Here is a 91,107-nt window from a genome sequence, read left to right as displayed (position 1 = left end):
GGGCGGACCGGGGGCTTCCCGCCCCCGGACCCCCGTGGAGGTATTTGGAAAGCAGAGAAGCAGGAGCGGGATCAGTTGGCGAGCATGTGGCGCGCGGTGATCATACGCATGATCTCGTTGGTACCTTCGAGGATCTGGTGCACGCGCAGGTCGCGGACGAGCTTCTCGATGCCAAAGTCGGCGAGGTAGCCGTAGCCGCCATGCAGCTGCAGACACTGGTCGACCACCTTCGAGCCCGCCTCGGTCACGAACTTCTTGGCCATGGCGCAGAATTTCGTGGCGTCCGGGGTGCCGGTGTCGAGCTTCCACGCCGCCTGGCGCAGGAAGGTGCGGGCGGCCTGGAGCTCGATCTCCATGTCGGCAAGGCGGAACTGCAGCGCCTGAAACTGATCAATTGTCTGCCCGAAGGCGCGGCGTTCCGCCATATATTTCAAAGTGTTGTCGAGTGCTGTTTGCGCGGCGCCAAGCGAGCAAGCCGCGATGTTCAGGCGCCCGCCGTCGAGGCCGGCCATGGCGTAGCGGAAGCCTTTGCCTTCCTCGCCGATGAGGTCCTCATGCGGGATGGTGCAATCGTCGAACTGTACCTGCCGGGTGGGTTGGCTCCGCCAGCCCATCTTGTCCTCGAGCCCGCCGAAGGAGAGGCCGGGCGTGCCGTCCTGCACATAGACGGCCGAGATGCCGCGCGGTCCGTCATCGCCGGTGCGGACCATGACCACGTAGGCGTCGGAATAACCGCCGCCGGAGATGAAGGCCTTTGTTCCGGTCAGGTTGTAATGCGTGTTGGTCTTCTCCGCGCGTGTCTTCAGCGCGGCGGCATCAGAGCCGGAACCCGGTTCGGTCAGGCAGTAGGAGAGCACCGTTTCCATGGTCAGCGCCTTCGGCAGGACACGCGCCTTGAAATCGTCGGAGGCAAAGGCGTCGATCATTTTTGCGCACATGTTGTGGATCGACAGGAAAGCCGCGACCGAGGGGCAGGCCATGGAGAGGGCTTCGAACACCAGCGTCGCGTCGAGCCGCGAGAGACCGGAACCGCCCGCGTCCTCGGATACATAGAGCCCGCCGAAGCCCAGTTCCGCCAGTTGCGGCCAGAGGGTTTTCGGGATCGTGCCTTCGGCCTCCCATTGCCGGGCGTGGGGCGCGATGTGCTCCTGCCCGAAGGCATGGGCCATATCGAAAACCGCGGTCTGTTCCTCGGTGAGCGCAAAATCCATGCTCAAGCCTCCCTTGCCTGAAATGAACGCTTGTTCAGTTTACGCGGGGCGGGGCGGATTGCAAGCGGCTTCCGGCCGGGTCAGGCAAAGACCTCTACCATGACGGCGCTGGTGTAGATGGCGATCATCAGGACGGATTCCAGGCCGATGCGTGCCGGGCCTTCGCGTTGGCGCAGGACGAGGCCAGCGAGCAGGATCGCGGTCATCAGAAGGCCGGTGGCCAGCCAGTAAAGGTCGGTCAGGCCCACGGCGTGGTAGATCGACCCGTCCCGATAGGCCACATCGGAGACAACAAGGAACAGCGTGTCGAACGTATTGCCACCGATGATGCCACCCATGGCGAGCTGCAATGCGCCCTTGCGGACGGCGGTAATGGTGGTGACGAGCTCCGGCAGTGACGTGACCACGGCGGTGAGCAGGGCGCCTACGAGGGATGAGGCAAGGCCGAACCGGGTGATGAAACTGGCGCCGACCTGCGAAATGATCCAGCCACATGCGCCCATGATCAGGACAAGCACCACGAATACAACCGCCGGTCTTCGGGCGGAGCGGTCGCTTTCCGCGCTGTCTGGTTCGTCGCGGCGGGTGGCGTCGGTTACTACCGGGCGCCACATGGGGTTGCTACTGACGCTGGCTGAAAGGCGAATTCCATATAAATAAACTATAAAAATAAATATACTTACGGGGTGAATTTGAAGTATATGGACGTCCGGGCCCGCCATGGCGAGCACCGGAAAAGCCAGCAGGACGATGAGCATGACCGCCTGAAAGAGGTTGGCGGGTTCGGCGGCCGCATGTTCGAGGTTGGCGCGTTTCCAAAGAGCATCCGCGAGGGCCAGGAAGAGGGTTTGCGCCGCGATCCCACCGACAGCATTTGAAACGGCGAAACTCGCGTCCCCGGAAGAAGCCGCCGTGACGGATACCACCACGCCGGAGAGCGAGGTCGCACCGCCCAGGATGAGTCCGCCTGCCATGGCTTCGCCCATGCGGGTGCGGTCGGCAATGATGTCGGCGAGGTGCGTTGCCTTGACCGAGGCAGCGATCACGGCGGCACCAGCGACAGCAAAAACCAGAAGCAGCAGCGGCAGGGAGAGGGAGGCGAGCATCAGGGCCTTTCGAAAACACCAACGCGCCAGACATGAGGTCTGGCGCGCAAGTTATTGGAATACATGAATTTTAAGCGCCTGTTGTCAGGCGGCCCGGCGGAACATTCGGGCCACCCAGATCAGCAGGCAAGCGCCGATGAAGCCGATGATCAACTGGCCGATCCAGCCGCCCAGCGTGGTGCCAACCACGGCCATCAGGATCGCGTTCAGGATGATCGCCCCGACGATGCCGAGGATTACATTCATGATGACGCCCATGTTCGAATTCATGAACTTCTCCGCCAGCCATCCCGCGATGCCGCCGACGATGATGGCTGCAAGCCAACCCAGTCCTTCCATTTTCTGTCTCCTTCGGAATTTTGCCTCAACCGCCAAGGCTTTTCCCGGCGTCTGTGGGCAAACCATTCTTCAGGCAGTTGGTTCCAATGTTCGTACGGAATGCACTCTGACACGGCGATGCCGGGGCCGCGAGAAGCGGAAAACGCCCCGATCAAAGGCTTGTAAGGGTGCGTGTGATGATCCCTTCGACGCGGGCCAGGCCGAGCGCATTGTCGAACTTTTCTTCCGCCGTGCGTCGGGCGGCTGCGGCCATGGCGGAGCGGTCCGCCATGTCGAGGATGGCGCGGATACCGTTGGCAAAGCCCGCCTCGTCCCATTCGTCTACCAGGAAGCCGTTCACGCCGTCTTCAACCGCTTCGGGGATGCCCGCGTGGCGGGTCGACAGGGTGATGCAACCGGAGGCAAGCGCCTCCTGGATGGCGGTGGGCAGGCCTTCTGTATTGCCGTCCTTCGCGGTGACGGAATGCTGCAGGAAGACCTCTGTGCGGTGCAGGTGTTCGCGCACCGCATCGTGCGGCAGGGCTCCGGTAAATGTGGTTTGTTTTTCAATTCCAAGGCTTTGCGCGGTTTCCTTGCAGCGGTTCAGCAGCGGACCGTCACCGATGAAGGTCAGATGTGCCTCTCGCCCCCTCGCGGCGGCTGCAAAGGCACGCAGGGTGATCTCCGGCGCCTTCTTTTCGACCATGCGACCCACGGCGAGAAAGCTGCCGGGTGCCTTTGGGCCGGGGGTAAAGCGGCGGATGTCGACACCGGAGGGCACGACATGGGCATTGTCGTGGCGGATGCCATGGGCGGCAAGGTTGTCGAGCAGGAACTGGCTGACTGAAAACATTCCGGCCAGCCGGGGCATCATCAGCCGGTAGGAGCGTACGCGCTGGCGCAGACGCAGCATCTTTGACGCGTCGGTGCCGCGCCAATAGGTGAGGATCGGGATGCCGAGGCGGTTCGCCAAGGGTGCCAGAACGATGGCCTGCGTGCCGAACTCGGAAAGGATCACGTCGACTTTCTGGGTCTGAATGAAGTCCGTGAGCGCGCGGGCATTGTCGCCAAAGGGCACGCGGGAGGTGCCATGCACGCCAGCCCCCAGTGCCATGGCCAGAGGCGTGCGGACCAGATCCGCGGGAGTCAGCTTGGCGCGCCGTTCGAACACGGGTTTCCCCAGTGGATTCAGTCCGTTGGCCCGACCGCAAATGATGCAGGTATTGCCGCCGAACATGTGTTCGATATGGCGGTTGATGAAGGTCTCGCCCTGCACGAAGTAGTCGGAGGTGGCGATGGCGACTTTCATGGCGGCTCTCCCGGTTGGCCGCAGCGGGGTAGCTGCTGGAGAGCAAGGAGGCAAGGGCACGCGGTGTTTGCGGCAGAGGGCTTGGGTGGATCGTGGCGGTGGTGGGGCCCCCAAGACGAAGTGGCATCCTCCGGGACGCAGGGCCCAACCGTAGATGACGATGCGAAGCCGCGCCGCGAGAGATGACCTGGTCGGCAGGCCCCCTCGAACCGGCCAGTCGGCAACTTCCATAAACCCGGTTTCTGAATTGCGCGAAGCGTCCTACAGGTCGGCGTGAAACTCTTCGATCAAGTGAGTAACGACGGCGCGCATCTGCGCCTCCGGATCGGCGCCGGTCCTTGCCGCGCCGGCATGGGCCGCGCGCTGGCGGGTGGCGGAGGTTGCCTGCGCCATCTCTCGGGTGCGATAGAGCGCTTCGGTGCATTGGAGAACGCCGGCGTCTTCTTCGAGCAGGTCGATCAACTCCTCCACCAATTCGGGAACGGGCACGATTTCGCCCCGTCCGAAGTCGATCAAACCCTCAGTCGTTCCATAGCGCTGCGCACGCCAGCGGTTTTCGGCCACGAGGAAGGGGTCATAATGCCGCCAGCGCTGGTTCCTGACCCTGAGTCGCCACAACATCCGCATCAGGCACTGGTTCACGGCCGCCAGCGTCAGGGCGTGCTCCAGCCGGGGCTGCACGTCCATGATGCGGGTTTCCAGCGTGGGAAAGCGGGAGGAGGGGCGCAGATCCCACCAGATCTTGGTCGCGTCCTCTATCACGCCGAGGTCGACCAGAAGCGCGACGGAACGTTCGAAATCCTGCCACGCGGGAAATTGCGGCGGCAGGCCGGTGCGCGGCAGGTTGTCGAAGACAGAAATGCGCCAGGAGGCGAGGCCGGTGTCGCGGCCCTGCCAGAAGGGGGAGGAGGTCGAGAGCGCAAGGAGGTGTGGCAGGAAGTAGCTCGCCTGCCGCATGAGGTCGGCGCGCAGCGGGTCCGTGTCGCGTGCGTCATCGCCAAGGCCCACATGCACGTGCATACCGCAGATCAGCATCCGCCTGACGACAGAGCCCAGGTCGCGGTCGAGCTGGTCGTAGCGGTCCTTGCGCGTGTGGTGCTGTTCGGTCCAGTCGGCGAGCGGATGGCAGGAGGCGGCGATCGGGACGAGCCCGTGTTCGGAAGCGCGCTGGGACACGGTGCGGCGCAGGTGGGTCAGATCGGCGCGGGCCTCGTCGATGGTCGCGCAGGGTCTGGTGCCGATCTCCACCTGACATTGGAGGAATTCCGGGCTGACCTGCGAACCGAGATCGTCGGTAAGCGCGGCCATAAGCGCTTCCGGCGCTTCGACGAGCGCGCAGGTTTCGGGATCGACCAGGAGGTATTCCTCCTCGATGCCGATGGTGAAGGGGGGTGACGGCATGGCGGCTCCTTCCAGCGGGAGGCGCGCATCCTCCCATGGTGAGGAAAGCAGAGAGGGCGCGGCGCGGCAAGCGCCGGTTGGATCTGGTGTGATCAGCCGAAACCGACTGCGGGGAGGGAGAGGCCGAGGCCCGCATCGAGCGCATCGAAGGTCGGGAGGCAAATGCCCGCCGCGCGGAGGGCGCCCGGCGGATCGCGGTGGATTTCAAAGCAGATGTTGGAGACCGGCTCAACCGTTTGTTGCAGCATCCGCGCGACCCCGAAAGCGACATCGTCGGGCGCGTGAATGACACAGAGCGCCGGGCGGGTGAAGGCATCGAAGACCGGCAGGAGCCGTTCGACGGCGACCACGATGCCAAGAAAGGTGACGCGGATCTCATCGCAGGTGGACATGTCGATCAGCATGACGTGCGACGGTTCAAATCCGGGATGGTCGATCCATGCCCGCAGCGCCCGAGCGGAATCGTCCACGGTGAGCACGCCGCTCAGACGGTAATAGGCAAGGCAGGAATGCGGGTGCACGGTAAGGTTGATGGGCATCGACGGGGTCCGTTGCTTGGGGCACGGCGGCCGGCGGGTGTTTGTCGTAGCAGTGTCGGGCAATCGCTGGCGCTTGGATAGTACTTGTTGACGTCGATACGCGACGATCAAGGCCGCCGATGGGTGCCGAACGGTCAATGACGCACGTTTTCAGTGCGTTAATATCGACTTTGACACGTGATAGGCGTTTCAGGGTGCCGTAGCGTCATTGTGGGCAGTCGCAAGACTGAGACCTGCATCTGCATCATATTCGGTGATTCGCGTATGAAATCCAGGTCCGAGAAAGGGCCGCACGCGGCGGCCCCTTTCATTTTCGGTGCGGCGTAGCACGCAGCGGGGAGGGGCTCAGTCCATCGGCTTGAAGTTGAACTCTCCGCCTTCCTTGATGCCGGAGAACCAGCGCGCGGTAACGGTCTTCGTTTTCGTATAGAAGCGGAAGGCGTCGGGTCCGTACTGGTTCAGATCACCAAAGGCTGATTTCTTCCAGCCGCCAAAGGTGTGGTACGACAGCGGCACCGGGATCGGGAAATTGATGCCGACCATGCCGACGTTGACGCGATGCGCAAAGTCGCGCGCAGTGTCGCCGTCAGCCGTATAGATGGCCGTGCCATTACCGTAAGGGTTGTCGATCACGAGGTTCAGCGCGTCCTCGTAGGTCTCTGTGCGGACGGTCGACAGGACGGGGCCAAAGATCTCTTCGCGGTAGATGTCCATCTCGGGTGTCACATCGTCGAACAGCGACGGACCGCAGAAGAAACCGTTCTCGTAGCCCTGCATCTTGAAGTCGCGGCCGTCGATCAGTAGCTTCGCGCCCTGGTCCACGCCGGAGGTGATCAGGCCATTGATGCGGTCGCGCGCCTGCGCGGTGATGACCGGACCGAAGTCGACGTCCGCCTCGGAGGTGTAAGGGCCGACCTTCAGCTTTTCGACGCGCGGCACCAGCGCCTCGATCAGCTTGTCGGCGGTTTCCTTGCCCACCGGGACGGCGACGGAGATCGCCATGCAACGCTCGCCCGCGGCGCCGTAGCCCGCGCCCACCAGCGCGTCGGCGGCCTTTTCGATGTCGGCGTCGGGCATGATGATCATGTGGTTCTTTGCGCCGCCGAAGCACTGCGCGCGCTTGCCGTTGGTGGCGGCGCGACCGTAGATGTACTGCGCGATGGGCGTGGAGCCCACGAAGCCCACGGCTGCGATGTCCTCGTTGTCGAGGATCGCGTCCACCACGGACTTGTCACCGTTCACGACCTGAAGCACGCCGTCGGGCAGACCCGCTTCCTGCAGGAGTTCCGCGAGGCGCAGCGCGGTAGAGGGCACACGCTCCGACGGCTTGAGGATCATGGCGTTGCCGCAGGACAGCGCCGGGGCCATTTTCCACAGCGGGATCATGGCGGGGAAGTTGAAGGGCGTGATGCCCGCGACCACGCCGAGCGGCTGGCGCATGGAATAGAGGTCGATCCCCGGACCGCCATCGTCGGTGAATTCGCCCTTCAGCATGGCGGGGGCGCCCATGCAGACCTCCACAACCTCCAGCCCGCGCTGCACGTCGCCGCGCGCGTCGGGCAGGGTCTTGCCGTGCTCGCGCGACACCAGCTCGGCCAGTTCGTCCATGTGTTCGTTGATGAGCGCGCCGAACTTCATCATGACGCGGGCGCGGCGCTGCGGGTTCGTGGCGCCCCAACCCTTTTGCGCCTCCGCGGCCTTGGCGACGGCGTCGTTCAGTTCCTCTACGGTGGAGAGCGGCGTCTTCGCCTGCACTTCGCCGGTGGCGGGGTTGAAGACATCCGAGTGACGGCCGCTGGTCGATTTGACGTGTGCGCCGTTGGTCCAGTTGGTGAGTTCCATGAGGGCTCCTCCTTGCGTTTGCGCGGAGCATACCCTTGCAAATTTGCGCCGCACAGGTGAAATCCGGCAAAGAGGCTTTGCGTTTTTGCATGAGGGGTGGCGATGGACTGGGATGACTTGCGGGTATTCCTCGGTGTGGCGCGTGGCGAAAGCCTGTCTGCGGCGGGCAAGGCGCTGCGGATGGACCCCGCCACAGTGGGGCGGCGCGTGGCCCGGCTGGAGCAGGGGCTGGGCACGCCGCTCTTCGTGAAATCCCCCCAAGGCTATGCGCTGACAGAGGCTGGCGCGCGGCTGGTCGCCCACGCGGAGGCGGCGGAGCAGGCCGCCCTGATGGCGGCGGAGGCGGTGCGGGGCCGGTCCGAAGGGCTGTCGGGGCAGATCCGCATTGGCGCTCCGGACGGCTGCGCGAACTTCCTGCTGCCGCAGGTCTGCGCCCGCATCGCGGAGGCCAACCCGGAGCTGGAAGTACAGATCGTCGCCCTGCCACGTCTGGTGAACCTGAGCCGCCGGGAGGCGGACATGGCGGTCACCGTCTCGCGCCCGACGGCGGGCCGTTTCGTGGTGCAGAAGATCGCCGATTACCGCCTGCATCTGGCGGCGAGCGATGTCTACCTCGCGCAGCACGCTCCGATCCGAAGCCGTGCCGATCTGAAGGGACACCGGTTGGTGGGCTACATACAGGACATGATCTTTGACAAGGAACTGGACTACATGGCGGAGCTGGGGCTGACCCGCGTGCCGCTTGGGTCGAATTCCGTCGCGGTGCAGTTCCACTGGCTGCGGCAGGGGGCCGGGTTGGGCGTGGTGCACGACTTCAGCCTGCCGCTGGCGCCGGGGTTGCGCCGGGTGTTGGTGGAGGACGTGTCCCTGACGCGGACTTTCCACCTCGTGCGGCACGCGGACGACCGCCGGCTGGAGCGGATGAACCGTTTCGCGGAGGCGCTTGTGGCGGGAATGCGCGCGGAGCTTGGGCGTCTGGAGGCGCAGGTGGAGACGGGTCCGAATGGGGCGGTCGACGCAATGGCCGAAGGGCGCGTAACCCATCCTTAGGGTTTACTTGACAGGATGTCGCACCTGACAGACGCTGATTGTATACCGCTGTATAGGAGGAGCACCATGCAGGTCCAGCACATCCTGAAGAGCAAGGGCATCGACGATGTCTACACCGTGAAGCCCGGTACCCGGATGCGCGAGGCGGTGGCCATGCTGTCGGAGAAACGCATCGGTACGGTCGTGGTCTCGGACGACGGGTCGCGCGCGCAGGGGATCCTGTCGGAGCGCGACGTGGTGCGGGCGCTGGCGGCGCGCGGTGCTACCGCGATGGATGCGCCTGTGGAGGAGTTCATGACCTCGAAACTGGTGACATGCGCGCTCGCGGACCGCGCCGACGCGGTGCTGCAGCAGATGACAGAGGGGCGGTTTCGCCACATGCCGGTGGTCGAGGATGGCATGATGGTCGGTCTGATCACCATCGGTGACGCGGTGAAGGCGCGGCTGTCGGAACTTGCGATGGAGCGCGATGCTCTCGAAGGGATGATCATGGGGCACTGAGGCGCCGGTGACGGAAGGCCTCGGGCGAAACCGCAGCTGTCAGCGCGCGCGGGCAGACACGCCCTGAGCGGGGATGGGCCCGCCTTCGGGGCAATGGTGCTCCGCCTCAGCCGCAGAGGATTTAGCCAGCCATGAAGTACGGCGGAGTCCGAGCGTGGGCGCGATTTGACCCATGTGTCGCGGACGGCCTGCGATGAGTGGGAATGGCCCGACAAGAGGATGCGGTTTCCGCCTTGCATTCTGAGGCGCAATATTGTTGCGTCAATGCGCAACTTTCTGAAAGGCAGGGGAGCCTTAAATGCGCATCGGCCTCTATCCCGGCACCTTCGACCCGATTACGCACGGGCATCTCGACATCATCCGGCGGGGTGCCACTTTGGTCGACCGGCTGGTGATCGGCGTGGCGATCAACCGTGACAAGGGGCCACTGTTCACGTTGGAGGAACGCGTCGCCATGGTCGAGACGGAATGCGCCGTGGTGGCAGAGCAGACCGGGACCGAGATCGTAGTCCATCCCTTCGAGAACCTGCTGATAGATTGCGCCCGTGATGTGGGCGCCCAGGTCATCGTGCGCGGCCTGCGGGCGGTGGCGGATTTCGAGTATGAATTCCAGATGGTCGGCATGAACCGGGCGCTGGACGATTCCATCGAGACAGTCTTTCTGATGGCGGAGGCGCGCCACCAGGCCATCGCCTCCAAGCTGGTCAAGGAGATCGCGCGGCTGGGCGGTGACGTGTCGAAGTTCGTCCCCGCCCAGGTCCGAGAGGCGTTGACGGAGCGGCTGGGGTGAGCGCGCGCCGCCTTCTCCTGCTGGGTCTGGGGGTGGCGGTGCTGCTGTACGTTGCGTACGGCATGCTGATGGCGCAGGCGCACCGTGCGCTGCTGTATCCGTTCAGGGATCAGGCACCCCTGGTGCTGGACGGTTTCGTGCCTGTGGTGGTGGGTGAGGCCACGGCCTACGTGCACCGGACTGGCGCCGAGACCGAAGCCGGGGCGCCGGTGGTGTTGTATTTCATGGGTAATCTCGGAACGCTGGCGGCTTTCGCGCCGATGCTGGTGCACCACGCGGAGGCAGGGCGCAGCGTGGTCGCGATGGGTTATCGCGGTGGCGGCAGCCTCCCGGGAGAACCGTCGGAGACGGCGCTCAAGACGGACGCACTGGCTGTGGCGGACGCGTTGGACAGGCTCGTGCCGGGGCATGGGCCGGTGGTGGTGCAGGGCTATTCGCTGGGCACGGGACTGGCGGTGCATGTGGCGGCGGAGCGGGCGGTGGACGGGCTGATCCTGGCCGCGCCCTATGCGCGGATTTGCGAGCTGATGGCGGCGCAGTCGGGGCTGCCCGCCTGTCTCATACCCGGCATCGACCGCTGGCGAAGCCTGCGTGATGCGCCGCGTGTCACCGAGCCCGCCTTGGTGCTGCACGGGCGGCTTGATCACCTCATCCCCTTTGACCACGGCGAGCGCATGGCGCGGGCGCTGCCGCGTGGCCGACTGGTGCCGGTAGAGCAGGGCGGGCATGACGATCTGATGGACCATGCGCCGTATCTGGTGAAAATCGACACCTTTCTGGACGGGCTGTAACCGGCTGCGAGGGGCTGCGTCGGCACTGCTTGCCGCAGGACGGCATCACGGAAGTGTTAAACTTTCCTTAGGAAACCCATGCATTCCATGCAAGGCGACATGGCACTTCCGGCAATTGTTCTGCGCTGCAGCATGACCCATGTTAGCGTCAACGGAAACGTTGATACGCCAATATGAGGAAACCAAGATGACCATGATTTCGAACCTCCGCTCCCGGATGGAAAAGCGCGCACAGTACCGTCGCACCCTGAACGAGCTGGAAGCTCTGACCGAAGCCGACATGCGCGATCTGAACATGTGCCGCGCCGACATGCCGCGCATCGCCTACCAGGCTGTCTACGGTGCGTGATCGCACCGCAGCCACACCTTGCACAGACCGAAAAGGCGCCATCCCACTGGGGAGGCGCCTTTTTCATTGGCGGCGGGTGGCGGGGCTGGCCTAATGTGAGGGCAGGGAGCCCGGCCCCCGCACAGAACCCGGATACCAGCCACCGACCCCTGACCGAAATGACATCACCCCGCATGCCCATGACGACCCAATGCTGATCCGCACCGGCGCAGAGCGCACAAACCGCATCGACCTGACACTGGCCGCGGTGCTGTCCTGCGTGGCGGGGGCGCTGAACGCGGTGGGGTTTACCGTGGCGGGATCCTTCACGGCGAACATGACGGGCAACCTGTCGATGCTGGCCGAAGAGGCGGCACGCGGGCGGATCGGACTTGCGTTGTCCTTTGGTGGGCTGGTGGTGGCCTTTGTCGCCGGGGCTGCGGTGGCGGCGCTGGCAATCCAGTGGGGAGAGGCACGAGGGATCAGGGCAATCTACGCGCTGGCGATCCTCGGAGAGGCGGCGGTGGTGCTGGCGCTCGCTCTGATCCTGCTGGCTTTTCCCGGCGCGGCGCGGGAAACGCAGGCGGTGATCGTGATGAGCTTTGCGCTTGGTCTGCAGAACGCCGTGACCACTGTGATCTCGCGCGCGAAGGTCCGCACCACGCATGTGTCAGGCATGGCGACCGATATCGGTATCGGGTTTGCGGCGTTGCTGGGCGGGGCGGAGGCGCGTCGCGAGGCGGGGCCGAAGCTGCGGCTCCATGGACTGACGCTCGGCTGCTTCTGCGTCGGCGGGGTGCTGGGGGCGCGCGGCTACATGGTTTGGGGGGACGGATTGTTCCTGCTGGCGGGCGGCGTACTGGCGGCGGTCGCATTGCCGGACCTGTGGCGGGCATGGCGGTGACGGAACCCTGGCAAGACTTCGGGGGAGTCCCAAGTTGCGGCGCGCATGAAAAACGGGGCCGCGCGGGCCCCGTAATCGTGCAGGTCTGGCGGCGCGTCGCTCAGATCAGCTTGCCCATCGCCACTGCGGTGTCCGACATGCGGTTGGAGAAACCCCATTCGTTGTCGTACCAGGTCAGGATGCGGCACAGGGTGCCTTCCATGACCTTTGTCTGATCCATGTGGAAGATCGACGAATGCGGGTCGTGGTTGAAGTCAGAGGAGACCAGCGGCTTGTCGGTGTAGCCCAGCACGCCCTTCAGCGGTCCGTCTGCGGCCTTGCGGATGGCGGCGTTGATTTCCTCCACCGTGGTGTCGCGTACCGCCTCGAAGGTCAGGTCGACGACCGAGACGTTCGGCGTGGGCACGCGGATCGCCACGCCGTCCAGCTTGCCCTTCAGTTCCGGCAGCACGAGGCCCACGGCCTTGGCCGCGCCGGTGGAGGTCGGGATCATCGACAGCGCCGCCGCGCGGGCGCGATAAAGGTCCTTGTGCATGGTGTCCAGCGTCGGCTGGTCGCCGGTGTAGCTGTGGATCGTGGTCATGAAGCCCTTCACGATACCGATCTCGTCGTTCAGCACCTTGACCACCGGCGACAGGCAGTTCGTGGTGCAGGAGGCGTTCGACACCACGAGGTCGTCCTTCGTCAGAACGGAATCGTTGACGCCATAGACGACGGTCTTGTCCGCGCCAGCCGCCGGGGCGGAGACCAATACCCGTTTCGATCCGTTTTCAAGGTGCAGCGCGGCCTTTTCGCGGGCCGTGAAGATGCCGGTGCATTCCAGGGCGATATCGACGCCGTCCCACGGCAGGTCCTTGGGGTCGCGGATCGCGGTTACCTTGATCGGGCCGCGACCGACATCGATGGTGTCGTCGGTGTGCTTCACCTCCACGGGGAAGCGGCCGTGCACGCTATCGTATTGCAGAAGGTGGGCGTTGGTTTCGACCGGGCCGAGGTCGTTGATGGCCACCACCTCGATGTCGGTGCGGCCGGATTCGATGATGGCGCGCAGCACGTTGCGGCCGATGCGGCCAAAGCCGTTGATGGCGACGGTGACGGTCATGGGGGCTCCCTTTCCTTTGGTCCGGGTCGATCCCGGAGGGGTAAATTCGTTATCGCTAACATGCATTTGGCGGGCGCAAAGTCAACTGGCCCGGGGTGTCGCCCGGGGCCGATTTGGGCCCGATGGGGACGATCAGGGCGAAGGGCGGCCCATGGTTGGCCCATGGTTGGCCCATGGTTGGCCCATGGTTGGAGTGTCACCGCCAGAAAGCGATCCAGTCAATGAGCCAGAAGAGTTGGCGGCCAAGAAACAGCAGGGTCTGTCCGCCGTAAAGAGCGAGATCCGCGCCGATGAAAACGGCTAGGGCGGCGCCGATTAGGATGGCGAGGAAATTGGTCATGCAAGCGGCGCTCCGGTCGTGGCCCCTGTTTTACCCTCCGTGATGCCAGAGAGCGGCGGCACTGTCACGCCTGTGCCGTGGCGGGCGCATCGGGTGCGCCCGTCGGGTCGGCCGGGTCGGGGGCAGCCATGAGGTCCTCGATGAAGAGCGCGAGAAAGGCGCCGCGTCCCTTGACGCCGGCCTTGCGGTAGATCCCCCCGAGGTGCGCCTTCACGGTGCCTTCGGCGCTGCCGCGCAGGGTGGCTATCTCGGGGATGGCGAGACCCTTGAGCGTGAAGTGCGCGACATCCTGTTCCGAAGGTGTCAGCCCCCAATCGGAAAAGCGTTGGGTGACGATTTCATGGAAGGCCCCGGCGGCGAGGCCAAGCTGCTCCTCCAGATGCGCCTTGCGCCGCAAAAGCGCCATGAGCGCGCGTACCTCGAAGATCACTCCGGCGATCAGCGCCAGCGCAGCCAGCGCCTCGACCGCGAAGTGCCAGTTGACGATGTGGGGGAAACGCGCCTCGATCCCGTCGGCCACCACGTCGGCGGCAAAGAACGCCGCGCAAAGGCTTTGCGCGACGATCAGCAGGATCAGTCCGAGGGGGGCCTTGGATTTCATGTCTCGATCTGTAGCCCGTCGGGGACGTGCTTCACACCTGTAACCATGGCGCGCGGCAAGTTGACGCCGGTCCGATAGCTTTCCCAGATCACGGCGGCGATGTGGATCACCACGCTGATCTCGGCCCATGTGACAAACGCTTCGTGAGCTTCCTCGACCCATTCGATGCCAAAGAAGACGAGCGTGCCCATCATGTAGCCGGTGACGGCGATGCCCGCGAGGGTCGCCAGCAGGTTGAAGATCATCAGCGCGCCCAGCGGCGTATGGCCGAGGTGCGCGCGCTTGCGCCCGGTGGCGATGTCACAAAGCTGGCGGGTGACGCCCGCCGCAGTGGGCAGGAAGTGGGAAAAACGCGCCGTGGCGGGGCCGATGAAGCCCCAGATCAGGCGCAGCGCAAGCAGGGCGGCAACGGCGTAGCCAAGCACGCGGTGCAGGTCGCTTTCGGGGTCGGTGAAAACGGCATTGGCGATGAAGAGCGCAACGAGGCTCCAGTGGAACAGCCGCACAAGCGGGTCCCAGACGCGGTGGCGGGTCATGGCGGGTATCCTTGCGGGAAGGGGGAGGCGCGGAAGGGGCCCTGCGAAGGGCAGAGCCCCGGCGCGGGGTCAGTCGTCCGTGCGCAGGATTTTCAGATCCCTGTCCATGTAGATCTCGTAGGTCTTGCCGCCCTTGATAGCATAGGCCTCGTAGGCGCCGTCCTCGATCTGGATCTTGCGCACTTCATAGCCCTGGTCGGTGAGGGTCTGCGTGATCTTCGCCTTCATGCCTTCGTCGAGCATGAGTGTACCTTCGCTGGCCAGCGCCGGCATGGCGAGCATCGTAACGAGGGCGGAAGAGAGGATGATGCGGTTCATTGTGTCAGGTTCCTTGGAGTGGAGGGAGCAGGCGGGTTTGCCTGTCCGGTGCCCAACACATGGCGGCCAAAACACAGACCGGGAATGCGCCCCAAGGCAGGGATGGACCCGCCCCGGACTTTGGTTCATGCGCCTAAACCGGGGTCATAGGCGCGGTTTTTCGTCGAAAAATCAGGGCCGTGCGCGGATGGCGAGGGCAAAGACCACGGCGATCCCGGCCGACGCCAGGATGTTGTAATTCGCCATCGACAGGCCGAACATCTGCCACGGGATCTCGTCACAGCGGATCACCGGGGCGTTCATGATCTGGTTCATCAGGTCGTCGGCGGACAGGCCACCCACGGGGCCGCCGGTGCACGTGGTGGGGCCTTCCCACCATTTTCGCTCCACCCCTGTGTGGAACACCGCGATAACCGAGGACGAAGCCGCCCCGAGCGCCGCCAGCGCCAGCAGGATCCGGTTCGGCACGAACAACGCCAGCGCGCCGAAAACCATGGCGGCGAAATGCCCGTAGCGCTGCCAATAGCACAGTTTGCAGGGATAGAGCCCGCCGATGTACTGAAAACCCAGCGCGCCGAGGATCAGAGCGGCGGAGCCCAGTACGCCTAGCAGTGTCAGGGTCTTGCGGTTCAGGTCGGTCATCCGATGTACCTCAGAAGAAGAAAGCCTCCTACAAGGAGCGCGATGAAGGCGGTAAACACAAGCCCGAGGTAGCGTTCGATGAAGTCACGAATCGGTGCGCCGAAGGCACGTAGCAGTCCCGCCACCACAAAGAACCTGAGTGCCCGCGCCACCATGGCAGTGGTGAGGAAGGTGGCCAGCGGCATGGCCGTCCAGCCGGACATGATCGTGATGACCTTGAACGGGAAGGGCGTGACGCCCGCGATAAGCACTGCCCAGAAGCCCGCGTCGTTGAAGGTGGCGTTGAACTCCGCCATCTTGTCGGCCTTGCCGAAGAATTCGAGGATCGGCTGACCCAACGCCTCGAAGGCGAAGAAGCCGATGCCGTAGCCAAGAAGGCCACCCAGGACCGAGGCGACCGTCGCCACGAGCGCGATCAGCCATGCGCGGTGGGGAGCGGCCAGAACCATGGGGATCATCAACACGTCGGGTGGAATCGGGAAGGCCGACGCCTCGATGAAGGAGATCAGCGCCAGCACCCACAGGGCGTTGCGGGAATCGGCCTGCGCCATGGTCCAGTCGTACAGGCGGCGCATCGCGGCCCTCCTTGCTCTTGCTCGCGGCGAGAGACCACGCAGTGCACACGGGGTCAAGCGGGCGGCTACGACGTCCCGCGTATCTGGGTCTTTACGCGCGCCCATATGAGGGCTAAAGGAAGGGCCGCGCCCTCTGGGCCCAAGTGGCGGAATGGTAGACGCAGGGGATTCAAAATCCCCCGACCTAACGGTCATGTCGGTTCGAGTCCGACCTTGGGTACCAATCACTCGGCCCGCTTCGGGCGATTGCGGAAAGGAGCGTGCCTCGCACAAGTCGCTCACAGTTTCTGTTTTCCGGATGTTAATTCAAACACTCCTGTGCATTGCGGCACGCACACTGGAAAGGACCCAACGGCCCTTGCTGGGTTAACCTTCGTGGCGCGCGAATCCGGGCAGTGGGTGTCCGCCTGCCGGTCCGGCAGGCCTGCTCCGACGTACTTCGCCATCGAGGACAACAAGCCGGTCAGGGCCAGCTTCAAACATCTGGTTCGGGCTGGAAAGCCACGAAAGGTTGCTGCGACCGCTGCAATGCGAAGGTTCGCCGCCTTGGCGAATGCGTTGCTCATGCAATGGCCGCAAATGATCTCATGAACCGACGGGCGGACTCAGCGGGTTTTAAGGTACGTCTAAACGCTTGGGATTCCAGCATGGGACGCATCTCGTCAGACTCACGACGCAAAACGCGGTTCCAGCTTTGCCCGATGAGCCTCTGCGATCCCACGATGCCCGCCGCAGGCAATTCTCGGGTGACAGGGCGTGCCACTTTTCGCCCTCTGTCGTGTTCGGCGCAGCAGGAGCGGCTGAGGGCAGTGCAGGCGGCAAGGGGGGGGACGCCGGGAAACGGACGACGAACTGGCGCAATTCGGGCGCAAAGAAGGCGATGTTCTGGCCTACGCCAGCGGAGAAAGAGGCGACCCCGCCGCATTTCTTTTGAATGATTCGGGCATTTCACCGCATCCTGACCTATAGTTGGCCGGTCAATACCAGGCAATCACCCCCATTGGTTCGTAACGCGCGACAAATTCGGCAACTTTGCGGCGACCCATCCCTGCGTACCCGACATAATTTTGCCTTCTGTTATTGTTTCGCAAAAATCGGTTATCGGCGCGCTTTCGCGCAGTGATCGGAAATCGACTTCGGGGAAAATGTGTCATTTGCAGTGAGAATATGCGGATTCGCGTTTCTCAAACGTGAACAATTCAGTCTGCTGGCTCTCGCGGGTCCGCCTTTTTTTCTCCGCAATGTGGCGGAAGCAGGGTGACGACTGCCCGGATTGCGCCACTTTTCCCTTCCGGCGGGGGCCTCCTGTGCAGTATTAATTCTCCCAAGCCCAACTGGGGGGTGAAGATATCAGGCCACGGGGGCGGCCGCTGAACGGTTCGGTTTCATCGGGAACCGGCGTGACGCAAGGACGTATTTTGTCCGAGCCGCCAGGCAGTCTTCAGCTCACGAGAGACGTGGGCAGAGGCCGGCGACACGTCGAGACCCATCGAAGCAGAGCGAAATGAGGAAACGGGCAGTGCCGCGGGCATTGTCGCCACGCATTACCGCGCGGCAGGGGCATGCCCCCGACAGGAAAATGAGGGCTTAACATGGCTGATCTGGTTCTGGACTGGGGTGCACTGGGCGCATATGGCACCAATCTGACCGACACTGACCTGCTGGGCGGTGCACCGTCGGCGACCGTGGACACAGGCGGCGTCGCCGTCGACATCACGTTCGATGGGCTCGAAGTGGGGGCGCAGGCCTTCACCTTCAACGCGCCGGGCTACGTTGCCCCGGGCGAGACTCTGGACGCACAGTCCTGGCTGAAGCTTTTCGGTGAAACCGACGACACGCCGGATGCGACCTCCACCACCACGCTGGATTTCCGGTCGTCCAACACGGCGCTCTACACCGACCAGGTCCAGAACGTGTCCTTCCGCATCAACGACATCGATACCGACACGATGGGCGATCTCGATGGCGGCGCGGGCGCGTTCGAGGACCTTCTCACGATCCGCGCCTATGATGCTGCGGGCAACGAAGTACCTGTCACATTCACCCCGGCAGGGTCGGTCAATGTCACCGGCAACACGCTGGACGGCGAGACCACCACGGGACTGGAGGACGCGGACGGCTCCGTACTGGTGGATATCGCGGGCCCGGTGGCGCGCATCACCATCGACTACGCCAACGGCGGTGTATCCGAGCAGCGGGTGACCATTTCCGACATCGAGTTCTCCACCGTGGACGTGGACGACACGAACGGCGACCCGGATGCTGTAGACGACGCGTTTTCTACCGCGCTCGACACGCCGATCGTTGTCGAACCGCTGACCAATGACACTGACCCGGACGGTGACCCGCTGACCATCACCGGGATCGGCGCGGCAACGAATGGCACCGCGACCTTTGACGCGGCGACCGGCGAAGTGACCTATACGCCGAACACGGGTTTTACCGGGACGGACACCGTCACCTACACGATCTCTGACGGCAACGGCGGGACCGATACCGCCACGATGACATTCACCATCACCGATCCGGGCGGCAACACACCCCCGGTCGCTGTGGACGACACGACCAGCACCGGCGTGGACACGCCAGTCACGATCCTGCCCGCCGGCAACGATACTGACGCCGATGGCGACACGCTGACCGTGACCGGGATCGGCACCGCGACCAACGGAACCGCAACCCTGGACACCACCACGGGTGAAGTGACCTACACGCCGAATACCGGGTTCGAGGGCACCGACACCATCGAGTACACCATTTCGGACGGCAACGGCGGTGTTGACACCGGCATGATCACCGTCACCGTTGGTTCGCCCGCGAACACCCCGCCGGTCGCCAATGACGACACCGTTGAGACCGCGCCGGGCCTGCCGGTCACCATCCTGCCGGTGTTGAACGACACAGACGTCGACGGCGATACGCTGACCCTGACCGGGATCGGAACGCCGACGAACGGCACGGCGACCTTCGACCCGACCACCGGCGAGGTGCTTTACACCCCCGATGCGGGCTTCACCGGCATCGACACGATCGAATATACGATCACAGATGGCAACGGCGGCGTCGATACCGGCACCATTACCGTGGGTGTGGGTGTGTCTGGCGATCCGACGGCGCGCATCGATACGGACGTCTTCCCGGTCGATCCCTCGCAGCAGGCGCTGGACCCGCTGAACGGCTTCGACGAAGACCCGGAGCCCGCAGACGACCTCGACAGCGTCACCGGGACCTCGGGCGCGGACTGGATCGCCACCGGCGACGACGCCGATACCATCACGGCGGGCGCGGGCGACGACACCGTCCTGCCGGGCATTGACAACGATGTGGTCAACCTCGGTGGCGGCGACGACTACCTGTTCGACGTGCAGGGCGCCGATACGATCCGTGGCGGACAGGGCAATGACACGATCATCGCCGGCACCGATACCTTCTCGGATTACGAAGGGGACGACCCTGCGTTTTACCCGGGCAGCCCGCTGCGCGATACCTTCGGTTTTGAAAGCGATCCGAACCAGGAGGATGGCCGCGATTCCGTCGACGGCAACCTTGGCGACGACTGGATCGAAACCGGCGACGACCGAGACACGATCAATGGCGGTGGCGGCCATGACACCATCCTCGGCGGCATCGACGATGACCTGATCCGCGGCAATCGAGGTGACGACTCGCTGCTTGGGGGACATGGTTCGGACACCATCGACGGCGGCCAGGGCCACGATTTCATCGACGGGTCCGCCCCGGCGTGGATGGAACTGACCGACGACATCGATCCCAACACAGAAAACGATCGCGACCTGCTGGAGGGCTACCTCGGCAATGACACGATTTTCGGTGGCGACGATGACGACACCCTGCGCGGCGGGTCGGGCGAGGATTACCTCGACGGCGGCATCGACGATGACGAGATCTACGGCGGGGCCGACAACGACACGCTGATCGGCGGTCAGGGCAACGATACCCTGAACGGCGGTGCGGGCGTTGACAGCATCTCCGGCGGGGACGACCGCGATGTGATCGTCGTGGACAGCGCGGCGCATGGCAGCGGCGACGTGGTCGATGGCGGCGCGGGCGGCTTCGTCGACGTGGCCGATCCGGCGGACATGCCGAACATGGACTACGACATCCTCGACCTGCGTGGTGTGGGCGCCCAGGACATCGACTGGCGCCTGACCAACGTCACCACCGACTCCAACGGCAACGGCATCGACGGCACCGTGGAGTTCCTTGATGGGGCGGGCGGTGTGACCGGGTCGATGGACTTCTTCGAGATCGAGGAAGTCGTGCCCTGCTTCACCCCGGGCACCCTGATCGCCACCCCCTCGGGCGAGAAGCTGGTCGAGGACCTCCAAGTCGGCGACCGGGTCATCACGCGCGACAATGGCATTCAGGAAATCAAGTGGGTCGGTCGCAAGGACCTGACCGGCCATGATCTGGCACGCAAGCCGCACCTGAACCCTGTGCTGATCCGCGCCGGTGCGCTTGGAAACGCGCTACCCGAGCACGACATGTTGGTGTCGCCGAACCACCGCGTGTTGGTGGCCAACGACAAGACCGCCCTCTATTTCGACGAGCGTGAAGTGCTGGTGGCGGCGAAGCACCTGCTGGGTCTCGATGGGGTCGAGGAGGTGCAGGTTGGCTTTGTTGCCTATATCCACATCATGTTCGAACAGCACGAAGTGGTTCTGTCGAACGGTGCATGGACCGAAAGCTTCCAGCCCGGCGATTACTCTCTGAAGGGGATCGGCAACGCCCAGCGTCAGGAAATCCTCGAACTCTTCCCGGAGCTTGCGGATACCGAAGGGTTGAGGGGTTACGCCGCCGCGCGCCGCTCGCTGAAAAAGCATGAGGCCGCACTGCTGGTGCGCTGACCGGATGCAGCCTGCCCCCGCATGGGGGCGGAAAGGGACGGGGTGGCCATCGGGGAGGCCGCCCCGTCTTTGTTTTGTTTATATTTTTCAGTGACATGCCTTGGGCGGTCAGCAGAGTTTTAATCATTTTTACCGGCGGGATTCAGGTTTTGTGAACGCATTGCCGCGAAGGTGCACGGTGCCTACTGAGTGGTGATGACATGGCCAGCAAGAAAAAGCTTTGCCTGATCGTAGATGATCAGGAGTTTGATCGCAGCATGATGCGGCGGGTCTTTGCGCATGAATGGCCCGACTTTCCGCTTGTGATCGCACGAAACCTCGAAGAAGCCCGCGCCCGGCTGGCGGAGGGGGATATCGGTATGGTGTTTCTCGACAATGTGCTTCCGGACGGTATGGGAATCGACTTTGTCCAGGAGATGAGTACGTCGGACAGGATGAAGAGCGTTCCGGTCGTGCTTGTCAGCGATTTCCCGACCCCCTTCATGCATGCAAAGGCGAAGGCCGCCAATGTTTATGAAGTCTGGTCAAAACGCCAGTTCGCCGTCCCAGCGCTCAGCCGCGTGATGAAGCGCGCGGCGCTGATGGTCTGAGGCTGGGGGCGAACGGCATTCGGCCCCTAGAGGCATCCACAGCGTGGTACTGCTTTGCCGGGCATTTTGGGTGTTCGGTAACCAGGGCCGGGCCAGTGGCTACTCTGCGGGCATCTTCATCGGCGCATCGCAGTCGCCGCGCCATTGGGCCCAGGCTTCCGGCGTGTCCAGATCGGTCAAAGCGCGATTGCCGGGCAGGGTGACCAGCCGCAAACGGTGTCGGTTGGCACGCAACACCTCGCGGGCGCCCATGTCACCGGTAAGCTGCGCCATAGCCTGAAAGCAATCGCGCGGGAACAGCACCGGATGTCCGGGCACGCCGTCCTCCGTTGTGGCCTGCTGTAGCAGCGGATGCGGCACGGATTTGAATCCTGCAATCAAGTGCAGCAGGTCATCCGTCTCGATCTCAGGCATATCGGCGGGCAGGATCAGCACTGCCGACATGTTGCGCGGTAACATGCCCACGCCCCGGCGGAGCGAGGCGGACATGCCTTCCTTTGAATCCGGCACACCCACAAGTTGTACGGGCAAACCGGCAAGCGCCGTGGCGCGGGGGTGATCGTAGTCGGGCAGCGTCACCGCAACATGCGCGCCGGTGGCGATCGCAGCCTCTGCCATGTGGCGCAGCAGTGGCACGCCACAGACGGTCTCTAGCAGCTTGTCCTTACCGCGCATCCGGGAGCTGGAACCGGCGGCGGGGATCAGAATGGCAATGTCTCGCATGGCAATATCTATACCGGCCACTTCGATGAAAAGACAGGAAATTATTCGCTGCGCGCGCACAGGCTGGCGCCGCAGTGCGGAAAAGGCAACCTGTACGTGCATCTCGCATCCCTTGCCTGCAAGGCGCCAGGCACGTTTCTCAACCGCGCATCTTCGTGCCTTCGGCGTCGAACAAAGCTGTGGATATCCGACGCGCAGGGCGGCGTTGACCGAGAATCTCGATCTCTGCGGTCAGGTCCGGCGTATCGAGTGCGCGGGGAATCAGCGCATAGGCGACAGAGTCGCCCGCGTGATGCGAATACCCGCCCGACGTGCAAAACCCCTGCACGCGTCCATCAATCCAGACTGGCTCAAAGGCCTGCACATCGGCGTCCTCCGCCTCTACCGCAAAGATAACAAGTGAGCGCTCCGGCGGGGTTTTGCGCTCCAACTCAGCGGCTGGTTTTCCGACGAATTCCTTGTCCCAGCGGATGAAACGATCCAGGCCGGTTTCGGCCGGGGTGTAGTCGGGCGAATATTCGCGCCCCCAGGAGCCAAAAAAGCGATCCAGCCGAAGGCTCATCATTGCGCGCATCCCGAAGGGCTTCATGCCGTGGGGCTGCCCGGCGGCCCAGAGCGCTGACCAAAGCGCGCGCTGCTGCATCGGAACGCAGTAGATTTCGAAACCGAGATCGCCCGTGTAGCTGACCCGCTGGACGAGGCAGTCGACCATGCCAATGGTCATACGCCACACGTCGAGGAACCGCATCCCCGCGACGTCGCGCCGTGTGCAGGCCTGCAGAACGTCGCGGGCGCGCGGCCCCGCGATCTGAAAGCCGGTTGAGCGGTCGGAGACATTCTCCAGCGTCACGCCCGCCTGGGCGTGCTGCAGGAACCAGCGCATGTGGTAGGCTTGGGCGCTGTAGGAGGCGGTTAGGCGGAAGTCGCTCTCCGACAGGCAGGCCACGGTGAAATCGCCGATGATCCGCCCGGCCTCCGACAGCATGGGGCAGAGCGACAGCCGCCCCGGCGCCGGAATGCGCCCCGCCATGATCCGGTCGAGCCATGCGCGGGCGTCAGGCCCCGTCACGCGGTACTTGCCGAAGTTCGAGACCTCGTTGATGCCAACGGCTTCGCGCACAGCGCGAACCTCTCGGGCAGTGGCCTCCCACGCATTGGAGCGGCGGAAGCTTGGAGTTTCGTAGCGCGGCTCGCCCTCGGCTGCGAAATAATTCACCACTTCCAGACCGTATTGCTGGCCCCAGACAGCGCCCATGGCGTCGAAGATGTCGTACATCGGTGTGGTGGCCAGCGGCCGTGCGGCGGGCTTTTCCTCGTTCGGGTAGCTGACAGAGAACCGCGTCTGGTAGTTCTCGATCACCTTCGGCAACGTGTAACCGGGCGAAATCCAGTCGCCGAAGCGCGCCACGTCGAGCGCCCGCGTATCGCGTTCGCATTCGCCGTGGATCATCCATTGCGCCAGCATCAGCCCCACGCCGCCACCCTGCGAAAAGCCGGCCATGACGCCGCAGGCCGACCAGTAGCCACGCAGGCCGGGAATCGGGCCGACCAACGGGTTGCCATCAGGGGCGAAGGTAAACGGCCCGTGGATCACCGACTTGATACCGGCGCGTTCGAGCACCGGAAAGCGACGATAGGCGAATTCGATCGACTGTTCGATCTTGTCGAAATCGTCGGGGAGCAGCTCGTGCCCGAACGCCCAGGGCGTCCCGTCTACCGCCCATGGGCGGCAGGGCTGTTCATAGAACCCGATGCAGAGGCCGCGCCCCTCCTGGCGCAGGTAGGATTCGCCGGCCGGGTCCATGACGTGGGGGTGTTCCTCGGACCGGCCATAGATTTCCGGGGTTTCCTCAGTGACGAGGTATTGGTGTTCCATCGGGTGCAGCGGCAGGTAAACGCCTGCCATTGCACCCACTTCGCGCGCCCAGAGACCCCCGGCGTTGACCACATGTTCGGTGTGAACTGTGCCCTTGTCGGTCACTACGTGCCATGTCCCGTCGGGGCGCTGATTGGTTTCCATCACCTTTGTGTGCAGATGAATTTCCGCCCCGCCCATGCGCGCGGCCTTGGCGTAGGCGTGGGTGGTGCCAGAGGGGTCGAGATGGCCGTCCAACGGATCGTAGAGCGCGCCCTTGATCCCGTCGAGGTTGATCAGATCAGTCATCTTGCGGATGTCGTCCGGGGTGACGATTTCTGTTTCCAACCCCATGTAACGGTGCTTCGCCCGTTCGGCGAGCAGCATGTCGAAGCGGTCGTCGTTGTCCGCCAGGGTGATGCCGCCGACGTGGTGCAACCCGCAGGACATGCCGGTCAGGTCCTCCAGCTCGCGGTAGAGACGGATGGTGTAGCCCTGGAGCGCGGCCATGTTGGTGTCGCCGTTCAGCGTGTGAAAGCCGCCCGCCGCGTGCCACGTGCTGCCCGAGGTCAGTTCCGACCGCTCCAGCAGCATGACATCGGACCAGCCGAGCTTGGTCAGGTGATAGAGAACGGAACATCCGACGACGCCGCCGCCGATCACGACGACACGGGTGGTGGTTTTCATGAACGACTCCCTTTTTTCGATCAGACTAGCGGCGGTTGCGGGGGTGCCTTGCCGGAATGCGACGTTGCGTGTCGCTTAATGGGGGATTGGCGTACGGCTTCCATGCATTAGATGGCGGGGTATGGATCGTCTCTTTTCCCTCCCGCGCAAGGCCTTGCGCATCTTGCAAGGTCTGTCGCGCAGGCTGTGGGTGCGGGTGGCGCTATTCGGCCTTCTGGCCATCGCGGTCATTCCGGTCAGCCAGTTGGTGGAGCGGCTCTTGCCCGAAGAGGTGCAGGGGATGGTGGCCGGCGCTTCGGTGGACCGGCTGCTGGACATCATCGCCACGGCCATGCTGACCGTCACGACCTTTTCTCTGACGGTCATGGTATCGACCAATCACGCCACCGCCTCGCAGTTCACGCCACGCCTGCAACAGCTGATCCGTCAGGACCCGATAACGCAGAACACCCTGGCGACTTTCATCGGCTCCTACGTCTACGCACTGGCCGCCATCGTGCTGCGCGAGGTCAGCTATATCGGGGACGAGAAGGCGCTGGTGATGTTCGTCGTCACGGTGACCGTTCTGGTGCTGATCGTCTGGTCGCTGATCCGCTGGATGATCCATCTGCAAACGCTTGGCTCGCTCATCAATTCCGCCCGGCAGGTCGAGGAGATCACTGACCGCCAGTTCCGCGAGCGGCTGAAAACGCCCTGCCTTGGCGCGGTGCCACTGACCGGGGACGTGCCGGAGGACGGCGTAGAGGTCCGCGCGCCGGAGACGGGCTACGTGCAGATGATCCACCCCGAGCCGATACAGAAGCTTGCGGAGGAACTGGGGGGCGAAGTCTACCTTCTGGCGGATGTAGGCGAATTCGTCTTTCTGAACACGCCGCTGGCGAAGGTCTGCGGTCTTTCGGAGGATGGCGGGGGGCGGATGCGGGAGCGGCTTCACGCCAATATTGTCATGGGCGACGAGCGTACCTACGATCAGGACCCGCGTTTCGGACTGATGACTATGTCGCAGATCGCCTCAAAGGCGCTGTCTCCGGGCATCAACGACCCAGGGACGGCCATCGACATCATCGATCGGCAGGGCAGGATCCTGTCGCTTTATCGGGACGAGACGCAAGTCGATGCCGCGCCGACCAGTCCCCGCCTGCACGTGCGCCCGCTCGACGCGGAAGAGCTCATCGCGGATGCTTTCGACTCCCTGGCGCGGGATGGGGCCGGGCTGCGGGAGGTGCAGGAACGCCTGCAGCGTGTATTGGCCGGACTCATGCGGCACCCGGATCCGGGGCTGAGCCGCGTGGCGCAGGAACGTTCGGCGGAATATCTGGAGCGCGCGCTTGCGACCATCGATTGGGAACCGGACCGAAAGAGGCTGAAGGCGGCGCTGAGGCCGAGCGTCAGGAGAGCCGATTGACGGGCGCCCCCCCGTCGAAATGCGGGTAAACGACGTTAAACCGCTCAGGGTGTGGTTGATCTGCAGGGCAGAGAAATCTGGACGGCCACCTGTCGCAAGCGCTGTAATCAGGGAAATGCCTGCGGCTATAGCAGCAGTTGGCGCAGCTACACCTGTCAAAAGGGCAGGGCTTCGCCTGCGACGGATGCACGCGTGCTCAGTGGTGTGGTTCAGATGCGGGTCCGGCCGCGCCTCGGAACTGGTGGCTTGAAGGGCGCCACGGGCATCGCCCAGGCCGCGCCGGCCCGTTTGCGATCCGCCAACCGGCGGCGCGTCCTGAGCGGTGTGCCGTCGAGCGCCTCGGCGCGCTGGCGCAGGATCTGCAGGATCTGGTCGGGGGACATGCGATGGCTCCGTTCACGAGGGCAAGGGCAGGGTTTCATGGCCGGCGTTACCACCGGGTTTATGAAACGCGCGGGCGGACGGGGCGTTGCAACGTCTTTTGGATACCTATGCCTCAAGACCGCATGACCCAAGTGGCCAGGGCATCAGAGCGGCAGAATCTTCAGCTGCGTAATGCGGTTGTTCTCGCGCGCCAGCACTTCAAAGCGGAAGCCGTGGAAGCTGAAGACCTGACCCACCACCGGGATCATCTGGCTTTCGTAGATCACCAGCCCGGCCACCGTATTCGCCTCATCGTCGGGCAGGGTGAAGTCGGTCGCTCGATTGAAGTCACGAATCGTCATGGCGCCATCGACCAGCAGGGCGCCGTCGTCGATGCGGGTAATCTGATGCTCCGCGTGGGGGTCGAATTCGTCGGTGATCTCCCCCACGATTTCTTCAAGGATATCCTCAAGCGTTATCAATCCTTTGAGAGATCCGTATTCATCCACCACCAACGCGAAGTGCGTGCGGCGTCTCAGGAATTGCCGCATCTGGTCGTCGAGCCACGTCGTGTCGGGAATGAAGTAGGGCTTCATCATGACATCGGTCACCGTAAAGCCCTTGAAGGATTCGGACAGGGGCTCCTCTCCGGTGGTCAGACGGTACATGGCGCGCAAGAGATCCTTGGCGTGGACAACGCCGATGATATTTTCCGGGTCGCCGCGGTAGACCGGCAGGCGGGTGTGCGGGCTCTCGAGGCATTGTTGCAGGATGTCCTGCGGCGGGGTTTCGGCGTCGATCATCTCGATGTTGGAACGATGGAGCATGATCTCCTCGACAGTGCGATCACCGAGGTCCAGCGCGCCGAGGATCCGGTCGCGGTCCTCCTTTTCGACCACGCCCTCGGAGTGACCCAGCTGGATGGCGCCGGCGATCTCCTCCCGCACGGCGAGAATGTGGCTATCCGGGTCTGTCCTGACCCCGAAGATGCGCAGCACGCCGCGCACCAGCAGGCGAACAGCGGAGACCACGGGCGAAAACAGCCGGACAATCACCGCGATGGGGGCAGCGACGCGGGCGGCGGCGGTTTCGGGGTTGGTGATGGCATAGGTTTTGGGCAGCACTTCGGCAAAGACAAGCACGATCACGGTCATCACCAGCGTCGCCAGCGCCACGCCACTGTCGCCGAACAGCCGGGTGAACAGCGCGGTGGCCAGCGAGGTCGCCAGGATGTTCACCATGTTGTTGCCAAGCAGAACAGAGCCGATCAGGCGTTCGTTGTCCTCGGTGATCTTCAGCGCCCGCTCGGCCCCGCTGGCACCCCTGTCTGCGGCGGCGCGCAGTTTGCCCCGCGAGGCGGCGGTCAGCGCGGTTTCGGACCCGGAAAAGAAGGCCGAAAGCAGTATCAGGCCCAGAATGGCTCCGGCGGTGATCCAGAGCGCGGTGTCCACGGCGGCGGTTTGGGCTTCCATCGGTGTGGGCTTTCCTTGATCAATGGGGGCGTCTCAGGGCTTGCGCTGCCGGTTCGTTATGGGGGCCGCGCGCGGCCGGTTCAAGGGGTGGGAAACTATGGCATTCGTCAGTCAAGAGGTGGAGGCGGGCGCGGGGCCTTGGCTGGTCTTCGGTGGTCCGGTGTCGAACTGGCACGCCGTCCGGGCGCTCAGGGCCGAAGCCGCGCGTCTGAAAATCCCGCCCGAGCGTGTCCTGTGCACTGGCGATCTGGCAGCCTATTGTGGCGATCCGGGCCGGACGGTGGCGGAGATACGCGACTGGAGCTGCCACGTGGTGGCGGGCAACTGCGAACGCCAGCTCGCCTCGGGGGCCAGCGACTGCGGCTGTGGTTTCGAAACGGGGACAACCTGCGACGCGCTGTCGGGTGCATGGTACGCCCACGCGGCGGCGGAGTTGGACGCAGAGGCAAGGGCCTGGATGGCGGGCCTGCCGGATGAGATCGTGATGGGTGAGGCCGTGGCCATTCACGGCGGATGGACGGATATTTCCCGCTTTCTCTGGCCCATCACGCCCGAGGACGCCTTCGCGGAGGAACTGGCAGAGCGCGCACGGCTGACCTGCAATCCCGCGCCGCACATGGTTCTGGCGGGGCATTGCGGGCTGTCCTTCACGCGCAGGATTGCAGGCACAACATGGGTCAATGCTGGAACGCTCGGGATGCCCCCGCACGACGGGCGGCCCGAAACCTGCTACGTCATCCTCGACGGTGGCACCGTCCGCCACCGACGCCTGGACTATGACTGGCGGAGCGCGCAGGCGCGAATGCGCGCGGTGGGGCTGGTGCAGGGCTACGACACGACGCTGGAAACCGGATGGTGGCCGTCCGAGGACATCCTGCCACACGCGCTATGCCGGAGATCCTGAAGCGGCAGGGTTCGAAAGCGGGCGCACCTGTGCTTCTCCATGGTGCAAATACTCCCGGGGGAGCGCGCGGGGAGCGGAGCCACGGTCCACATTCGTCGCCGTCGAACACGCCGGTAGGAAGCCGCGCGCCGCGTCAGAGGCGCGCCCCGGTCGGCAGCAGAGCAGCCGAAATTCAGCGAAACCCGGCGCTAGTCTCTTGCCCCTTAGTCCTTTGCCAGAGGGTGGTGGTCCAGAACCAGTTCGCGCAGACGTTCCTCCAGCACATGGGTGTATATTTCCGTCGTCGCCACGTCGGCATGGCCCAGCAGGGTCTGGATCGCGCGCAGGTCGGCACCATTGGCCAGCAGGTGTGTGGCAAAGGCATGGCGCAGCGTATGGGGCGTGACCTTGGACGGCGATACCCCGGCCTCCACGGCGAATTCCTTTATCAGCATGTAGAAGGCGTGCCGCGTCAGGTGGCCCGCCTTGGCGTGGCTCGGGAACAGGTGGGCCGAGGGCTGGAAATGGCGCGGGTTCTTCAGGCGCGAGGCGTCTTCGGCGAGGTCGCGCGCCTCCAGCCAATGCGCCAGCGCCTCCCGTGCGGGGGGCGAAAGCGGCACCATGCGTTCCTTCCCGCCCTTGCCGCGGATCAGCAGCATCCGCGGATCGCCCCGTGCCGAAGAGACAGGCAGGGAGACCAACTCCGTCACGCGCATGCCCGTGGCATAGAGTACCTGCATCAGGCAGGCGTTACGGGCGCGATCGGCTTCTGTCCGGCCGTGGGCGGCGCCGGCGTCGAGCAGGCGATCGACCTCTTCGACCGACAGTGTCTTTGGCAGACGTTTGTCCCGGCCGGGCCCCGCGATCTGCACCGCCGGATTGTCCTCGCGCAGCCCTTCCTCGAAAGCGAAGCGGTACAATTGCTTGATCGCCGAGAGCCGCCGTGCCCGCGTGGCACGACTGAGGCCAGCGGTATCGCAGTCCACGAGGTAGCTTTCGACATCGTCGCGGGTCGCCGTGGCAAAGTCGCGGGCGCGGTTGGACAGCCACTCCGCCACATGCTCAAGATCGCGTTCGTAGGCCGCGAGCGTATTGGCGGCGGCCCCGCGTTCGGCGGACATCGCCTCCAGGAAAAGCGCGACCCAGCGTCTTGGGGCGGCGCTCATTGCAGTGCCCTCTCGGCGTCGAGTATCATAAGTTCGAGACTGGCGCGGCGCGCGGTGTCCTCAAGCCCGACGGCGCGCAATGTGGCGATGGCATCAGACAGATCCTGCCCGTTGCCCGCAGCACCGGAGGCAAACAGAGCCATGGCGCGCAGGATGACCTCGCCAAGGCGGCCTTCTTTCAGCTGGGCCTGCAGCACCGTGGGCACGGAGGCCTCCCCGAAACCCTGCGCCACGGCGTCGGCATGGGGCAGGGCAGCGCCTTCGGCGGGCGGCTCGCCACGTGCGATGGCGGCGAGGAACTCGGCCTCCCTGGACGGGTCCTGCCCCTTTTGGGCCAGATCCTCGTAGTCGGGGCTGAGAAAGAGCGCCCTGCGTGCCATAGGTGCGGCCCGCCCATCCAGTTTGCGGCCCGCCAGCCGATCGGCGAAAAGCTCCGCGAAAGGTGTCAGAAGGCGGGCGTGCGCCATCTGTGGCCAGACCTTCTGCAGCGCGCGACCGATGAGGTCGTCCTTGTCGCGTTCCAGCGCCGCCTCGAAGTCCTGCAAGGCCGCGACCCTGTCCCAGACCCCGCCGGAGGCCGCCGGGCGCCGCAGGGTATATAGCCCCAGCAGCCGGTTTGGAGAGAAGCTGCCCGCCCGCGCCAGCCGTTCAGCCGCCTCGATCTGCGCCCGCCAGCCGTTATCGCCTGCAAGGTCCAGCACGGCGAAGGGCAGCGGCAGGGGGGCGGTGGGCAGCGGCTCGCCCAAGGCCTCGAACAGGCGGAATTCCAGCGGCGTCGGACGCACCGGGGGCAGAAGCGTGCGACCGTCGCCCATGTCGGGGTCGAGGAAGCGGCGCAGGATTTCCGCGTGCCGCCCGGTGATCTCACCCAGTGTCTCGGCGCTTTGCAGAATCAGCGCGGCGCGCTGCCAGTCGCCCGCCCGCGCGGTGCAGAAAATCCTGAGCGACAGGTCGGAGGAGAGGCGCGGCTGCGACTCCAGTTTCTTGCAAACCGGCTCGCTGTCGCCGACCAGCAACGAAAGGTCCACCCAGTCGCTGAACAGGCGCGGGTCGTCGGTGCCGGTGATGTCCAGAAGCGCCAGCGCCTCGTCCACCGCGCCCTGCGCCATCAGCCAGTCGAGCCGCGAATCCAGGAAGGCATGCTGCCGGTCACCTTCGGGCGGCAGCGCCTCGGCGAGGATGAGCGTGTGCATCAGGCGGGACAGGGCCGGGACCGGAAGCTCCACCGCCGCGATCAGCGTAGCGAGGCTGCGCGGGTCCGAACCTTTCCAGAGTGTTGGCGGAAGGCCGGTAATGCCCGACCGCAAGAGCCCCGCCGCCCCAACACCGGGTTCGGAGAGCGGGGCGGACTCCACGGACGGCGGCAGACCGCTGGAGGTTACGGGTTCGGCCTGCGCCAGCGCCTGACCGGCGAATGCGGATGCCCCGCCCCAAAGAAGGGCGAGGGCGGCTGCGTGTCGGATACCCGGTGGCTGCCTCACCTCACTTGCCGTCCAGTTGTACCGGTACGCGGATCTCGTCCTGCGGCGGGCTGAAGTCGGCTCCAAAGTAGGGCCCCACGTAGACATAGGCCACAAGCACGAGCGCGCAGAGGACCAGAAGATAGAAAAGCCATTTGATCAGTCGCCCCACGGAGCACCCCTCTGCCTCTGATTTTTTTGCTTTATACCTAGCCTTTTTGTCCGGTTCACGTCATTCACGCAACAGGCAAGAGATGGGCAAGGAATGGCCGAAGGCGCGGATCACAGGGGTTTGACCAGCACGGCGACCAGAGGATTGATCCTGCACAAGACGATCGTCTTCGTGGGGATGATGGGCGCAGGCAAGACAGCGGTGGGGCGCACGCTGGCACAACAGCTGGGCGTGGTGTTTCGCGATTCGGACCACGAAATCGAGGAAGCCGCACAGCATACCATCGCAGAGATTTTCGCACGTGACGGGGAGCCGTTCTTTCGCCGAAAGGAAACCCAGATCATCGAACGCCTGCTGGACGGCCGACCGGGGGTCCTGTCGACGGGAGGCGGCGCTTTCCTTTCTGAATACAACCGGCGGATGATGTCGGAGAAGGGCGTTTCCGTCTGGCTGGACGCGGGGCTGGACCTGCTCTGGGAACGGGTGCGCCACAAGGACACGCGACCGTTGTTGAAGACGCCGGATCCGAAGGGTACGCTCAAAACGCTATACGAGGCGCGGGTGCCGGTGTACCGGCTGGCGGACCTGACTGTGCGGTCCGAACCGGGCATGTCTCTCGACGCAATGGCACGGCGGGTGACGCAGGCGCTTCTGGCAGAGCGCCCGGACGTGCTGGAGAATCCGGGGCGTCCGCTACCCTGATGCGCTCCCGCAAGACACCTGCAAGACAAGAGGCTGAGATGATCGACACCGTATCCGTACCGCTGCCGGGGCGCGCCTATGACGTGCGCATCGGAGAGGGGCTTCTTGCCCGTGCCGGGACCGAGATCGCGCCGCTTCTGAGCCGCCCGCGCGTTGCAATCGTTTCGGATGAAACGGTGGCGGCGAAGCACCTTGGCGCGCTGCAGGCAGCGCTGAAGGCGGAAGGGATCGACAGCACGGCGATGACTTTGCCACCGGGGGAGGGCACCAAGAGCTGGCCGTTCTTCAGCCAGACGGTGGAATGGCTGCTGGAGCAGAAGGTCGAGCGCCGCGACGTTGTGGTGGCGCTTGGCGGTGGGGTGATCGGAGATCTGGTAGGCTTCGCTGCGGCAGTTCTGCGGCGGGGCGTGCGCTTTGTCCAGGTTCCGACCTCGCTTCTGGCGCAGGTCGACAGTTCCGTGGGCGGCAAGACAGGCATCAATACCCCGCAGGGCAAGAACCTCGTGGGCAGCTTCCACCAGCCTTCGCTGGTTCTGGCCGATATCGGCGTGCTGGGCACGCTGACGCCGCGGGACTTCCGCGCCGGGATGGGCGAGGTGGTGAAATACGGGATGCTGGGGGACGTGTCCTTCTTTGAATGGCTGGAGCAGAACGCGCAGGCGGTGATCGCAGGCGACGTGGCGGCCCGGCAGCACGCGGTGCGCCGCTCTGTCGAGATGAAGGCGGAGATCGTGTTGCGCGACGAGACGGAGCAGGGCGACCGTGCGCTGCTGAACCTCGGCCATACCTTTTGCCACGCGCTGGAGAAAGCCACCGGCTACAGCGACCGGCTGCTGCACGGCGAAGGCGTGGCGATCGGCTGCGCGCTTGCCTTTGACCTGTCTGCCCGGCTGGGGCTGTGCCCGCAGGAGGACCCGAGCCGGGTCCGCGCGTTGCTGGCGGAGGCTGGCATGACGCGCGACCTCGGCGACATTTCCGGCGATCTGCCGGGAGCGGAGGCGCTGCTCGACCTCATGGCGCAGGACAAGAAGGTGGTGGACGGGCAGCTACGCTTCATCCTCGCGCACGGTATCGGACAGGCCTTTGTCACGTCCGATGTCCCGCCCGAAACGGTCCGCGCGCTTCTGTCGGAGCAACTCGCGACGCGCTGAAGCGCGCGAACGGGGGTGCGAAAGGCCGCGCGGCCTTACCTTGGTCGTCGGAGAACCATCAGCTCGCCGATGTTTTCAGCGGTGACGTAACCCAGAACGTGCCCCGCCTGATCGACCGCCGCGACCGCCGGGGCCTTCTCCAGCGCTTCGAGCACTTTCAGCAGTGGCGCCGAGAGGGGCAGGGCCGGCACATCGGACATGAAGTCGGCGACAGGTCCTGCGTGCTGCTGCGCCATGGCGGTGAAGAGTGCCTGTCGGGTGAGAAATCCCAGCAGGCGCTGGTCCGCATCGAGGATGGGGAACTCATGCTGTGTCGTGCGGATCAGCGTCTGGCCCGCTGTATGCAGCGTGTCCTTCGGCGAAAGCGCTTCGAAACTGGTGATCATGGCATCCCGCAACAGCAGGTTGCGCGCGGTTGACCGCACAGAAACATCCTGCGCCTCACCCTCCGCCGCGACCCAGATAAAGAGCGCGATCAGAACGAGGATGATGCCGCCGGAGTACAGGCCCCAGAGGCCCAGCGCGGTGGCCAGAACCTGTCCCGCATTGGCGGCGATGCGGGTGGCGCGCACGCGGTCCATCTTCAGCGACAGAGCCGCCCGCAGCACCCGCCCGCCGTCCATCGGAAAGGCCGGCAGCATGTTGAAGACCGCCAGAACGAGGTTGACGGAGGCCACCCGCGCCGCGAGCCCGCCGGGAGCCGTCATATCGGCCAGCACCTCGGGCGCGGCAGAGGCACCGGCCAGCGTCAGCACGCCCCAGATGACGATGTTTACGGCCGGTCCGGCAAGAGCGACGGCGATCTCCTGACCGGGCTTCTCGGGCATCCGGTCAAGCCGCGCCAGACCGCCGATGGGCAGCAGGGTGATATCCGGCGTGCGAATACCATAGCGCCGCGCCATCAGTGCGTGACCGTATTCATGCGCCACCACGCAGGCAAAGAGCAGCAGGACGAAGAGCACGCTGTCGACCGCCGCGGCTGCCCCGCTCGTGCCATAGGCTGATGCTCCGATCCACGCCAGTAGCAGGAAGAAGGTTGCGTGTACCCTCAGTTCGGAGCCGAGCAGGCGACCGATTGGAAAAGACCATGTCATTCAAGGGACTCCTGTGCTCCGACCACGGGGGTAACGTCTGCCCCGGACAGGCCGAGGTCAAGCGGTCTCCTGCCGCCCCGGGTGCTCATGTTCGTCGCAGGCCCCGTTAGCCGACCGTGAATATGCCGTGAAAATTTCGCTATCAGGACGTGCGATCGGGAAAGCTCCGCATCTGAAGGTTGATCGGTGCCGGACTGGGGCGCTTACTGACGGCATTTCAGATTTTTGTCTGATCAAAGCAGTGCCGGGAGCACCCCCATGCGCGACCAGATTGACGAACCGCTCGTACATTTCCACCGCGTTCACCCGACGGCCCGCGTCCCGATGCCCGCCGACAAGGCGGCGCTTGGATACCTGCCGATTTCTGCCTACCAGTACTGCGAGGCGGTCCGCACGGCCTCCGCCTGGGGGTGGTACATCTTTCCCCCGGAAGACATCCAGCTGTCGTTCGACGGCTACCAGACCTTCGTCGCCGATGACGGCGGCTGGCGGGCGCTGAGCCACAAGGCCTTTGATACCGAGGCGCTGGAGCCATGGGAGGCGCATTGCCCGCCAGAGATGAGTGGCACGGCGCCCAATTTCCTGACCGCCCTGTCGGAGCCGGGCGTGGTGCAGATATGGACCGGCTGGTTCGTCAACAGCGCGGCTGACTGGGCGCTGTCCTTCCGGCCGCTGGTCAACATCGCCCCGCGCAAGGATTTTTCGGTTTTCGAGGCGATCGTGGAGACGGACGATTTCGCCCCCTGTCCGCTGTTCATGAATATCCAGCTGCGCGCCACCGATCGCGAGATACTGATTCCAAAGGAGTTTCCGCTGTTTCAGGTCCAGCCCCTGCCCAAGGCCGCTTACCGCGCCACGGGCCCCGGATGTTCGTTGACCACCGGCACGGAGGATGACGCCTTTGATTGGCAGGCGGCAAAGTCGACGCTGCGAATTCCCGGCGTGTCGGAAGTCCGGAAGGGACCAGGCCAGTACGCGGCAGGCCGCAGACGGGAGGCAAAACGCGGAGGCTCTGAATGAGTCTGCGCGGCGGCTCGGTGCCGTCCGCCGCGCTGGATGATCTGCGCGACATGGAGGACGGCACGCCGCGCGTAGTGCTGGGTGCGAGCCTCGTTTCCGCATGCGGGTCGCTGCCGGTGCAGATCCTGCCGCTGGTGGTCGTCCTTTACGTCAGTGGCGGCTGGTCGTTGCAGCATGTGGGCTGGGTGTCGGGGATGCTCCTTTTGGGGCAGACGCTGGGATCGCTGCTGTTTCCCCTGCTTGCCCCGGAGCGACTGAAGCCCGGCCGCACGCTGGCTCTTGCGGCGGTCTCCTGCGCGATGATGCTCGCCGTGCCCTGGCTGGGCTTCGTCGGAAGCATGGCGGCTTGGGCCGTGATCGGCATCTGCGCCTCGGGCTTCCAGTATGTCGGCCTTGTTACCGCGACACAGGCGCCGAATCCCAGCGCTGCTTTCGCCACACGGCTGGCGGTGGCGCTTTGCCTGTCGAGCCTTGTTCTGACGGGGTCCGCCGCAGCCGGCGAGGTTTCGGCGCTGAGGGTCATCAGCATCGTTGCAGGGCTGCAGGCGGTGCTGGTGCTGGTGGGGGCGACCCTTGCCGGGGAGGCGCGGCGCCCGCCGGAGGCGCAGGAGCAGGCGGGTCTGCGCGACATCGATCCCGGTCTTGCGCTCTGGATCATCCCCTGTTTCGGCCTGCTGATATCCTTCATGGCCTTTCTGCCGGTCACGCTGGGCGCGGGGCGATCGGAAATGGAGGTGGTTCTGGTGATCGGCCTCGGACGTCTGGCTGCGGCGCCGTTGCTATACCTCGTGCAGGGGCGCGGCACGGGCCTGCCGATCTGGATCGTGTTGGGAGTTTTCCCGCTCCTGTCTTTCGGCGCCTATGGGGGGCTCTCGATCGATGGACTATGGCTGGCGGTAGTTTTCCTGATGTTTTTCGAGGTGTTGGGAAATTCGGTCACCTCACGGTTCCTTGGCGAGTTGAGTGCGCGTCACTCCGCTGCCCGCACCCGCTGGATCGGCATGTATATCCAGTTCGGATCGGCACTGGCGCAGGTCGGCACGGGATACGCGCTGCTTTCTTCCCTCGCGGATATCTACGTTCTCGTGCTTGGCGCGCTGTTCATCCCCCTGGTCTGGTGGGTTACCCGACCCAAGGGCGCCGGGCGGGAGGTTTTCCCGCCCGAGGCATGACTGAACAAACCCCCGCAAAAGCGGGGGCCCGGTGTGCATCAGCGAGTCAGCTTGGTGGGAAGCTGGTGGCTACCCATGGCGGTCCCGGACCGGGTCAGCTTGGTGGGCAGCTGGTGGTTGCCCATGGCGGTCCCGGACCGGGTCAGCTTGGTGGGCAGCTGGTGGCTACCCATGGCGGTCCCGGACCGGGACAGCTTGGTGGGAAGCTGATGGTTGCCCATGGCGGTCCCGGTCCGGGACAGCTTGGTGGGAAGCTGGTGGCTACCCATGGCGGTCCCGGACCGGGTCAGCTTGGTGGGAAGCTGGTGGTTGCCCATGGCGGTGGTCGTGGTGGTGGTACGGGTTTGTGTGACAGCAGCGCGCATAATTTTCTCCTTGTCAGAATGTACGCGCCGGACATCGTGTCCGGCAGGAACATCCTATGAGGGAAAAGGCGCGGTGAAAGTCTGGGTTACACGAATTAACGGCGCGCAAACGGGGGATCCCCATCGCGCGCCGTTCTTAACGATTCGTTCGCTGTTTGTCGCCGTTCGGACGGAACCTGTGTCGGCTGGATCCGGGCTGGATCAGAACGGAATCTCGTCGTCGATATCGCGCGACGGCGCGCGCGACGGGCCGGACCCCCCGCCAGAGCCCCCACCATAGCCGCCGCCGGAGGCACCTTCGTCATAGCCGCCGCGATCATCGTAACCGCCGCCCGAGCCGCCTCCGTAGCCGCCACCGCCGCCCGAGCCGCCGCCGTCACGGCCGTCGAGCATCACGAGGGTGCCACCGAAGCCCTGGAGCACCACTTCGGTCGAATAGCGGTCCTGACCCGACTGGTCTTGCCACTTGCGGGTCTGCAGCTGGCCCTCGATATAGACCTTGGACCCCTTGCGCAGGTACTGCTCCGCCACGCGCACGAGGCCCTCCTGGAAGATGGCGACCGAGTGCCACTCGGTTTTTTCGCGGCGCTCGCCGGTATTGCGATCCTTCCAGTTCTCAGACGTGGCGATGCGCAGGTTGCAGACCTTGCCACCATTCTGAAAGCTGCGCACCTCGGGGTCTCTCCCGAGATTGCCAATCAGGATCACCTTGTTCACTGAACCGGCCATGTCTTGCCCTCTCGATATCAGGATTTGCCGACGCGAACCGCGCGCGCGCAGAATCGCGTCGGCGATTGTCTGCCGTTACTATACCAGCAAGCCTGAGGGGACAAACGCTCCCGCCTTCCGGGGGTTCCCGCAGGGAAGGTTTGCGTCTAAGGTTTCGACCACAAGACGAGGGCTGAAGAAGGACGGGTCCATGGCGGGGACACGCAGTGGAACAGGTCGGGTCACGGGCACCGTGGCAGTGCTATGCGCGTTGGCCGGATTGGTGGCGGGGGATGCGGCTTCGGCCGACATCGTCTCCACCAAGAGCCGGTCGAGGTTGTTTTCCTCGCAGACCAGCGTTCTGGATCAGCGGGCGTCCCAGCAGTACAATTCTTCTGTCCGCCTGCAGCCGCCGAAGGTGGTGACGCCGACAAAGTGGGGCGCGACCGGTGGCGACGACGGCGCGACGCCGAAGTACCGCGGCGGCTACAACGGGCCCTTCGCGGTGATGGCGCGGGTGGCGGCGCAGAAACATGGCGTGCCGGAGGATCTTTTCCTGCGTCTGGTGCATCAGGAAAGCCGCTTCAATCCCGGAGCCCGATCGCACAAGGGCGCGATCGGGCTGGCGCAACTCATGCCCGCCACGGCCGCGGCTCTGGGGGTCGATCCCGATGACCCTCGGCAAAACCTCGAAGGTGGGGCGCGTTATCTGAAGGCGCAGTACCGCAAGTTCGGGTCGTGGCGGTTGGCTTTGGCGGCCTACAATGCCGGGCCTGCGGCGGTCGAAAAGCACAACGGCGTGCCGCCCTACCGCGAGACGAAGAATTACGTGAAGGTGATCTGGGGGAGCTGAGACCCGGCCCTTCCGGGTTGCAGCGGATTCGGGAGACCAGAGGATATTTCCGGACAATTAAGATGTTTAGGGCGCGATTGACGCTTTCCTGAGACGCTTGCACGGTGCGACTGGCACGGAATGGCGACGAGGAGAGGTCATGGGCGCCGCCCGGCACATCGCGGGACAATGGCCTTGCACGCTTCTGGCGATGCTGGCCGCGTTGTGTTTCCTGCTGCCACAGGATGCGCGGGCAGACGGCTGCGCCCCGCCACAGGGGCTGATCGGGGTCGCGCGCGCGCTATCGCTCTTGCCGGGCAATGCGACACGCGTGCCAGCGCTGCAGGCCGAACGCATCGCGGAGCGGATGGAGGGCCTGCGCGAACGCCACATTCTTTCGGACCTTCGGAGCGCGCGTTTGGATCGGCTTGCTGGAATCTCCCTCGACATGATGGCGGAGGCGGATCGGCTGACCCGGCCTGGCGCGTCCTATGATGCACGTCACGTACGCCTGCTGCTGCGGGAATTCGACCATCAGACAGTTCTGGCCTGCCGCGCGTTGGAGCAGGCGGATGGCATCGCCTTGCCGACGGAGGCAGGGCTTTTTTCCAACGGGAGGATCGACTGGCAAGCGGTGGATGGCAAACTGCGCGAGAGCACATTGATCAGCGGCATCGCGGTGCTGGTCACGATGCTGGGGGTGATCAGCGTCCTGTTTGCCATCGACCTGGCTGTGCGCTGGGGCTGGACGCTGGTCTATAACAGGCGCGCCTGCCGGGTGCCCGCCGTGGTGGCCAACGTGCCGGGGCTGGTGCTGACACTGGGCCGTGGCGGCTTCCGATTCCTGCCGATGGAGGGGATGACGCTGGATCTCGACGATGGTGCGCAAGTGGAACTGCGCGTGACGGATGTGGCGCCCCTCGCGGCGGTGCTCAGTCGCCGGCACGAGACGATGGCGGACTTCCGGCTTGATGCGGCGCTCTCGCTCCGCGCCCAGAACGAGATCCTCGAGCAGTCCACCATTTCACCCTACTATATCCGCAAGTCACGCGGCAGCGGAGAAAACCACGTCGCTGGCCTGGCGCAGTCTGCGTCGGAAGCAGAGCCGGGCGCCCCGACCACCCGGACGGAGCAGGGCGCGTGAATCGGTCCGCTTCCGTGACCGGCCACGAAGCTATTCCGCAGCCAGCGTGATCACCGGCTCCATTGCGGCGAAATCCGCGTCCGAGAGGTGGCATTTGACCTGATGGCCTTCAGCCAGAATCCGCACCGGCGGCACTTCGCGGTCACACAGACCGTCGGGCACGTGATCCTTCCAGCGGCAGCGTGTCTGAAAGGGACAGCCGGGCGGCGGATTCATCGCCGAAGGCACGTCGCCCTCCAGAACGATGCGTTTCTTGTGCACGGCGGTATCCGCGATCGGCACCGCGGACAGCAGCGCTTCGGTATACGGGTGGTAGGGCGGGGCAAAGACCTGCTCGGTCGTGCCAAGTTCGACCACGTGGCCGAGGTACATCACCATGACCCGGTCGCTGAGGTAGCGCACGATGCTGAGGTCGTGGGAGATGAACAGGAGCGTCGTCTTCTGCTCGTGCTGGATGTCCATCAAGAGGTCGGTAACCGCCGCCTGAACAGAGACGTCGAGCGCCGAGACCGGCTCGTCCGCCACCACGATACGCGCGCCCCCCGCAAAGGCGCGGGCGATGCCCACCCTTTGTTTCTGGCCGCCCGACAGCTGACGTGGCATCCGCCCTGCGAATTCGCGTGGCAGCTTCACAAGGTCCAGCAACGTCAGCATCCGCTCCCGGCGATCCGCGTCGGAGGCACCCACCCCGAAGACTTCCAGAGCCCGGATGATCTGCCGCCCCACCGTCATCGAGGGGTTGAGCGTGTCGAAAGGATTCTGGAAGACCATCTGCACATCGGCTACCGTGCGCGGGTCGCGCTTTTCGATCGGAATGTCTTCGATGGACCGCCCATCCAGCAGGATCGTCCCGTCGGTCGCCGTCTCCAAACCCATCAGAACTTTGGCAAAAGTGGATTTTCCGCAGCCGGATTCACCGACGATGGCCAGCGTCTCGCTTTCGCGCGCCTCGAAGGTGAGAGTCTCGTTGGCTTTCACGACCTTCGTTGCGCCAGAACCGCCGAAAAGCGAGTTGGCGGCCACTTCGTAGTATTTCTTCAACCCCTTCATGCTCAGCACCGGGCGGCCGGGCTCGGTCTTCTCCTTCACGACGACGTTCGCGGGCGGCGCGTTCCAGTCGATCTCGCGGAACTGGAGGCAGCGGGTTCGGTGGCGTTCGTCGCCCGGCACAGAGTCCATCGGGACACGGGAGACGGCATCGCAGCGCCCCGCCTCGAAATAGTCGCAGCGCGGGCCGAAGTTGCAGCCGGGCGGTCGTTCGTGCGGCAGCGGAAAGTTTCCCGGGATCGCCACCAGCGGGCGCGTGGCCTTGTCCGCGCCGGGCAGCGGGATCGACCGAAACAGCGCCTGCGTATAGGGGTGCATCATCTGGTCAAAGACATCCTCGATCGACCCGGTTTCCACCGCCTCGCCGGAATACATCACGCAGATGCGGTCACAGGTCTCCAGCACCAGCCCGAGGTTGTGCGAAATGAACAGCATGGAGGTCCCGTATTTGCGCCCCAGTTCCTTCACCAGTTCGACGACGGCCGCCTCCACCGTCACGTCCAGCGCGGTTGTGGGCTCGTCGAGTATCAGCAACGACGGCTCCGCCATCAGTGCCATGGCGATGACGATGCGCTGCTGCTGCCCACCCGAAAGCTGGTGCGGATAGCTGTTCAGGATGCGCTTCGGGTCGGGCAGCTTCACATCCGTGACAACCTGCAGGGCACGCTCAAAGGCGTCCTTTTCCGACGAGCCCTTGTGGATCATCGGCACTTCCATCAGCTGCCGCCCGATCTTCATCGCCGGGTTCAGAGAGGCCATGGGTTCCTGATAGATCATGGCGATCTCGGAACCGCGCACCCGCCGCAATTCCTCGCGGCTCATGGTGTTCAGGTCACGGCCCTTGAACTTGATGGTGCCGCCTACGACGCGGCCGTTCTTCCCCAGATCCTGCATGATCCCCAGTGCCACGGTCGACTTGCCGCAGCCGGATTCGCCCACCAGCCCCACGGCCTCGCCGGGCATGACCTTGACGGAGAAATCCATCACGGCGGGAATTTCCCGCAGCCGGGTGAAGAAGGAAATCGACAGATCCTCGATTTCCAGGATCGGCCCGTCATAGGTCTCGGTCATTATTCCGTCTCCCGAACAGGGCGTGTCCCCTGCTTCCTGGTTCAAATACTCCGGGGATTTTGGGGCATGCCGGATGCATGCCTCAGGCATGGTGCCCCCGCTCCCCCCTCAGTCACGCAGCGATTCCTCGCGCAGTCCGTCCGCCAGCAGGTTCAGGCCCAGCACAAGTGACAGCAGCGCCAGCGCCGGCGGCAGGGCGGGGTGCATGTAGACCGCCAAGAGCCGCCGACCTTCGTTGATGGTCGTGCCCCAGTCGGGGCTTTCGGGCGGCAGGCCTAGGCCGAAAAAACCCAGCGTTCCCAGAAGGATTGTCGTATAGCCGATGCGCAGACAGAAATCGACGATCAGCGGCCCGCGCGCGTTGGGCAGGATCTCCCACAGCATGATGTACCACGGACGCTCGCCGCGGGTCTGGGCGGCGGCCACGTAATCGCGCGTCTTGATGTCCATGGTCAGGCCGCGCACGATCCGGAACACCGTCGGCGCGTTGACAAACACTACTGCGACAAAGACCACCAGTAACCCGCCCGGCACATCGAAGAGGTCGAGCGGCCAGAAGTCGAGTTTCGAGCCGTGCTCGTTGATAACCGACAGGTAGACCAGCGCCATGGGCACCAGCACCATCGCCAGCCAGAGCACGGATTTGCCCGGCTGGGTGCGCAGGCGGGAATGGATCAGCACCGCAGAGAACACCAGCGGGAAGACGAAGAGCACCATGGCCATGTATTGCGGCAGGCCGGTGGCGACGATTTCCGGTGTGACCAGCAGGTAAAACAACAGGATCACCGGAAAGGCGAGGATGAGGTTGGCGACAAAGCTCAGCACCGTATCAAGCCGCCCGCCGTAGTAGCCTGCGGGGAGGCCAAGCGTGATCCCCACCATGAAGGCAAACAACGTCGCCAGCGGTGCGATGGCCATGACCACGGTAGACCCCTTGACCATACGGCTGAAGACGTCGCGCGCGAGGTTGTCGCCCCCCAGCAGATACCAGCCGTACCCGCTTTCGCTGTCGGGGACGGGCGTGCCGGGAACCTTGTTTTTCATGCCCGACAGCTGCGCCAGCGTGTCATGGGTGGCGATCAGGTCGAAGACCCCGGAAAAGAGCGCGGTGAACACCCAGAACATCACCAGGCCGAATCCGATCATGCCGATGGTGGAATCGAAGAGTTTTCCATAAAGCCCCAGCCGCCGTTTGAACTGGATCGACAGGGCAAAAGTCAGCGCCAGCGCCAGCCACACCGGCCAGAAGCGCCGGGCCATGGCGCCGAGGATGCCCGCCTTCGGTCCAAGGACAAGCCCGCTTGCGACGTAGGCCAGCATTACCAGGACCAGCGCCACGCCCAGCAGCACGGTCGCCAGCCGCATCAGTCCCCAGATGCCGCCGGTCTGCACCAGCGTGCCGTCCGGGTTCGCCTGCTCGCCGGTGTCGGGCTCGAACATCGACAGCAGCATCCGCGCCACCACCACTACGGCAAAGAGCGGCGCCAGAATCATCAGGATCGGGTCGAGGATCGTGCCGGTGAGGCCGGTCCATGAAAGGTCTTCCATCGTGGCCTCCTTACGTCACGCTGATGCGGGGATTGAGGTAGACGTAACCGATATCGGAGATCAGCTGCGTTACCAGCACGACGATCACCGATACGACCGAAACGCCGAGCAGTAATTCGATGTCGTTGTTCCCCGCCGCCTGTACGAGGGTCCAGCCAAAGCCCTTGTAGTTGAAGAGTGACTCGACAATCACCACGCCGTTCAGCAGCCAGGGAAACTGCAGCATGATGACGGTGAAGGGCGCGATGAGCGCGTTTCTCAGCGCGTGTTTCAGCACGATGTTGCGAAAACTGACGCCCTTCAGGCGAGCGGTGCGGATGTATTGCGCGTTCATGACCTCCGCCATCGAGGCGCGGGTCATGCGGGCGATGTAGCCCATGCCGTAAAGCGCGATGGTCAGCACGGGCAGGAAGAAGTTCTGGAAATTGGCGTCATCCATGGCTGAGGCGGCCGACCCCTTGAACCATTTCAGCCCCACCGCCGAGGAGGTGAAAACCGCGATGAAGATCACGCCGGAGACGTATTCCGGCGTCGCCGTGGATGTGATCGAGAAGGTGGAAAGCGAGCGGTCCAGCGCGGAACCTTCGCGCATCCCCGCCAGGACGCCCACCAGAAGCGCCGTCGGCACCATCAGGACCATGACCCAGAACATGAGCTTTCCGGTCAGCGCAAGACGGGTGCCGATCACTGACCCGACCGTGTCCTTGAAGACCGACGAAAAGCCCCAGTAACCCTGCAGGATGCCACAGAAATTCGGCGCGTCCTCCAGCGCCGTGCCCGGCGCCTGGCAGCGGGCATTGACCGCGCCCGATGGCGTCTCGATCACGTAGCCCGGCATGACGCCCAGCCATTCCGCGTAGTTTCGGAACAGCCGCACGTCAAAACCGGTGTTGATGCCCCTCGAAGCCTCTTCGGACTCGATCTGCCCCGAACGGTAGGCGGCCAGCAGGTCCGGGTCTACCGGCGAGCGGTAGCCGTTCTGAGACAGCCATGACGCGACCTCGACATCCGTCATCCGGAAATTGCCTTCGGACTTCGCGAGCTTTTCGAGGTTCGGGTAGAGGTTCGTCATGAAGAACACGACGAAGGTCAGGCAGAGTGCGGTCAGCACCATGGTCAGAACGCGTCTGAGAATGAACAGGCCCAAGGGCGCCTCCGTTCTTTTGGTCTGGCGTCAGGGCGAAGGGATGCGGCAGCCCCTGCGGGCGGGCCGATGCCCATCCGTCGGAACGGGTCGCCCCGATGTGGGGCAACCCGTGTGTCACTCAGGCCGCGAGGCCGAGCTTGTAGACGTGGATCTCGAAGGAGGGGTGCATCTCTGCCCCGACCACGCCGGGCTTGAAATGCCGGTAGAGCGATCGCCAGTAGGGTTGTACGAAAACGCTGTCACCGCGCAGGATCGTTTCAACATCCTTCATGACCTCGCGCCGCTTGTCGGCATCGGCGATGGACATGGCCTCGGCCAGTTTGGCGTCGAACTCGGGGTTGGAATAGCCCGCCTCGTTCCATGCCTCGCCGGTGCGATAGGCCAGCGACAGCACCTGCACGCCCAGCGGGCGGTGGTTCCACTCGGTGATGGAGAAGGGATACTTCGTCCAGTCGTTCCAGAAGGTCGAGCCGGGCAGAACAGTGCGCCGCACCGTCATGCCCGCGTCGCGCATCTGCGCCGCGCAGGCGTCGGCGGTGTTCTTGGTAAACCCGTCGTCGAGCGAGATGATCTCGTGCTCGAAGTCGAGCATCCCGATCTCTTCGAGGATCGCCTTCGACGCAGCCGGGTCGAGCGGCGCGGGACCGATATCGGCGTATTCCGGATGCACGGGGGCGACGTGGTGGTTTTCCGCCACGGTGCCAAGACCGGAGTAGCCCAGTTCCAGCAGCACAGCATTGTCCACCGCCTTTACCACCGCTTCACGCAGTTTCGGATCGGCGTAGGGTACGGAATCACCTACGGGCGTCTGCTGGTTCATGCGCAGGACCACGGTGGAGCCGGTGACGACCTCGGATTTTTCCCAGCCGATGGCGTCTGCGATGTCGATATATTCGTTCACGTTCTGGTAGAGCAAGTCGACTTCTTCGGACTCGATAGCCGCAATCCAGGACGCGGGGTCGGTGCCGTAGTCGACGTATTCGATCCGGTCGAGCGTTGCGCCGCCGTAGCCCTCGGCCTCCGCGCCCCACCACGCGTGGTCGGTGTTCTTGACCACGACGCCCTTCACGCCGACTTCGAGGCTCTCGGGCAGGTAGGGGCCGGTGCCAACAGGATTGCCCAGCATGTTGTCCGGGTCATGGCTGGAATGCACGACGGCGGCCGGGTAGTCCGCCATTCCCACGATCAGGGCGATGTCGGGGGAGGGCAGCTTGATCGTCACGGTCATGTCGTCGACCTTGGTCACTGCGCCCTCGATCAGCCGGGAGGTGCTTTCGTCCACCAGAACCGCCATGCGGCCCGCCATGGAATTGCCGTCCACGGTCTTGTCGCACCAGTAATCCAGCATCCGGACAACGTCATCGGCGGTGAAGGCATCGCCGTTGTTCCAGGTCACGCCGGGACGGACGTGCAGCGTGTATTCGGTGGCGTCATCATTGGCCTCCCAACTGTCCAGAAGCATGCCCCGCACGGTTCCGTCGCGGTTGTATTCGACCATGTATTCCAGCCAGCCCCGGCTGAAGTTTGCGATCTGCGACCAGTCGTAGGTGCGCGGATCCTTGAGCGCGCGCACGTCGGTCTGGATGCGCAGGGTTCCCCCCTGCTGGGCGTGGCTTTCGGCGCGAGCGGGCGACCCCAGACCGCCAAGCGCATAGGCGGCCGCAACCGAGACACCGAGGCCGGTGGTGCGCGTCAGGAATTCCCGGCGGTCGATCAGGCCTGCCTTCAGTTCGCGCGCATACATTTCTGCGGCGGGGTGAATCCGCCCCTTCTCCGTGGATGTCATCCGTGTTCTCCCTGTGACATGTCTTTTTGTCCGCGAGGCAGTGCAAAAACGGCAGACCACTGGCCCGCCTGATCCCTTTTCCCCGCGCTTGGCTTCATTCGGCCCTATGGATCATCCCGCGTCAACGCTTGTGATCGCCCTTTTGGATGCCGAAAGCGACATGTGCCCCAGTCAAAAGCGACATGGCCCGAGTCGCAAGTGGACTTCGGAAAAATATTTCGCCTCTGCGCGTTGCGGTTGGTCCGGTCTTTCAGGCGCGTACCGGCGCCCGCCGTGCCTGAGCCCGCAGAGCTGAGGGGCTGCATCCGGTATGCGCCTGCATGAAGCGGGTGAAATAGGCCGGCGAGGAGAAACCCAGACCGCGCGCTACCTCCTGAACCGCAGGGCGCGGGCTTTCCAGTGCGATGCGGGCGGCGTGAAGCTTGCGTTCGGTCAGCAGATCGGCGGCGGTCTTGCCGCAGCACTGGCGGCAGCTGCGCGACAGATGCGTGGGCGTGACATCCAGCGCCTCCGCGTAGGCGGCCATGATGCGGGCCGACCGATAATCGCGGGTGACCGCAGTGGCAAAACGGCGGACAAGCCGTTGCGCGGCGCTGTCCTTCGGGGCCTCCGCGGCGCCCGCCTGGATCTGGCGCGACAGCCAGATCCCCATGAGGCGCACACGCGCCTCCAGCGCCTCCTGCACCAGGGCACGCTTTTGCAGGATCTCGCGGTGCATGGCGTCGATCTCGGAGGTCAGCTCTGCCTGGGCAAAGCTGTCGCGAATATGCAACGTGACCGGCTTCTGCGGCTCGGACGGCGCCAGACCCGGTGGCGCGTGCACGAAAAGTGCCTGCGCTCCTGGTTGCAGGTCGATGCTGAACAGCGTTCCAGCGGGCAGCCAGAGCGCGTGGTGCATGGTGATGCCGCGCAGCACTCCCTCGACTATGACGCGTCCCTGACCCCGCGTGATCCACAGCAGCGTCGTGGTCTCGCGGTCATGCGCCAGCTTGTATCGCCAGGGCGCGGGCTGAAACTCCACCATGAACGATCCGGCCCGGATCGGTCCGCGCGGTTTCAGCGGGGCGGGCGGCATCGGGTTGTTGAGAAAGCCGGGGCGGGCCATTCAGGAAACATCCTCGGGCGTGAGACGCGGCCAGTCGCGCATGCGGGAGTTGAACCACGTCCTTTGTCGCTTGGCAAATTGCCGGGTGAGGACGGTGGCGCGATCGCGTGCCTCCGACAGGGTGATTTCGCCGCGCAGGTGAGCGATCAGTTCGGCCGCGCCGATGGCCTTGGCAGAGGGCAGGGTGGGCGACCAGCCGGGCAGGTTGGCGCGCGCCTCCTCCAGCGCGCCCTGTTCCAGCATCAGGTCAAAGCGGCGTTCGATGCGCGGGGTCAGCCAGTCCTTTGGCGCGTCGAACAGGAACGCCTGTGTCTGGGCCAGCGGCAGCAGGGGCGGTGGCGTCTCTGCCTGCCACGCGCGGATGCCGCGTCCGGTGGCCCGCAGCACCTCCCATGCACGCATCACCCGCATCGGGTTTTGCAGGTCGATATGTGCGGCAGATTCGGCGTCGAGGTCCGCCACCAGCGCTGACAGACCGTGGCTGGCCAGGCGTGTCTCGGCCTCTGCCCGGATCTCCGGTGGAGTGGCGGGGATCCTTGCCAGTCCCTCGGTCAAAGCGGTGAAGTAAAGCCCGGTGCCGCCGGTGATGATCGGCCGGGGACCATCCAACAGGGGCAAAAGCTCGCGCAGCCAGTCGCCAACCGAATAGGGCTGCGTGCCGGGGATGTGACCATACAGCAAATGCTGGGCTCGGGTTTCATCCTGGGGAGATGGGCGCGCAGTCAGCACCCGCCAGTCGTCAAAGACCTGTATCGCGTCGGCATTCACCACCACGCCGCCCTGGCGTTCCGCGATGGCCAGTGCCAGTGCGCTCTTGCCGCTGGCGGTCGGCCCGGCGATCAGAACCGCGCGGGTCGGGTCCAGCGTATCGATGCGGGACAGGATTTGTGCGGAAAGGGCCATGGCGGGATTATCGAGGCTCTTGCAAGAGGCGCGGTTTTTCCGCACCGCAGCACCATTGCACCGGACACGCTTTTCCGCCAGATAGGACGCGATCCTACCCCCGACCGACAACGGAGCGCAACATGAGCGACGGTACACCGACCGCCACAACCTACAAACGCGTCATGCTGAAGATTTCGGGGGAGGCGCTGATGGGCGATCAGGGCTTTGGCCTGCACCCGCCGACAGTGGAACGCGTGGCGCGCGAGATCAAGGCCGTGCACGACCTCGGCGTGGAAATCTGCATGGTGATCGGCGGCGGCAATATCTTTCGCGGGCTGGCCGGTTCAGCGCAGGGGATGGAGCGCACGACCGCCGACTACATGGGTATGCTCGCCACCGTGATGAACGCGCTGGCGATGCAGTCCGCGTTGGAAGGTCTTGGCGTTTATGTCCGTGTGATCTCGGCCATTCGCATGGATGAGGTGGCGGAGCCTTACATCCGCCGCCGGGCCGTGCGTCACCTCGAGAAGAAGCGCGTCTGCATCTTTGCCGCCGGGACGGGCAACCCCTATTTCACCACTGATACGGCAGCGGCGCTGCGTGCATCCGAGATGGCCTGCGAGGCGATCCTCATGGGCAAGAACGTCGACGGGATCTACGACAGCGACCCGAAGATCAACCCGGATGCCAAGCGCTACACCGAGATCACCTACGACGACGTTCTGCGTCAGAACCTGAAGGTGATGGATGCCTCCGCCATCGCCTTGACGCGGGACAACAAGATGCCGCTGGTGGTGTTCTCCCTGAACGAGCCTGGCGGGTTCAAGGGAATCCTGGAAGGCAAGGGCAAGTGCACGCGCGTGATTCCGTGACCGATCGCAGGTCCTGCGCACCAGTTTGAAACACGCCCCGGGAGCGATCCCGGGGCGTTGTATGTTAGGGGCGTAGCGGTCGCGATCCATTTCGGTTTCAGCCGGTTCCCGTCTCTGGAGAGGGCCGTGCGTCGGTGGGGCGCGTGGCCTCCGCGTCCTCCGCCCAGCCTTGCGCTGTCGCTGGCGGCATTTGATCTGGCGCTGCCAGAGAGGCGGCAGTCCGGGCGGCAGTCTGCGGAGCGACCAGCAGGGTAACCCTTGGGGCGGTTCCAACCCCGTGCCGATTGACGGCCTTTTTCGCCGCAAGCTTGCGCGCGCTGCGTTCGCCGCGAGGGGATCGGCCGAACTGTGTGCGGTAACTGCGGGTAAAGGCCGAGGGCGAAGCAAATCCCGTCGCCTCCGCGATCTCTGCCACGGTCAGCGCGGTCTCCTCCACCAGTTGCGCGCCCCGGCGCAGGCGAAGGTCCAGGTAGATCTGCAAGGGCGTGCGCCCCAACGCCTTGTCGCAGCGCAGGCGCAGTTGTTTCAGAGACAGCTCCAACTCCGCTGCGATACGGGTCAGGGGCAGCGGGTCCTGAAGATGCGCGGCCATGACCGACTGCATCCGCGCGATCACCGGGTCGGCGCTGTCGGGCAGGCGTTGGCGGTGGCTGTGATCCGCGACGCGACCGAGGGCCAGCGCCTCTCCCGTGCGGGCGGCGAGGGCGGGACCCCGCGCGCGGGCGATCCAGTCCAGCAATGCCTCCGCCGTTGCCAGCCCCCCGGTGGAGGTGAGCCGCTGCCGGTCAAAAACATGCGTTCGGGTCGACAGCGCGACGGCGGGGTAGGTCCGTTCAGGATCCGGGGGCAGGACGGCCTCTCGTCCGTCGAGCATCCCCAGCCGCGCGAGGACCAGCGCGCCCTGATCCAGTCCGGCAAGCGTGGCGCCGGCCGCCTCTGCCCGGTAGAGGAAGCCGCGCAGTCCCATTGGCAGGCGCCCCAGTGGGTCCGGTCCGGCGCAGAGAACCAGCAGGTCGTAGCCCTGCGCGCCTTCCCAGTCCTGGGCATCGGCGGCCACGCCCGTGCCATCGGCGGCCGCCACGGACGCGCCGGTCACGGTGCGGACGGTACAGGTAAACAACGCCTGCCCGAGGCAGAGATTGGCAATCCGCAGGGTTTCCCGGATGAGGACATAGCCGAGCAGGGGAAAGCCGGGAAAGAGGATGAGACAGACGTGCATGAGGTCCGGTCCGGTGCTTCGTGTATGGTTGGTGGCGTTTCGGGCATCGACCTGCCCTAAGCCTTCTTTCGCACGAAAGCGCTTAACGAAGGCTTACGTGTCGCCAGAACGGGAAGCACCCCGCGCCGGATCGGTGATTGATCTGGCGCGTGGGACGGGATAAGCCTCGGCTCCGACGAAGGTTACATTCCGCGAGGCCCAGATATGTCCGAAGAGTTCGAACTGGATACCGATGATCTCAAACGCCGGATGGACGGCGCCATGGGCAACCTGAAGACCGAATTCGCCTCGCTGCGGACCGGACGCGCCTCCGCCTCCATGCTCGAGCCGATCCAGGTGGACGCCTACGGCTCCATGACGCCGATCAATCAGGTGGGCACGGTGAACGTGCCAGAACCGCGCATGGTGACGATCAACGTCTGGGACAAGTCGCTGGTCGGCAAGGTCGAGAAGGCGATCCGCGAAAGCGGGCTTGGCATCAACCCGCAGCTGAACGGCACAATCATCATGCTGCCGATCCCGGAACTGAACGAAGAGCGTCGCCGCGACCTGACCAAGGTGGCGGGCCAATACGCCGAGCATGCCCGCGTATCGATCCGCAACGTCCGCCGCGACGGGATGGAGCAGATCAAGAGGGGCAAGGACAGCATGTCCGAGGACGATGCCAAGCTTTGGGAAGGCGAGGTACAGGAACTGACCGACGCATACATCAAACGGGTCGATGCTGCTCTGGAACACAAGCAGGAAGAGATCATGCAGGTTTGACCCTGGCGCAGGGACGGAACCGAGGGGCGGGTGACCGCCCCTTTTTTCTTGGCGTATCCGTGGCTAGACTCCCCTGAGGGGGCTTTCATGCGGGATGACGGATGGCGTGGCACTATGACCGGCTGCAAGGCGGCGACCCGGCGACCCGGCGAGCGGCTGCGCGCCATCGCCTGCGATGACGGGCACATGAGGGTAGAGGAATTCGATTTCGTATCGCAACGTCATGTGCCGCACCATCTCTGGCGGGAGGGGCAGGATGCAGTCTCTCTCAATGTGCCCTTCCGCTATGCTCGACCCGCCGGGATGGACCTGATGGCGCAGTTTACAGGTATGGTGTCGGAGGCGCGCCGGGACGGGTGGGACCGGGCGCCTGTCACCGCGTCAAGCGGGGCGCATGTCTCTGTCTGGCGATTGCCGCGCTGAATGCGGGGCAGAGCAATTAACCCCATTATGAGGATTCTGGCCTAGCGTCTGGTCGCGAGAAAGGGCGCCGGGGTCCGAAAACGCTGCCTGCAGGTCAGGGGGCCTGCACGACTCCCGCGCGACTATCCCTTTGGCAAGTCCCGCTACTTCGTCTATGAGATGACGGGACCCGGAATGCTCTGCCCGGAAGGAGCCTGCATGACCCTTCAGACCAGCCCACCGAGCGGCACCAGCCCGAATGCAAAGCCCGGAACCGAAGCCGGACCGGGCATCGCGGTCGGAACCGAAGCCCGTCCGTCGGTTGGCGCGCCGCGGCATGTGGCGATCATCATGGACGGCAATGGCCGCTGGGCCACGATGCGCGGTCGGCCACGGCTGTTCGGCCATCACGCGGGCGCCCGGCGCGTGCGTGAAATCGTCGAAGCCTGCCCGCAGTACGGCGTCAAATATCTGACGATTTTCGCGTTCTCCACAGAGAACTGGAAGCGTACTCAGGTGGAGGTGGCGGGGCTCATGAGCCTCTTTCGCCGTTATATCATGAAGGAGATGCAGGCCTTCGTGAAGGAAAACGTGCGCGTGCGCTTCATCGGTGACCGGCCGAAGCTTGATGCGAAGCTGCGCGGCCTGATGGACGAGGCGGAGCGCATGACCTCCGGATGTACAGGTACCAACCTCACCATCGCGCTGAATTACGGTGGCCGCGACGAGGTTGCCCGCGCCACGCAAAGACTGGCGCAGGACGTGGCCGAGGGGCGCCTTCGCCCCGAAGACGTTTGCGAAGAGACATTGCCGCGCTATCTCGATACGCATGTCCTCCCGGACCCGGACCTTGTCATCCGCACCAGCGGAGAGGCGCGGATTTCCAACTTCCTGCTCTGGCAGTCCGCCTACGCGGAATACGAGTTCGTCGACACTCTCTGGCCGGATTTCTCGCCGGATGAGTTCGGGCGGCTATGTGGCGCCTATGGCAAGCGCGATCGCCGCTTCGGCTCGGCGAAAGGCTGATCCGAAGCGGTCGCGGCACCGGGAAAGCATCGCGCCGAAGGCGCGTAACGATACGAATACGCGCCGAAGATGCGCGGGGGGAAAGACATGAGTGCACATCGCTGGGACGATCTGAAGGTCCGCCTGATGTCGGCGGTCGTGATGATCGCCGTGGGCGTCATCGGCGTCTGGGCCGGGGGGTGGGTGTTTCACCTGCTGATCGCCGTCGCCTCCGGGGTGATGGTCTGGGAACTGGTCTGTCTGCTGGATAGCGGTCGGACAAGATCGCAATACCTCCTTGGCGCGGCGACTTTCCTTGTGGCGCTGGTGGCCATCCGGTTGAACCCGGGCCTGGCGTTGCCGTTGATGATGGCCCCGGCCATGCTCGGGTTTGCACGGATGCAGCAGGGCGGTACGCGCTACGCGGTCTTTGCCACGCTCATCGTTTTCGCCGGATATGGCATGATGGACCTGCGCGACGAGCTTGGCGTGGTCTGGATGCTCTGGCTGATCTCCACCGTCGTGGTCACGGACGTCTTTGGCTACTTCGCGGGCCGCGCTATTGGCGGGCCGAAGTTCTGGCCGAAGGTTTCGCCCAAGAAAACGTGGTCGGGCACGGCGGCGGGCTGGCTGGCGGCGGCGCTGGTGGGCTGGATATTCATGGGGCTGACGGACACCGGCTCCGGCCTGATCGGCATTTCCATCGCGGTCAGCATGGCGAGCCAGATCGGAGACATTGCCGAAAGCGCGCTGAAGCGGAAGGCGGGGGTGAAGGATTCCTCCGCCCTGATTCCGGGTCATGGCGGCCTGCTCGACCGTTTTGACGGGATGCTGGGGGCGGCGGTCTTTCTTGTCTTTGCCTCGCAGATCGTCGATTTCCCGGCCGGGCTGTGAACGGGAGCGAGTGACATGCGGCGGGTGACTGTCTTTGGCGCGACGGGGTCGATCGGGCGGAACACGCTCGACCTGATCGCGCGTGCGCCGCAGGAATACGAGGTCGTCGCGCTGACCGGCGGGCGCAACGTGGCGCAACTGGCAAAGGACGCCAAGGCGCTGCGGGCGAAGGTCGCCGTCACAGCGGAGGAAAGCCTGCTGCCCGAATTGCGCGCGCGTCTGGCGGGCTCCGGTGTGGAGGCGGCGGCGGGGCGCTCGGCTCTCCTCGAGGCGGCTGACCGTGACGCGGACTGGGTGATGTCGGCCATCGTCGGTGCTGCCGGGCTGGAGCCTGGGCTGCGCGCGCTGTCACGCGGTGCCACGCTGGCGTTGGCGAACAAGGAAAGTATGGTTTGCGCCGGACGGCTCATGCTGCGCACGGCGCGGCAGGGCGGCGGGCGGCTGCTGCCGGTGGATTCGGAACATTCGGCGGTCTTTCAGGCGCTGATCGGCGAGGACATGGCCGCGGTGGAACGTGTCATCATCACCGCCAGCGGCGGCGCCTTCCGCGACTGGCCGCTGGAAAAACTGGCCAGTGCCACGCCCGCGCAGGCCGCGACCCATCCCAATTGGGACATGGGACAGCGCATCACCATCGACAGCGCGTCGATGTTCAACAAGGCGCTTGAACTGATCGAGACGAAAGAGTTTTTCGGCCTCGACCCGGCCAGGATCGAGACGGTGGTACACCCCGAAAGCATGATTCATGCGCTGGTTGGGTTCAACGACGGGGCACTCATGGCCCACGTCGGCCCGCCCGACATGCGCCACGCCATCGGCTTTGCGCTGCACTACCCGGAGCGCCGCGCGCTGCCTGTCGAACGGCTCGACCTTGTAAAGCTCGGCAGCCTGAGCTTTCGTCCTGCCTGCGAGGATCGCTGGCCCGCCCTGCGTCTGGCACGCGAAGTCATGTCTGCGGGTGGCCTTTCGGGGGCACAATTCAATGCCGCCAAGGAAGTGGCGCTCGACGCCTTCATCGATGGGCGCATCAGGTTTACCCGCATGGCTGAAGTGGTGGATGAGGTTCTCACGCGGCTTTCGTCCAACGCAGGACATATTGATGACGAGTTTGACCTTGATATGGTGGTTAAGGCCGACCATTTGGCACGTGTAACGGCGGGTGAAATTATTGCAGGTAGGACCTAGAAGGGGCACATTTTGGATCTGACGACATTGACATCGACGTTCGGAGGTTTTCTCTGGACGGCCGTATTCTTCATCGTGGCCCTGTCGGTCATCATCGCAATTCATGAATATGGCCACTACATTGTCGGCAAGAAGTCCGGGATTTTCCCCGAAGTGTTCAGCCTTGGCTTTGGCCCGGTGATCTGGTCCCGCGTCGATGGCGACGGGACGAAGTGGCAACTGGCCCTGATCCCCTTTGGCGGCTACGTGAAATTCCGTGGCGACGGCAATGCCTCCGGCGCAATCGCCGAGGATGGCGCGCTGGACGACATGGACGAGGCGGCGAAGCGTTCGACCATGATCGGCGCGCCACTTTGGGCGCGTACGGCGACGGTGGCGGCGGGGCCTGCGTTCAATTTTGCCCTGTCGATCATCATTTTCACCGCCGTGTTCCTGTTCAGGGGCGTGACGTCGGACCCGCTGGTGATTTCCGAGCTTCAGCCTACGCCCTACACGCAGGAACTGCGCGAGGGGGACCAGATCCTCGCCATCGAGGGAAAGCCACTGCCGGGGCCGGACGCCGGTGCGGCCTACCGCGATTTTCTGCGCGGCCTGCCGATGGAGCCGCTGCTCGACTATGACGTGCTGCGCGACGGGCAGGAAATCACCGTGCAGGGGCCATACCTGCTGGCGCCCATCGTCGGCAGTGTCATGCCGCGCTCGGCAGCGATGGACGCGGGCCTGCAGACGGGCGACGTCATCACCAAGCTGAATGGAGACCCGGTCTTTGCATTCTCGCAATTGCCCGAAGTGATCGAGAAATCCGAAGGCGCGCCGGTCGAGCTGGAAATCTGGCGCCATGGCGAGGTGCTGACCAAAGTGCTTGAGGCACGCCGCGTGGACGAACCCCTGGCGGAAGGCGGATTTCGCACGGTTTACCGCATCGGTCTGGGCAGTGGTTCCATCTTCGAGCCGGACACGGTAACGCCCTCCTTGTGGCAGGCGCTTTCGGGGAGCGTGGTGCAGATGTGGGAAATCATGTCGGGCTCGGTATCGGGGCTGTGGCACATGGCGACGGGGGCAATCAGCACCTGCAACCTTTCGGGCCCCATCGGAATCGCGGAAACGGCTGGCGACATGGCGAGCCAGGGGACCACGAACTTCATCTGGTTGATCGCCGTGTTGTCTACGGCCATCGGTTTGCTGAACCTCTTTCCGATCCCGGTCCTGGATGGTGGACACCTCGTGTTCTACGCCTACGAGGCTGTCTCAGGCCGCCCGCCCAGCGAAGGCGCGCTGAAGGTTCTGATGTCGATCGGCTTGTTCCTCGTGTTGGGCATGATGGCCTTCGGGCTGACGAACGACCTGTTCTGCCCCTGATGCACTTCCACCCGTTGCAGGAAACGCCGCCGCGCTGGGTCGCGGCGGCGTTTTCGTATTCCGTAGGCCGACAGCGCAGCGCCGAAGGCCGCATTGTCTCGATCAGCTCGACCCTTTTTCGGAGGAATGCCCAAATGCCGCCCGAATCCATGGCCATAAGGGGGTAACTGCAACTGGACTGACACCAAGGACCGATTCCATGTCGACCATCACCGCCGGATACCGCAGCATGAGCCTGCTCGTCTCGATCAACTTCGACCGGCTGCTCTATGTCTGTACCATTGCTTTTGCGTTGTTTTTTGGCGCGCTTGTCGGGACGCTTGTTCTCTGAGACAACACATGTCCCGTCTGTGCAGGGGATAAGCGGGTCGGGAACGGCCCGCATCTGGTATTGCCGGATGGGGAACCGCCGAAATCCCGCGCAAAAACGGCGGCAGGGCTTTTGACAAGCCCGGGCATTCCCGGTAACCACTTTGCGAGGGATGTCGAAGTGGATCAGCTAAAATGGCAAAGGTCATTTCCGCGCGTAACGCGCTGAAAAAAGAAACCGCACGGTTGAGCATGGTCCAGGCTGTCTGCCTGTCCATGGCAGTGGGATTGGGGGCGGCGACTGCCATCACGGTCGTCCCGCAGGCCGCCTACGCGCAGGCCTACAGTTTCACTACCGTGGACGTTCAGGGCAATCAGCGGGTCGAGGTCGGCACGATCCTGTCCTACGCCCGCATCACGCCCGGTCAGCGGGTGAGTGCCGGTGAATTGAACGATGCGTACCAGCGCATTCTTGGCTCCGGTCTGTTCGAGAGTGTCGAACTCGTGCCGCAGGGCAATACGCTGGTGGTCCGCGTGGTCGAGTATCCCACGGTGAACCGCATCGCCTTTGAGGGCAACAAGCGGATCAAGGACGAAGATCTCGCCACCATCGTGCAGAGCCAGACGCGCCGGGTGTTCAGCCCGCGTGTGGCGGAGGATGACGCCCAGAAGATTTCCGAGGCCTACGTGCAGCAGGGGCGCCTTGCCGCGCGGGTGACGCCGAAGGTGATCCGCCGCAAGGATAACCGCATCGACCTCGTTTTCGAGATCTTCGAAGGTGGCGTGTCCGAGGTGGAACGCATCGGTTTCGTCGGCAACACCGTCTACAGCGACCGCCGCCTGCGCCGCGTGATCGACACGAAACAGGCCGGCATCCTGCGCGCGATCATCAAGAAGGATACCTTCATCGAGGATCGCGTCGCTTTCGACAAGCAGTTGCTGAACGACTTCTACATGGCGCGTGGCTATGTCGACTTCCGCATCACCGGCGTGAACGGCGAACTGGCGCAGGAACGTGACGGTTACTTCGTGACCTTCAACGTCGAAGAAGGCCAACAATTCCGCGTCGGGCAGGTGACGGTAAATTCCGACCTCCCCGACGTCGACGTGGACCGGTTCCAGCGCGCGATAAAGCTGCGCTCCGGCGTGGTCTATTCGCCGACGCGCGTCGAGACAGAGATCGCCCGCCTGGAAAAACTCGCCGTGCGCGAGGGTCTGAACTTCGTCCGTGTCGATCCGCGCGTCGACCGCAACGACCGCGACCTGACGCTGGACGTCTCCTTCGATCTCGTGCGCGGGCCGCGCATCTTTGTCGAGCGAATCGACATCGAGGGCAACACCACCACGGTTGACCGCGTCATCCGTCGCCAGTTCGACACCGTCGAAGGCGACCCGTTCAACCCGCGCGCCATCCGCGAAAGCGCGGAACGCATCCGCGCGCTGGGGTTCTTCAAGAACGTCGACGTCAACGCCAAGGAAGGCTCCACGCCGCAGCAGGTGGTGGTCGACGTCAACGTCGAAGAGCAGCCGACCGGGTCGCTCTCCTTCGGTGCGAGCTATTCGTCCACCGGCGGCTTCGGCGCCACGGCCTCCTTCTCGGAGCGCAACTTCCTCGGCCGTGGGCAGGCTCTCAGCTTTCAGATCAGCAGCGCCTCCGCGACGAAGAACTACGGCTTCAGCTTCGTGGAGCCGGCGGTGTTCGGGCAGGATCTCGCTCTGGGCGTTACGGTCAACTATTCGGAGACCAACAACCTCGGTTCGGACTACGACACGACGTCCGGGCTCTTCCGGCCCTTCGTGGAATTCCCGGTGTCCGACAATGGGCGGCTGCAGCTTCGTTACACCGCCGGTGTGTCTGAAATCGCGGCGGGTGGGTCCCTGACCGGCGGCATCATCGAGCAGGAGGCGACGCTTGGCCGCCGCGTAGACAGCTCGCTGGGCTACACTTACACTTGGGACACGAAACGCGCGGGTCTCAGCCCCAACAACCGCACCCTGATCGAGTTCGGCCAGGACTTCGGCGGGCTCGGCGGGGACACCAACTTTGTAAAGACTTCGGCAAAGGCCGTCGCGCAGACAAAGGTCTGGAGCGAGGAAGTCACGCTGCGCGCTACCGTCGAAGGCGGCGCCCTGAGCTATTCGAAGGGCTTGTCGCGCGTCACCGACCGTTACCAGATCCAGCCCTCACTGATGCGGGGCTTCGAATACGGCGGGATCGGCCCGCGCGAGGTGGATGCGGCAGGCAACAGCGATCCGCTGGGCGGCAACTACTACGCCGTGGCAAAGTTCGAAGCGGAGTTCCCCATCGGTCTGCCTGAAGAATACGGCATTTCCGGCGGTCTGTTCTACGACATGGGTTCTGTCTGGGGAGTGAACTCGGGCGTTTCGCCCGCGCCGGGGAACACCGTGATATCGTCCGGTTTCGACCTGCGGCACGTGGTTGGCTTCTCGGTATTCTGGGACAGCGCGCTGGGTCCGCTTCGGCTCGATTTCTCCGAGCCGCTCAAGAAGCAGAAGCAGGATGAGGCGAAGAACTTCAACCTCACCATCTCGACCCAGTTCTGATCCCATGCGCCTGTTGCGCTCCGGCTTGGCTTGCCTCTTCGCCCTCGGTCTTTCGGCCGGGGGCGTTTGCGCACAGGAGGCGGGGCAGGGTGCGCCAGTGGCCGGCATGCAGGCGACGGGCGTGCAGGTGCCGCAAAGCCGCATCCTCGTCATCGATTTCGAGCGCGCCTATGCCGAGAGCGCCTTTGGCCGCGGCATGGCCGAAGAGATCCGCCGCGAAAGCGCCGCCATTGCCGCGGAGAACCGTCGCATCGAGGCGGAGCTGGTCGAGGAGGAAAAGCGCCTGACCGCGCAACGCGCGGCAACACCGCCGAGGGAGTTCCGCAAACTCGCGGAGGCTTTTGACGAAAAGGTGCAGCGCCTCCGTGCCGAGCAGGACATCAAGACCGAGGCCGTTGGGCGTCGGGGTGATCAGAGCCGGATCGATTTCCTTGCCGCCGCGCGCCCGGTTCTTGAGGGGCTTATGCGCGCAGCGGGGGCCACGGTGGTGCTGGAACGGCGTAGCGTGTTGGTCGTGATGGATGCCATCGACATCACCGATGCTGCCATTGCGAGGATCGATGCGCAGGTGGGCGCCGCAGGCGACGCCGGGACCACTGCACCGGAGACACCCGCCGATCCCGCGCCGCAGCCGCCTTTGGCCCCCGCCTCGCAGCCATAAGCTCGGGACCGGCCGGTGTCCGCTGTGGCGCTTGCCCAGCGAGCGTGCAGTTGATAGGCACGCGGGCGACACGATTGCACGAGGCAAGGCCCAGATGACCGAGACGAGCGACCTGCAGACCGCCGATATCCAGCTGATCCAGCGGATCATTCCGCACCGCTACCCCTTCCTTCTGGTGGACCGCGTGGTGGAGATCGACGGCACCCGGAGCGCCGTCGGCATCAAGAATGTCACCATGAATGAGCCGCATTTTCAGGGCCATTTCCCCGGCCTGCCGATCATGCCCGGCGTGACCATTGTGGAAGCGATGGCACAGACGGCGGCTGTCATGGTCGGCGTCACGCTGGAGATGGCCGACAAGGAGATGAAGGTCTACTTCATGGCGATCGACAACTGCAAATTCCGCCGCAAAGTGGTGCCGGGAGACCAGTTGCGCATGTCACTGGAAACCGTGCGCGGGAAGCCGGGCGGTAAGGTCTGGAAATTCCGCGGCGTGGCCGAGGTCGACGGGGAAATGGCCGCAGAGGCGGAGTTCACCGCCATGATGGACCTGCCCGCCCCGGTGAGCGCATGAGCGGTCTGATCCATCCATCGGCCGTCATCGAGGTCGGCGCCCAGCTGGGTGAGGGCGTCCGCATCGGGCCGTTCTGCCACGTTGGGCCGGAGGTGACACTGGGCGACCGGGTGGAGTTGAAATCCCACGTCGTCGTGACCGGGGAGACCGAGATCGGTGCCGATACGGTGGTCTTTTCCTTCGCGGTAATCGGCGAAATTCCTCAGGATCTGAAGTTCCGGGGCGAAAAGACGAAACTGGTGATCGGTCAGCGCAACCGCATCCGCGAACATGTCACGATGAACTCCGGAACCGAAGGCGGTGGCGGCGTAACACGCGTGGGTGACGACGGTCTCTTCATGGCGGGCTGCCACGTGGCGCATGACGTGCAGGTGGGAGACCGGGTGATCATCGTGAACTCCGCCGCGCTGGCGGGGCACTGCGTGATCGAGGACGACGTCATCGTCGGGGGCCTGTCGGGCGTGCATCAATGGGTGCGCATCGGGCGCGGAGCGATCATCGGCGCGGTGACCATGGTGACCAATGACGTCATTCCCTACGGTCTCGTGCAGGCGCCGCGTGGGAAACTCGACGGGCTGAATCTTGTGGGGCTGAAACGACGCGGTGTCGCCCGCGAGGATATCACGGCTTTGCGGGCGGCCTTTCAGATGCTGGCACAGGGTGAAGGCGCCTTCCAGGACCGGGCCCGCCGGTTGGGGGCCGAGACGTCAAGCGATTACGTCCGAGAGATCGTCGAGTTCATCCTTGGCGACAGCGACCGGTCGTTCCTGACGCCGGGCTGACGCGTGCTGGCGTTGATCGCCGGTCGCGGGGCCTTGCCGCTTGCGGTGGCGCAGGCGCGTGGCGAAGTGCTCGTCTGCGCGCTGGACCATTGCCCGCCAGAGCGGCTGGCGGTGGATCGGACCTTCAGGATCGAAACCTTGGGCAGCCTGCTATGTTGGCTGAAAGGCCGGGGTGTAACAGAGGTCTGCCTTTGCGGTTCGATAACGCGGCCCGCACTGGACTGGCGGCGGATCGACTTGTGCACTTGGCCTTTGGTCCCGCGTGTATTGCGGGCGCTCAGGCGCGGCGACGACGGGGCGCTCAGGATCGTGATCGACATTTTCGAGGGCGCGGGGTTTTCCGTTCTGGCTGCCCACGAAGCCGCACCCGGGCTTCTGCCCGCCGCTGGCATCTGGGGGCGTCTGCCCGAAGGCGCGGAGGCGGTGGCGGTGATCGGCGATGAAGTCAGTTCGGCGCAAGGCCGCGCGGATCTCGGGCAGGCCTGTGTTCTGCGTGGCGAGACGGTGCTGGCGCGCGAGGACGACAGCGGCACGGACGCCATGCTGGCCCGTCTGCAGGGGGCCGCAGGTGGTGTGCTGTACAAAGCGCCGAAGCCGGGACAGGATCGCCGGGCCGATCTGCCGGTCATCGGCCCCGACACCGTTGCGGGCGCCGCCGGGGCCGGGTTGCGCGGCATCGTGATCGAGGCGGGCGGCGTCATGGTTCTGGAAGCGGAGCGCGTGCGCAAACGGCTGACGGCAGAGCGGATGTTCCTCTGGGTACGGGAAAGGGGCGCGTCATGAAGGTTTTCATCACGGCGGGGGAGGCATCGGGCGACAAGCTGGGCGCGGCCTTCATGCGCGGTATGCGCACGCTCCGTCCGGAAGCGGAGTTTCGCGGCATCGGCGGCCCGCTGATGCTGGCCGAGGGGCTGGAGAGCCTGTTCCCCATGGACGAGATCTCGATCATGGGAATCGTGGAAATCCTGCGCGAGTACCGTGCGCTGAAGGCGCGCATTCGTCAGACGGCGCAGGCCATACTCGACTGGACCCCGGACGTGGTGGTGACCATCGACCTGCCGGAATTCTCTCTGCGCGTGAACAAACGGGTAAAGGCGGCGCGCCCATCCCAGCGCGTGGTGCATTATGTGGCACCGACAGTCTGGGCATGGCGTCCGGGTCGCGCAGCGAAAATGGTGGGCGTGGTCGATCAGGTTCTTGCGCTCCTGCCGTTCGAGCCGCCCTACATGGAGCGCGTCGGGATCGACTGCGATTTTGTGGGCCATCCGGTGGTGCTGGAGGACGTGGCGAGCAAGGAGGACGCACTGGCGTGGCGACGGTCGGAGGGACTGGAGGGGCGCAAACTGGCGCTGATCCTGCCGGGTTCACGACGGTCAGAGGTGACACGTCTGCTGCCGGTCTTCCGCGACGTGACGGAGCGACTGGCGGTTCGGCGGCCCGATCTGGCCTTCGTGCTGCCCGCTGCACCCGGCGTGGCGGAGAGGGTCAGGGCGGAGGTGGCCGGCTGGTCCGCTCCAGTGCATGTGATCGACCCGCTTGACGAGGACGCGGTTGCCGCCAAACGCGCGGCCTTCCGCGCGGCAGACGTGGCCCTGGCCGCGTCCGGGACGGTCTCGCTGGAACTGGCCGCGAACGGCACGCCCATGGTGATCGCCTACGACATGGGCTGGCTCAGCCGGCAGATCATCGGGCGTTTGCTGCTGGTGGACACGGTGACGCTGGTCAATCTTGTCTCCGAAACGCGGGCGATTCCGGAGTTCATCGGCAAGGACTGCGAGCCGGAGGCCATCGCCAGTGGCGTCCTGCGCGTGCTCGACGGACCCGGCGCGCAGCGCGAGGCGATGGACCTCACGATGCAACGCCTTGGTCGAGAGGGCGAGGAACCCGGCCTGCGCGCTGCGCGGGCCGTGCTGGCACGCCTTTAAGCGCTTACTCCGCAGCCTCGGGCACGGCCAGAGTGACAAGGATGGCACGGGCGGTTTCGGCCCCCATTTCGGCGGCGTTGACCAGCCCTTGGGCAAAGGGATGCCGCCGCAGCAACACAGGCAGGGCAAGGCAATGCACCCGTCCCGTGGTGGGCACCGCCAGCGGTAGAATATAATCTTCGAATCGCAGTGGTTTTGGCAGCGTTGCCTTTGCCAGCGACGGGAAGGGCAGATCCTTCAGTGACATCGCCTGCTGGCCGCGGGCATCGACCAACGCGTCGAACCGCAAACCTTCGTCGTCCAGTGCGATCTCCTTGCCCTCCTGTCGCAGCTTTGGCGTCTCCCCGGTGGCAACGACGTTAAGGTGTCCAGCCGCGTGCAGCGCCAGCATCCGGCGGATCGAATCGTGTGGCACGCAGGCATAGCAATCGACAAAGACCGGGCGTAACGTGGCGTGGAACCGTTTCAGTTCGGCTTCTGGAAGACCGGGCAGCATCTCTTCAAAGATCTCGTGGGCGCGCAGCACGGCGCTGCGCCACGGCGTTGCCCGGCGCTGTTCGACACCCTCTTCGGCCTCGCGAAGGTTGCGTTCGGCCCAGTCAAAGGGATCACAATCCATCCGGCGCGCGAAATAGGCTTCCGCGAATCCTTCGAGAGGAGGGGCACCGAGGGCCGCTGCATAGTCGGGGTCGGCCTCTGTCAGGTCCTCGAGGAAGGCGTCATAAGCCGCCGCGACCTTCGCACCGGGCAGGTTTGCCAGCTTTGCCAGGCGGGGCATTTCGGGCAGGGGGAGGTCATACCAATAGTCCGCTTCTGGCAGCAGTCCCTTGCGCGACAGAAGGGTGAGCGTGAAATCCCGCGAAGGCCGTGCTTCGTACCGGGTCTGATCCTTCGAAAACCGCCCGCGCGCGGACGCTACGGCAACCGCCACGTCGATGGCAGAAAGCGAAGATCCCAGCACACCGATCCGGTCCTGTGCCATGCGGGCGATCTTTTCCGCAGGCCAGGGTGAAATCATCTGCACCCCGGCGTCGGTGCGGTCGGGCCACGCGTGACCTGTGGCCAGAACCGCATCATCATAGGTCGCGGTACCGCTTCCGTCGGGGCTTTGCCAGCTGACGTGGATGCCGTCCGGACGCGGCGCGATGTCGGTCACGCGGTGGCGCAGGCGCACCTCGATCCGGTGGCCGCGCCCGCGACCGCGCGCGATCAGTTCCGCCATTTGCGCGGTGAACCACGCGCCCAGCGTCAGCCTCGGATAAAAGCTGTCCTCGTCCAGCATCGCTTCTGTCAGACCGAGCCGCCCCAATTGATCGACCGGCAACTCCCTGAGCCACTCGTTCAGTGTACCGATCACCGGGGGCAATTCGCGGCTGCCGATGTTTGACAGCATTGCGGGGTCGTTCATTTCCTCGGAGTAGGGCATTCCGGGGCCGATCTGCCGCCCGGATTCGAATATGTCTATCTCCAGTGCCACGGGCGACTGCATCAGCCCGCTCAGCGTGTAGACCGCTGTTGGCCCCGCCCCGATAAGCGCGATGCGGCGCAGGGGCCCGGTGGCAGGCAGGCGGCTCGCGGTGCGTGGCGCGGGTTTGGGTGGCATATGATGTGGGTCCCGGAAGACTGGGTGCGACATCCCGTAATGTTCGCCGCACGGTTGAATGTCCTGCAAAACGCCGCGTCGGCGGGTTCGTTCCATACAGAGTGCGTGAAAAGATGCGGACTTGGCGGGGGCGGGGGCCGGCGGTATGACGGCCTTCCCGAACACATGGAGTTTTGCCTTGAGCCTGACCGACCAGACTGCAGAGCGTATTTCCCGTACCATCGCCACCGAGATCGGCGCCAGCCCGAAACAGGTGGTTTCCGCCGTGGAGTTGCTGGACGGGGGCGCCACGGTGCCTTTCATCGCGCGCTACCGCAAGGAGGTGACAGGAGGGCTGGATGACACGCAGCTGCGCACGCTGGGCGACCGGCTGACCTACCTCAGGGATATGGAGGCACGGCGGAAGTCCATCGTCGAGTCGATCACCGGTCAGGGCAAGATGACCGATGCGCTGGCGAAATCCATCGCGCAGGCGGACACGAAGGCGGTGCTTGAGGACCTCTACCTTCCTTACAAACCCAAGCGGCGCACGAAGGCGATGATCGCGCGCGAAAACGGGCTGGAACCCTTGCTGGCGGCGATCAAGGAATACCGTGGCAAGGACCCGGCGGCCCTGGCCCAGGGGTTCCTGTCGGACGCTGTCACCACGGCCAAGGATGCGTTGAACGGCGCGCGCGACATCCTTGCGGAGGAGCTGACGGAAAACGCGGCGCTGCTGGGCGGCTTGCGCGATTTCATGAAGAAAGAGGCGCGGATCACCGCGAAGGTCGTCCCCGGCAAGGAGCAGGAGGGCGCGAAGTTCTCCGACTACTTCGACCATCAGGAGGACTGGGCCAGCATTCCATCGCATCGGGCGCTGGCGATCCTCCGCGCGGCAAAGGAAGAGGTCGTCACCATCGAGATCGCGCCGGAACCGGAGGCCGGCGTGCAACGCGCCACGGACATGGTCGCAGCGGCGGTGGGCGTCCCGGGCCACGCCCCCGGCGACCAATGGCTGCGGGATGCCGCCGCCTGGACCTGGCGGGTGAAGCTGTCGCTTTCGATGTATGTCGACCTTCTGTCGGATCTGCGCCGTCGGTCACATGAGGAGGCAATCAACGTCTTTGCCCGCAACCTCAAGGACCTTCTGCTGGCCGCCCCCGCCGGGTCGATGGCGACGCTGGGCCTCGATCCCGGCATCCGTACGGGGGTGAAGGCGGCTGTGGTCGATGCGACAGGCAAACTTCTGGAGACAGCGACGCTCTACCCGTTCCAGCCCAGAATGGACCTGCGCGGCGCTCAGGCGAAGATCGCCGAGATGGTAAAGCGTCATGGGGTAAAACTGATCGCGATCGGCAATGGCACCGCGTCGCGCGAGACGGAGCGCATGGTCGCCGAGACGCTGAAGATGCTGCCGGGGGAAAAACCCACGAAGGTGGTCGTCTCGGAGGCAGGAGCCTCCGTGTATTCGGCCTCTGAACTGGCGGCACGGGAATTCCCGGAACTCGACGTTTCCTTGCGTGGTGCGGTCTCGATCGCGCGGCGCTTGCAGGATCCGCTGGCGGAACTGGTGAAGATCACGCCCGAGAGCATCGGCGTCGGTCAGTACCAGCACGACGTCGATCAGCGCCGCCTCGCGCAGGCGCTGGAGGGCGTGGTGGAGGATGCGGTGAACGCCGTGGGCGTGGACTTGAACATGGCATCCGCTCCGCTGCTGTCGCATGTGGCCGGGCTGGGACAGAGCCTGGCGCAGGCCATCGTCACCCACCGCGATATCCATGGCGCATTTGACTCCCGAAAGGCACTGCTGAAGGTCACCGGTCTCGGGCCGAAGGCCTTCGAACAATGCGCGGGTTTTCTGCGCATCCGCGATGGCAAGGAACCGCTCGACGCGTCGTCGGTGCACCCGGAGGCCTACGACGTGGCGCGGCGGATCGTGCAGGCCTGCGGGCGGGACATCCGCGATATCATGGGCAAACCGGAGGCGCTGAAGGGGGTGAAAGCGGAGCAGTTCGTGGACGACCGGTTTGGCCTGCCCACGGTGCGCGACATTCTTGGCGAGCTTGAAAAGCCGGGCCGCGATCCGCGTCCGTCGTTCAAGACCGCGACCTTTGCCGACGGGGTGGAGGATATCAAGGACCTGCGCCCGGGCATGGTGCTCGAAGGGACCGTGACCAACGTCGCGGCTTTCGGCGCCTTTGTCGATATCGGTGTGCATCAGGACGGGCTGGTGCACGTGAGCCAGCTGGCGGACCGTTTCGTGAAGGACCCGCACGAGGTGGTGAAGGCTGGAGACGTGGTAAAGGTCACCGTGACCGAAGTGGATGTGCCCCGCAAACGCATCGGTCTGACGATGAAGAAAGACGGAGGCGCCTCCGCCCGCGAGGACAAGGTCGCGCGCGATGCGGGGCCGGGAGGTCGCTCTGGCGGCCGGGGGTCGGCTGGGCCTGGGGGCAAGGGCGGTCCCGGTGGGCGGGGACCACGCGGGTCTGGTCCTCAGGGAGGCTCCGCCGGGAGCAACGGTGCGCTCGGCGATGCGCTGAAGGCTGCGATGCGCAAACGCTGACACTGCCCCGTAGGGCGGTGGGGCTTAGCCTGCCGCGCGCATCTCCTGTGTTGCGTCGCGTGCGGTATTGAAGCGACTGACCAGCGTCGCCAAGCGTTCCCCCTCCTGCAACAGGCTGTCGCTGGTGGATGCGGTCTGGCTGAACATCCCGGCATTGTTCTGCGTGGCGGCGTCCAGCTGGGCGACGGCGGTGTTGATCTCGTCCAGCGAACGCGCCTGCTCCGCCGCCAGCGTGGCGATACGGCCGACCTGGCCTGTGACGTCCTCGATTGCTGTGACGATCTCCGAGAGGGCATTGCCCGTCTGCCCCACCAGCGCCACGCCGTGTTCGACCTTTTCGCCCGAGTCGTCGATCAGCCCACCGATGCGGCCAGCGGCCTCCGTCGTGCGCGCGGCCAGCGCGCGCACCTCGGCTGCGACCACGGCAAAGCCCGAACCTGCTTCCCCGGCCCGCGCGGCTTCCACCCCGGCGTTCAGGGCCAGAAGGTTGGTCTGAAAGGCGATATCGTCGATCAACCCGATGATCTGGGAAATTTCACCTGACGCGCGCTCGACCTCGTTGATGGCCTCGACTGCCGAGGCAACAACACTGCGCCCCGAATGCGCTTTCTGGATCGCGGACTTGCCGGAGGTGTCTGCGGACTGGGCGCCACGCGTGGCCTCCCGCACGGCAGAGGTGATCTCCTGCAGGGCGGCAGAGGTCTGCTCCAGCGTGGCCGCGCTGTTTTCCGTCCGGTTGGAGAGGTCGTTGGCGGCGCGCCCGATTTGCGTTGCGGCGGTGTTCACGGATTGCGAACTGTCCGAAATGTCGGTGATCAACTCCGACAACTGAGACATGGCGCGGTTGAAATCCTCAACAAGTCGGGCGTAACCTTCTCCCAGGTCATCGTCGATGCGTGCGTCGAGGTCACCGTCCGATAGCGCCCTCAGCCCTTCGGCGAGCCGCGCTACCACGGCCTCCTGCTCCGCCTGCCGACGATGCTCCTCGACCCGCAGGCGGTCTGCCTCGATCAACCCGTCGCGGAAGACTTCCAGCCCCTCGGCCATTTGCGCGATTTCGCGACCCTGCCCGCGCAGATCGTCGAATGTCATGTCGGTCTGCCCGTCGGCTAGGCTACGCATCCGACGCACGACACGGTCCAGTTGGCCGGCCAGCCGCCGCCCGACGATCCAGGCCATGACCGCGCCCACCATAAGGGCGACGGCAGAAGCGATCGCAGTCCGCTGCATGTTCGCACGCTCGATGGCGACGTAATGCGCGCGGGGCAGCAGAATATGCGCGATGGCCACCGCATTGCCCGCAAAGTCCGTCACCACATGGGTCTGGGCGGTGAAGGTGCCGCCGTCGATGTCCAGGGTGTTCAACTCGGCGGTCCCGGAGGTGGCCGCCTCCAGTTGTTCGGTGTCGAGCAGCGCGGGACCATCGTATGCGGCGGTAATGCGGACAGCCGCCTGTGTGGGGTCGAAACTTTCGATGGTTGGATCAGGCAGCAGGTAGAATTCGAGCGCGGCATCGGTGTCCTCCACCATGCGCGCGACCAGTGTTTCGTCCAGCGCCAGACCTGCCTCTACCGTGCCGACGTGTTCACCGCGATTCTCCACCGGGTGGATCGCCCGGATGCCCAGCCCGGCGCGCCCCCGCTCCAGTCCCGAGAGTGGCACGCGGTCCCCATTGGCGGCGACCACCATGGCGCGAAAGCCTGACAGGTCGTCGCCATGTTTCTCCGGATTGTGAACCCGCAGCATGGAAACCGATTCCGGCGTATGGAACTGGAACTGCTTTATCCCCGTCTGTTCGGAAAACGAGCTGAAATCTTTGGAAAACAGGCGCTGCAGTCCTTTTCGGTCATTGGAATCGACACCGCGTTTGACGCGTGGCATGGAGGAAACCATGGCAGTGAATGTCTCTGCCGTGCGGATACGCGCTTCCAGTACGTTCTCAACCCGGCCCCAGAGTTGATTCATCTCGCGCACTGCGGCCTCTTGCGCGGTCTGGCGCGCACCGAAGAAAAGCGGCGTGCCGACGCAGGCGATGGCAACGCCGGAACATAAAACGATGGCAAGGATAATCCTGATACGCAGCGACATGGGGTAACTCCGGTTTTGCCCGGAGGACTGTCGCAGCGGCTGCTTGCCAAAGGGTGAACGTTTGGCGCCGAAAACCTGGGGTTTTTAACGATCCAGAAGCGGGGGGACTCAGCCCAAGAGCTTCATCCCGCGATCAAGCCCGTCAAGTGTCATCGGCACCATGCGATCCTCGAAAATCTCGCGGATCATATGAATACTTTGTGTGTATTGCCAATGATTTGCCGGAACCGGATTTATCCAGACATGGTTCGGCCATTGCGCTCGAGCACGATCAAGCCAGACTTGCCCTGCCTCTTTGTTCCAGTACTCGCTCGCGCCCCCGGGATAGGCGACCTCGTAGGGCGACATTGAGGCATCGCCCACGAAAATGCATTTGTAATCAGGGCCGTAAGTTTTCAGTACGTCCCAGGTCGGTGTTTGCGCGTCCCACCGCCGGGTGTTGTCTTGCCAAACGCCTTCGTACAGGCAGTTGTGAAAATAGTAGTGTTCGAGGTGCTTGAATTCAGCGCGGGCGGCGGAGAAAAGCTCTTCGACGACCGTGATATGGTCGTCCATGCTGCCGCCAACATCCAGAAAAAGCAGAACTTTCACTGCATTGTGGCGCTCTGGCCGGGTTTTCACTTCGAGGTAACCATTATGCGCCGTAGCGCGGATCGTGCTGTCAAGGTCGAGCTCTTCGTGCGCGCCTTCGCGAACCCAGCGGCGCAGTCGCTTCAAAGCGACCTTGATATTACGAGTTCCCAGTTCGACCCCATCGTCGAAATTTCGAAATTCTCTTTTATCCCAGACTTTTACCGCACGACGATGACGCGATTCATGCTGCCCGATCCGAACACCTTCGGGGTTGTAGCCATACGCACCAAAAGGCGAGGTGCCAGCAGTGCCCACCCACTTGGACCCGCCCTGATGGCGACCTTTCTGTTCCTCAAGCCGTTTCTTCAGAGTATCCATGAGCTTGTCAAAGCCGCCCATGGCCTCGATCTCCTGTTTATCCTCTTCGCTCAGGTGTTTTTCCGCCATCCGTCGAAGCCAGTCTTCGGGCAGGTCGACGGCGTTCAGGACCTGATCGACGCCGATATTTTCCAAGCCTTTGAAAGCACGGGAAAACGCCTGGTCGAAACGGTCGATGTGACGCTCGTCCTTCACCATGGCGGAGCGGGCGAGATAGTAGAAGGCTTCCACGTCATAGGTTGCCAGACCGGCCTGCATCCCTTCGAGGAAGGTCAGGTATTCACGCAGGGAAACGGGGACGCCTGCGCTGCGCAGGGCTTCGAAGAAGGGGACGAACATGGGCGGAGATTAAGCCTGACGCGCGACAGGGGCAAGCAGCCGCGACGCCTGCCCGTGTCGGATGAATGCGCCGCGCAATGTGCCGTTTTGTGTTCCCGCCTGGCGTAGAACCATGAAACGGACCGCAGCCCGGTATTTTCCGATCTCTCGTGCATAACCCGCAGGTGGATGTCGTGAACCGGGCGATAACCCTTTCCGCGTTCCTGTGTAGGTGTCTCAAGAAAGGCCAATGCGGAGGCGGAACCTCGCCTGGCTTCACCAGAAGCGTCGTCTCATATCAGCCATTTTTCGATGAAGATTGTCAGGAACAGCCCGAGCAACGCAAAGGCGATCGCATGGACCGTGGCGTATTGCGCAATGTCGAGTTTGTTGCCTTTGCGGCGGGCGGCGCGAATGCCGCCCCAGATGGCGCCTGCAAGCGCCAGAAGGATCACGATCATAGGGAGCCAAGTCTCCGTCTGGCGGGGTTCAGCGAGCCGACTTCGCGCAGCTTTGCGCGGACGGCCCAGTCGGAACCGAAGCCGTAGCGCGCCCAGCCAAGGGAGTCCAGCCGGACGGCGCGCGCCTCCGTCGGGCGACCGCCCAGATCGAGCGCTTCGGCGCGCAGCATCATCAGTGTGGCCAGCAGGGCGGCGTTCTCGTGCGTCATGGCGGTCTTGAGATGCGGAGTCACGAGGTAGAGGGCGTCTTCTGCCCGGCCCGCGCTGATCGCATAGGCAGCCAGCTGAGATGCGACATAGGCGCGGTGCAGGCCGGTGTCGCCGGCGGTGCCGAAGTAGCGCTGCGCCAGAACGAAGTGATCCTGCGCCGCTGCAGGGTCCACCGATTGCAGCAGGCGGCCCATGGCGTAGTGCGAAAATGCCCGGCGGTGATCGGTCCAGCCCATGGCAGTGGCAACTTTCAACGCCTCTGTCGCGGCTTGCCGTCGTTGGGCGGGATTTGCGCCGGGTCCGAGCGCGGTCTGAACCGAGTCGATCCAGATGCGCGGTGTCTTGGCCAGTCGTTTGGGTGTCAGGCCCTGACCGGCAGGGTTGATCCGAGCGAGGATCACGGGCAGGCGGTCGGCCACCTCGTTGCGGCTCATGCCGTTGCGGATCGCGGGGTCGTAGTAGGCCCGCAGGATGGTCATGTCGTAGCCGGTGAGGACGGTATGCACGTTGTCGTCGTTGAAGACCGAATCCGGCAGCCGGTAGAGATCATTGAGCGGGCCGATGGCCTGAGCCAGTTCCTCGTGCAGGCAGTCGCGGATTTCCTGCGGGGCTGCGTCGGCGGGCAGGAAGATGGACAGCCGTTCGCGTCGGGTCAGTTGCGACCACGAGGTCTGCCGGGTCCGGCGCGCGGCCTTGTATTCCGCCAGCGACGACACGTTCGGCACCACGAAACAGGCGGCAGAGGGCAGGGCGTCGCGGATTTCGGACCGGGTGACGGGCTGCACGGTGATATTGGCGGCGTTGGCAGAGGTCATGGCGATATCGATGCCGGCCTCTGTCCGCAGACGGTGCAGGAGGCGGTTGAGGTCCGGACCAAGTGATACCGGTCCCGCGCCATTGACGCGCACGGTGATCGGCCCCTCGAAACGGGTGAAGATGCTGAGCGGACGACCGGATTCCAGGCTGAAGGCGAGGTCGAGGAAATCGCGCGCGATGTCGGTGTTGGACGCCACGGGCCGCTGCGGATGCGGGGTCGAGAAGCTCTTCATCGGCGGAAGCGAACTGTCGCTTTCCATGGAAGAGGCGGAGCGTGTTGCGGTGTCGTTCGGGGATGCGACCGGCATGCAGGCGCCGAGCAACAGATAAAGCGGGAGAATGAACTTTCGGGCTCTGCTGCGCATCACGGTCTCTGGTACTTGATAAACGGGGTCAGAGTGCCGATGCGGTCATAGAGCACGCGGGCGGTGTCATTCGACTCCTGGGTCAACCAGTAGACGGAAGGGGCGCCGCGGGCGTCGGCGGCCTTGTAGACCGCTTCGATCAGGGCCCGACCCAGTCCGGAGCCGCGCATCTCGGGAGTGGCGTAAAGGTCCTGGAGGTAGCAGACGTCCTCGATCTTCCAGGCGTGGCGGTGGAACAGGTAGTGCACAAGGCCCACGAGGCGACCGTCGAGTTCCGCCACCAGGGCAGTGTAGTCGCGCGGATCATCGCCCAAGAGACGGGCAAAGGTTGAGGTGTAGACTTCTTCGGGCACGGTAGACCCATAGAAGGCGAGATACGCCGTCCAGAGTTCGCGCCAAGCGGTTTCATCCTCGGCACGCAGCGCGCGCACGGTCGGGGCCTTCGTCTGGGACACTCTTCAAGCCTGCCTGCTTCTTGGTTGCTCGGATGTACAAGACTTCCAAGGTTTTTCTGTCCTCTGTGCGATGACTATACGGCAAAACCGGGAAATCTGGACAGTTGGAAACAATGCTGTGGCCAAAGAATTCCCTGGTGCGAGAATCCAAAGGGAAAAAGTAACGTTTTCAGCAGGGTATTCTGTGCAAGCACGCCACACTCAAGGGGCGGAACCTGTTTTAACAGATTGTTAACCTAGTTTAACGGGGGCGAAATTCGGCCGCAATGAGGCGAAAGCGCCTGTATTGTTGATCGACCGGAGCGAATGACCGCGCCCCTGTAATCGGCGCGCAGTTCGGGCGATCAGGCGAGCCAGGCGAGCGACAGAAGGCTGAGTGCGGAGGTCCAGACGATGACCGGGGCGATGGCATCGGTCCGAGCGCCATAAAGCAGCGCCAGAGCAAAGGCCATGGCGCCGGACGGCCCAGCTGCCGTGAGCGTGACGAGATCCTGCCAAACGCCTGCCGGGACGCTCAGGTGCAGCGCAATCGCTACGACGGCCGGGAAGACCACCAGTTTCAGCCCCGACACGGTTGCGATCAGTGGAGAGAGGCGCAACGCATGGCCCGACAGGATGACGCCGAGCGCAAAGAGCGTCAGCGGCGCCGCCGCCCGCCCGGCAAAGTCGAACGCCGTCAACAACGGTGCGGGCAGCGCCAGACCCGCGAGGTTCAGCGCCGCGCCGCCTGCGATGGCGAGCAGCACCGGATTGGTGGCGAGCCGCTGCAGTGCGGGGGGCGCGGCGCTTTCACGCGGGGCCATGAGGTCGGTGGTCACGATGAAGAAGGTAAAGGATACTGCCGCGTCCCATGCCACGATGGCGGCGACTGGCGTGTTGTTGCCCTCGCCATAAATCAGCAACGAGATGGGCCAGATATAGAGTAGCGTATTGACGAAGATCACCGCCATGGCCAGCAACCAGCTTTCCAGTTGCTCGCGGTGGAACACGCGACGGCAAATCTGGTAGGCGAAGGTAAACAGAACCACCTGGCACAGGGCGTAGGTTGCCAGCGCCTCGGCGCGGAAGGTGCCCCAGTCGAGCTGCGCGATCAGCGGCAGGATCAGCGCCGGCTGCAGCACCAGGAAGGCCACGCGATTGAGCGTCGTTGCCTCTACCCGCGAGACTTTCCCGCCGCGTCCGAGCAGGAAACCCAGAGCGAGCATGGAGAAGACCGGGAGGATGTCGTGGGTGAGAACATGCAGCATGGCGCGTGACAGACCACGCGCCGCGCCGGGTTACAAGATGCGCCATCGAGGGGCACAAGCCCGGTCAGGTTAGGGCCATCGGGCAACTGCGGTCCGGGAAAATGCGCCCGGCATCAGGGGATTGCGGCGCCTGCCGTTACAAAGTTCTGCTCCATGCTCCAGATATTGTCGCTCACATGATCGCGTCCTGGCGCAGGGGGCTATGTACCCTGGGGGGCAAGTACACCGGTGGGCGGCGGAGAATTGCTGCACTTGCGAAACGTGATGGAACGCGCGGGGGGCTGATCGCGTCAGTGAGGTACATGATCCTTCAAGGGGAGAGCCCGAAATGACCTATGCGATGTTCCTGCCGCAGCAGATGATGCTGACTTCGATGCAGATGATGCAGACCTTTTTCACCACCTATGTGGAGGCCTCGCAGCGGCTGATGCAGCAAGGTGCCGAAAGCGCCGAAGAGTTCGGTACCGAGGCCATGCAGGCCACGGAGCAGACGGCCGAGGCCGTGAACTGGGAAGGCCAGGAAGCGCTACGCCGTGCCACGAACGAAGCCAACTCCGCGATGCCGCTCTGAGGAGCGTTTGGCGAAAGAAGCGATGACGAGGGGCGTGGCCTTGGCCGCGCCCCTTTATTACGCCCGTAACCTTAGCGCTCCCGCCGCGCCATGAAGGCGAGGCGTTCGAACAGATGCACGTCTTGTTCGTTCTTCAGCAACGCGCCGTGCAGCTTTGGCAGGGCGGAGGCGGCGTCGCGCTTCAGATCCTCGGGCGAAAGATCCTCCGCCAGCAGCAGCTTCAGCCAGTCGAGAACCTCGGAGGTCGACGGCTTCTTCTTCAGGCCCGGCTGGTCGCGCAACTCGAAAAATTGGGTGAGCGCGGTGGTCAACAGGGCGTCCCGAATATCGGGGAAGTGCACGCGCACGATCTCCCGCAGCGTATCCGGGTCCGGGAAACGGATATAATGGAAGAAGCAGCGCCGCAGGAAGGCGTCGGGCAGCTCCTTTTCATTATTTGATGTGATGATGACGATGGGGCGGGTGCGCGCGGCGATGGTCTCTCCGGTCTCGTAGACGTGGAATTCCATCCGGTCGAGTTCCTGCAACAGGTCGTTGGGAAATTCGATGTCGGCCTTGTCTACCTCATCAATCAGCAGAACGACCTTTTCATCTGCCTCGAAAGCCTGCCAGAGCTTGCCCTTGCGGATGTAGTTCTTCACATCGTGCACGCGTTCGTCGCCCAGCTGGCTGTCGCGCAGGCGTGATACCGCGTCGTACTCATAAAGTCCCTGCTGCGCCCGGGTTGTCGATTTGACGTTCCATTCGATCATGCGCAGACCCAACGAACCGGCCACCTGGCGGGCGAGTTCTGTCTTGCCGGTGCCGGGTTCGCCTTTGACCAGCAGCGGGCGTTCCAGCGTGATGGCCGCGTTGACCGCCATGGTAAGGTCGTCCGTGGCGACATAGGTGTCAGTGCCGTCAAAGCGCATTCGGGTCTCCTGTTCGTTGCCGAAAGGGGTAATGGCGGGACGGCTGAGGCGCAAGGCGGCGCGGTGAGCGAACATCAGGGCGGCGCGATTTGCTGCAGATGCACGCCGCGAGGGGGGATCGTGGTTACCTGGCGTCACGGGCCTTGTAATATTTGGTCATGGTTAATCAGCGCCGGGCGGCAGGGAAATGGCATAAGCAGGACGCTTCGGCCGACGTGCCATTCGCATGATCGCCGGTCAGGACCACGGTTTGTGCGTCACCGGTCAACAAAGGGTCACATTTGGTTTCACGCATGACGAGAAATCCCCGGTGCGGCTGCGCTATTGTGTAGTGACAAGGCGGTAGCCTTGGGTTAAGTGACCGCCCTAGGGGTGCCAGATATCTAGGGAATTTCACATGACGGATATTGGCTTGAGAGAGGGAGCGGAGATGAAGGCCGAGAATTTTCTACCCGAGGATTACAAGCCGGCGGAAGATGAACCTTTCATGAACGAGCGCCAGCTGGAGTACTTCCGGCGCAAGTTGCTCAACTGGAAGGCGGAGTTGATGGAAGACAGCCGCGACACGATCGAGGCGCTTCAGGACAGCACACGCAACATTCCCGACGTGACGGATCGCGCATCGGAAGAAACGGACCGTGCACTCGAATTGCGCACGCGGGACCGTCAGCGCAAGCTGGTCAACAAGATCGACGCCGCACTGCGGCGCATCGAAGAGGGCGAATACGGCTACTGCGAAGTGACCGGGGAGCCGATCAGCCTGAAACGCCTGGACGCGCGTCCGATCGCGACGATGAGCCTTGAGGCTCAGGAGCGTCACGAGCGCCGCGAAAAGGTACACAGGGACGACTGATCCGCCTCCGCCGTGTGACGGACTAATTGTCCGCTGTCCGCGATGGCAGGGTAATTAGTCCGTATCTGGCGGATGCGACACCCGGCAAGGGCAGGTTTGCGACGATCTCAGACGGGACGGGAGGGGACCGCTACGGGATCGAATGGGCCGGGATTTGGCTCGAATGTCGATGGTACGAGACGACAGGGACGTCGGGGCTTGCCCCGGCGTCCTTTTTGCGTTCCATGGCGGCATGAATGTGGACGGGCTGAAGGTCGCCGTGATCGGCGCAGGGATTGGCGGGCTGGCGGCGGCGCTGGCCCTACGGGCGCGTGGGGCGGAGGTCCTGGTGCTGGAACAGGCTGACGCCATCCGCGAAGTCGGCGCCGGGATACAGGTTTCACCCAACGGGATGAAGGTTCTGGCTGGGCTGGATCTGGCCGGCGCACTGCGGGCTCGCACGGTTCAGGGTCGTGCCGTGGTGCTGTGCGACTTTGATGGGGCCGAAGTCCTGCGCATGGATCTTACGCGGCAGACGGACGCGAAGGATTATCGTTTCGTGCATCGCGCCGACCTCGTGGACTTGCTCGCGGAAGCGGCACGGGCGCGCGGTGTAAAAATCCGCCTGTTGCAGAAGGCCGAAGGCGTGCTTCCCGGTCGACCCGCGCGGATCGCGCTGTGCCATGGCGACCACGTGGATGCGGATCTCGTGGTCGGTGCGGATGGGCTGCATTCGGTGCTTCGGCCTGTGCTAAACGGTGCATCGCGGCCGTTCTTTACCGGACAGGTGGCATGGCGCGCCGTGGTGCCCAACGTGGTCGATCACCCGCCGGAGGCGCGGGTGCACATGGGGCCAGGCCGCCACATGGTAAGTTACCCTTTGCGCGATGGCGCCGTGGTGAACCTTGTTGCCGTGGAGGAGCGGCGAGACTGGGCGGAGGAGGGCTGGACCCATGACGACGACGCCGCCAACCTGCTCCGCGCCTTCTCCGGTTTCCGTGGCGACGCGGAGCGCCTTTTGAAGAAAGTGGAGCGCCCCGGTCTCTGGGGGCTCTATCGCCACCCGGTGGCGGAGCATTGGCATGCGGAGGGCGTGGCGCTTCTGGGCGACGCGGCGCATCCGACGCTGCCTTTCCTCGCGCAAGGGGCCAACATGGCGCTGGAGGATGCGTGGGCGCTGGCAACGGCAGTCGGCGCGCGGGGACTGGACGGGCTGGCGCTATACCACAGCTGGCGGAGGGAGCGCGTGGCGCGGGTTATCGCGGCGGCGAATGGCAATGCGTGGAAATACCACCTCAGGAATCCACTGGTGCGCGCCGTTGCGCATCTCGGGCTGGGTATCGTCGGGCGCGTGGCTCCGGGGGCAATGCTGAAGTCCTTCGACTGGATCTACGGTTTCGACGTGAGGCGACTTGGCTGAGGGCGGGAGATTTGTTCCGCGAAGAAAATCCGGCCGGGCGGAAACGCAAGCCAGTGAGAGGACGACGTTTGTCCTGTGGCAAGCCCGGCGCGCCGGGCCTAGAGTGGCCGTGATTTGCTGCATCTAAGCGAGGGGGGCGCATGCAACTGTTCGACAATATTCCCGAAAAGGCGCTGGAGTGGCACACATCCGGCAAAGGCGCTGTGCTCGCCACGGTGGTGGAGACATGGGGTTCCGCCCCACGTCGGGTCGGGTCTCAGCTGGCAATTTCCGGCGATGGGGTGATCGAGGGATCGGTCTCCGGGGGCTGCGTCGAAGGCGCGGTCATCGTCGAGGCGCTGGAGGCGCTTGAGACCGGCGAGGCGCGGGAACTGGAATTTGGGGTATCCGATCAGGATGCCTTTGCCGTCGGGCTGGCCTGTGGCGGGACCATTCGCGTATTGGTCGAACCGGTCGGACGGGTGATCCCGGAGAGCCTCCTGCGTGACCTCTGTTCCGCGCGCGTCGACCGGGAGGCCGTGGCCTACGTGGTCGACCTCGATACTGCGCAGCGGCGGTTGGTTCGCGACGGCTTTGCGGAGCGGTTCCGCATGGATCGCTCCGGCTTCGAAGAGGATAGCCGCGTCTTTGTCGGCATCCACAACCCACCGCTGCGGCTGATCGTCGTGGGCGCGGTGCATATCGCGCAGGCGCTGGTGCCCATGGCGCGGATTGCGGGCTACGATCCGGTCATTGTCGACCCGCGCGAGACCTTCGGGTCGGAAACGCGTTTCCCCGGTGAGCGGCTGATCCACGACTGGCCGGACGAGGCCGTGGAGGCGCTGGGGCTGGACGCGCGCACGGCGCTGGTGCTTCTGACACATGATCCCAAGCTGGACGATCCTGCATTGGAAAAGGCTTTGCGGTCGCAGGTCTTCTACATCGGCGCGTTGGGGTCCACGCGCACTCATGGCAAACGGCAGACGCGGCTGGAGGCGGCAGGCTTCTCGGTAGAGGAGATCGCGCGCATCCACGGGCCGGTCGGGCTGGATATCGGTGCTGCGGGCCCGGCGGAGATCGCCGTGTCGATCATGGCAGAGATGACGCGGGTGCTGAGGAAGGGCGCATGATTTTTGGCCCCGTTGCGCTGGACGCGGCGGAAGGCTGCGTTCTGGCGAACTCTCAGGAGGTCCCGGGCGATCTTGTACGTGGCGGACGCCTGAAGAAGGGCATCGTATTGCGTGCCGGGGACGTGGCGGCGCTGCGTGCGGCCGGGCTGGAAACGGTGCTGGCGGCGCGGCTTGAATCGGGTGATCTGTCCGAGGACGCGGCGGCGGAGCGGCTGGCGCGAGCGCTGGTGCCTGATCCGGCGCGCGCCGGTCTGCGGCTGGGGCAGGCGGCGACGGGGCGGGTGAACGTCTACGCCGAGGCGCCGGGGGTTGTCGAGGTGGTGGCGGACCGCGTGCACGCGCTGAACGCGGTGGACCCGATGATCACCGTTGCGACGGTGCCGGAATGGCAACGGGTCGGCCCCCGCTCGATGGTGGCGACGGTCAAGATCATCGCCTACGCGGTGCCCGGCGCAGCACTGGAGGCGGCCTGCCACGCAGGACAGTCGGCGCTGCGGCTGCGGCCTGTGGTGGTAAAGTCGGCGCAGTTGATCCAGACATCGGTATCGGGCGGCGAGGACGGCGAAAAGGGTCAGCGCGTCACGGCGGAGCGGCTGGCGCGGCTGGGGGTCACGCCCGGCCCGGTTTGCGTTGTGCGCCATGCCGTCGATGCGTTGGCAGAGGCGATCGCGCGCGTCGAGGCGGACGTGGTGCTGATCCTGACGGGCTCCGCCACGTCGGACCCGTTGGACGTGGCACCGCAGGCGGTCCGGGCGGCGGGCGGCGTTGTGGACAGCTTTGGCATGCCAGTCGATCCGGGGAACCTGTTGTTCTTCGGGCGGCTCGGGGACAAGCCGGTGATCGGCCTGCCCGGCTGCGCGCGCTCGCCTGCATTGAACGGGGCCGACTGGGTGCTGGAACGGTTATTGTGCGGTGTGCCGTTGAGCGCCGCAGACGTGGCCCGGATGGGGGTCGGCGGTCTTCTAAAGGAGATTCCGGTGCGCGGGCGGTTGCGCGAGGGCTAGGTCGGCGAACCCGATTGTACGCTTTTCTACCTGGTTCCTGTCTCCGGATCCGGCCAGAACGAAAGCGGCCGCGCAGACGCATGCTGCGCGACCGGTTGTGGTTAGCGGGGGTGTCACCCCGACCCCATGGGCCGAGGCGTGCCGACATCACTCGGCCGCTCGCGCGGCGGGCTCGGCTTCGTCCTCCTCGCGCGCGAAGTCAGATAGCTCCGGGCGGGTGCCGATGGTGATGTGGTCGATCTCCTCCTGCGCGAAGCCGCGGATCAGGGAGGGGATCATCATGCAGACCAATACGAAGATCGGCAGGCCCACCACTGTAATCACCTGTTGAAGCGCGTCCAGTCCGGCGTCGCCCGCAAGCAGGATCAGCATCGCCGCGACGAGGCCTTCGGCGGCGCCCCAGAAGACGCGCTGATGAACCGGCCCCGGTGTCGGTGTGCCGGTGCAGAGCATGTCGACCACGAGGCTGGCCGAGTCCGAGGATGTGGCGAAGAAGATCGCCACGATGACCACAGCAAAGCCTTGAATGAAGGTGGTCAGGGGGAAGTGTTCGAGGAAGGCGAACATGGCAAGCGGCACGCTGTCAGCCACGGCGGCGGAGATCTGGCCGGCCTCGGCGCCCATGGCGGCCCGCGCCTCGGCGCCGATGCCGTCGAAGCCCATCGCCTGCCAGCCGAAGATTGCGAACCAGACCAGGGTAAAGAGCGACGGCGCCAGCAGCACGCCGGAGACGAATTCGCGAATCGTCCGCCCCCGCGAGATGCGTGCAACGAAAAGGCCGATGAAGGGCGACCAGGTCACCGTCCACGCCCAGTAGAACACCGTCCAGCCGCCCTGCCAGCCCCAACCGTCTGCGTCGGGGCTGGTGTCGGCCAACATGTCGTTCCAGAAGGCGAGGCGCGGCAAGTTGGTGATGTAAAGTCCCACCGTTTCAACGATGCCGCGCAGCAGGAAAAGCGTCGAGCCAAAGACCAGAACGAAGATCATGAGACCAACGGCCATGCCGATGTTGATGTTGGAAAGAAACTTCACCCCCTTGTCGAGGCCCACCACGATGGAGGTGATGGCAACGCCTGTCAGTACCGCGAGAATGGCGACCTGCACCCACGGGCCGGTGCCCGTGCCCCAGAGCGCATCAAGCCCCGCGGCGATCTGGCTTGACCCCAGGCCGAGCGAAACGGCTACGCCAAACAGCGTGCCGAGGATGGACGCGATATCGATGGCCTTGCCGATCGGGCCGTGGATGCCTTCGCGCAGGAGCGGATAGAAGACGGAGGAAACCCGGACGGGCAGTTCATACCGGTTGATGAAATAGGCAAAGGCCAGGCCCGGAAGGGTAAAGATGGTCCATGTGTGCAGGCCAAGGTGGTAGATCGCGATGGAGATGGCGTCCTGAGCCGCGTCCTCGCTGAAAGGTTCGACGCCCGGCAGCGGCGGGTTGGAGAAATGCGAGATCGGTTCCGCGACGCCCCAGAACATCAGCACCGTGCCGATGCCGCCGGCAAACAGCATCGTGAACCAGCTGAGGTTGGTATACTCGGGGCGTGCGCCTTTCGGGCCGAGGCGGATGTGTCCGTGGCGCGAGGCGGCGGCCCACACCAGAAAGCCGAGCCAGACGTTTACCCCGAGGATGAAGAACCAACCGAGGTTGGTGACGATCCATGCCCGCCCGGCCTTGAAGGCCGCGCCAATGGCGTCTGGGGCGATCACCAGGGCCAGCGCGAAAAGCAGGGCGAACCCGGCGGAGGCGAAGAAGATGGTCGGGTCGGTTCTGAGTCGCAGTTTCTCGGCCAGCGCGTGCACGGCGGATATCCCCTCGGTATGGTTCCAATCAGGGTGTTAACGGGTGCGTGAGGCGATGGTTCCGACGGCGACAGGCCCCAGTCCGGATGCCTTGGCCAGTCTGTCAGGAAGGCTTGTCCGCGATCAGGTCGATGAGGGCGGAGCGTCCGCTATGGCCGGGGCCTTCGTCCAGCACCTTTTCGTAGCTGGCGAGTCGCAGGATGGTCAGATCTGAAAAGGCACGCGCCAGAAGCTGCTCTGTATAGAGGTGATCGGGGTGGCGCGGTCCACCGCTGGAATGGTCCAGTTGCGCCATGGCATAGCCCGAAAGCATCAGCCGCCCGCCGGGTTTCAGCGCGCGCCCCAGACCGGAAAAGACCGCATCGCGCAGGGCGGGCGGGGTGAATTGCCAGTGGATCGCGACGACTAGATCGTATTGCCTGGTGTCCCAGTCCCAAACGGCGATATCGGCGTGGTGCAAATCGAGCGTCACGCCATTGCGTTCCGCGAGTTTCTGCGCCTTTTCCAGGGCATTGGGCGCACCATCAAAGGCGGTAACGGTGCAGCCTCGGCGGGCAAGGAAGGTGGCGTTGCGGCCTTCACCCTCGGCAATGGAGAGCGCGCGTGCGCCGGCCGGGATCAGGCCGGCGTTGTCGCGCAGAAAAGCGGCAGGCTGCGTACCGTAGAGATAGTCCTTACGGTCGAATTTGGCATTCCAGTCGAGCGGTTGCAGGATGGGCGGCTGCATGGTCTGTCTCCCTGGGTAACAGATCGGATCAATCGGCGCACCGCCTGAGCGCGCGTGATGAAGTGCGGCCCAGACCGGAACATAGGGTTACGGTGAACGGACGGGCGAACGAAAAAGGCCCGCCATGAACGGCGGGCCGGGGTATTTCGCTGCGTCGGCAGGTCACTTCACCGGGGCGGGCCCGATCATCATGACCATCTGGCGGCCTTCCATCTTCGGCATGTTCTCGACCTTGCCGATTTCCTTGACGTCCTCCGCCACACGCTCAAGAAGCTCGCGACCCAGGTTTTGGTGCGCCATTTCACGGCCCCGGAAGCGCAGGGTGATCTTAACCTTGTCGCCGTTCTCGAGGAACCGGAAGACGTTCTTCATCTTCACCTCGTAGTCATGGCTGTCGGTTCCGGGACGGAACTTCACTTCCTTGACCTCGATGATCTTCTGTTTCTTGCGGGCTTCGGATTCGCGTTTCTGCTGTTCATACTTGAACTTGCCGAAGTCCATGATCTTGCAGACCGGCGGCGTGGCATTCGGCGAGATCTCAACCAGATCGAGGCCGGCGCGTTCGGCCAGCTCCATCGCGCGGGCCGGGGTTACGACGCCGACGTTCTCCCCCTCGGCTCCGATCAGGCGGATTTCGGGGGCGCGAATGCGGTCATTGACCCGGGGTCCGGTGTCGCGGGTGGGCGGCGCGTTATGAGGTCGGCGTCCTATGTGAGTGCTCCATCTTATCTTTGACGTCAGGGCGACAACGTAAACTTGTGCGCCCCGGCTTTCAAGCGGCAAAACCGCGCCGAGCAAGGCGTTCGAGGGATTTTTGCCCTGCTTTCGCCGCGCCGCGGCGCGGATCGCGGATGAGGGTCGTCGAAATGCGCGCGTACCGCGCACATGGAAGCGCGCTGCCGCGCGCCGGTTGCCTCCGGCGGCGGTATTTCGCAACCGAAGAAGCAGTACCGGTCTCCCGTCTCCTTTGGGTTCGAAAAAATCGTGCAGCGCGAGGGGCTGGCCCCGCGCATCCGCCGGAGGGGGTGTCAGTCGAGGAAGGCCTTTTCCACCACGTAGTGTTTGGGATCGGAGTTGGCACCTTCCTCCAGCCCGTAACCTTCGAGCATCTCTTTCAGTTCGAGGTTGAAGGCGAGGTTGCCACAGATCATCGCCCGGTCGGCGGCGGGGTCGAGCGGTTGCACGCCGAGGTCAGTGAAGGCTTCGCCCGAGCGCATCAGGTCCGTGATGCGGCCCATTTTCGGCGATTGTTCGCGGGTCGTGGTGGGGTAATATCTGATCTTCTTCCAGAAGCCTTCACCGATCACCTCATTCAACAGCGCGTCTTCCTTGAGCCCCGCGATCAGTTCGGCGCCATAGTGCAGTTCGGCGGCCTCCCGGCAGGTGTGGGTGATGATGATCTCGTCGTAGTCCTCGTAGGTCTGCGGTTCGCGCAGCAACGAGGCGAAGGGCGCAAAACCCGTGCCTGTGGCGAAGAACCAGATACGCTTGCCCGGCAGCAGGGCATCGTGCACCAGCGTGCCCACGGGTTTCGGACGCAGGACGATTTCATCACCCACTTCGATGTGTTGCAGGCGCGAAGTCAGCGGGCCGTCCTCGACCTTGATGGAGTAGAACTCAAGTTCTTCGTCCCACGACGGCGAGGCGATGGAATAGGCCCTCAAGAGCGGCTTTTCGCGGCCGGTTTTCGCATCGTTGACCATGAGGCCGATCATGACGAATTCTCCCGAGCGGAATCGGAGGCTTGCGGGCCGGGTGCAGCGGAAACTGAACAGGCGGTCGGTCCAGTGCCTCACCGCGGTCACGGTCTGGACGTCGGGGACGGCTTTTTTCGCGGGGGCGGGTGCTGCTGCGGTCACTGTGGTCATCTCGGTCATTGTCTCATTGCCGGGTGTGGGCCGGCACCTCGTATCTAGCTAAGTTTCAATGCGGTGGAAACGCGGTTTCTGGTCGCTGGCGGAAGCCCTGCGTGTCCAGTAGCGTCAGCCGCGCAGGCGAGACTGGTAGTCGTGCGCACGCCAATCGGCGCGAGCCAGCCATTGCGGCTCGGGTTGGCGGGCGGCGAGGGCATCGTCGATCTCGACTTCGTCGAAGCCCGCGCGGCGAGCCATGGCATACTGGTCTGCCAGCACATGCCCGGCGGCGCGCAGGGTGCCAGTGAAGCCTTTCAGCCGCAGGATGCGCGCCAGCGTGAAACCTCTGCCGTCGGCGGAGGAGGGAAACGCCACACGGATATGCGCGGCTGTGCCGGGATCAAGCGTGGCCGGATCGGTATCGGAGGGCAGGTCGAGGAACGGCGCAGCGTCAGGGGCATGGAAGCCGTCGTCGCGGACGATAATGGGCATGTTTCGGGTCCTTGTATCGGGGGCGGTGGGTTGAAAACCCCACACTACGACGCGGTGCGGGTGGCCTTGCCATCCTTGAAATGGATACCGCATTCGGTCTTGTTCTGGCCGCGCCAGCGTCCGGCGCGCGGATCTTCGCCCGGCGCCACGCGCGAGGTGCAGGGCGCGCAGCCGATCGATGGATAACCCTGCGCCACCAGGGGGTGACGGGGAAGACGGTTTTCCTCCATGTAGGCGCGCACATCGTCGGGGCCCCAATGGGCGAGCGGGTTGACCTTGATCCGGCCGGTGGCGTCCTCGAGTTCGAAGAAGTCGAGCGCAGCGCGGGTGGCGGACTGGTACCGCTTGCGCCCCGTGATCCAGCCGTCGAAACCCGCCAGCGCGCGTTCCAGAGGCAAGGTCTTGCGCAGGGTGCAGCAGCGGTCCTGATCCGACAGCTTGAGAGCGCCGTAGGGGTCTTCGGTCGCCAGAGTGTCGGCGTCGGCGCGCAGGATCCGCACGTCTTCCAGGTGCAGGCGTTCCGCCACCTCCTGCTGATAGGTGAGCGTTTCGGCAAACAGAAGCCGCGTGTCGATGAACAGAACCGGGGTGCGCCGGTTTACCATGGCCACGAGGTGCAGCAGCGCGACCGATTCCGCGCCGAAGGAAGACACCAAGGCGATACGCCCGGCTTCGGGATCGTTCAGCGCGCCGGTCAGAACGGCGGTTGCCGAGTGATGCCGGTAGCGCGCGTTCAGCGTGGCCACGCGCGCGCGTTTTTCCGCCAGATCCTCGGGCGCGGGGCCTCCGGCGGGAGTATTTTCGCCGAGCAGAAGCATCAGGCGGCCTGCGACCGTTTGGCGGCGTCGCCATAGAGCGCCTGCTTGAAGGGCTCCATGCCGAGGCGGCGGTAGGCTTGCAGAAAACTTTCTTCGGCGTTTTCGCGGTGGTTCAGATAGGCTGTGACGATGCGTTCGATGGCCGGCACGATCTCTTCGGCGGAGAAGCCGGGGCCGGTTCGGTCGCCAAGGGCAAGGGTTTCGGTGTGGTCGCCGCCGAGGGTCACCTGATAGTTTTCCACGCCCGCGCGATCCAGACCGAGGATGCCGATATGGCCCACGTGGTGATGGCCGCAGGCATTGATGCAGCCGGAGATCTTGATCTTCAGGTCGCCGACGTCGTGTTCCAGTTTCAGTTCATCGAACCGGGTGGCGATCTGTTGTGCGATAGGGATCGAGCGCGCGGTGGCCAGCGCGCAGTAGTCCATGCCGGGGCAGGCGATGATATCGGAGATCAGACCGATGTTGGCGGTGGCAAGGCCGTGGGCCTTCAGGATGGCATGGATCTCGGGCAAGTCGGACTTGTGGACATGCGGCAGCACCACGTTCTGTTCGTGGGAAATGCGCAGTTCGTCGTGGCCGTAGGCGCGGGCGATGCGGGCCATGACGCGCATCTGTTCGGCCGAGGCATCGCCGGGCGTAGCCCCGTGCGCCTTCAGGCTGATCTGGGCGATGGCGTAGCCGGGGGCCTTGTGCGCGGAGAGGTTGGTGTCGGCCCAGGCGCGGAAGACCGGGTCTGCCGCATAGGCTGTATCGAAGGCGTCCGTGGGCGCATTGCGAAAGCCCGGCGGTGCGAACTGGGCGCGGATCTCTTCGTAGAGGTCCATGTGCGCTCCGGTGAAGGTCGGGCGGATCAGGGCGAATCGGTCTTCGACGCGGGCGCGGATCTCGTCGATTCCGTGCTCGTGGACGGTGATCTTGATCCTCGCCTTGTACTTGTTGTCGCGGCGGCCCAGCAGGTTCCAGACAGAGACGACAGCCTCAAGGTAGGCGGGCAGGTCATCAAGCGAGACGTGGTCCGCGATGGTCTTGCCGATCATGGGCGTGCGCCCGAGGCCGCCGCCGACGATGACTTCGGCGCCCAGATCGCCGTTCTGTTCGTGCAGGCGCAGGCCGATGTCGTGGGCGCGGATCACGGCACGGTCGGCCTGCGCGCCGGTGACGGCGACCTTGAACTTGCGCGGCAGGGCCTGAAATTCCGGGTGGTCGGTGGACCACTGGCGGATCAACTCTGCAACCGGGCGCGGGTCGGCGATCTCGTCAGCAGCGGCGCCCGCGAAATGGTCGGCGGTCACGTTGCGGATTGTGTTGCCGGAGGTCTGGATGGCGTGCATCTCGACACTGGCCAGCGCGTCCAGCATCTCGGGAATGTCACCCAGCGTCGGCCAGTTGTACTGGATGTTCTGCCGCGTGGTGAAGTGGCCGTAGCCTTTGTCCCAGGTCTCCGCCAGATGGGCGAGCATCTCCATCTGTTCCGCGCGCAGCGTGCCGTAGGGGATTGCGACGCGCAGCATGTAGGCATGCAGTTGCAGGTAGACGCCGTTCATCAGGCGGAAGGGCTTGAATTCGTCTTCGGTCAGCGAACCGTCGATGCGGCGCGCGACCTGCGCGCGGAACTGGCGGTTGCGCTCGGCGACGAAGGCGGCGTCGAAGTCGGTGTAGCTGTACATCTGTCGTCCTTTCGTGCGGGGGCGAATCTTCGGTGAGAATTCGGGCCTCCCCTCAGAGTACGGCCTGCTTGCCGTGATCGTAGTTGGAGGGACCGCGGCGGCGGAAGTCCTCGCGGAAATGGGTGGGCTCTGGCCCGTGATCGGTGGAGGCCATGTCGGCGAGGTAGACACCGACCACCTCGGACTGGCGCGCGTTGGCCTCGACGAGGCGCAACTGGGCGTGCGCCTCATCGGTCAGCAGTTCAGCCTGAGGCAGGTGGGGCGACCACCGGTCGTCGGCAGTGAGGTATACGACCTCTCCGGAAATGAGCGCGTTGGCGGTGATGACCTTGGGGGTAAAGGCGCGGGGCATCAGGAGACCTCCTGGCGGATCTGGTGAATGGTTGGCAGGGCGTTGCGCGGGGCAAGCCCATAAAGGATCAGGGCAGGGCCGTCGGGACACGCGTCCAGTGCGGCAGCCAGCGTGGCCAGCGACGCGGGAATCACCGCTTGTGTCGGACGCGCGGCATTGGCGACAATCGTCACCGGCGTGTCGGGGGATGCTGCATGCATCAGGAGCCGTCCCTGCAAGAAACGCGCGGCACGCTTGCCCATGTAGACGGCGGCGACTTCGCCGGGAGCGGCCAGCGCGCGCCAGTCGTGATCTGCGAATCCTTCGGTGTCATGGGCGGTGAGCAGGCGGACCGAGGCGTTGCGCCCGCGCTTCGTGAGGCTCTGGCCGATGGCGGCGACAGAGGCGGAGGCGGCGGTGATGCCGGGCACGATTTCATAGGCGATTTCATGCCCGGTCAGCGCGTCGATTTCCTCGTCGAGGCGGGCGAAAAGCGTGGGATCGCCGCCTTTCAGGCGCACCACCTGCGCGCCCTTTGTCGCGTGCTCGACGAGCAGCGCGTTGATCGACTCCTGCGGGGTAGAGGGGCCGAACCCGGTCTTTCCAACCTCGATCATGAGCGCCTCGCGGCGGGCGAGTTCCAGGATCGGCTGCGGCGCAAGTCGGTCGTAAAGCACAACATCGGCGCGGTCCAGCAAGCGGCGCGCCTTAAGCGTCAGAAGATCCGGGTCGCCGGGCCCGGACCCCACGAAGGAGACGAAGCCGGGGCGTTCGCGGCGGTCGAGATGCTCGGCCAGCAGGTCGTCCAATGCCTGTTCCACCGCCGCCTTGCCGCGCGGCAGGGCACGGGGGCCGGCGTCGAAGTAGTAGGCCGACCAGAAATCGCGCCGCGCACGGCCATGCGGGAGATGCTCGGCCATCTTGCGGAAAGCCTGTCCAATGCGTGCGAGCGGGCCCGTTGCGGCGGGGAGGGTTTCCTCCAGGTGCGCCTTGATCGCGCGGGCGAGCACGGGGGCTGCGCCTTCGGTGCCGATGGCGACGGTGACCGGGTCACGGTCGACGATGGCAGGGGTGATGAACTGGCTGTCCGCGAGGTTGTCGACGACGTTCAGCAGCACGCCCGCCTCATGGGCCAGTGTCTGCGTGCGGGCATCTCGGACGGTGTCCTCGTCGGCGGCATAGACCAGCGCGGCGCCCGTCAGATCCGTACTCTCCAGCGGTCGGCGATGCAGGCTGAGGCGGCCCTCGTTCGCCCAGGCTTCGATCTCCGGAGCGGGGGCAGTGGCGTAGACATGCAGCGCGGCCTCCGTCTTCATCAGGAGGCGCAGTTTGGCCAGGGCGGCGTCGCCGCCGCCGGAGACGGCGACGATGCGCTCGGACAGGGCGAGAAAGATCGGAAAGTGACGCATGACGAACCTCATTTCTTCACCGGAATATAGAATGCTGTCCCGGTTCTCGGCCATGGGGTTGCAGAAACAAGGACAAATGTTCTAATTAGGGCGACCACGTAGGGGAATGTTCGTTCCTTTGCCCAAATGAGGAACGCAAGATGAAGATCGACGCCACGGACCGGAAAATCCTGCGCGAATTGCAGCGCGACGCCAGCCAGTCGCTGGACGAGATCGCAAAGGCCGTGGGCTCATCGAAGACTCCGGTGTGGAACCGGATTCGCAAGATGAAGGAGGCCGGGATCATCGGCACCCAGACAGTGCTGCTGGATGCCGAGGCGCTTGGGTTCGAGGCCTGCTTTTTCGTCCTGATCCGCACCTCCGAGCACGAGGCGGACTGGCAGCGGCGCTTCCTCAAGGCGCTGCGCGAGCGCCCAGAGGTGCTGGAGGCGCACCGGTTGGCGGGCGATATCGACTACATCTTGAAAGTGCGCGTGAAGAACGCGCGTGCCTATGATGCTTTCTATCAGGCGCTGATCTCGGAGGTGAAAGTGCACAATGTGACGGCACTTCTCTCCATGGAAGAGATCAAGAATACCGTGGCACTGCCACTTTGAATTGTAACATCGTGTGCCTTCGGCACGCAGGAAAAGCGCGCTGTCGCGCGCGGTTGCCTCCGGCGGCGGTATTTCCGAACCAAAGAAGCGGGTGGTGTCCCCTGTCTTTACTGGTTCGGAAATACCTCGGGGGGATCGGGGGGCTGGCCACCCGACCGCCGCGTGGGCGGGATGTCAGTAGTGCACACGCAGCGCGTCCAGGCCATGGAAGTGGTAGAGGTTGGCATGGCGCGGCGCCCCGGAGAGGGCGAAGTCTGGCCGGCGTTGAAAGAGGACAGGAAGCGCTGTCGCAAGTTCCAGCCGGGCGAGAGGGGCGCCGACGCCGAAGTGCAGGCTCGCGCAGGCGGGTGTGCCGCGGTGGTTCGAGGTCCAGCAGGGAATGTGTCTCGATCTCATAGAACGGCGCGAGGTGTTCCGGGAAACCTGCACCGGTTCCGGCAGAGGCTCGCGCCCGAGGCGGCGGTCGCGCAGCAGAGCCCAGACCGCGCGATGTGACACGGCGCAGGGCATGCCGTACTCCTCCCGGAAAGCGATGTCCCCGCCCGCGCGCAGGCAGTCATAGAACGGGTAGGGGGGCTGGAAAAAGTCGGGGCCGGTGGGGGATTGCGAAAGACTGAGCATGAGGGGACGTGACACCGGCTTGGCTTTGTTGGCAAGGGGGCGGTAGATTGCTTGCCATGGTGGACGAATTTCGGCGGTTCTGGGTGGTACTGGCGTTCCTTGGCGCGGTTTGTGTGTTGTCGTGGGGCGTGTGGTCCTACGGCTACGCGCAGGCGCTGGGGCAGGTGGCAGCGCGTGGACAGGCGGATCTGGCGCTGGCTGCCGACAGGCTGGTGACGGGGCTGTTGCGCTACCGGGCCACCGCTGTCCTGCTGGTGGACCATCCCGTATTGCAGGCGCTGCACAGGGGGGGCGACCCGGCGGAGGCGGAAGCATTCCTGTTGGCGAGCGCCGACCGCACCGGCGCGGCCTTGGCGGTCTATTCCGATCGCAAGGGGCGCATCCTCGCGTCCTCCACGCCCGGCGCACTGCCGGAACTGACTACCCGCGCGTGGTTCGGGCGCGCGGTGCAAGGCGCGCTTGGCTCGGGTTATGACGTCGACGCGGGGAGCGGCGAACGCAGCTATGCGCAGGCGGCACCCGCCTTTGGCCCTGACGGCCGGGTGCGGGGGGTGCTGATCATGGTGGTCGACCTTGAAGGTATCGAAGGCGAATGGCGCGGGTCGCGGCCTTCGGTCTTCTTCACCGGAGCGGCGGGCGACGTGATCGTGACGAACCGTTCAGAGATGCTTTTCTGGCGCTGGGATGCGGCGCGTGTGGCTATGGCGGACGGTCAGCCGGCGGAGGTCAGGCGTCGGGA

87 protein-coding genes and 1 tRNA gene (1 of these 88 cut by a window edge) are annotated in these 91,107 nt (G+C 64.5%); 39 read left to right on the top strand and 49 right to left on the bottom strand.

Features of this window, described 5'->3' with window-relative positions; genetic code table 11:
* Positions 1–71 precede the first annotated feature (71 nt).
* From J5474_RS11295 to J5474_RS11265, 7 genes are all read right to left on the bottom strand, one after another.
* A complete protein-coding gene (locus tag J5474_RS11295) occupies positions 72–1,211 on the bottom strand; it encodes an acyl-CoA dehydrogenase family protein (RefSeq protein ID WP_209361007.1) in 1,140 nt (379 codons plus the stop codon).
* A gap of 80 nt (positions 1,212–1,291) precedes the next feature.
* Positions 1,292–2,317, bottom strand: a complete 1,026-nt coding sequence (locus J5474_RS11290) for a sodium:calcium antiporter (protein WP_209361006.1) — start codon at positions 2,315–2,317, stop codon at positions 1,292–1,294.
* 84 nt (positions 2,318–2,401) lie between these two features.
* Entirely contained in the window at positions 2,402–2,656 is a 255-nt protein-coding gene (locus J5474_RS11285; protein ID WP_209361005.1) for a GlsB/YeaQ/YmgE family stress response membrane protein, read from the bottom strand.
* A gap of 151 nt (positions 2,657–2,807) precedes the next feature.
* Positions 2,808–3,944 (bottom strand): glycosyltransferase, encoded by a 1,137-nt coding sequence (locus J5474_RS11280; RefSeq protein WP_209361004.1) that lies wholly within the window; start codon positions 3,942–3,944, stop codon positions 2,808–2,810.
* Positions 3,945–4,205: 261 nt separating this feature from the next.
* Positions 4,206–5,345 carry a carboxylate-amine ligase gene (locus J5474_RS11275; RefSeq protein ID WP_209361003.1) on the bottom strand — a complete coding sequence of 380 codons (1,140 nt, stop codon included), beginning with the start codon at positions 5,343–5,345 and terminating at the stop codon, positions 4,206–4,208.
* Between the two features lie 92 nt (positions 5,346–5,437).
* Positions 5,438–5,884: a hypothetical protein gene (locus J5474_RS11270; RefSeq protein ID WP_209361002.1), complete on the bottom strand. Its 447-nt coding sequence runs from the start codon at positions 5,882–5,884 to the stop codon at positions 5,438–5,440.
* 345 nt (positions 5,885–6,229) lie between these two features.
* Positions 6,230–7,726, bottom strand: coding sequence for a CoA-acylating methylmalonate-semialdehyde dehydrogenase (locus J5474_RS11265; RefSeq protein ID WP_209361001.1), 1,497 nt, complete (start codon positions 7,724–7,726; stop codon positions 6,230–6,232).
* Positions 7,727–7,828: 102 nt separating this feature from the next.
* Between J5474_RS11265 and J5474_RS11260 the strand changes: the two genes are divergently transcribed.
* From J5474_RS11260 to J5474_RS11235, 6 genes are all read left to right on the top strand, one after another.
* On the top strand, positions 7,829–8,776 hold the full coding sequence (locus J5474_RS11260; protein ID WP_209361000.1) for a LysR family transcriptional regulator: 948 nt from the start codon (positions 7,829–7,831) through the stop codon (positions 8,774–8,776).
* Between the two features lie 66 nt (positions 8,777–8,842).
* The gene (locus J5474_RS11255; protein WP_209360999.1) at positions 8,843–9,277 is read left to right on the top strand and encodes a CBS domain-containing protein; all 435 of its coding nucleotides are present in this window, start codon (positions 8,843–8,845) and stop codon (positions 9,275–9,277) included.
* Between the two features lie 298 nt (positions 9,278–9,575).
* A complete protein-coding gene (gene coaD / locus J5474_RS11250; protein WP_209360998.1) occupies positions 9,576–10,067 on the top strand; it encodes a pantetheine-phosphate adenylyltransferase in 492 nt (163 codons plus the stop codon).
* Complete coding sequence (locus J5474_RS23120) at positions 10,064–10,858, top strand: alpha/beta hydrolase (protein WP_209360997.1); 795 nt, start codon at positions 10,064–10,066, stop codon at positions 10,856–10,858. Before coaD ends, J5474_RS23120 begins: the two co-directional genes overlap by 4 nt.
* Positions 10,859–11,045: 187 nt before the next feature.
* Complete coding sequence (locus J5474_RS11240) at positions 11,046–11,207, top strand: DUF1127 domain-containing protein (protein ID WP_209360996.1); 162 nt, start codon at positions 11,046–11,048, stop codon at positions 11,205–11,207.
* A 190-nt stretch (positions 11,208–11,397) separates the two neighbouring features.
* Positions 11,398–12,090 carry a YoaK family protein gene (locus J5474_RS11235; RefSeq protein ID WP_209360995.1) on the top strand — a complete coding sequence of 231 codons (693 nt, stop codon included), beginning with the start codon at positions 11,398–11,400 and terminating at the stop codon, positions 12,088–12,090.
* A 100-nt stretch (positions 12,091–12,190) separates the two neighbouring features.
* On the opposite strand, the gene gap is transcribed toward J5474_RS11235, so the two are convergent.
* From gap to J5474_RS11200, 7 genes are all read right to left on the bottom strand, one after another.
* Positions 12,191–13,192: a type I glyceraldehyde-3-phosphate dehydrogenase gene (gene gap, locus J5474_RS11230; RefSeq protein ID WP_209360994.1), complete on the bottom strand. Its 1,002-nt coding sequence runs from the start codon at positions 13,190–13,192 to the stop codon at positions 12,191–12,193.
* Positions 13,193–13,388: 196 nt separating this feature from the next.
* Positions 13,389–13,532, bottom strand: a complete 144-nt coding sequence (locus J5474_RS11225; protein ID WP_209360993.1) for a hypothetical protein — start codon at positions 13,530–13,532, stop codon at positions 13,389–13,391.
* Positions 13,533–13,596: 64 nt separating this feature from the next.
* Positions 13,597–14,133 carry a helix-turn-helix transcriptional regulator gene (locus tag J5474_RS11220; protein WP_209360992.1) on the bottom strand — a complete coding sequence of 179 codons (537 nt, stop codon included), beginning with the start codon at positions 14,131–14,133 and terminating at the stop codon, positions 13,597–13,599.
* Entirely contained in the window at positions 14,130–14,669 is a 540-nt protein-coding gene (locus J5474_RS11215; RefSeq protein WP_209360991.1) for a cytochrome b/b6 domain-containing protein, read from the bottom strand. The genes J5474_RS11220 and J5474_RS11215 overlap by 4 nt, the downstream gene beginning before the upstream one ends.
* Positions 14,670–14,738: 69 nt before the next feature.
* A complete protein-coding gene (locus tag J5474_RS11210; protein ID WP_209360990.1) occupies positions 14,739–14,987 on the bottom strand; it encodes a PepSY domain-containing protein in 249 nt (82 codons plus the stop codon).
* Positions 14,988–15,158: 171 nt separating this feature from the next.
* Entirely contained in the window at positions 15,159–15,629 is a 471-nt protein-coding gene (locus tag J5474_RS11205; RefSeq protein ID WP_209360989.1) for a disulfide bond formation protein B, read from the bottom strand.
* Positions 15,626–16,204: a YqaA family protein gene (locus J5474_RS11200; RefSeq protein ID WP_209360988.1), complete on the bottom strand. Its 579-nt coding sequence runs from the start codon at positions 16,202–16,204 to the stop codon at positions 15,626–15,628. Before J5474_RS11200 ends, J5474_RS11205 begins: the two co-directional genes overlap by 4 nt.
* Positions 16,205–16,341: 137 nt before the next feature.
* On the opposite strand from J5474_RS11200, the gene J5474_RS11195 reads away from it, so the two are divergent.
* From J5474_RS11195 to J5474_RS11185, 3 genes are all read left to right on the top strand, one after another.
* A tRNA-Leu gene (locus tag J5474_RS11195) sits at positions 16,342–16,427 on the top strand.
* Positions 16,428–17,796: 1,369 nt separating this feature from the next.
* The gene (locus tag J5474_RS11190; RefSeq protein WP_209360987.1) at positions 17,797–21,072 is read left to right on the top strand and encodes an Ig-like domain-containing protein; all 3,276 of its coding nucleotides are present in this window, start codon (positions 17,797–17,799) and stop codon (positions 21,070–21,072) included.
* 200 nt (positions 21,073–21,272) lie between these two features.
* Positions 21,273–21,662, top strand: a complete 390-nt coding sequence (locus J5474_RS11185; RefSeq protein ID WP_209360986.1) for a response regulator — start codon at positions 21,273–21,275, stop codon at positions 21,660–21,662.
* A 99-nt stretch (positions 21,663–21,761) separates the two neighbouring features.
* Here J5474_RS11185 and J5474_RS11180 read toward each other — a convergent pair whose 3' ends face one another.
* Together J5474_RS11180 and J5474_RS11175 are read right to left on the bottom strand one after the other, a co-directional pair.
* Entirely contained in the window at positions 21,762–22,385 is a 624-nt protein-coding gene (locus tag J5474_RS11180; protein ID WP_209360985.1) for a nucleotidyltransferase family protein, read from the bottom strand.
* Positions 22,386–22,524: 139 nt separating this feature from the next.
* Positions 22,525–24,927 (bottom strand): GcvT family protein, encoded by a 2,403-nt coding sequence (locus tag J5474_RS11175; RefSeq protein WP_209360984.1) that lies wholly within the window; start codon positions 24,925–24,927, stop codon positions 22,525–22,527.
* Between the two features lie 121 nt (positions 24,928–25,048).
* On the opposite strand from J5474_RS11175, the gene J5474_RS11170 reads away from it, so the two are divergent.
* A complete protein-coding gene (locus J5474_RS11170; protein WP_209360983.1) occupies positions 25,049–26,332 on the top strand; it encodes a DUF2254 domain-containing protein in 1,284 nt (427 codons plus the stop codon).
* A gap of 209 nt (positions 26,333–26,541) precedes the next feature.
* Here the strand turns inward: J5474_RS11170 and J5474_RS11165 are convergent, their stop codons facing one another.
* Together J5474_RS11165 and J5474_RS11160 are read right to left on the bottom strand one after the other, a co-directional pair.
* Positions 26,542–26,715 (bottom strand): hypothetical protein, encoded by a 174-nt coding sequence (locus J5474_RS11165; protein WP_209360982.1) that lies wholly within the window; start codon positions 26,713–26,715, stop codon positions 26,542–26,544.
* A gap of 144 nt (positions 26,716–26,859) precedes the next feature.
* A complete protein-coding gene (locus J5474_RS11160) occupies positions 26,860–28,167 on the bottom strand; it encodes an HlyC/CorC family transporter (protein WP_209360981.1) in 1,308 nt (435 codons plus the stop codon).
* 97 nt (positions 28,168–28,264) lie between these two features.
* Between J5474_RS11160 and J5474_RS11155 the strand changes: the two genes are divergently transcribed.
* On the top strand, positions 28,265–29,071 hold the full coding sequence (locus J5474_RS11155; protein WP_209360980.1) for a metallophosphoesterase family protein: 807 nt from the start codon (positions 28,265–28,267) through the stop codon (positions 29,069–29,071).
* Between the two features lie 203 nt (positions 29,072–29,274).
* Here the strand turns inward: J5474_RS11155 and J5474_RS11150 are convergent, their stop codons facing one another.
* From J5474_RS11150 to J5474_RS11140, 3 genes are read right to left on the bottom strand one after another with little or no spacing between them, the layout of a single operon-like run.
* Complete coding sequence (locus tag J5474_RS11150; protein ID WP_209360979.1) at positions 29,275–30,216, bottom strand: site-specific tyrosine recombinase XerD; 942 nt, start codon at positions 30,214–30,216, stop codon at positions 29,275–29,277.
* The gene (locus J5474_RS11145) at positions 30,213–31,697 is read right to left on the bottom strand and encodes a hypothetical protein (RefSeq protein WP_209360978.1); all 1,485 of its coding nucleotides are present in this window, start codon (positions 31,695–31,697) and stop codon (positions 30,213–30,215) included. Before J5474_RS11145 ends, J5474_RS11150 begins: the two co-directional genes overlap by 4 nt.
* Position 31,698: 1 nt before the next feature.
* Complete coding sequence (locus J5474_RS11140; RefSeq protein WP_209360977.1) at positions 31,699–31,848, bottom strand: hypothetical protein; 150 nt, start codon at positions 31,846–31,848, stop codon at positions 31,699–31,701.
* 93 nt (positions 31,849–31,941) lie between these two features.
* Here J5474_RS11140 and J5474_RS11135 point away from each other — a divergent pair, with 93 nt between their 5' ends.
* Positions 31,942–32,550, top strand: a complete 609-nt coding sequence (locus J5474_RS11135; protein WP_209360976.1) for a shikimate kinase — start codon at positions 31,942–31,944, stop codon at positions 32,548–32,550.
* 38 nt (positions 32,551–32,588) lie between these two features.
* Complete coding sequence (gene aroB, locus J5474_RS11130) at positions 32,589–33,701, top strand: 3-dehydroquinate synthase (protein WP_209360975.1); 1,113 nt, start codon at positions 32,589–32,591, stop codon at positions 33,699–33,701.
* A 35-nt stretch (positions 33,702–33,736) separates the two neighbouring features.
* Here aroB and J5474_RS11125 read toward each other — a convergent pair whose 3' ends face one another.
* On the bottom strand, positions 33,737–34,795 hold the full coding sequence (locus tag J5474_RS11125; protein ID WP_209360974.1) for a site-2 protease family protein: 1,059 nt from the start codon (positions 34,793–34,795) through the stop codon (positions 33,737–33,739).
* A 258-nt stretch (positions 34,796–35,053) separates the two neighbouring features.
* Here J5474_RS11125 and J5474_RS11120 point away from each other — a divergent pair, with 258 nt between their 5' ends.
* Both J5474_RS11120 and J5474_RS11115 read left to right on the top strand, forming a co-directional pair.
* On the top strand, positions 35,054–35,815 hold the full coding sequence (locus J5474_RS11120; protein WP_209360973.1) for a hypothetical protein: 762 nt from the start codon (positions 35,054–35,056) through the stop codon (positions 35,813–35,815).
* A complete protein-coding gene (locus J5474_RS11115) occupies positions 35,812–36,987 on the top strand; it encodes a hypothetical protein (RefSeq protein WP_209360972.1) in 1,176 nt (391 codons plus the stop codon). Before J5474_RS11120 ends, J5474_RS11115 begins: the two co-directional genes overlap by 4 nt.
* Before the next feature lie 38 nt (positions 36,988–37,025).
* Here J5474_RS11115 and J5474_RS11110 read toward each other — a convergent pair whose 3' ends face one another.
* The gene (locus tag J5474_RS11110) at positions 37,026–37,352 is read right to left on the bottom strand and encodes a hypothetical protein (protein ID WP_209360971.1); all 327 of its coding nucleotides are present in this window, start codon (positions 37,350–37,352) and stop codon (positions 37,026–37,028) included.
* 201 nt (positions 37,353–37,553) lie between these two features.
* Positions 37,554–38,081 carry a single-stranded DNA-binding protein gene (gene ssb, locus J5474_RS11105; protein ID WP_209360970.1) on the bottom strand — a complete coding sequence of 176 codons (528 nt, stop codon included), beginning with the start codon at positions 38,079–38,081 and terminating at the stop codon, positions 37,554–37,556.
* Positions 38,082–38,271: 190 nt separating this feature from the next.
* On the opposite strand from ssb, the gene J5474_RS11100 reads away from it, so the two are divergent.
* Positions 38,272–38,913 (top strand): lytic transglycosylase domain-containing protein, encoded by a 642-nt coding sequence (locus J5474_RS11100; protein WP_209360969.1) that lies wholly within the window; start codon positions 38,272–38,274, stop codon positions 38,911–38,913.
* 139 nt (positions 38,914–39,052) lie between these two features.
* Positions 39,053–40,036 carry a hypothetical protein gene (locus J5474_RS11095; protein ID WP_209360968.1) on the top strand — a complete coding sequence of 328 codons (984 nt, stop codon included), beginning with the start codon at positions 39,053–39,055 and terminating at the stop codon, positions 40,034–40,036.
* A gap of 30 nt (positions 40,037–40,066) precedes the next feature.
* Here the strand turns inward: J5474_RS11095 and J5474_RS11090 are convergent, their stop codons facing one another.
* From J5474_RS11090 to miaA, 6 genes are all read right to left on the bottom strand, one after another.
* Positions 40,067–42,154 (bottom strand): dipeptide ABC transporter ATP-binding protein, encoded by a 2,088-nt coding sequence (locus J5474_RS11090; RefSeq protein ID WP_209360967.1) that lies wholly within the window; start codon positions 42,152–42,154, stop codon positions 40,067–40,069.
* Between the two features lie 108 nt (positions 42,155–42,262).
* A complete protein-coding gene (locus J5474_RS11085; protein WP_209360966.1) occupies positions 42,263–43,702 on the bottom strand; it encodes an ABC transporter permease in 1,440 nt (479 codons plus the stop codon).
* A 10-nt stretch (positions 43,703–43,712) separates the two neighbouring features.
* Positions 43,713–44,849, bottom strand: coding sequence for an ABC transporter permease (locus tag J5474_RS11080; RefSeq protein ID WP_209360965.1), 1,137 nt, complete (start codon positions 44,847–44,849; stop codon positions 43,713–43,715).
* Between the two features lie 118 nt (positions 44,850–44,967).
* On the bottom strand, positions 44,968–46,635 hold the full coding sequence (locus tag J5474_RS11075; protein ID WP_209360964.1) for an ABC transporter substrate-binding protein: 1,668 nt from the start codon (positions 46,633–46,635) through the stop codon (positions 44,968–44,970).
* A gap of 250 nt (positions 46,636–46,885) precedes the next feature.
* Positions 46,886–47,740, bottom strand: coding sequence for a helix-turn-helix domain-containing protein (locus J5474_RS11070; protein ID WP_245216390.1), 855 nt, complete (start codon positions 47,738–47,740; stop codon positions 46,886–46,888).
* On the bottom strand, positions 47,741–48,643 hold the full coding sequence (gene miaA, locus J5474_RS11065; protein WP_209360963.1) for a tRNA (adenosine(37)-N6)-dimethylallyltransferase MiaA: 903 nt from the start codon (positions 48,641–48,643) through the stop codon (positions 47,741–47,743).
* A gap of 122 nt (positions 48,644–48,765) precedes the next feature.
* Between miaA and pyrH the strand changes: the two genes are divergently transcribed.
* Positions 48,766–49,497: a UMP kinase gene (gene pyrH / locus J5474_RS11060; protein WP_209360962.1), complete on the top strand. Its 732-nt coding sequence runs from the start codon at positions 48,766–48,768 to the stop codon at positions 49,495–49,497.
* A gap of 97 nt (positions 49,498–49,594) precedes the next feature.
* On the opposite strand, the gene J5474_RS11055 is transcribed toward pyrH, so the two are convergent.
* Positions 49,595–50,716: a GlxA family transcriptional regulator gene (locus J5474_RS11055; RefSeq protein WP_209360961.1), complete on the bottom strand. Its 1,122-nt coding sequence runs from the start codon at positions 50,714–50,716 to the stop codon at positions 49,595–49,597.
* Between the two features lie 204 nt (positions 50,717–50,920).
* Here J5474_RS11055 and frr point away from each other — a divergent pair, with 204 nt between their 5' ends.
* From frr to lpxB, 13 genes are all read left to right on the top strand, one after another.
* Positions 50,921–51,481 carry a ribosome recycling factor gene (frr, locus tag J5474_RS11050; RefSeq protein ID WP_209360960.1) on the top strand — a complete coding sequence of 187 codons (561 nt, stop codon included), beginning with the start codon at positions 50,921–50,923 and terminating at the stop codon, positions 51,479–51,481.
* An 87-nt stretch (positions 51,482–51,568) separates the two neighbouring features.
* A complete protein-coding gene (locus J5474_RS11045) occupies positions 51,569–51,904 on the top strand; it encodes a hypothetical protein (protein WP_209360959.1) in 336 nt (111 codons plus the stop codon).
* 198 nt (positions 51,905–52,102) lie between these two features.
* Positions 52,103–52,909, top strand: a complete 807-nt coding sequence (uppS, locus tag J5474_RS11040; RefSeq protein WP_209360958.1) for a polyprenyl diphosphate synthase — start codon at positions 52,103–52,105, stop codon at positions 52,907–52,909.
* A gap of 87 nt (positions 52,910–52,996) precedes the next feature.
* Positions 52,997–53,782 carry a phosphatidate cytidylyltransferase gene (locus J5474_RS11035; protein ID WP_209360957.1) on the top strand — a complete coding sequence of 262 codons (786 nt, stop codon included), beginning with the start codon at positions 52,997–52,999 and terminating at the stop codon, positions 53,780–53,782.
* A gap of 15 nt (positions 53,783–53,797) precedes the next feature.
* Positions 53,798–54,967, top strand: a complete 1,170-nt coding sequence (dxr, locus tag J5474_RS11030; protein WP_209360956.1) for a 1-deoxy-D-xylulose-5-phosphate reductoisomerase — start codon at positions 53,798–53,800, stop codon at positions 54,965–54,967.
* Positions 54,968–54,979: 12 nt separating this feature from the next.
* A complete protein-coding gene (rseP, locus tag J5474_RS11025; RefSeq protein WP_209360955.1) occupies positions 54,980–56,326 on the top strand; it encodes an RIP metalloprotease RseP in 1,347 nt (448 codons plus the stop codon).
* Between the two features lie 199 nt (positions 56,327–56,525).
* A complete protein-coding gene (locus tag J5474_RS22990) occupies positions 56,526–56,657 on the top strand; it encodes a hypothetical protein (protein WP_280842513.1) in 132 nt (43 codons plus the stop codon).
* A 173-nt stretch (positions 56,658–56,830) separates the two neighbouring features.
* The gene (bamA, locus tag J5474_RS11020; protein WP_483414423.1) at positions 56,831–59,200 is read left to right on the top strand and encodes an outer membrane protein assembly factor BamA; all 2,370 of its coding nucleotides are present in this window, start codon (positions 56,831–56,833) and stop codon (positions 59,198–59,200) included.
* 106 nt (positions 59,201–59,306) lie between these two features.
* The gene (locus J5474_RS11015; protein WP_245216389.1) at positions 59,307–59,861 is read left to right on the top strand and encodes an OmpH/Skp family outer membrane protein; all 555 of its coding nucleotides are present in this window, start codon (positions 59,307–59,309) and stop codon (positions 59,859–59,861) included.
* Between the two features lie 94 nt (positions 59,862–59,955).
* Positions 59,956–60,435, top strand: a complete 480-nt coding sequence (gene fabZ / locus J5474_RS11010; protein WP_209360953.1) for a 3-hydroxyacyl-ACP dehydratase FabZ — start codon at positions 59,956–59,958, stop codon at positions 60,433–60,435.
* Positions 60,432–61,217 (top strand): acyl-ACP--UDP-N-acetylglucosamine O-acyltransferase, encoded by a 786-nt coding sequence (lpxA, locus tag J5474_RS11005; protein WP_209360952.1) that lies wholly within the window; start codon positions 60,432–60,434, stop codon positions 61,215–61,217. The genes fabZ and lpxA overlap by 4 nt, the downstream gene beginning before the upstream one ends.
* A gap of 3 nt (positions 61,218–61,220) precedes the next feature.
* Entirely contained in the window at positions 61,221–62,000 is a 780-nt protein-coding gene (locus tag J5474_RS11000) for an LpxI family protein (RefSeq protein ID WP_209360951.1), read from the top strand.
* Positions 61,997–63,142 carry a lipid-A-disaccharide synthase gene (lpxB, locus tag J5474_RS10995; protein ID WP_209360950.1) on the top strand — a complete coding sequence of 382 codons (1,146 nt, stop codon included), beginning with the start codon at positions 61,997–61,999 and terminating at the stop codon, positions 63,140–63,142. Before J5474_RS11000 ends, lpxB begins: the two co-directional genes overlap by 4 nt.
* 4 nt (positions 63,143–63,146) lie before the next feature.
* Here lpxB and J5474_RS10990 read toward each other — a convergent pair whose 3' ends face one another.
* On the bottom strand, positions 63,147–64,745 hold the full coding sequence (locus J5474_RS10990; protein WP_209360949.1) for an FAD/NAD(P)-binding protein: 1,599 nt from the start codon (positions 64,743–64,745) through the stop codon (positions 63,147–63,149).
* Positions 64,746–64,929: 184 nt separating this feature from the next.
* Between J5474_RS10990 and J5474_RS10985 the strand changes: the two genes are divergently transcribed.
* The gene (locus J5474_RS10985) at positions 64,930–67,290 is read left to right on the top strand and encodes a Tex family protein (RefSeq protein ID WP_425342885.1); all 2,361 of its coding nucleotides are present in this window, start codon (positions 64,930–64,932) and stop codon (positions 67,288–67,290) included.
* Between the two features lie 24 nt (positions 67,291–67,314).
* Here the strand turns inward: J5474_RS10985 and J5474_RS10980 are convergent, their stop codons facing one another.
* The 6 genes from J5474_RS10980 to J5474_RS10955 form a co-directional block, all read right to left on the bottom strand.
* Positions 67,315–69,378 carry a methyl-accepting chemotaxis protein gene (locus tag J5474_RS10980; protein WP_209360947.1) on the bottom strand — a complete coding sequence of 688 codons (2,064 nt, stop codon included), beginning with the start codon at positions 69,376–69,378 and terminating at the stop codon, positions 67,315–67,317.
* 108 nt (positions 69,379–69,486) lie between these two features.
* On the bottom strand, positions 69,487–70,668 hold the full coding sequence (locus J5474_RS10975; RefSeq protein WP_209360946.1) for a vWA domain-containing protein: 1,182 nt from the start codon (positions 70,666–70,668) through the stop codon (positions 69,487–69,489).
* Between the two features lie 272 nt (positions 70,669–70,940).
* Complete coding sequence (locus J5474_RS10970) at positions 70,941–71,108, bottom strand: apolipoprotein acyltransferase (protein WP_209360945.1); 168 nt, start codon at positions 71,106–71,108, stop codon at positions 70,941–70,943.
* The gene (locus tag J5474_RS10965) at positions 71,105–72,499 is read right to left on the bottom strand and encodes a DUF2927 domain-containing protein (protein WP_209360944.1); all 1,395 of its coding nucleotides are present in this window, start codon (positions 72,497–72,499) and stop codon (positions 71,105–71,107) included. Before J5474_RS10965 ends, J5474_RS10970 begins: the two co-directional genes overlap by 4 nt.
* A complete protein-coding gene (locus J5474_RS10960; RefSeq protein WP_209360943.1) occupies positions 72,499–72,954 on the bottom strand; it encodes a GNAT family N-acetyltransferase in 456 nt (151 codons plus the stop codon). The genes J5474_RS10965 and J5474_RS10960 overlap by 1 nt, the downstream gene beginning before the upstream one ends.
* 344 nt (positions 72,955–73,298) lie before the next feature.
* Entirely contained in the window at positions 73,299–74,201 is a 903-nt protein-coding gene (locus tag J5474_RS10955) for an AEC family transporter (protein ID WP_209360942.1), read from the bottom strand.
* 328 nt (positions 74,202–74,529) lie between these two features.
* On the opposite strand from J5474_RS10955, the gene J5474_RS10950 reads away from it, so the two are divergent.
* Positions 74,530–74,772: a hypothetical protein gene (locus tag J5474_RS10950; RefSeq protein ID WP_209360941.1), complete on the top strand. Its 243-nt coding sequence runs from the start codon at positions 74,530–74,532 to the stop codon at positions 74,770–74,772.
* 71 nt (positions 74,773–74,843) lie between these two features.
* On the opposite strand, the gene J5474_RS10945 is transcribed toward J5474_RS10950, so the two are convergent.
* Positions 74,844–75,683 (bottom strand): AAA family ATPase, encoded by an 840-nt coding sequence (locus tag J5474_RS10945; protein WP_209360940.1) that lies wholly within the window; start codon positions 75,681–75,683, stop codon positions 74,844–74,846.
* Positions 75,684–76,113: 430 nt separating this feature from the next.
* On the opposite strand from J5474_RS10945, the gene dksA reads away from it, so the two are divergent.
* The 4 genes from dksA to J5474_RS10925 all read left to right on the top strand — a co-directional run bounded on the left by dksA (position 76,114) and on the right by J5474_RS10925 (position 80,048).
* Positions 76,114–76,536, top strand: coding sequence for an RNA polymerase-binding protein DksA (gene dksA / locus J5474_RS10940; RefSeq protein WP_209361026.1), 423 nt, complete (start codon positions 76,114–76,116; stop codon positions 76,534–76,536).
* Between the two features lie 232 nt (positions 76,537–76,768).
* Positions 76,769–77,935 carry an FAD-dependent monooxygenase gene (locus J5474_RS10935; RefSeq protein ID WP_209361025.1) on the top strand — a complete coding sequence of 389 codons (1,167 nt, stop codon included), beginning with the start codon at positions 76,769–76,771 and terminating at the stop codon, positions 77,933–77,935.
* A gap of 140 nt (positions 77,936–78,075) precedes the next feature.
* On the top strand, positions 78,076–79,044 hold the full coding sequence (locus J5474_RS10930) for an XdhC family protein (protein WP_209360939.1): 969 nt from the start codon (positions 78,076–78,078) through the stop codon (positions 79,042–79,044).
* Positions 79,041–80,048 (top strand): molybdopterin-binding protein, encoded by a 1,008-nt coding sequence (locus J5474_RS10925; RefSeq protein ID WP_209360938.1) that lies wholly within the window; start codon positions 79,041–79,043, stop codon positions 80,046–80,048. The genes J5474_RS10930 and J5474_RS10925 overlap by 4 nt, the downstream gene beginning before the upstream one ends.
* Positions 80,049–80,195: 147 nt before the next feature.
* On the opposite strand, the gene J5474_RS10920 is transcribed toward J5474_RS10925, so the two are convergent.
* The 9 genes from J5474_RS10920 to cysG all read right to left on the bottom strand — a co-directional run bounded on the left by J5474_RS10920 (position 80,196) and on the right by cysG (position 89,151).
* The gene (locus tag J5474_RS10920; RefSeq protein WP_209360937.1) at positions 80,196–81,851 is read right to left on the bottom strand and encodes a BCCT family transporter; all 1,656 of its coding nucleotides are present in this window, start codon (positions 81,849–81,851) and stop codon (positions 80,196–80,198) included.
* A 103-nt stretch (positions 81,852–81,954) separates the two neighbouring features.
* Positions 81,955–82,578: a class I SAM-dependent methyltransferase gene (locus J5474_RS10915; protein ID WP_209360936.1), complete on the bottom strand. Its 624-nt coding sequence runs from the start codon at positions 82,576–82,578 to the stop codon at positions 81,955–81,957.
* Positions 82,579–82,740: 162 nt separating this feature from the next.
* Positions 82,741–83,463 carry a translation initiation factor IF-3 gene (infC, locus tag J5474_RS23275; RefSeq protein ID WP_425342882.1) on the bottom strand — a complete coding sequence of 241 codons (723 nt, stop codon included), beginning with the start codon at positions 83,461–83,463 and terminating at the stop codon, positions 82,741–82,743.
* A gap of 143 nt (positions 83,464–83,606) precedes the next feature.
* The gene (locus tag J5474_RS10905) at positions 83,607–84,455 is read right to left on the bottom strand and encodes a ferredoxin--NADP reductase (RefSeq protein WP_209360935.1); all 849 of its coding nucleotides are present in this window, start codon (positions 84,453–84,455) and stop codon (positions 83,607–83,609) included.
* Between the two features lie 105 nt (positions 84,456–84,560).
* The gene (locus J5474_RS10900; protein ID WP_209360934.1) at positions 84,561–84,923 is read right to left on the bottom strand and encodes a DUF934 domain-containing protein; all 363 of its coding nucleotides are present in this window, start codon (positions 84,921–84,923) and stop codon (positions 84,561–84,563) included.
* Between the two features lie 44 nt (positions 84,924–84,967).
* Positions 84,968–85,741 (bottom strand): phosphoadenylyl-sulfate reductase, encoded by a 774-nt coding sequence (locus tag J5474_RS10895; protein WP_209360933.1) that lies wholly within the window; start codon positions 85,739–85,741, stop codon positions 84,968–84,970.
* Positions 85,741–87,411 carry a nitrite/sulfite reductase gene (locus J5474_RS10890; RefSeq protein WP_209360932.1) on the bottom strand — a complete coding sequence of 557 codons (1,671 nt, stop codon included), beginning with the start codon at positions 87,409–87,411 and terminating at the stop codon, positions 85,741–85,743. The genes J5474_RS10895 and J5474_RS10890 overlap by 1 nt, the downstream gene beginning before the upstream one ends.
* 52 nt (positions 87,412–87,463) lie before the next feature.
* Complete coding sequence (locus J5474_RS10885) at positions 87,464–87,763, bottom strand: DUF2849 domain-containing protein (protein ID WP_209360931.1); 300 nt, start codon at positions 87,761–87,763, stop codon at positions 87,464–87,466.
* Entirely contained in the window at positions 87,763–89,151 is a 1,389-nt protein-coding gene (gene cysG, locus J5474_RS10880; protein WP_209360930.1) for a siroheme synthase CysG, read from the bottom strand. The genes J5474_RS10885 and cysG overlap by 1 nt, the downstream gene beginning before the upstream one ends.
* A gap of 140 nt (positions 89,152–89,291) precedes the next feature.
* Here cysG and J5474_RS10875 point away from each other — a divergent pair, with 140 nt between their 5' ends.
* Positions 89,292–89,747 (top strand): Lrp/AsnC family transcriptional regulator, encoded by a 456-nt coding sequence (locus tag J5474_RS10875; protein ID WP_209360929.1) that lies wholly within the window; start codon positions 89,292–89,294, stop codon positions 89,745–89,747.
* Between the two features lie 174 nt (positions 89,748–89,921).
* Here the strand turns inward: J5474_RS10875 and J5474_RS23115 are convergent, their stop codons facing one another.
* Positions 89,922–90,383, bottom strand: coding sequence for a hypothetical protein (locus J5474_RS23115; RefSeq protein ID WP_209360928.1), 462 nt, complete (start codon positions 90,381–90,383; stop codon positions 89,922–89,924).
* Between the two features lie 41 nt (positions 90,384–90,424).
* Here J5474_RS23115 and J5474_RS10865 point away from each other — a divergent pair, with 41 nt between their 5' ends.
* Positions 90,425–91,107, top strand: partial view of a sensor histidine kinase gene (locus J5474_RS10865; RefSeq protein WP_209360927.1) — the start only. The gene runs 1,048 nt beyond the window's last position; the window shows 683 of its 1,731 coding nt (coding positions 1–683); the start codon lies at positions 90,425–90,427; the stop codon falls past the right edge of the window.

The organism is Sagittula salina, from assembly GCF_017813235.1.
Lineage (GTDB): Bacteria > Pseudomonadota > Alphaproteobacteria > Rhodobacterales > Rhodobacteraceae > Sagittula > Sagittula salina.
This window is presented reverse-complemented; position numbering and strand designations above follow the sequence as displayed.

Coding starts and splice junctions, on each gene's coding strand:
- J5474_RS11285 (WP_209361005.1), bottom strand. CDS start 2,656: ATGGAAGGACTGGGTTGGCTTGCAGCCATCATCGTCGGCGGCATCGCG.
- J5474_RS11215 (WP_209360991.1), bottom strand. CDS start 14,669: ATGACCCGCCACCGCGTCTGGGACCCGCTTGTGCGGCTGTTCCACTGG.
- cysG (WP_209360930.1), bottom strand. CDS start 89,151: ATGCGTCACTTTCCGATCTTTCTCGCCCTGTCCGAGCGCATCGTCGCC.
- J5474_RS11100 (WP_209360969.1), top strand. CDS start 38,272: ATGGCGGGGACACGCAGTGGAACAGGTCGGGTCACGGGCACCGTGGCA.
- J5474_RS11190 (WP_209360987.1), top strand. CDS start 17,797: ATGGCTGATCTGGTTCTGGACTGGGGTGCACTGGGCGCATATGGCACC.
- J5474_RS11235 (WP_209360995.1), top strand. CDS start 11,398: ATGCTGATCCGCACCGGCGCAGAGCGCACAAACCGCATCGACCTGACA.
- J5474_RS11185 (WP_209360986.1), top strand. CDS start 21,273: ATGGCCAGCAAGAAAAAGCTTTGCCTGATCGTAGATGATCAGGAGTTT.
- coaD (WP_209360998.1), top strand. CDS start 9,576: ATGCGCATCGGCCTCTATCCCGGCACCTTCGACCCGATTACGCACGGG.
- J5474_RS10950 (WP_209360941.1), top strand. CDS start 74,530: ATGACCTATGCGATGTTCCTGCCGCAGCAGATGATGCTGACTTCGATG.
- J5474_RS11160 (WP_209360981.1), bottom strand. CDS start 28,167: ATGGAAGCCCAAACCGCCGCCGTGGACACCGCGCTCTGGATCACCGCC.
- J5474_RS11170 (WP_209360983.1), top strand. CDS start 25,049: ATGGATCGTCTCTTTTCCCTCCCGCGCAAGGCCTTGCGCATCTTGCAA.
- J5474_RS11265 (WP_209361001.1), bottom strand. CDS start 7,726: ATGGAACTCACCAACTGGACCAACGGCGCACACGTCAAATCGACCAGC.
- J5474_RS11110 (WP_209360971.1), bottom strand. CDS start 37,352: ATGCGCGCTGCTGTCACACAAACCCGTACCACCACCACGACCACCGCC.
- J5474_RS10965 (WP_209360944.1), bottom strand. CDS start 72,499: ATGCGCAGCAGAGCCCGAAAGTTCATTCTCCCGCTTTATCTGTTGCTC.
- J5474_RS11255 (WP_209360999.1), top strand. CDS start 8,843: ATGCAGGTCCAGCACATCCTGAAGAGCAAGGGCATCGACGATGTCTAC.
- J5474_RS10970 (WP_209360945.1), bottom strand. CDS start 71,108: ATGATCGTGATCCTTCTGGCGCTTGCAGGCGCCATCTGGGGCGGCATT.
- J5474_RS11205 (WP_209360989.1), bottom strand. CDS start 15,629: ATGACCGACCTGAACCGCAAGACCCTGACACTGCTAGGCGTACTGGGC.
- J5474_RS11085 (WP_209360966.1), bottom strand. CDS start 43,702: ATGGAAGACCTTTCATGGACCGGCCTCACCGGCACGATCCTCGACCCG.
- J5474_RS11115 (WP_209360972.1), top strand. CDS start 35,812: ATGAGTCTGCGCGGCGGCTCGGTGCCGTCCGCCGCGCTGGATGATCTG.
- J5474_RS10875 (WP_209360929.1), top strand. CDS start 89,292: ATGAAGATCGACGCCACGGACCGGAAAATCCTGCGCGAATTGCAGCGC.
- J5474_RS10955 (WP_209360942.1), bottom strand. CDS start 74,201: ATGCTGCATGTTCTCACCCACGACATCCTCCCGGTCTTCTCCATGCTC.
- J5474_RS10905 (WP_209360935.1), bottom strand. CDS start 84,455: ATGACCGAGATGACCACAGTGACCGCAGCAGCACCCGCCCCCGCGAAA.
- pyrH (WP_209360962.1), top strand. CDS start 48,766: ATGAGCGACGGTACACCGACCGCCACAACCTACAAACGCGTCATGCTG.
- bamA (WP_483414423.1), top strand. CDS start 56,831: ATGGCAAAGGTCATTTCCGCGCGTAACGCGCTGAAAAAAGAAACCGCA.
- J5474_RS11075 (WP_209360964.1), bottom strand. CDS start 46,635: ATGACATCCACGGAGAAGGGGCGGATTCACCCCGCCGCAGAAATGTAT.
- J5474_RS10895 (WP_209360933.1), bottom strand. CDS start 85,741: ATGCTTCTGCTCGGCGAAAATACTCCCGCCGGAGGCCCCGCGCCCGAG.
- J5474_RS11225 (WP_209360993.1), bottom strand. CDS start 13,532: ATGACCAATTTCCTCGCCATCCTAATCGGCGCCGCCCTAGCCGTTTTC.
- J5474_RS11290 (WP_209361006.1), bottom strand. CDS start 2,317: ATGCTCGCCTCCCTCTCCCTGCCGCTGCTGCTTCTGGTTTTTGCTGTC.
- J5474_RS11175 (WP_209360984.1), bottom strand. CDS start 24,927: ATGAAAACCACCACCCGTGTCGTCGTGATCGGCGGCGGCGTCGTCGGA.
- J5474_RS10930 (WP_209360939.1), top strand. CDS start 78,076: ATGCAACTGTTCGACAATATTCCCGAAAAGGCGCTGGAGTGGCACACA.
- J5474_RS11270 (WP_209361002.1), bottom strand. CDS start 5,884: ATGCCCATCAACCTTACCGTGCACCCGCATTCCTGCCTTGCCTATTAC.
- uppS (WP_209360958.1), top strand. CDS start 52,103: ATGACCCTTCAGACCAGCCCACCGAGCGGCACCAGCCCGAATGCAAAG.
- J5474_RS11180 (WP_209360985.1), bottom strand. CDS start 22,385: ATGCGAGACATTGCCATTCTGATCCCCGCCGCCGGTTCCAGCTCCCGG.
- J5474_RS22990 (WP_280842513.1), top strand. CDS start 56,526: ATGTCGACCATCACCGCCGGATACCGCAGCATGAGCCTGCTCGTCTCG.
- dxr (WP_209360956.1), top strand. CDS start 53,798: ATGCGGCGGGTGACTGTCTTTGGCGCGACGGGGTCGATCGGGCGGAAC.
- J5474_RS11120 (WP_209360973.1), top strand. CDS start 35,054: ATGCGCGACCAGATTGACGAACCGCTCGTACATTTCCACCGCGTTCAC.
- J5474_RS10945 (WP_209360940.1), bottom strand. CDS start 75,683: ATGCGCTTTGACGGCACTGACACCTATGTCGCCACGGACGACCTTACC.
- J5474_RS10990 (WP_209360949.1), bottom strand. CDS start 64,745: ATGCCACCCAAACCCGCGCCACGCACCGCGAGCCGCCTGCCTGCCACC.
- miaA (WP_209360963.1), bottom strand. CDS start 48,643: ATGGCCCTTTCCGCACAAATCCTGTCCCGCATCGATACGCTGGACCCG.
- J5474_RS11015 (WP_245216389.1), top strand. CDS start 59,307: ATGCAGGCGACGGGCGTGCAGGTGCCGCAAAGCCGCATCCTCGTCATC.
- J5474_RS11220 (WP_209360992.1), bottom strand. CDS start 14,133: ATGAAATCCAAGGCCCCCCTCGGACTGATCCTGCTGATCGTCGCGCAA.
- aroB (WP_209360975.1), top strand. CDS start 32,589: ATGATCGACACCGTATCCGTACCGCTGCCGGGGCGCGCCTATGACGTG.
- J5474_RS11135 (WP_209360976.1), top strand. CDS start 31,942: ATGGCCGAAGGCGCGGATCACAGGGGTTTGACCAGCACGGCGACCAGA.
- J5474_RS11095 (WP_209360968.1), top strand. CDS start 39,053: ATGGGCGCCGCCCGGCACATCGCGGGACAATGGCCTTGCACGCTTCTG.
- J5474_RS11165 (WP_209360982.1), bottom strand. CDS start 26,715: ATGTCCCCCGACCAGATCCTGCAGATCCTGCGCCAGCGCGCCGAGGCG.
- dksA (WP_209361026.1), top strand. CDS start 76,114: ATGAAGGCCGAGAATTTTCTACCCGAGGATTACAAGCCGGCGGAAGAT.
- J5474_RS11260 (WP_209361000.1), top strand. CDS start 7,829: ATGGACTGGGATGACTTGCGGGTATTCCTCGGTGTGGCGCGTGGCGAA.
- J5474_RS11240 (WP_209360996.1), top strand. CDS start 11,046: ATGACCATGATTTCGAACCTCCGCTCCCGGATGGAAAAGCGCGCACAG.
- J5474_RS11200 (WP_209360988.1), bottom strand. CDS start 16,204: ATGCGCCGCCTGTACGACTGGACCATGGCGCAGGCCGATTCCCGCAAC.
- J5474_RS10980 (WP_209360947.1), bottom strand. CDS start 69,378: ATGTCGCTGCGTATCAGGATTATCCTTGCCATCGTTTTATGTTCCGGC.
- J5474_RS11210 (WP_209360990.1), bottom strand. CDS start 14,987: ATGAACCGCATCATCCTCTCTTCCGCCCTCGTTACGATGCTCGCCATG.
- J5474_RS10935 (WP_209361025.1), top strand. CDS start 76,769: ATGAATGTGGACGGGCTGAAGGTCGCCGTGATCGGCGCAGGGATTGGC.
- J5474_RS11150 (WP_209360979.1), bottom strand. CDS start 30,216: ATGAGCGCCGCCCCAAGACGCTGGGTCGCGCTTTTCCTGGAGGCGATG.
- J5474_RS11045 (WP_209360959.1), top strand. CDS start 51,569: ATGCGGGATGACGGATGGCGTGGCACTATGACCGGCTGCAAGGCGGCG.
- fabZ (WP_209360953.1), top strand. CDS start 59,956: ATGACCGAGACGAGCGACCTGCAGACCGCCGATATCCAGCTGATCCAG.
- J5474_RS11280 (WP_209361004.1), bottom strand. CDS start 3,944: ATGAAAGTCGCCATCGCCACCTCCGACTACTTCGTGCAGGGCGAGACC.
- J5474_RS10975 (WP_209360946.1), bottom strand. CDS start 70,668: ATGTTCGTCCCCTTCTTCGAAGCCCTGCGCAGCGCAGGCGTCCCCGTT.
- lpxA (WP_209360952.1), top strand. CDS start 60,432: ATGAGCGGTCTGATCCATCCATCGGCCGTCATCGAGGTCGGCGCCCAG.
- lpxB (WP_209360950.1), top strand. CDS start 61,997: ATGAAGGTTTTCATCACGGCGGGGGAGGCATCGGGCGACAAGCTGGGC.
- J5474_RS11125 (WP_209360974.1), bottom strand. CDS start 34,795: ATGACATGGTCTTTTCCAATCGGTCGCCTGCTCGGCTCCGAACTGAGG.
- ssb (WP_209360970.1), bottom strand. CDS start 38,081: ATGGCCGGTTCAGTGAACAAGGTGATCCTGATTGGCAATCTCGGGAGA.
- frr (WP_209360960.1), top strand. CDS start 50,921: ATGTCCGAAGAGTTCGAACTGGATACCGATGATCTCAAACGCCGGATG.
- gap (WP_209360994.1), bottom strand. CDS start 13,192: ATGACCGTCACCGTCGCCATCAACGGCTTTGGCCGCATCGGCCGCAAC.
- J5474_RS11035 (WP_209360957.1), top strand. CDS start 52,997: ATGAGTGCACATCGCTGGGACGATCTGAAGGTCCGCCTGATGTCGGCG.
- J5474_RS11155 (WP_209360980.1), top strand. CDS start 28,265: ATGGCATTCGTCAGTCAAGAGGTGGAGGCGGGCGCGGGGCCTTGGCTG.
- J5474_RS11070 (WP_245216390.1), bottom strand. CDS start 47,740: ATGGCCCGCCCCGGCTTTCTCAACAACCCGATGCCGCCCGCCCCGCTG.
- J5474_RS10900 (WP_209360934.1), bottom strand. CDS start 84,923: ATGCCCATTATCGTCCGCGACGACGGCTTCCATGCCCCTGACGCTGCG.
- J5474_RS10885 (WP_209360931.1), bottom strand. CDS start 87,763: ATGCCCCGCGCCTTTACCCCCAAGGTCATCACCGCCAACGCGCTCATT.
- J5474_RS11055 (WP_209360961.1), bottom strand. CDS start 50,716: ATGCACGTCTGTCTCATCCTCTTTCCCGGCTTTCCCCTGCTCGGCTAT.
- J5474_RS10925 (WP_209360938.1), top strand. CDS start 79,041: ATGATTTTTGGCCCCGTTGCGCTGGACGCGGCGGAAGGCTGCGTTCTG.
- J5474_RS11295 (WP_209361007.1), bottom strand. CDS start 1,211: ATGGATTTTGCGCTCACCGAGGAACAGACCGCGGTTTTCGATATGGCC.
- J5474_RS11275 (WP_209361003.1), bottom strand. CDS start 5,345: ATGCCGTCACCCCCCTTCACCATCGGCATCGAGGAGGAATACCTCCTG.
- J5474_RS11090 (WP_209360967.1), bottom strand. CDS start 42,154: ATGACCGAGACCTATGACGGGCCGATCCTGGAAATCGAGGATCTGTCG.
- J5474_RS10915 (WP_209360936.1), bottom strand. CDS start 82,578: ATGCAGCCGCCCATCCTGCAACCGCTCGACTGGAATGCCAAATTCGAC.
- J5474_RS10890 (WP_209360932.1), bottom strand. CDS start 87,411: ATGTACAGCTACACCGACTTCGACGCCGCCTTCGTCGCCGAGCGCAAC.